The sequence below is a fragment of the Micromonospora profundi genome (genome assembly GCF_011927785.1).
Taxonomy (GTDB): Bacteria; Actinomycetota; Actinomycetes; order Mycobacteriales; family Micromonosporaceae; genus Micromonospora; species Micromonospora profundi.
In genome coordinates this window covers 3,735,047-3,849,076 of record NZ_JAATJK010000001.1, presented here as the reverse complement: position 1 = coordinate 3,849,076, position 114,030 = coordinate 3,735,047, and the positions used below count along the sequence as shown (strand labels likewise).

Below are 114,030 nucleotides of genomic sequence, written 5' to 3'. Positions count from 1 at the left end.
CGTCCATCACCATCAGGACGTACGGCAGCCCCCAGCGGAGGCGTGCGTAGATCCCAGCGGCGGCGGCGGTCGCCGGCGTCGAGTAGATGACAGCCACGTCGGCGGACCGCAGAACCGAGGCGCCGAGGGTCGCGGCGGACGCCGCGTAGCTGGCGTAGTTGGCGACGCGACGCACCGCGGACTGGTCATGACTCGGGTACAGCGGCACGCGTCGCACGGGGACGCCCTGATGGACCTCCCGGGTACGCCGCCAACTGGAGTAGCCGTCGTGGACGTTCCCGGTGGGGTAGTTGGGCACACCGGTCAGCACCTCGACCCGGAGATCCTGCTCACTGAGCGATCTGGCGATCCAGACCGGGGTCGTGGTCGGCTCGGGGGCGAACCACTGGGTGACGAAGGCGACCCGGGGGACACTCTGCCCCGACCTGCCGCCCCCGAAGCGGGGGAGACCCGTGTCCGGGCTCATCCGCGGCCTGCCGGCGACAGGGACCGTAGGGGGTCGAGGTGTTGCTGCACCTCGGGCAGGGTGAGCAGCAGCGCCATGATCTCCGGCACCGACAGCTGTGTGGTGTTGTCCGAGGTGTAGTCGACACGGTGGTCGCTGGTGGTGTCGCCCTCTTCGAAGTAGAGGGAGTAGTTCAGATCGCGGCTGTCGACCGGTACGCGCAGGAACTCACCGAAGTCCTCAGCGCGGGCCAGTTCCTCTTGGCTCGCCAGGGTCTCGGACATCTTCTCGCCGTGTCGCAGCCCCAGTACGTCGAACTTGGCCGGCACCTCGAACAGGTTGCACAGCGCCGTCGCCAGATCGCCGATGGTGCAGCCGTCGGCCTTTCGGATGAACACGTCACCGGGCTGGCCGTGCTGGAAGGCGTGCTCGACGAGGTCCACGGAATCCATCAGGGACATCAGGAACCGCGTCATCGTCGGTTCTGTGACGGTCAGCGGCAGGCTGTTCTTGATCTGGTGGATGAACAGCGGGATGACCGAGCCCCGTGAGCACATGACGTTGCCGTAGCGGACCGAGCAGACCCTGGTGTTGGCCCGGGGGTTGTTGCGGACGTGCGCCTGCGCGACCTTCTCCATCAGCGCCTTGGTCATGCCCATCGCGTTGACCGGGTAGACCGCCTTGTCGGTGCTGAGCATGACCAGGGCATCGACCCCGTTGCGTTCGCAGGCGTCGACCACGTTGGCGCTGCCGAGGACGTTTGTGCGTACCGCCTCCAGCGGGAAGAACTCGCAGGAGGGAACCTGCTTGAGCGCCGCGGCGTGGAAGACGTACTCGACGCCCCGTGTCGCCTTGTTGACGCTGTCGACGTCGCGGACGTCGCCCACGTAGAACCGCACGCGGTCGTCGAGCAGACGGATCCGCATGGCCTCCTGCTTGGCCTCGTCCCGGCTCAGAATGCGCACCTCGGCAGCACCGGCGTCGAGTAGCCGGGAAACCATCGTCTGACCGAACGACCCGGTCCCACCGGTGATCAAAACGCGTCGGTCCATAAGTGAGGACGACACATCTCCTCCTGTCTGATCCGCCGTTCACGGCGAAAGGTAGGGGACGGGATCAGAGAGTGACGATAGCGATCTAAGCGGCACGTCACTGCTGAAACGCCAATAATAGGTTTTTGATTCACGGAACCTGCGAAAAGAAAATTTGGTTCATACCGCGTTACGGTGCGCCTGTCGAGTCGTTGCTCCGCCAGAGAGGGCCCTGCGGCGTCGCCTGTCAACAACGGCGATCGACGACGCGTCGGTCCAGCCGGGATCAACGCCGAAAGGGTTCCGAATGACACGGGTCATGACGGTCGTGGGAACGCGGCCCGAGATCATCAGGTTGTCGCGGGTCATCGAGCGGCTCGACCAGACAGTGGATCACGTGCTCGTGCACACCGGGCAGAACTGGGATCCGGCGTTGTCCGACGTGTTCTTCGACGAGATGAAGGTCCGTCAACCCGACCGTTTCCTTCAGGTCGACACCCATTCGCTGGGCCACGTCCTGGGCGCTGTCCTCGTCGGCACCGAACAGGCGATAACCGAGCTGCGGCCGGACGCCCTGCTGGTGCTGGGCGACACCAACAGCGCCATCGCCGCCCTGATGGCCCGTCGGATGCGGGTGCCGGTCTACCACATGGAGGCGGGCAACCGTTGCTTCGACCTCAACGTGCCCGAGGAGACCAACCGCAAGCTCGTTGACCACGTTGCCGACTTCAACCTCGTCTACTCGGAGCACGCGCGGCGCAATCTGCTCGCCGAGGGCCTGCACCCGCGTCGCATCATGCACACCGGTTCGCCGATGCGCGAGGTGTTGGACCACTACCGGTCCGAGATCGAACTGTCGACGGTGCTGCGGCAGCTCGAGATCGAACCGGGCCAGTACTTCGTGGTGAGCGCCCATCGCGAGGAGAACGTGGACCACCCTGATCGGCTGCGGCGACTGCTGGACTGCCTACGCGCCGTACGGGACCGGTGGGGTCTGCCGCTGCTGGTGTCCACCCACCCCCGGACCCGCAAGCGGCTGGAGGCCCTCGCGATGGACGACGCGGTGCTGGAGGGGATCGCGTTCCACGAGCCGTTCGGCTTCTTCGACTACGTGACATTGCAACGGCACGCCCGCTGTACGTTGTCCGACAGCGGCACCGTGAGCGAGGAAGCGACGATCCTCGGATTCCCTGCGGTGACGCTGCGCGAATCGATCGAGCGCCCGGAGGCCCTGGACGTCGGCGGCATCGTGATGACCGGGCTCGACCCGCAGTCCGTCGTGGAATCGGTAGGCGTCGTGGTCGACCAGACCGCCGCCGGTGGGGTTCCCTGCCCGAGCGACTACCTAGTGGCCGACACGTCGCGGCGGGTCGTCGACTTCATCCTGTCGACGGTGCGCCGGCACCACGACTGGGCGGGCATCCGGCGCTGACTCCGGTCGCCGCTGCCCGGCCGGTGCCCGGCTACCGGGCCGGCACACCCTTTACCGTGGTCGCGCCCGCGACGTCGCGGGTCACGACCGCGCCCGCACCAACTGTCGCGTCCCGGCCCACAGTGCGTCCCTGGAGCACCGCAGCGGTCGTACCGATCATCACGCCGGACTCGATCCGGCAGTAGCCGGACACCGCGGCCAGCGGGTTGACCGAGACGTGGTCGCCCAGCACGCAGTCGTGCCCGACGGTGCAGTTCTGGTTGAGGTGTACGTGCCGGCCGACGATCACGTTCGTCGTCACCCGTGCCCCGCCGAGGGCGATCAGCCCTTCCTCGAAGACACAGTCCGGACCGATCTCGGCAGCGGGGTGCACGAGCGTGGCGGCGGGCAGCCCGTACGGCTGAATCGCGAGATCCGTCTCCCGTCGCCAGCGCGGATCGCCGACACCCAGGGCGACGTGGGTGGTGGGCGACTGCCCGGCCAGCCACCGCGACGGACCGAGGAAGGGTACGTCGAGCCGCTGGACCAGCTTGAGACCTGACTCGGTCGGATAGTCGTCGACGAAGCCGAGGACCCGCCACACCGGGGCGTCCGAGACGTTGGCGTTGATGGCCCGGACGATGCCGAAGATCTCCCGACCCATGCCGCCGGTCCCGACGATCACCACATTGGTCGTCATGTCCGTCCCTCCTCGCCCGCGTCCTCGAACGGCACCGATGCCCGCCGCTTCCTGCGCGACCTGCTCAGCGGGCCAGGGGCACCTGTGCTGAATCGTGGATGATCGGTATCGCCGGCTGAGCGCAGAGCAGGGCGAGCTGTTCGACCACCTTTGCCGGGTCGTCGAAGGGGTCGATGCTCCCTGCCTCCATCGGGTCGAGCGCCGGAACGGCCACGTGCGACACCAGCGGGTGGAACGGCCTGGTGTCGATCTCGCCGGCGCCGAGCAGATCCTCGTGCAGCTTCTCGCCGGGCCGCAGGCCTGTGTAGACGATGGGCACGGAGCTGGAGGCGTGTTCGGCCATCTGCCGTGCCAGGTCGGCGATGCGGACTGGCTCGCCCATGTCCAGCACCAGCGCCTCCCCGTCGCGCCCGATCTCGGCGGCCTGGAGCACCAGGTGGACGGCCTCCTGGATGGTCATGAGATAGCGGGTGACGTCGGGGTGGGTGACGGTCAGGGGTTTGCCGTCCTCGATCTGTCGCTGGAAGGCGGTGACCACCGAGCCGCGACTGCTCAACACGTTGCCGAACCGGACGCTGAGGAAGGTCCCCGGGAACCGGGACGCGGCGTGCGCGGTCAGCCGCTCGGTGATCCGCTTCGAGTAGCCGAGGACGCTGATCGGGTTGGCGGCCTTGTCGGTGGAGATGTTGACGAACTTCGCCACGTCCTGGCAGGCGTCAAGCACCGAGAGCGTGCCCCAGACGTTGGTCTTGACCGCCTCGCCCGGGTACTGCTCCAGCAGAGGCAGGTGCTTGAGCGCCGCGGCGTGGAAGATGATGTCCGGACGGCGTTCCCGGATGATCCGTCGTACCCCCTCGTCGTCGCGCAGATCGGCGAGGATCAGCTCCGGACTGTCGAGCAGCGCCCGCCCGGACAGCGACATCTGCAGGCTGTGCAGCGCGGACTCGTCCCGGTCCAACATCATCAGCTCGCCCGGGTCGGCCTTCATCACCTGCCGGCAGAGTTCGGAGCCGATCGAGCCACCGGCGCCGGTCACGAGGATCCGCCGGCCGGTGAGGCTGCTCTCGCTCATCGGCAGGTCACCGACCACCTGGCGGCGGCCCAGCAGGTCACTGATCTGCACCTCCCGGACGTCGGTGACGGTGATCCGGTGGTCGACAAGCTCCCGCACCGGGGGCAGCACCTTGAACACCGCGCCGGCCTGGAGGGTGGCTTCGCGGATCTGGCGGATCAACGCGGCATCGGCGTTCGCCACCGCGAAGATGACAGTGCCCGCCCCGGTGTGCCGGAGCGCGGCGGCGATGTCGTCTCGGCCGCCGAGCACGCGGACCCCCCGGATACGCAGGTCGCGCTTGTCCGGGTCGTCATCGAGGGCGCCCACCGGCAGGTACCGGCCGCGCGGGTCACTGAGCATGGCCCGCAGCAGACCCTGCCCCGCGTCGCCCATCCCGAACAGCAACACCGGTGTCGACGACCGGACGTCCGGCCGCATCGAGAGATCACGCCGGTGCCGGTACGTGAATCGGGCACCGAGCATGAAGAGCAGGGCGAGCGCGCCGCCGACGAGCGGGGTGCTCGCCGGTACCGGTCGCCCGTCGGACGACAACAGGCCGAGCAGTATGACGGCCGCCGTCAGGATGGTGGTGCTGGCGACACCCTGGACCTCCTGAAGGCTGCCCAGCGGGTGCCGTCCGGAGTAGATCCGGCGTACGGCCGCCACCGCGAGGTGCAGGAACGCCGCGAGGGCGCCGACCCCCGCCGCACGAGCCAGTTGGCTCGTATCGAGTTGGAACTCGAACCGGGACCAGGCGGCCACGATGAAACCGCCGACCCAGCCGGTGGTGTCGGCGGCGAGGAACCCGAGCGCGCGGCGGCGTGCCCTTGCCCGCCGCGCCCGCTGGCTCGCCCGTTCCGTGTGCTCCGTGTCCTGCGGCATGTCCTGGCTCCTGTCCGGTCCAACCACTGCTTCCGCCGCTCGGCAGAAGGAGCTTCTGTGCCCTCTGTCCTTGTTACACATCAACTCGGGTCATCTGTCGGCTTTAGGGGTATTTGAGACAAGGTTCAACCGTCCCTCCGGAAGCCCGCAGGCGTGTCGTGTCGGGCGCGACACCAGGCGCCGGCGAAAAAGAGCTACTTCGTCAGGTACGTCTCAGGCGTGTCGGCTCGGCTGGCTCGACCGGACGGTGCTCCGCTCGCGTCGTGCGGCTGCGATTCGCCTGCCCTCGGACGCGCGACGCTGTCCACGCCGGCGGCGGACGTCTGCGGGCTGCCGGCCGTCCTGAGCCGCTCCCACGCCTCGGGCCGCAGCTGTGGCGCCAGCCCCTGCTCGGCCAGCCAGCCGGGCACCTGCGGCTTGCCGAACAGCAGCATGTCCACGCGCCGCGCGTGCGCGTTGGCCCGCAGGCTCGTCTTCCCGTACGCGTTGATGCCGCTCGTCGCGTACCGCGCCAGCCGCGCGGGGATGTGCCGTGGCTCGCGGCCACCGAGCAGCCGGAGCAGGAGCCCTGTGGTCATCCCGTTGGGAGGTTGCAGCACGATGGGCGGCACCGGTCCGTTCACGAGGCCGAGGTGGACGATCGAGGCGACGACGTCCTCGATGAGGACCTGTGGTGTCGGCGCGTCGCCTGCTCCGGCGACGCAGCTCAACCGCGACTGGGCGAGCCGGACGAGCGCGCGGGTGTTCGGCCGGTCCACGTCGTGGACCCATGTCGACCGGTAGATGACGGTGTCGATGCAGTCCTCGTGGCGCAGCATGCGCTCGCCGATCGCCTTGGAGCGCGAGTACGGGGAGAAGGGCATCGTCCGCGCGGTCTCGTCCAGCGCCAGAGCCCCCTGCGCTGCCGCCGAGCTGACGTGCACCATGCGCGTGGCGCCGACAAGGGCGCTGGCTCGGGCGACAAGGGTGGGCAGGAGGGCGTTGCCCCCGTACAGCTCCGCGCTGTCCGGCGCGGACCCGTTCGGCAACCCGGCCGTGTTGATCACGACCTGTGCGCCGTCGAGCTGTCGGGCGAGGTCGGCGACCGCCTCGTCGTCGCGACCCGAGGGCACCGAATCGACGCGGAGGGCCTGGGCGAGCGGCCACGACAGGCGCGGCGCGGGCACGGTCTGGACCTCGATGCCCCGGCTACGGAGTTCGGTGACTACCGCTCGGCCGACGAAGCCGCTGCTGCCGAGCACCGCGATCCGCTTGACCGGCTGGGGCCCGAGGCCGTCCAGGTCACCGACTCGGGGAGTTGACAGTTCTGGCATGGATCGGCCTTTCGTCTGTTGGGGGCCCTGACCGCTGGGCTGCGAGCCACGCGGGGGCGGCGAGATAGCCGGCGAGGATGGCGACGGCCGTGACATCGAGCGCGGCGCGCAGAAGTGGCCCGCTGAAGGACGCGGCCACCAGGCAGGCGGCGACGGTTGCGCCGATGCCGGCGGTCAGCGCGGTGACCCGTTGATGTGACCACCCGCTGTCGGTCAACCGTTGGTAGGCATGGTTGCGATGGGGGCGGTACCAGGCTTCGCCGTTACGGATGCGGCGCAGCAGCGTCCAGCCGGTGTCGGCGAGGTAGAGGGCGAGCGGCGCCACGGCTGCCTCCGGCGGGATGCCGCGCACGATCGCGTACGCGGCGAGCGCACCGAACGCGCCACCGAGGGCGTACGACCCGACGTCACCGAGGAACACCCGGGCGACCCAGGCGTTCCACGGCAGGAAGGTCAGGGACGCGGCGGCGATCAGACTGCCGCTGGCGGTGAGCAGCGGAAGGTCCCGCAGCACGCCGAGGGCGGCGTACACCAGTCCGGCGAGGATCGCGTGGACGGCCGAGATCCCGTTGATGCCGTCCATGAAGTTGAAGGCGTTCACGTAGGCGGTCAGCCACGCCGCGAGGGCGACGACAAGGGCCACCTGGAGGTACGCCGGGTGGCCGCCTGGCACCAACGCCAGGCTCGTGGCCACGCCAACGAGCAATTGCAGGAGCAGCCGGATAGGGACCGGGACGCCCCGGATGTCCTCCAGGAGGCCGATGGCCGCGAACAGCAGCAGCGGCACGGCGATCGACCGCGCGTGCTCGTTCAGAAGGAGGGCGAGCCCGGCCGCCACGGCGACGCCCACGCCGCCGCCGCGCGGGATCGGGGTGTCGTGCGAGGACCGATCGGACGGTATGTCGAGGACGGAGGCCGCGGTCAGCAGCCGCAGGATCAATGGTTGCAGCAGGGAGCCGACGATGAGTGCGAGCAGGATTCCGCCGGCAAGCGGAACGCTCACCGTGGCCTGGTGGCAGCATGCGGCCGCCGGCGATAGGGGGAAATCCGTATGAGATTCACTAATGGGACCTTCAGGTAGAACTGTTCATGGGGGATAAATCAATCATAGGAGGTCGCTACTAGGGACAAACGACCTTTACCTGTATTCGGTGTGCGACACGCAGCGGAAACTGCCCGCACGGAGATCAGGCCGACCGGGCTTATGACTGCCCGGCTACGAAACGGTCCGGCCCGCGTCGGAAAACCGACACGGGCCGGGGCGCGAAAGTGTTCGCCTGCCGCGCTAGCGAACGCCAGCGGCGGAATCCGGCCCGGCGGAATCCGACCCGTCCGTGCCGTCGCCCAGCCGGCGGGTGAGCAGGGTCCGCAACGGGATCGACTCACCGTCGCGCCCACCTGCCCCGACGACAAGTGGCGCCGGGCTGGGCTGGGGGTCAACGCCGAACAACCACGCCCGCAGACCGCCCGACACGGTCAGCAGGTGGAACCTGCCCGCCACGTCCACCGCCCGCGTTTCGGCCTGGTCGACGTACCAGCCGGTCAGCCCGGTCCGGTAACGCCCGCGCCCGTCGTAGCCTCGGGCGACCAGCCGGGTGGTGGGCAGCCCGCGCCGGGTCGCCTCAGCCACGAACCAGGCCACCAGCTCGGCGGCCTGGGACTGCTCGGCGGCTCGCCGCCGCGCGTCCGCGTCAGCGTGCGCCCGCACGGCCCGCTGCCGCTGCTCCCGCCACTCGCGGTCGTCGCCCTCGCCCACGAGCCGACGGTACGCGACGGACTCAGCCGAGCACTGCCCGCAGGGTGCGCCGCGCGATGTCGGCCATCACCGGGTTGGTGTCGACGTAGTAGGGCAGGGCGTTCACCGCCTGGCCCAGGGCCCAGCCGCGTCCGCGTTCCCACGTCGCGTCGTCCACGCCGAGCGCCCGCTGGTAGGTCTCCCGCGCCCCGGCGTCGAGCAGGTTCCACGCCGGCATCAGGTCGACCGCAGGGTCACCCACGCCGACCGCGCCCAGGTCGATGACCGCGACCAGTCGTCCGTTGCGTACCAGAAGGTTGCCCGGCATCAGGTCGGCGTGGATCCACACGTCGGTGAGATCGTCGCGGGGGGTGTCCCGGCAGCGGGTCCACAGCTCGGTGAGCGCGACGGTGTCGGTGAGCCCGCCGCTGACCGCCAGAGAGGCGCGAACGTCGGCGTCCTGGCTGGACAGCGGCCCACCGCGACCGGTGCCCGACCAGGACCGGCCGCCGGTGTCCATGCCGCGTAGGGCGACCACGACGTCGGCGAGGTCACGCGCGAAGGCGTCGGAGCCGCCGACCTGGTCGGCCGCCGCGGTTTCTCCGGCGATCCAGCGGTACGCCGTCCACGGCCCCGGGTAGCCAGCGCCCGGCGCTCCGAGGCCGAGCGGCTCCGGCACCTCGACCGGCAGGTGCGCGGCGAGCAGCAGCGCGTGTTCCTGCTCCCGCCGCAGCTCGGCGTCCAGCCCGGGGTCGGCGAAGGGCCGCAGCGGAAACCGCAGCACGATCTCCGTGCCGAGCCGGAACAGGGCGTTGACAGTGCCGGTCGAGGCGAGCGGTCGCACCGGCAGCCCTCGCCAGCGCGGAAACTGCTCGGCCACCAGCGCGGCGACCACGTCCGCACCCACGTCCACCTGATCGGCGTGCATCTTCACCGCGAGATCATCACCCGCAGCCCCGCAGCCCCGCAGCCCCGCAGCCCCGCAGCCCCGCGATCCGATTTCACCCGCCGCCGCGAGACGTGGCGGGGTCGCGAATCTTGGACAGTTTCCGTCACGTGCTGACGGAAACTGTCCAAGATCTCGTGCAGCGCGGCGCGACGCGGGCGCGGGCGCGGGCGCGGGGCAGCGTTCGCGGGAACCCTGTGGGAGGCGCGCCAGGCTCGGGTCAGGCCAGGCCGGCCCGGCGTAGGGCCTCGGCCATCGCGTCGTTGGCCGGTGGCGGGCTCTGCCGCTGTTGCCCGCCGCGCCCGCCCTGTCCACCGGACCTGCCCTGTCCGCCAGACCCGCCCTGTCCGCCAGACCCGCCCTGACCACCGGACCCGCCCTGACCACCGGACCTGCCGTGTCCACCGGACCTGCCCTGTCCACCAGACCGCCCCTGGCCGCCAGACCGGCCTTGACCATCGGACCCGCTGCGGCCCCCCGGTCCGCCACGTCCGGTGGGCTCGTCACGGCCACTCTGGCCGTCGCGGCCACTCTGGCCGCCGGGTCCGCGTTGCGCCGGGCCGCCGCGTCCCTCCTGACTGGTCCGGCCGCCGCGGCCGGCGTCGGCGCCCGGCTCGTCCTCCAGGCGCAGGGTCAGCGAGATCCGCTTACGGGGTACGTCCACGTCGAGCACCTTGACCCGGACCACGTCGCCGGACTTCACCACCTCGCGGGGGTCCTTCACGAAGGTGCGGGACATCGCCGACACGTGCACCAGGCCGTCCTGGTGCACGCCGACGTCGACGAACGCGCCGAACGCGGCCACGTTGGTGACCACGCCCTCCAGCACCATGCCTGGCGTCAGGTCGCCGATCTTCTCCACGCCCTCCACGAAGGTGGCCGTGCGGAACTCCGGGCGGGGGTCCCGGCCCGGCTTCTCCAGCTCGGCGAGGATGTCGGTGACGGTGGGCAGGCCGAACCTGTCGTCGACGAAGTCGGTGGCCCGCAGCCCGCGCAGGATGCTGCTCTTACCGATCACCGAGCGCAGATCCTGGCCGGTGCTGGAGAGGATCCGGCGCACCACCGGGTACGCCTCGGGGTGCACGCTTGAGGAGTCCAGCGGGTCGTCGCCGTCGGGGATGCGCAGGAAGCCCGCGCACTGCTCGAACGCCTTCGGCCCGAGCCGGGCCACCTTCTTCAGGTCGGTACGCGACCGGAACGGCCCGTTGGCGTCCCGGTGCAGCACGATGTTCTCGGCCAGCCCGGCCCCGATCCCGGAGACCCGGGTCAGCAGCGGCGCGGACGCGGTGTTGACGTCCACCCCGACCGCGTTGACGCAGTCCTCGACGACCGCGTCCAGCGACCTGGACAGCTTCACCTCGGACAGGTCGTGCTGGTACTGGCCGACGCCGATCGACCGTGGATCGATCTTGACCAGTTCGGCGAGCGGGTCCTGGAGCCGGCGGGCGATGGACACCGCGCCGCGCAGCGACACGTCCATCCCCGGCAGTTCCTGCGAGGCGTACGCGGACGCGGAGTAGACCGACGCGCCGGCCTCGGAGACCATCACCTTCGTCAGGTTGAGCTGCGGATGCCGCTTGATCAGGTCGGCGGCCAGCTTGTCGGTCTCCCGCGAGGCGGTGCCGTTGCCGATCGACACCAGCTCCACCCCGTGCGCCCCGGCCAGCCGGGCGAGCGTCTCGATCGACGCGTCCCACTGCCGGCGCGGCTCGTGCGGATAGATGGTGTCGGTGGCGAGCACCTTGCCGGTGGCGTCCACCACGGCCACCTTGACCCCGGTGCGCAGGCCCGGGTCCAACCCCATCGTGGGTCGGCTGCCGGCCGGCGCGGCCAGCAGCAGGTCGCGCAGGTTCATGGCGAACACCCGCACGGCCTCCTCCTCGGCCGCCTGCCACAGGCGCATCCGCAGGTCCGCGCCGAGGTGGATGAGGATCCGGGTCCGCCAGGCCCAGCGGACCGTGTCGATCAGCCAACGGTCAGCGGGGCGGCCGGCGTCGGACACCCCGAACCGGCCGGCGATGGCCGCCTCGTACCGGCTCGGGCCGGTCGGCACGGCGTCCGCCTCGCCGGCCTCCTCCGGCTCCATGGTCAGGTCGAGCACGCCCTCCTTCTCGCCCCGGAACATGGCCAGGATCCGGTGCGAGGGCAGCTTCGGGTACGGCTCGGCGAAGTCGAAGTAGTCGGCGAACTTAGCGCCGGTGGTCTCCTGGCCGTCGCGTACCCGGGAAACCAGCCGGCCCCGCGACCACATCTGCTCGCGCAGCGTGCCGATCAGGTCGGCGTCCTCGGCGAACGTCTCGATCAGGATCGCCCGCGCGCCCTCCAGCGCGGCGGGGGCGTCCGCGACGCCCTTCTCCGCGTCGACGTACCCGGCGGCGGTGGCCTTCGGGTCCTGGCTGGGGTCGGCGAGCAGCGACTCGGCCAGCGGGGCCAGCCCGGCCTCGCGGGCGATCTGCGCCCGGGTCCGCCGCTTCGGCTTGTACGGCAGGTAGATGTCCTCCAGCCGGGACTTCGAATCCGCCGCCATGATCTGCGCTTCGAGGGCCTCGTCCAGCTTGCCCTGGCCGCGGATCGACTCCAGGACGGCTGCCCGCCGCTCGTCCAGCTCCCGCAGGTAGCGCAGCCGCTCCTCAAGGGTGCGCAGCTGGCTGTCGTCGAGCAGGCCGGTGGCCTCCTTGCGGTAGCGGGCGATGAACGGCACTGTGGCGCCGCCGTCGAGCAGTTCCACGGCCGCCCGCACCTGACGCTCGGCCACGCCGAGCTCGTCGGCGATCCGCTGATGAACAGACTGGGTCACGATCTCGATCCGCCTTCGACTCGATCCGCCTTCAAAGAGCGGGTAACGCCTGCATTCTGCCGGGCGCTCCCGCGCGCTGTCGCCGCACCCGGCCGGGGCGCGGCGGCCCGCTCTGCCGCACCCGCCCGGGCTGATCCGTCGGCGGCCCCGGTCGCGCCTGCGCTAGCGTGGCGATCATGGAATCACCTGCGGGGCCGCGCACCCGGCGGCTCTTCGGCGGCAGCGCCCGCGCTCTCGGGGACCTGACGGCGAACCCGTTCCGCGCCGACCGGGACCGGATCGTCGCCTCGCCCTTCTTCGCCCGCCTCGGCGGAGTCACCCAGGTGATCAGCCCGGTCGGTTCCGGGCTGCTGGTGCACAACCGGCTCACCCACAGTCTGAAGGTCGCCCAGGTGGCCCGCTCGATCGCCGAGCGGCTGATCGCCGACGACAGGTGGCGCGACCTGCTGGACAGGCTCGGCGGCTGCGACCCGGACGTGGTGGAGGCAGCGGCGCTCGCCCACGACCTCGGTCACCCGCCGTTCGGGCACCTGGGGGAGCGGGTGCTCGACCGGCTGGCGCGCCAGCGCCTCGGCCTCGCCGACGGTTTCGAGGGCAACGCCCAGTCGTACCGGATCGTCACCAGCACCGAGATCCGCGGCGCGGCCACCACCGGCCTGGACCTGACGGCCGCGGTCCGCGCGGCCCTGCTGAAGTACCCGTGGACCCGGCTGGACTACCCCGACCCGCACCCCCGCCTGCTGGACCCGCCGCCGCGCGGCGCCACCCCGCCGCCGAACGACCCGGAGAGCGGCTCGTTGAAGTTCGGCGCGTACCGCACCGAGCTGGACGACCTGCGACAGGCCCGGGAACCGTTCGTCGGCCGCATCCCGGACTGGCAGCAGACCGTAGAGGCGTCCGTTATGGACACCGCCGACGACATCGCGTACGCCATCCACGACGTGGAGGACTTCTACCGGGTCGGTGTGCTCCAGCAGGGGTCGGTCTCGGCGGAGCTGATGGCCTGGCAGCGCGAGAGCGGACACCTCCGGGCGATCACCGACGCGGCGCTTGCCAGCGCGTTCCGCCGGCCCGGCGCGGCGATCGAGCGGCTGCGGCGGCAACTGCACCGCAAGGACGCCTGGATCGCCGACGACGACGCGTTCGCCGCCGCCGTCGAGCACGTCCGCGAGGAACTTGTCGACGGGCTGCTGGCGATGCCGTTCGACGGCTCCATCGAGGCGGAGCAGTACGTGTCGCGGTTCTCCGCCCGCTGGTCGACCCGCTTCGTCGAGGCGATCACGATGACCCACCAGCCGTCGATGCGCTCCGGCTACGTGCTGCTCGGCTGTGCGCAGTGGCACGAGGTGCAGGTGCTCAAGTTCGTGCACCACCGGTTCGTGCTGGCCCGTCCGGATCTCGCCCTGCACCAGCGCGGCCAGGCCCGGCTGCTGGGCACCCTCGTCGAGGCGCTGTGGGAGTGGCTGCTCGACCCGGAGGAGGAGTCCCGGCTGCCCCGCCGGCTGCACGACCTCGTTGAGCTGGCAGAGGCGGAGTTGCACCCGCGTACCCCGGATCGGATCGGCCGGGCCCGGGGACGGGCGATCGTGGACTTCGTGGCCCAGCTCACCGACGGTCAGGCGGTGGCCATGCTGGACGCCCTGTCCGGCCGGTCCGGCGCGCTCTGGACCGATGCGTTCGTGCTCTGAGGTGAAAGGAAGGGCCCCTTGTTAATCACCAGGCGTTAACAAGGGGCCCTTCCTTTCACTAGGCGATCGCCTGCCACCATCCGTCCACGGCGGGCGGGTCGGCGACGACCACCCGCTCGCCCGGGCGGGGCACCGCCAGCTGGACGTCGCGTGCCTTCGCCTCCGCCCACAGCCTGTTCACCGGTTCGGACCAGTCGTGCAGGGCCAGGTTGAACGTCGCCCAGTGCACCGGGATGAGCAGCCCGCCCCGGAGATCCTGGTGGGCGTCGACAGCTTCCTCAGGGAACATGTGGATCGTCGGCCACGCCCTGTCGTACGCGCCGATCTGGATCAGTGTCGCGTCGAACGGCCCGTGCTCCGCGCCGATCGCCGCGTACCCGTCGAAGTAGCCGGAGTCACCTGTGTAGAAGACCCTGCGCCGGGAGCCGGCGACCACCCAGGAACTCCACAGCGTGCCGTCGCGGCGCAGGCCCCGTCCGGAGAAGTGCTGCGCGGGGGTGGCGGTGATCTCCAGGCCGGCGACCCGGTGCGACTCGGCCCAGTCCAGCTCGATGATCCGCTCGGCGGGTACGCCCCAGCGGTCCAGGTGCGCGCCCACGCCCAGCGGCACCAGGAACGGCGCGGACTGCCCGGCCGTCAGCGCCTGCACGGTGGCCATGTCCAGGTGGTCGTAGTGGTCGTGGGAGATCAGGATGGCGTCCAGCGGGGGGAGTTCGTCAAGGCGTACCGGGGGTTCGTGCAGCCGCCGTGGACCGACCAGCCCGGACGGCGAGCAGCGGTCGCTCCACATGGGGTCGAGCAGCACCCGCCGGCCCTCGATCTCGATGAGGGCGGTGGCGTGGCCGTACCAGATGATGGCGAGCTCGTCGGTGGCCTGCGGCGCGCTCGGGCGCAGCAGCGGCACGGGCGCGGTTGGCCGCCGCTTCTGCTTGCCGAAGATCAGCTCGCGGAGCAGGTTGCGGCCCGGGTCGGCGACCATCGTTCGGGTGCCGGCCCGGTTGTGGAAGGTGCCGTCGCGGAACTGCGGCGAGCGGGCAGCCCGTTCGGCGCGGGCGCCAGTGAGCCGGCCGCCGAGGGCCGCCGGCACGTCCCGAGCCACCCAGGCCAGGCCTGCCAACGCGGCCAGCCCTGCCGTGCCTCGCAGCAGTCGCCCGAGCGACCGTTCTTCGTCCGTACGATTCGCTGGCGCCATCGCCGTCCCTCCGCCGTGTCCGCACTACACGGTAGTCACCCGGGGCCGATCGCGCCGGGACGGGCCGATCGCCGTGCGACGATCGGCCCGCCGCCAGGTCAGCCGCCGTTGCTGGGCCGGCGAGCGGTCGTCCGGTACGCCGTGCCCGTGCCGCTGAGCCGGTCCACCGCCGCCAGGAAGCGGGGGCCCATGGAAGCGCGGGCCTGCACGGCCGGGTGGGTGGCGCCGAAGTCGTCCGGGTTGGCCTGCCCGTCGGCGAAGAGCGTGTAGGTGAGCACCGCCGCCCCGGACCGGTCGAAGATCACCCCTGCCTCGTGCCGCGCGTCGGCGAACCAGCCCGCCTTCGTGGCGATGCGCGCCCGGTCGTCGGAGGACATCGTGCGCCGGATGCCGTCGGTGAACGCCACAGGCGCGCGCAGCAGCCCGAGCAGGAACGTCGTCGAGGCCGGCGAGAGCAGGCTGCCCCCGACCAGGGCGCGCAGCAGGTCGTGCGTCTCGCGCGGGGTGCTGGTGCCAAGGAAGAAACGGTTCGGGTTGGCGACCGGCTCCACCTGGGTGTTCGGGAAGCCCTTGGCGACAAGGATGGCGTTGAGTTCGGCGGCCGGGCAGACCGACCCGCACAGCCGCACCGCCGTGTCGTCGGAGACGGTGAGCAGATTCGCCAGGACGTGACCGAGGGTCACGCTGCTGGGGTACGCGCCGTCCAGGCTGAAGATGCCGTCACCACCCGGTACGACGATGGCGGCGGTCACCTCGACCCGCTGGTCCAGGGTGAGCAACCCCCGGTCGACCTTGTCCAGCACCGCCGTGGCAACCGCGATCTTGTTGACGCTGTACGCCTCGATCCGCTGGTCGGCCTGAGCCGTCACGGCGACCACAGGCGGGCCGTCCGGGCTGGCCACGCTGACGTACGCCTGCCAGTTTCCGCCGGCCTGCGTGCTGAACTTGGTGTAGCTGGCGGCGACCCGGCGGGCGGCCCGCGCGGGGGTGGTCGGGGCGGTCTCGGCGGCGCTCGCAGGTGTCACCGCGCCGAGTACCGTGCCGGCGGTGGCCACGGTGCCGAGCCCGAGCGCTGTCCTGCGGTTCAGCCGGATAGTCAATCTTCTCTCCCGTCGTGCGGCGCCGGAGTGCTTGCCGGCCCACCACACTATGCGAGTTGATCGATACACGGTGTCCCCGGATTCCCGCTCAGCCGAGCCCTCGGCGTGGCGCGGCACCGACCGTCCAGACCCGCCCGGACACGTGCCGGGCGAGCCGCCGCAGGTCAGGCTGATGGCTCACGGCGCGAGGACGACCTTGATGCAACCGTCCTCCTTCTTCTGGAACATCTCGTACGCCCGCGGTGCGTCGCTCAGCGGCAGACGGTGGGTACGCAGGTCCTCCACGCCCAGGGGATCGTCGTCGCCGGAGAGCAGCGGCAGGATCTCGTCGGTCCACCGGCGTACGTGGCACTGCCCCATCCGCAGCTGGATGCCCCTGTCGAACATCTCCATCAGCGGCATCGGGTCGGCCTCGCCGCCGTAGACGCCGGAGAGGGAGACGGTGCCGCCACGGCGCACCCCCTTGAGCGCGGCGTGCAGGACGGAGAGCCGGTCCACACCGACCCGGTCGGTCATGGTCTGGGCAAGCTTGTCCGGCAGCAGTCCGGCGGCGGTCTGGGCGAGCTTGCCGACCGGTGAGCCGTGCGCCTCCATGCCGACGGCGTCGATGACGGCGTCCGGCCCGCGCCCGTCGACAAGGTCGATGAGCGCGCTGGGCACGTCGGACATCTCGCTGACGTCGAGCACCTCGATGCCGTGCCGGCGGGCCAGGTCCAGCCGCTCCGGCACCAGGTCCAGCCCGATGACCCGGCCGGCGCCGAGGTGACGGCCGATCCGGGCGCAGAACTGGCCGACCGGCCCGAGCCCGAAGACGGCAAGGGTGCCGCCGGGCGGGGTGTCGGCGTACTTCACGGCCTGCCAGGCGGTGGGCAGGATGTCGGAGAGGTAGAGGTAGCGCTCGTCGGCCCCGCTCTGCGGGATCTTGATCGGTCCGAAGTGGGCCTGCGGGACGCGCAGGTACTCGGCCTGGCCGCCGGGCACCGAGCCGTAGAGCGACGTGTACCCGAACAGCGAGGCGCCCTTGCCCTCGCTTGTGACCTGGGTGGTTTCGCACTGGGCGTAGAGCTGACGCTGACACATCCAGCAGCTGCCGCAGGAGATGTTGAACGGGATCACCACGCGGTCGCCGGGCTTGAGCCCTGTCACTCCCGACCCGACCTCCTCGACGATTCCCATCGGCTCGTGGCCGAGGATGTCACCGGGCTTCAGGTACGGCCCCAGCACCTCGTACAGGTGCAGGTCGGAGCCGCAGATCGCCGTCGATGTGATCTTCACGATCGCGTCGGTGGGCTCCTCGATCCGGGGGTCCGGCACCTCTTCGACTCGTACGTCCCGCTTGCCCTGCCAGGTCAACGCCTTCATGTCTGGTTTCCTCCTTCGGTCCCTGCCTTTCTGCTACCCGGGCTCGGACGGTTGAACCGGCCGCACGTCGCCGGGTGGCCGCCGCGGTTCAGAGGGTGGTTTCGCCGTTGAGGCCGAAGTGGTCGTGCCATTTGGTGCTGGGGGCGAATCCGGTGCCGGTGGAGAGGGCGACGTAGATGTCGTTTGTGGTGTTTTTGGTGAAGACGATGAGGTCGTCTTTGCCGTCGCCGTTGGTGTCGGCGAGGTAGGGGAATTCGCCGGGTAGGCAGAAGTAGTCGTGCCATTTCACGGTGGTGCCGGTGAAGCCGGTGCCGGTGGAGGTGGCGGCGTAGACGTCGGCGTCGGTGTTGCAGGTGAAGGTGACGATGTCGTCGCGGCCGTCGCCGTTGATGTCGCCGACGCGGGGTTGTTCGGTGCCGACGGCGAACAGGTCGTGCCATTTTTGTGGTGGTCCGAAGCTGGTGCCGTTGGAGAGGGCGACGATGACGTCGGAGGCGGTGGCGGGGCCTTGGGTGAAGGTGATGATGTCGTCGAGTCCGTCGCCGTTGACGTCGCCGATGGCGGGGAATTCTCCTCCGATGGAGAAGTAGTCGTGCCATTTGACGGCGGTGCCGGTGAAGGTTGTGCCGGTGGAGAGGGCGACGTAGACGTCGGCGGTGGTGTCGTGGGTGAAGGTGATGATGTCGTCTTTGCCGTCGCCGTTGACGTCGCCGATGGCGGGTATTTCGGTGCCGGGGGCGAACCAGTCGTGCCATTTTTGGCTGGGGGCGAAGGTGGTGCCGGTGGAGAGGGCGACGTGGACGTCGGCGAGGGGGCTGTGGGTGAAGACGATGGCGTCGTCGCGGCCGTCGCCGTTGGCGTCGCCGGTCAGCGGTGTTTCGCCGGTGAGGGCGAACCAGTCGTGCCATTTGATGGTGGTGCCGGTGAAGCTGGTGCCGGTGGAGGTGGCGACGTAGGCGTCGGCGAGGGGGCTGTGGGTGAAGGCGATGACGTCGTCGCGGCCGTCGCCGGTGAAGTCGGTGGGTGACCCACCAAAATACCGCGCGGCGGCCGGTGGCGACGTTCCGCAGTTGTCGCTGACCAGGTACTTCTGGTTGTACTGGCCGGGATACGGCGCGAGGGACACCCCGTTGATGACGATCGTCTGGCCGACCCCGTTGTAGAGCTGCTCGTAGTGCACATGCGGCCCGGAGGAGTTGCCGGTACTACCGGTGATGCCGATCTGCTGGCCCTGCTGCACGTAGGCGCCGTCGGGCACCGAGTAGGCGCTGAGGTGGAAGTAGTAGGTGGTCCAGCCGCCACCGTGGTCGATGACGATGTAGTTGCCGGCTCCGCTGGGCTGCGAGTAGCGGCGGGCGACGCCGGCGGCCGATGCCACCTGGGGCGTGCCACCGGTGGTGCCGCCGTCGGCGCGGACGAAGTCCAGCGCCTGCCGTACCTCGGCGCTGTGGTGGTCGTAGGTCCACCGCTGTCCGCAGGGGAACGGCGCCTTGAAGTTCGGTGCGGCGAGCGCGGGAGAGGGCGTGCTCACCACGGCGGTCAGGCTGACCCCGGCCAGGGTGAGCAGTGCGACGAGGACGCGCCGGGCGGCGCTTGTCGGGAGTCTGGACATGGGGCGACTCCTATCGGGGTGGGCGGTCGCAGCGGTGTGCGGCGCGTCGTGGGCCGGTGTCGCCGATGGGCGGGCCTGGCAGTCGCGTCGGAGAGGGGCGTGTCGCGTCCCGAGCGGCGAGACGTGGCGCTGAGGAGAAGTGAAACCGCAGGCTTCGGCGTCTGTCAATACCTGCCGAGGCGGTCCTGTCCGCCGAAGAACTTCTTCAGTCCGGGCTCGGCCAGCCCTGCCGCTGCCGGCTCGTGGTCGCCGGGCGATGAAGATTTCTTGCCCCGGAGGGAAAGCCCCCGCAAGGTATTGACAACCGTGGAAGTCGAGCAGTTAACTCGCCAGCAATCGATTTCCCACCGCTCTCGGTCGCTCGGGAAGGGACACCGATGAGGCTCCGTGTCACCCGCTGGCTGGGCGCCGCCGTCGCCATGCTCACCGCGATCCCGCCGGCGACGGCCTCCGCCGCCACGCTTGCCGTTCCCGCGCCAAGTGTTGTCGACGCCTCCGCGTTCGCCGTCGCCGACGACAAGGGACCGGCCGGATGGGACACCTACCGGCGGCTCGACCGCCTGCCCGAGCTGGCCGCAGGCACCCGTACCCATCAGTTCTCCAGCTTCGGCCGCGACGGCTCCAACGACGACGGCTTCGTCGGCACCTGGTCCTGCCTGCGCCAGAGCGGCGGATGCGTGATCGCCGAGGCGCGCGGACCCGGCGAGGTGCAGTCGATCTGGTTCACCCGCGACGAAGGCGACGTCCGCGCCACCGGCTGGATCCGCATCGAACTCGACGGCGTGGTGGTCGTCCAGGCCGACCTTCAGGCCCTGGTGGACGGGCGACTCGGCAGTCCCTTCGTCGCACCACTTGTCAGCAACGCCGACCAGACCTCCGGCGGCGTCACGATCAAGGTGCCGATGCCGTACCGCAACTCCATGCGGATCACCACCCAGAACAACCCGCTCTTTCACCACGTCACCTACCGCACCTTCGCCGACGCCGAGGGCGTCGCGCGGTTCGACCCAGCGGACCCGGCCACCGATGTGGTCACCCTGCTGCGCGCCGCAGGCACCCGCGACCCGAAGCCCGCGCAGCCCGGCGCCTCCACAAGCCGCGCCACAGTCACCGCGCCGGCACAGGGCCAGGTGTCGTTGGCCGGCCTGACCGGCCCCCGGGCGATCACCGCGCTGCGGCTGCGCGTACCCGATGCGGCAGCCGGCGCACCGACGCTCGCCGGCCTGCGGCTGCGGATGGCGTTCGACGGGCGGACCACCGTGGACAGCCCGGTCGGGGAGTTCTTCGGGGGTGGGCTGGGCGAGCGCACCGTGCGGTCGCTCATGTTCGCCATGGATTCGGCACCCGGCGGCTGGTACAGCGCCTGGTGGCCGATGCCCTTCCGCTCCTCCGCCGCCCTGACGCTCGTCAACACGACAGGCACCACCGTGAGCGGAATCGAGGTGGAGGTGACGTCGGCGCCCGGCACCGAGTGGACGTCTCGGCTCGCCGCCGACGGCAGCGCGGGCTACTTCACCACCCAGTCGCGGCGCGCGGAGACGGTCGGCGGCAACGACTGGATCGTGGCCGACCAGTCCGGCCGGGGCCGGTTCGTGGGTGTCTCGCAGACCATGCGCGGCCACATCATCGGCGGGAACACCCGCAACTACCTCGAAGGCGACGAGCGGGTGTACGTGGACGGCTCGCCGACGCCGCAGATCCACGGCACCGGCACCGAGGACTTCTACGAGTCGGGGTGGTACTTCAACCGAGGCGAGTACAGCGGCGTCTTCACCGGCAACACCGCGCACCTGGTCCGCGGTGGCGGATGCGCCGACGAGTGCGACGCCGCCTACCGGCTGATGATCGGCGACGCGGTGGCGTACGGCACCGCGCTGCGCTTCGGCATCGAGCACGGGCCGGCCAACGACATGCCGGCCGAGTACGCCTCGACCGCGTTCCTCTACACCCAGCGCACCGTGGCCACGCGCCGGACCGACACCGTCGTCACCGGCGACGCCGCCAGCCGCGCCGCCCACGCGTACACCGACTCGTCGGCGACCCAGACCGCGCTCACCGCCAGCTTCGAAGGCGACGACGACAACGTCCCGCAGACCGCCCAGGTCCGCGCCGCGACCGCACCCGTCCGCTTCCGGCTGGCCGTCGACCCGACAAACCAGGGGGTACGGCTGCGCCGCCACAGCGACCAGTCCGGCGGCTACCAGCAGGCGGCCGTGTCGGTGGACGGCGTACCGGCCGGGGTGTGGCTCCAACCCCTGGGCAACGACCGGCAACGCTGGCTGGCCGACGACTTCGTCCTGCCCGCGGCCCTGACGGCGGGCCGGTCGACGGTCACCGTTCAGCTCACCCCGGCCGCAGGCGCGCCGGCGTGGACCGCCGTCCGGTACCAGGCCGACAGCATGGTGCCGCCGTTCGTCGACACCACCGCCCCGGCAACGGTCGCCGGTCTCACCCTGGCCGGCGGACGCGTGCACGCCCTCGGCCTGACCTGGTCGCACTCCGCCGACGACGTAGGGATCGTCTCCTACCGGGTCTACGCGTCCCGGAACCCGGGCGTGACGATCACCGCCGCCAACATGGTCGGCACGACACGTGCCACGGCGTTCCGGCACGGGCCGCTGCCGGCCGGCCAGACCCGCTACTACCGGATCGTGGCGGTCGACGGGTCGGGCAACGTCGCCGCGCCCTCGGCCGAGGTGTCGGCCACCACCCGTGGCCGCAACACCAGCGACGCCAACGGCGACCGCCGCGACGACGCGATCGACTTCACGCGCGGCGCCACGGCCGACGTGTTCACCTCGCTCTCCGACGGCACCCGTTTCGTGCCGGACAGCCGGCCCTGGAACGACTTCTTCGCGGTGGACGCGGAGATCCCTCTCACCGGGGACGTCAACGGCGACGGCCGTGCGGACATCATCACCTTCACCCGGGGCGACAACGCCGACGTCTACGTCGGGCTCTCCACCGGCACCGGATTCGCCGCCGGGGTCAAGTGGCACGACTTCTTCGCTGTCGGCACCGAGTTCCCTGCGGTCGGTGACGTCAACGGCGACGGGCGTACCGACATCATCACCTTCACCCGTGGCGCCGCCGCCGACGTCTACGTGGCGCTGTCCACCGGCTCCGGCTTCGGACCCGGCGTCAAGTGGCACGACCACTTCGCCCTCGGCGACGAGTTCCCGGCGGTCGGCGACGTCGACGGTGACGGTCGCGACGACATCCTGACGTTTACGCGGGGTACGGCGGGCGACGTGTTCGTGTCGCTCTCCGACGGCACCCGCTTCGTGGAGGACGGCTGGAAGTGGCACGACAGCTTCGCCCTCGGCAACGAACTGCCCGCGGTGGGCGACGTCGACGGTGACGGTCGCGACGACATCCTGACGTTCACGCGGGGTACGGCGGGCGACGTGTTCGTGTCGCTCTCCGACGGCACCCGCTTCGTGCAGGACGCCTGGAAGTGGCACGACAGCTTCGCCCTCGGCGACGACCTGCCGGGGGTCGGGGACTTCAACGGCGATGGCCGGGCCGACGTGGTGCGGTTCACCCGCGGGCTCACTGCCGACGTGTACGTCTCGCTCTCCACCGGCGGCGGGCTCGGGGCCGCCAACCGCTGGCACGACCAGTTCGCCCCCGGCGTCGACCTGCCCCGCCCGAGCGTGTCGTGATGCGCGCCCGACGTGTCACCGCAGCGCTCCTGCTCGGAGCTGTCCTGGCAGCCGCCCCGGCTGTGCCGGTCCTGGCTGCCGCCCCGGCGGCATCCGCCCTGACAGCGGCCCCGGCGGCGGCCTCGGCCCTGGCTGACGACCCGTTGCGGTTCGAGGCCGAGTCGCTGGCTGTCGTCAGCGCCACCGCGCCGGTCGGGGCGCAGGCCGACTGTTGCGGGGTGAGCTGGTCCGGCGGGCGGCAGCTGTGGTTCCGGGCTGCCCGCGCCGGGGACTCGGTGACGCTCACCCTGCCGTCGGTGCCCGCCGGGCAGTACGACCTCGGCGCGGTGCTCACCCGGGCCGGCGACTACGGCACGCTGCGTTTCGCCGTCGACGGAGTGGCTGTCGGCCAGCTCTTCGACGGGTACGCCGGCACCGTGCAGCGCACCGGCGCGGTGCCTCTGGGCTCGGCGTCGCTGGCGAGCGGCACGCACCGCCTCACTGTCACTGTCACCGGCCGGTCCGCGCCATCGACAGGTTTCTTCGCGGGGATCGACACTGTGACGCTGCGCCGTGTCGGCTCGCTCGCGGCGGTCACCACGACGCCGTACGAGACTGTTGGCGAGACCCCGACCCGGGGCGCGTCGACACGCGTCTACGACCCGAGCGTGGGCGAGTCGACGACCTGGTACTACAACGACCACACGTTGGTGCGGCACCAGCAGACCGGCGTGTGGCACCTGTTCGGCATCACCCACGCCGAATCCGGAGCGCCCCAGGACGAGAAGGTCTTCGGGCACGCGACGGCGCCGAGCCCGACCGGTCCGTGGACGAAGCGGCCGGTGGCGCTGATCGCCGACCCGGGCGCGGGGGAGCAGTGGATCTGGGCCCCGCACGTCGTGCACCACGACGGCGTCTACTACATGTTCTACGCGGCCGGTAGTCCGGACTACACGCGCTACCGCATGCACCTGGCCACCTCGACCGACCTGTTCACCTGGACCCGCAGCTCGGCCAACCCGCTGTTCACTGACGGGTGGGAGGGCCGCGACCCGATGGTGACAAGGGTCGGTGACCGCTGGGTCATGTACTACACGGCCACGTCGAGCCCGTCCGGCGGCAACCACGTCGTGGCGTACCGGACCAGCACCGACCTGCGGTCCTGGAGCGCCCGCGCGGTCGCCTACACGTCGCCGTACACAGGTCAGGCGGGTGGGCAGACGGAGTCGCCGTTCGTGGTGCGCCGGGGGGACTGGTGGTATCTGTTCGTCTGCTGTGACGGCACGGACTACGGCGCCGCGTACCGGCGGACGGCCGTCTACCGCAGCCGCGACCCGCTGCGGTTCGACGGCGCGGAGAAGGTGGCGGTCCTGGACGCGCACGCCGCCGAGGTCGTGGTGGACGGCTCGACCTGGTATCTCAGCCACGCCGGCTGGGGGCAGGGCGGGCTCTGGCTGGCGCCGCTGACCTGGCCGACTCAGGTGGTGGCGCGCGGGTACACGGTGGCCACCGGGTTCCTCCGCGCCGACGTGCGGACCTGGCCCAACGCCCGGATCGCCGAACTGGCGGTGGACCCGGCCGGAGCGGGCAACTACCGGCCCGCGCTGGACTCGTCGCACCGGGGCACGGGCCCGTACCTCGCTGTGGGTCGGTTCGACGTGACCGACCGGGCCGGCGCACCGGCCCGGGTCGACGTGTCGGCCGACGGCTCCCGGATCAACCTTGTCGGCATTCCGTTCGGCGACGAGCCGGTCACCGCCGACTGGCTGCTCACTGTGGCGCCCCGATGGTCCGGCCCCGGGTTGCAGAGCGACATCACCTGGTCGGTCAACGGGTGGCCGACGGCGGCGGTGTGGGAGGTGGCGTTCAACGTCGACGGCGCGTCCCCGACGGTCGGGGATCCGGCGGTGGAGGCACGACCGACAGGTGACGTCACCGGAATGCCCCGGTGGACGATGTCCACCGGTGCCGGGCTCTCGGTGGTAGCGGTGCACAGGTGGGGGTCGGCCTGGCGCGGCGACAACACGTGGTACGACGCCGGCCACGCGATGGCCGCCTGGCAGCCGTTGTGGCGTGCGGGTGGCCTGTCCTGGGGGCCGGGACAGTATCCGGGGGGCACCTGGCGGCTGGTCGCGAGCGGTGTCCGGCGGGACGTGGCGTTCGCCGACGCCGCGCACGCCGCGATGAACGCGGTCCCGTGACAGCCGTGGACACCGGCGACCCGCCGCGCGCGGAGGCGGACACGAGCGGGCCGGTGGTGGTCGCCATGACCGGCGTGGCGAAGAGGTTCGGCGGTGTGACGGCCCTGGACGGCGTCACCTTCGACGTGCGCGCCGGCGAGGTGCACGCGTTGCTGGGGGAGAACGGCGCGGGCAAGTCCACCTTGATCAACATTCTCTCCGGCGTCATCACCGACTACGACGGTGAGATCGCTGTCGACGGGACGCCGGTACGGTTCGCCGGTCCCGCCGCCGCCCAGGCCGCCGGCATCGCGACCATCCACCAGGAACTCGACCTGGTGCCCGCCCTGTCGGTGGCCGACAACCTGGTGCTCGGACGGGAACCCCGGACGCGGCTGCGCACAGTCGACCGGCGGGCGGCCGTCCGTACCGCGCGGGAGCACCTGGACCGGCTCGGGGCCGACATCGACCCGCGGCGGCCCGTCGGGTCGTTGCGCGTGGGGGAGCAGCAGCTCGTCGAGATCGCCAAGGCGCTCGCGCTGGACGCCCGCGTGCTCGTCATGGACGAGCCGACGGCCGCGCTCGCCGACGGTGAGGTGCGGCGGCTCTTCGCCACCATCGACGGCCTGCGCCGACGGGGAGTCGGCGTCGTCTACATCTCGCACAGGATGGAGGAGATCGAGGTCGTCGCCGACCGTGCGACGGTGCTGCGCAACGGTTCGGTCGCCGGTGTCGTGCCCGCCGGGCGGATGGACCGGCGGCGGATCATCGCGATGATGGTGGGCGAACGGGCCACCTCGCTGTTCGCGCCCGCGCCGAGAGACGCGGACAGCCCGCGCGGGACCGTGCGCGAACCACTGCTCGACGTCACCGACCTGGCCGTGCGGCCCCGGGCGCCCCGGCCCGGCCGCTGCGAGCCGGACGGCATCAGCCTCACCGTACGGGCCGGCGAGATCGTGGGCCTGGCGGGCCTGATGGGAGCCGGCCGCACCGAACTGCTGGAAACCCTCTTCGGTGCCGGTCCGCGTGGCCGGCGCAGCGGCGCGATCCGGTTGAACGGCAGCCGGTACGCGCCGAGGCACCCGCGCGCGGCGCTGCGCGCGGGCGTCGGCTTCGTGCCCGAGGACCGTCGCCGCGCCGCACTCGTCCTCGAACATCCGGTCGGTCGCAGCATCATGCTGACCGCCCTGGCAAACGTGACGACCGCCGGATTCGTCAGCCGCAAACGGGAGCGCTCCGTGGTCCAGCGGACGATCACCGAACTGGCCATCAAGACGTCGTCGGCGGCCGCGCCCGTCGGCGCGCTCTCCGGCGGCAACCAGCAGAAGGTCGTCTTCGCCCGGCAACTGCTCGCCGAGCCCCGGCTGCTGCTGCTGGACGAGCCGACCCGCGGCGTCGACATCGGTGCGAAGGCCGAGATCTACCGACTGCTGCGCCGGCTCGCCGGCGAGGGCATGGGCATCCTGCTCGCCTCGTCGGAGCTGCCCGAACTGCTCGGTGTCTGCGACCGCGTGGTGGTGCTGCGTGGCGGTCGCGTGGTGGCCGACCTCCCCACCGACGGCTGCACCGGCGAGGACATTCTCGCGGCGGCGATGGGCGGCGCGACTGCCGGAAGGGACGAACGATGACCGACGTCCGCGTACCGCCGCCGGAGCCCGCCGTGACCGAGGTGCCGCCCGCCGCCGGCACGGTCGGGTTGCGAGGCACCGCCGCCCGCTGGCTGCGCCGGCCGCGCAGCCGCCGCGAACTCGTCGACCGGCTCTTCGCGGTGCAGAGTCTCTTCGCGTTGCTCGTGGTCTTCGTCGTCGCGATCCTCGCCTCACCGCGACGCGACGGCGAAATCCTCTTCCTCACCGCCGGGAACCTCGGCAATATCGTCCGCGCGGTGTCGGAGATCGGCATCATCGCGATCGGCATGACGTTCGTCATCCTGCTGGGAGGCATCGACCTGTCGGTCGGCGCCATCCTCGGTCTGTCGGCCGTCGGCACCGCCACCCTCCTTGTCGACTCGGGGTTCGGCATCGTGCCGGCGGTGGCCGTGGTGCTCGTGATCGGTGCGCTCTTCGGCGCCGTGCAGGGGTACGCCGTCGCCCGACTCGGCATCCAGTCGTTCATCGTCACCCTCGCCGGCCTCCAGGTCGCGCGGGGCATCGCCCGGATCTGGTCGGGTGGCCTGGGGATCCCGATCGCCTACGGCGACGGAGCACACGAAGCCCCGCCGGCCTTCGAACTGCTCAACGGCTCCCTCAACGGCGTGCTCCCGGTGCCGGCGGTCCTGTTCGTCCTGATCGGGATCGCCGCGATCGTGGTGCTGCGGACGACCGCGTTCGCCCGGCACGTCTACGCGATCGGCGGCAACGAGAAGGCGGCCCGGCTCTCGGGTGTCCCCGTCACGCGGATCAAGGTCGCCGTGTTCGCTGTCGCCGGCCTCCTCGCGGCGGTGGCCGGCGTGATCCACGCGGGACAGCTCAACCAGGGCAGCCCCAACGACGGCGCCGGATACGAGTTGGACGCTATCGCCGCTGTGGTGATCGGCGGGACGAGCCTGGCCGGCGGCTCCGGCTCGATGGGCGGCACCCTCGCCGGCGCGCTGCTGCTCGGCATCCTCAACAACATCCTCGCGCTCAACAACATCGACGCCAACGTCCAACTGCTGATCAAGGGACTGGTGATCGTGCTCGCGGCGGCGCTGCAGAAGCTGCGCCACGGCATCGCCTGACCGAACCCACACCGAGGAGCCACTGCCATGCACAGACGAACCGTGCTCGCGTTGCTGGTCACCGGCGCGCTTCTGACCACCGCGGGATGCACCGTCGAGAAACCCTCTGACGACGCCGGCTCGGCCCGCGCCTGCGGAACCGGCAAGGACTTCCTGATCGGCATGTCGCAGGCCAACAACGCCGAGCCGTACCGGCAGGTGATGAACAACGACGTGCAGACGGCCGCGAAGGCGGTTCCCGGCTTCCGCGTCGTGGTCTCCGACGCCGCGCAGGACAACAGCAAGCAGGTCGCCGACGTGGAGAACTTCCTCACCCAGAGGATCAACCTGCTGATCATCTCGCCAAACGAGGCCAAGCCGCTGACCGCCGTGGTCAAGAAGGCGTACGACCAGGGCATCCCGGTGATCGTGCTGGACCGCAAGGTCGAGGGCGAGGCGTACACCGCCTTCATCGGAGGGGACAACGTCGCCATCGGTAGGGCGGCCGGCGAGTTCTACGCCCAGACGCTGCTCCCCGGCGGCGGCAAGGTGATCGAGATAGCTGGGCTCCCCGGCTCGACGCCGGCGGCAGAGCGCGCGAAGGGGTTCCGTGAGGGCATCGCCGGCAACCCGAAGATCGAGATCGTCGCCTCCCAGCCCGGGGACTGGCTGCGCGAGAAGGGGCAGTCGGTGGCGGACGCCCTGATCAAGGCCCACCCGGACGTGTCGGCCGTCTACGCGCACAACGATCCGATGGCGGAAGGCGCCTACCTCGCCGCCAAGGCGGCCGGGCTCGAACAAAAGATCAAGTTCACAGGCATCGACGCGTTGCCGGTGCCCTCCGGCGGGATCAAGGCCGTCGAACAGGGCCGCCTCGCCGCGACCTTCCAGTACGCCACCGGTGGCCGTGAGGCCGTCGAACTCGCCCGGAAGATCCTTGTCGACTGCGCCACGGACGTCCCGCGCGCCACCACGCTCGACACGACGCGGATCACCAGCGACAACGCCGCCGAGGCGTACGCCAAGCTCGGCGGTCTCTGAGTACGCACCGCCGGCCTGGTCGCTTCGCAGCAACGACTGCCCGACCCGTCAACCGCCCGACAGTCAAGGGAGCCGCCCCGTGACCCGTTACATCCTGCCCGTGCCGGTGCAGCCGCCGGCCGCCCCGCCGCGCACCGTCTACACAGTGGCGAGCGGCGACCTGCGGCTGAGCGCGAACGTCACCTGCTGGCCCACCCAGCGGCAGCTCGAAGAGGACCTCTCCGCCGCCGTCACCGCGCTGGGCTGGCACGTCCGGCGCGGCCACGACGTCGACGCGGTCACCGGCCACGGGTTCATCGCCAGCCAACGCGCAGGAATCGAGGTGTTCCGGACGATCCCGCCCGACGCCCCGCTGATCGTGGTCGAGGCGGTCTGGCAGTACAGCCACCACGTGCTGGCAGGGCTGCGCGCCCACCGGGGGCCGATCCTGCTCGTCGCGAACTGGAGCGGCCAGTATCCCGGTCTGGTGGGACTGCTCAACCTCGCGGGCAGCCTCACCAAGGCGGGCGTGCGGTATTCGACGCTGTGGAGCGAGGACTTCACCGACGAATGGGCGCGCGACGGCTTGAAGAAGTGGCTGGAGACCGGCGAGGTGGTGCACGACGAGAGCCACGTACGCCCGCTGCCGGCGCTGCCGCCGGACGCCGAGGTCGAACTCGGCGTGGCGCTGGCCCGGCAGCTCGTCTCCGAGCGGGCCATCATCGGTGTCTTCGACGAGGGCTGTATGGGCATGTACAACGCCATCATCGACGACGAGCTGCTCAACCCGCTGGGCATCTTCAAGGAACGCCTGTCGCAGAGCGCACTGGTGGCGGAGATGGCGCGGGTACCCGAGCCCGAGGCGCAGGCAGTGCTCGCCTGGCTCGACGCGGCGGGGATGACGTTCCACACCGGCGTCGACGAGGCCACCGAACTGACGCACGCGCAACTGCTCAGCCAGTGCAGGATGTACGTGGCCGCGCTGCGCATAGCCGACGACTTCGGCCTGGACGCGGTGGGAATCCAGTACCAGCAGGGACTCAAGGACACCGTTCCGGCAAGCGACCTGGCCGAGGGACTGCTGAACAACGTGGTGCGCCCTCCGGTGACCAGCCGCGACGGCTCACGGGAGCTGTACCCGGGTGTGCCGCTGCCGCACTTCAACGAGGTCGACGAGGGCGTCGCGGTGGATTCGTTGGTCACCAACCGGATCTGGACCGCGATGGGCTTGGACCCGGCCACCACGCTGCATGACATCCGCTGGGGAGAGCAGTACGACGACAGTTTCGTCTGGGTCTTCGAGATCTCCGGTTCGGTGCCCGCGTCGCACAACGGTGGTTACGACCGGTCCTACAGCATGCGTCAGCCGCCGATGTACTTCCCGCTCGGCGGTGGCACCCTCAGCGGGGTGTCGAAACCGGGTGAGATCGTCTGGTCGAGGGTGTTCGTCATGGACGGCGCGCTGCACGTGGACCTCGGTCGCGGCACGGTTGTCGAGTTGCCCGCGGCCGAGACGCAGCGCCGGCTCGACGCCACGAATCCACAGTGGCCGATCATGCACGCCGTGCTGCACGGCGTCGGCCGCGACCAGTTGATGGCCCGGCACAAGGCCAACCATGTCAACGTCGTCTACGCCCCCGACGCGCTGACCGCCGACCGTGCGCTGCGGGCCAAGGCTGCCTTCTTCGCCGAGCTGGGCGTAGCGGTCCACCTCTGCGGTGACGTGCGGATATGAGCGGCCGGTCTCGTCTTACGGGCCGGTCGTACCGCGGCGCCGAGGGCTGTCGTCGGGGCGGTTCGGCTGCCCGGGGGCCGAACTCTCCCGTACCCGCAGTTCGGTGCGCAGGACGACTGTCGAGGGTGCCTTCGCCGGGTCGGCGATCCGCTCGACGAGCAGCGAGGCAGCCGTACGACCCAGGTCATAGGTGGGTTGGGCGACGGTGCTCAGTGACGGCCGGACCAGGTGCGCCCACGGAATGTCGTCGAACCCGACGATGCCGAACCGGTCCGGTACGTCGATGCCGTTGTCGACAAGACATTCGACAGCGCCCACTGTCATCAGGTTGTTGGCCGCGAACACCGCGTCGGGCGGCTCGCCGGTCTCCAGCAACGAGGCCATCGCCCGGTACCCGCCGTCCTCGCGGAAGTCGGCGTACCGGATCAGGTCCTCGTTCGTCGAACGCCCGCTCGCCTTGAGCGCCTTCTGGTAGCCCCGCAGCCGCTGCATGGCTGTGGAGATCCGGCGCGGGCCGGTGATGCAGGCGATCCGTCGGTAGCCGCTGCCCACCAGGTGGGTCGTCGCCTGCTCGGCGCCGTGGATGTTGTCGACGAGCACTGTGTCCACGTCGACGCCGCGCGGTTGCCGGTCGATGGCCACGACCGGGATACCGGCCTGCACCAGGCGGCTGATCAGGGCCGGCCGCCCGGACGAGGAGATGATCACCCCGGCCATCCGCTCGGCGAGGGCCGCCGCGACGTACCGGGCCTCCTTGTCCGGGTCCTCGTCACCGTTGCACAGCACGACCGAGAATCCGGCCTCCTGTGCGACGTCCTCGACGCCACGCACCATGGAGGTGAAGAACGGGTTTCCGATGTCGGAGATGATGACCGCCCAGAGGCTGGTCCGGCTCCGGCGCAGGCTGCGGGCGACAGCGTTCGGGCGATAGTCGAGATCCTGTGCGGCCTGCCGTACGCGGGCGGCCAGCTCCGGGTCGACGGAGTCGCGTCCGTTGAGCACCCGGGAGACGGTCGCGGGCGACACGCCGGCCCTGCGGGCCACATCGTAGATGGTCGTCATCCCGCCCTCATCGTTGTCGCCCAAGCCCGGACTACCGGTTTGCCATCGGGTCGCCGACCCCGGGTGTGCTCGCACCTCGGGAGATCGCTCGGAATCCTATACAGAGGAAGCAATCGATTTCTGGTCGGGCCCAGGCCGTTCCGGATGCCGAACTCCGGAGGTATTGACATCGATGCCGGTGACTACAACACTCGTCAGCAATCGATTTCCCGCTCTCTCGCGTGCCGGGTGGCCCCGCTTTCGGACGGCCGGACCGGCGCCGGCCGACGCGGCGTCCACGGGGGCGGGCGTCAGCTGGCGAACCACCTTCCGGTCGCACACCTGACGTCCCTGAGGAGCATTGTGAGACGACGTTCGCTGGCGATGCTTGTCGCCCTCCTGACCGCAACGGCAACGGTCGCGGTCGCTGCGCCCGCTGCTGCCGTACCGATCGACACGCTCGCCTGTCCGTCCGTCCCCGCCACCCACGACCCGGCCGTCACCCTCGTCGTCTACCGGGTGGCCCGGTCGTACAACGTGAACGACAAGGTCATGCTCTCGACGTTCGAGGCCGGGTGGGTCGAGTCGCACATGAACAACCTGCCCTGCGGCGACAAGTCCAGCCTGGGTGTCTTCCAGCAGCGCTGGGACTACGGCTGGGGGACGCCGGAGCAGATCATGGACCCGGTCTACGCCACCACGCAGTACGTCACCAGGGCGATCACCTGCGACCGCAACAATCCCGGCTACACCGCCGGCCAGGTCGCCCAGTGCGTACAGCGGTCGGGGTTTCCCGATCGGTACGACCAGGCGGCGGCGACGGCGCGAACGTTGCTCAACCAGGCGGCGCGGACCCACGGCATGACCGGCGGCGCACCGACGGACGTCAACGGCGACGGCCGCGACGACGTCCTCACCTTCACGCAGAACGCCGCCGCCGACGTCTACGTGAGCACCTCAACCGGCACCGGCTTCGCGGGAACGTCGGTGAAGTGGAACGACTTCTTCTCCATCGGTGGGGAGACCGCGTCGACTGGTGATTTCAACGGCGACGGACGGGACGACATCGTCACGTTCGCGCACAGCAACACCGGTGACGTCTACGTGGCCTTGTCGACAGGGTCGGCGTTCACGTCGCCGGGCAGGTGGCACGACTGGTTCGCCCCTGGCGCGGAGATCGCCGCCGTCGGTGACGTCAACGGCGACGGCCGCGACGACATCGTCGCGTTCACGCACAACGCGACGGCTGACGTCTACGTGGCGTTGTCGACCGGGTCGTCGTTCGCCGGCACGGCCGTGAAGTGGCACGACTACTTCTCCATCGCGGGGGAGTTCCCGGCGCTCGGCGACGTCAACGGCGACGGGCGCGACGACATCATCACGTTCACCCAGGGCCCCGCATCGGCCTCCGACGTGATCGTGGCGCTGTCCAACGGCGCCTCGTTCGGGGCGCCGCAGAAGTGGCACGACCTGTTCGCCGTCGGCGCCGAGCTACCCCGCGTCGGGGACATCAACGGCGACGGGCGCGACGACATCGTCACGTTCACCTGCAACGCCGACGCCGACGTGTACGCGGCCGTGTCGACCGGCTCCGGCTTCACCGGCACCACTGTGAAATGGCACGACTTCTTCTGCCTATCCGGCGAGTTCCCGTACCTCGGCGACGCCAATGGCGACGGCAGAGACGACCTCATCGTCTTCACCAAGGGCGCCACCAACGACGTCTACGTCGCCCTGTCGACCGGGACCACGTTCGGTCCCAGCAGCAAATGGCACGACTACTTCGGCCTGAACGGTGAGGTGACCCTGTGATGTCACGACTGGTGGCCCCGGTGGCCGGAACACGACGACGGCGGCGTGGTGGCGTCGCCCTGCTGGCCGCGGCGCTCGTCGGCGTGGTGGCGGTCACGCCGACGCCTGCGACCGCGACTCCGCCGGGCCGTAGCGACCTGGACGCGGCCTTCGTGCGGGCGGCGCAGGAGTACGACGTACCCCGGGACGTCCTGGTCGCTGTCGGCTACGGCGAGTCCCGGCTGGACGGCCACGACGGCAAGCCGAGCCAGGCCAACGGCTACGGGGTGATGCACCTGGTGAGCAACCCCACCCAGCACACCCTGGAACGGGCGGCGACGTTGACCGGTGAGCCGGTCGGCAGGCTGAAGACCGTCACCTCGGCGAACATCCGTGGAGGCGCGGCCGTGCTGCGCGACCTGGCCGAAGCCGAGGGGTTGACCGCAGCCGCCCGGGACCGGGTCACCGCCTGGTATCCGGTGGTGGCGAGGTACGGCGGCGCGGCGGACGACGCGACAGCACGCCTGTACGCGGACGGGATCTACGACCTGGTGCAGCAGGGCATCCCGGGCGCCGTCCCGGTCCGGGCGCACCGGGCGGAGCCGGAGCGGGGCCGTTACGCCACAGTGCTCCCCGCCGGGGCGGCGCCCGGCGCGCTCGCCGCGGCCGTACCGGAGTACGCGCCGGCGCGGTGGATCGCCGCGAACGGCGCCAACTACGGCGTCGGGCGGTCCAGCCGGATCACGACGGTGATCCTTCACGTCACCCAGGGCTCATACGCCGGCACCATCAGCTGGTTCCAGAATCCGTCGTCGGGGGTCAGCGCCCACTACGTGGTGAAGTCCAACAACGGTGAGATCACGCAGATGGTCCGCGAGGGCGACACCGCGTACCACGCCCGGTCCGGCAACGCCTACGGCGTCGGCATCGAGCACGAGGGCTATGTCGCGGACCCGGCGTGGTTCACCGACGCGATGTACCGTGCCTCGGCCGCGCTGACCCGCTATCTGTGCGACAAGTACGGCATTCCGAAGAACCGTACGGGCATCAAGGGGCACAACGAGGTCCCGGGCAACGACCACACCGATCCGGGGCCGAACTGGAACTGGAACTACTACCTCTCGCTCGTGAACCAGGGTGGCGGCGGGTCGGCCGCCCGGTATTTTGGTGGGTCACCCACCGACTTCACCGGCGACGGACGCGACGACGTCATCGCGTTCACCCACAGCCCTCTCGCCGACGCCTACGTCGCCACCTCCACCGGCACCAGCTTCACCGGCACCACCATCAAATGGCACGACTGGTTCGCCCTCACCGGCGAAACACCGCTGACCGGCGACGCCAACGGCGACGGCCGCGACGACGCCATCGTCTTCACCCACGGCCCCCTCGCCGACGTCCACGTCGCCCTCTCCACCGGCACCACCTTCGCCCCCAGCCAAAAATGGCACGACTGGTTCGCCCCCGGCACCGAAATACCCGCCACCGGCGACGTCAACGGCGACGGCAAAGACGACATCATCACCTTCACCCACGACACCACCGCCGACGTCTACGTCGCCCTCTCCACCGGCACAACCTTCACCGGCACCGCCGTCAAATGGCACGACTACTTCTCCATCGAAGGAGAATTCCCCGCCATCGGCGACGTCAACGGCGACGGACTCGACGACATCATCACCTTCACCCAAGGCCCCGCCACCGCCTCCGACGTCATCGTCGCCCTCTCCAACGGCACATCGTTCGGACCACCACAAAAATGGCACGACCTGTTCGCCGTCGGCACCGAACAACCCCGCGTCGGCGACATCAACGGCGACGGCCGCGACGACATCGTCACCTTCACCTGCAACACCGACGCCGACGTCTACGCCGCCACCTCCACCGGCACCGGCTTCACCGGCACCACCGTGAAATGGCACGACTACTTCTGCCTACCCGGCGAATTCCCCTACCTCGCCGACACCAACGGCGACGGCAAAGACGACCTCATCGTCTTCACCAAAAACACCACAAACGACATCTACGTCGCCCTCTCCACCGGCACCGGATTCGCCCCCAGCACCAAATGGCACGACCACTTCGGCCTCAACGGCGAAACCACCCTCTAATCCCGACAGACCGCCAGGAGGATCCATGGATCACCACCCCGTGAGCAGGCGACGACTCCTCACCGGCGCTGCCGGCGTCGCCGCGGCCGGTGCCCTCGCCGGTGCCTTCTCCGCGCCGACCTCGGCAAGCGCCGCAGGCAACGGGTACGGCCTGCGCATCGTCGCGCGGAACGAGAACGGCGGCCGGTTGCAGTACTACCGGTTCGCCACCGACGCCATCGAGTGGGACCCCGCGGTCAACGTGCTGCTGCCGGACGGCTACCACACCAGCGGCAAGCGATACCCGGTGCTCTACCTGCTGCACGGCGGCAACGCCGACTTCCGCACCTTCCACATGCAGGACAACATCATCAACCTCACCGCCGGCCGGGACATCATCGTCGTCATGCCGGACGCCTCCACCGGCTGGTATTCCAACCCGGTCACCAGCAACACCGGACCCCGCAACTGGGAGACGTTCCACATCGCCCAGTTGCTGCCCTGGATCGATGCCAACTTCCGGACCTTCGCCGAGTACAACGGCCGCGCGGTGGCCGGCTTCTCGATGGGCGGCTTCGGCGCTCTCAAGTACGCCGCGAAGTACTACGGCCATTTCTGCTCGGTGAGTTCCCACTCGGGGCCGGCCAGCCTGCGCCGCGACTTCGGTCTCGTCGTGCACTGGGCAAACGCCACATCGGCCGCCCTCGACCTCGGCGGCGGCACCGTCTACGGCGCGCCGCTGTGGGACGAGGCCCGGGTCAGCGCCGACAACCCGGTGCAGCGCATCGAGAGCTACCGCAACAAGCGCATCTTCCTGGCCGCCGGCACCTCACCCGACCCGGTCAACTGGTTCGACACCGTCAACGAGACCCAGGTCCTGGCGGGCCAACGCGAGTTCCGCGGCGCGCTGGCCCAGGCCGGCATCCCGCACGAGTGGCGGGAGGTTCCGGGCGGCCACTACTTCCGTCACGAACTGTTCGTCCAGGATCTCGGCGGCATGCTGGGACGGCTGCGTCGCGCCGGCTGACCCCGTACAGGGCGGTCGCCCGACCCCGTGTAGAGCACAGGCCGCCGTACCCGGAAAGGTACGGCGGCCTGGTCGGCGCGGTGGAGCCTCAGGAGCCGGGTGTGTTGCCGGCGCCCTTGGTGGTGGCAGTGAGGTAGTCGCGGTTGAGCCGGCCGATCGTGTTCAGTGGAATGCCCTTCGGGCAGACCACGGTGCACTCGCCAGCGTTGGTGCAGCCGCCGAAGCCGGCCTCGTCGTGCGCGTCGACCATGCCGATGACCCGGGTGTAGCGCTCCGGCTGGCCCTGCGGCAGCAGTGAGAGCTGGGTGAGCTTGGCGGCAGTGAAGAGCATGCCGGAGCCGTTCGGGCAGGCCGCCACGCAGGCGCCGCAGCCGATGCAGGCGGCCGACTCGAAGGCGGCGTCCGCGTTGGCCTTGGCCACCGGCGTGGAGTGCGCCTCGGGCGCGCTGCCGGTCGGCGCGGTGACGTAGCCACCAGCAGCGATGATCTTGTCGAAGGCGTCCCGGTTGACCACCAGGTCCTTGATGACCGGGAAGGCGCTGGCCCGCCACGGCTCGATGTCGATCGTCTCGCCGTCGGAGAACTGCCGCATGTGCAGCTGACAGGCGGTGGTACCGCGCTGCGGGCCGTGCGCGTCACCGTTGATCATCAGACCGCACATGCCGCAGATGCCCTCGCGACAGTCGTGGTCGAACGCCACCGGGTCCTCGCCGTCGAGGATCAACCGCTCGTTGAGCACGTCGAGCATCTCCAGGAACGACATGTCCGGGGACACGTCGTTGACCGGGTAGGTCACCATCCGACCCTTGTCCTCAGGGCCCTTCTGGCGCCAGATGCGCAGGGTCAGGTTCACTTGTAGCTCCGCTGCGTGGGGTGGACGTATTCGAACTTCAGGTCTTCCTTGTGCAGCACCGACGGCTCGCCGGTGGCGGTGAACTCCCACGCCGCCACGTACGCGAACCGGTCGTCGTCGCGCTGCGCCTCACCGTCGGGCGTCTGGTGCTCGGCCCGGAAGTGGCCGCCGCAGGACTCCTCGCGGTGCAGGGCGTCGATGCACATCAGCTCGGCCAGCTCGAAGAAGTCGGCGACACGGCCGGCCTTCTCCAGCGACTGGTTGAACTCCTCGCCGGTGCCGGACACCTTGACCCGCTGCCAGAACTGCTCGCGCAGGGCGCGGATCTCGTCGATCGCCTTGCGCAGGCCGGCCTCACTGCGCTCCATGCCGCAGTGCTCCCACATGATCTGGCCCAGCTCCCGGTGGAACGAGTCCACCGTCCGGTCGCCGTTGACCCCCAGCAGCCGCTGGATGCGGTCCTCGACGTCGGTGCGCGCCTCCACCGCCGCCGGGTGGCTGGCGTCGACCTTCTCCAGCGGGCCGGAGGCCAGGTAGTTGGCGAGCGTGGTGGGCAGCACGAAGTAGCCGTCGGCGAGGCCCTGCATCAGCGCGGACGCGCCGAGCCGGTTCGCGCCGTGGTCGGAGAAGTTCGCCTCCCCGATCACGAACAGGCCCGGGATGCTCGACTGGAGGTCGTAGTCGACCCACAGGCCACCCATCGTGTAGTGCACGGCGGGGTAGATCCGCATCGGCACCTCGTACGGGTCCTCGCCGGTGATCCGCTCGTACATCTCGAAGAGGTTGCCGTACTTGGCCTCGATGGCCTTGCGGCCCAGGCGGTTGATCGCGTCGGCGAAGTCGAGGTAGACGCCGAGCTTCGTCGGTCCCACGCCCCGACCCTCGTCGCAGACGTTCTTGGCGGCACGGGAGGCGATGTCGCGGGGGACCAGGTTGCCGAAGGAGGGGTAGATCCGCTCCAGGTAGTAGTCCCGCTCGTTCTCGGGGATGTCCTTCGGGCTGCGGTCGTCGCCCTTTGTCTTCGGCACCCAGACCCGGCCGTCGTTGCGCAGCGACTCGCTCATCAGGGTCAGCTTCGACTGGTGGTCGCCGGAGACCGGGATGCAGGTCGGGTGGATCTGCGTGTAGCAGGGGTTGGCGAAGTACGCGCCCTTGCGGTGCGCCCGCCAGGTGGCGGTGACGTTGCAGCCCTTGGCGTTCGTGGAGAGGTAGAAGACGTTGCCGTAACCGCCGGAGGCGAGCACGACGGCGTCGGCCATCTCGGTGGTGATCTCGCCGGTGACCATGTCCCGGACGACGATGCCCCGGGCCTTGCCGTCGATGACGACAAGCTCCAGCATCTCGTGCCGGGCGTTCATCTCCACGTTGCCCAGGCCGATCTGCCGCTCCAGGGCCTGGTACGCGCCGAGCAGCAGCTGCTGACCCGTCTGGCCCCGGGCGTAGAAGGTGCGCTGCACCTGGGCGCCACCGAAGGAGCGGGTGTCCAGCAGGCCGCCGTACTCGCGGGCGAACGGCACGCCCTGGGCGACGCACTGGTCGATGATGTTCACCGACACCTCGGCGAGCCGGTGCACGTTCGACTCCCGGGAGCGGAAGTCGCCGCCCTTGACGGTGTCGTAGAACAGCCGGTGCACCGAGTCGCCGTCGTTGCGGTAGTTCTTCGCGGCGTTGATGCCGCCCTGCGCCGCGATCGAGTGCGCCCGGCGCGGGCTGTCCTGGTAGCAGTAGGACTTGACGTGGTAGCCCTGCTCGGCCAGCGTGGCGGCGGCGGACCCGCCGGCCAGGCCGGTGCCGACCACGATCACCGTCATCTTGCGGCGGTTGGCCGGGTTGACGAGCTTGGCCTCGAAGCGGCGGGTCTCCCAGCGCTTGTCGATCGGGCCGTCGGGAGCCCTGGTGTCGGCGATCGGGTCGCCCTCGGTGAAGAGTTCCATGTCAGGACACCAATCCGGTGAGAACGGCGAACGGGACCACCAGGTATCCGGCGCAGAGCGCCACGGAGAAGACCAGCGCGGCGTTGCGCGCCCGACGCTCACCTCGCGGCGTCTGCTGGCCGAGGCTGCGGAACGCGCTGAAGGCGCCGTGGCGCAGGTGGAAGCCGAGCGTGACGATCGCCAGGGTGTAGAAGAGCGTGACGTACCAGCGCTCCGGCGCGAAGTCGGCGACGACGTTGCCGAACGGCTTGGTGGGGTCGCCGACCGGGTTGAGCGTGCCGGTGGTCAGGTCCAGGATGTGGTAGATCACGAAGAGCAGGATGATCACCCCGCCCCACCGCATCGTGCGGGCCGCGTAGCTGCCCCGGACTTTCTTACGGTGGGCGTAGCGCACCGGGCGGGCGGCGCGGGCACGCAGCGCCAGCACCGTCGCGGCCCAGATGTGGCCGACGGCGGCCACCACCAGCCCGATGCGCATGATCCACAGGAACCACACACCGGGCAGCAGCGGCTTTCCGATGTCGCGCAGCCAGTGCGCGTAGCTGTCGAACGAGGATGCCCCCGCGAAGACCTTCAGGTTCCCGAGCATGTGCGCGATCAGGAACAGCACCAGCACAATGCCCGTCACCGCCATGACGGCCTTGAGACCGACGTTCGTGCGGATGGGCGACCGAGTTTTCGTCATGACCACGTGACCGACGCTAGGAGCACTTCAATCAGTCGTCCAATGCATCAAACTCGCAGTGTTGATAGCCGTAGGCTATGTAGATGCAGCTCCATCAGCTCCGGTACTTCGTCGCGGTGGCCGAAGTACGACATTTCACCCAAGCCGCCGACCTGGTAGGCATCACTCAGCCTTCTCTCAGTAAGCAAATTCACGCTCTGGAAACCGACCTCGGCGCCCCCCTCTTCGAGCGGGTAAGGGGAAACATCACACTGACCGCGGCCGGTGAGGTGCTGCTGCCGTTGGCGACCCGCATCCTCGCCGACGTGGAGACCGCCACCCGCGAGGTGCAGGAGCTGGTCGGGCTCCGGCGGGGCCGCGTGCGGCTGGGCGCCACCCCGAGCCTGGCCACCTCGCTCGCCCCGCCGGTGCTGCGCCGGTTCCGGGACGCCCACCCCACAGTCGACCTGCGCGTCGAGGAGGGCGGCTCCCAGGACCTGGTCCGCGACCTGCTCCGCGGTGACCTCGACCTGGCGCTGATCATCATGCCGGCCCAGGGCGCGGACCCGGGCCTGCGTGTCGACCCGATCCTGCGGGAGAGCCTCGTGGTGGCCTCGGTGCACGAGGTGCCGACCGCTTCGGCGACCGGCGAGCTGCACATCACCGACCTGCGCGACCAGCCGATGGTGATGTTCCGGGAGGGCTACGACCTGCGCGACGCCACCATCCAGGCGTGCCGCGAGGCCGGCTTCGAGCCGACCTTCGCTGTCGACGGCGGCGAGATGGACGCCGTCCTCAGCTTCGTCGAGGCAGGGCTCGGCATCGCGCTGGTGCCGGGCATCGTGCTGGCCCGCCGCCCCGGGGTACGGATCACCCCACTGGCCCCGCCCGGGGTGCGACGGACCATCGCGGTGGCCCGCCGGAAGGACGTGGTGCCCACCCACGCCGGGCGGGAGCTGCGCCGGATCCTGCTCGACTACATCCAGTCCGCTATCGACCGCGACGACCTGCCGCCGGGCGTCGACCCGCGCTGACCCGCGAGGTCAGCGGCCCTCGGCGTCGTCCATGGCCCGGTAGATCCGCTGCTCCGACACCGGGTACGGGGTGCCCAGCGCCTGCGCGAAGACGTTCACCCGCAACTCCTCGATCATCCAGCGGATCTGGCGGACGGCGGCTTCCTGCCGGCGCGCGGGCGGCAGCGCGGCGAGCAGATCGTCGTACTCCTTCTGCACCACAGCGATCCGGTCCTGTTGCTGACGGTCGCGCTGCGGGTTGCCGCCGAGGCGGTCCATCCGGCGCTCGATGGCGGTCAGGTAGCGCAGCAGGTCGGGCAGGCGGGCGTACCCGGTCTCGGTGATGAACCCGGCGTGCACCAGGCCGGCGAGCTGCTTGCGGATGTCCGCCAACGCCGCCACCACGGCGAGGTTGCGGGTGGCGCCGAGCCGCTGCTCGACGGTGTACGCGGCGGCGAGGACCCTGCGCACCCGGTCCATCACCTCGACCACCGTGTCGACCAGGTCCGCCCGGACCTTCTCGCGCAACGCGGCGAAGCCCTCGGCGTCCCACGCCGGCCCACCGGCGTCGCCGATCAGGCGGTCGATGGCCGCGCCCGCCGCGTCCTCGATCAGTTGCTGCACACCGCCGTGCGGGTTGCGGCTCAGCGCGAGCTTCGCCTCGTTGCTCAGCCGACCCTGGAGGAACCGGGCAGGGGAGGGCACCGTGAGCCGCAGCAGCCGTCGGGTGCCCGCCCACTGCGCCGCCTCCGCCTCGGCGGGGGAGTCGAACACCCGCACCCCGACCGTGGCGCCCTCGTCGACGAGCGCCGGATAGGCGGTCACCGCGTAGCCGGCGCGGACCTGCTCGATGGTCCGTGGCAGTGTGCCGATGCTCCACTCGCGCAGCCCGGTACGGGCCACCTCCGGCGCGGCGGCCGCCACCACCTGGCGTACCTCCTGGCGGAGTTGGCGCTGCAGCGCCTGCAGGTCCTTGCCCTCGGCGACGGGCTTCTCGTCGTCGCCGAGCACCCGGAACGTGACCCGCAGGTGGGCGGGCAGCTTGGCCGGCTCCCAGGCGTCCCGGGGCACCGTCACGCCTGTCATCCGGCGCAGCTGGCGGGTGAGCGCGTCAAGCAACGGCTCCTCGCCCGGGGTGATCGCGGCAAGGGCGGCCCGCGCGAAGTCCGGCACCGGCACGAAGTTGCGGCGGATCGGCTTGGGCAGCGCGCGGATCAGCGCGATGACAAGCTCCTCACGCAGCCCCGGCACCTGCCAGTCGAAGCTCTCCGCCGGCACCTGGTTGAGCAGCGGCAGCGGGATGTCCACCGTGACGCCGTCGGTGGGCGTGCCCGGCTCGAACCGGTAGGTGAGCGGCAGGGTCACCCCCTCGGCCTGCCACTCGTCCGGGTAGTCGCCCTCGTCCACCCCCGCCTTGCCGTCGTTGACCAGCAGGTCGCGGGTGAACGTGAGCAGGTCGGGCTGCTCCCGGCGGGTCTTCTTCCACCACGTGTCGAAGTGCCGGCCGGAGACCACGTCGGCCGGGATCCGCTGGTCGTAGAAGCCGAAGATGGTCTCGTCGTCGACGAGGATGTCCCGGCGTCGGGCGCGGCTCTCCAACTCCTCGATCTCGCCGAGCAGACGCTTGTTGTCGGCCCAGAAATGGTGGTGGGTCTGCCAGTCGCCCTCAACGAGAGCGTGCCTGATGAACAGCTCCCGGCTCAGCGCCGGGTCGATCCGCCCGAAGTTGACCTTGCGGGAGGTGACAAGCGGGACGCCGTACAGGGTGACCTTCTCGTAGGCCATCACCGCGGCCTGCTTCTTCTCCCAGTGCGGCTCGCTGTAGCTGCGCTTGACCAGGTGCTGCGCGAGCGGCTCGACCCACTCCGGCTCGACCCGGCCGGCGATCCGACCCCACAGCCGGGACGTCTCCACCAACTCGGCGGCCATCACCCAGCGCGGCGGCTTCTTGAACAGCGCCGAACCGGGAAAGAGCGCGAACTTCGCGCCCCGCGCGCCGAGGTACTCGTGCTTCTGGGCGTCCTTCAGGCCGATGTGCGACAGCAGGCCGGGCAGCAGCGACTGGTGCACCTTCGGGGTGTCGATCTCCTCCGGCAGGTCGGCCGCGTGCCGATTCCGGCCGGCATCCGCCTCGCCCGAGGTGTCCCGCGCCGGCCGTCCGCCGCGCCTCTCGCCCTCGGCCGGGGTACGCAGCACCTGGCGCAGTTGACTGACGATGTCCTGCCACTCGCGTACCCGTAGGTAGTTCAGGTACTCCGCCTTGCACATCCGGCGGAACGCGCTTGAGGACAGCTCCCGCTGCTGCTCGCGAAGGTAGCGCCACAGGTTGAGGTACGCGACGAAGTCCGACTCCTTGTCGGCGAACCGGGCGTGCGCCTGGTCGGCCTGGGCCTGCTTCTCCGCCGGCCGCTCGCGCGGGTCCTGGATGGACAGCGCTGCGGTGATCACCAGCACCTCGGCGGCACAGCCGTTGCGCTCGCCCTCGACCACCATCCGGGCCAGTCGCGGGTCGACAGGCAGCTGCGCCAGCCGCCGGCCCAGCGCGGTGAGCCGCTTCGCGGGGTCAGCCTCGGTCGGGTCCAGAGCGCCCAGCTCGTGCAGCAGGTTGACGCCGTCGGTGATGTTGCGCTTGTCCGGTGGGTCGATGAACGGGAACGCGGCCAGGTCGCCGAGCCCGATCGCGGTCATCTGGAGAATGACCGACGCCAGGTTGGTGCGCAGGATCTCCGGGTCGGTGAACTCCGGTCGCGACAGGAAATCCTGCTCGTCGTAGAGGCGGATGCAGATACCGTCCGACGTACGCCCGCAGCGTCCCTTGCGCTGGTTGGCCGACGCCTGGGAGATCGGCTCGATCGGCAGCCGCTGCACCTTGAGCCGGCTGGAGTAGCGGGAGATCCGCGCGGTGCCCGGGTCCACCACGTACTTGATGCCGGGCACTGTCAGCGAGGTCTCCGCGACGTTCGTGGCGAGCACCACGCGCCGCGAGGTGTGCGCGGCGAAGACGCGGTGCTGCTCGGCGCTGGAGAGCCGCGCGTACAGGGGCAGGATCTCGGTGCCGAGCAGTGTCCGCTTCGTCTGCACCAGCTTGGCCAGGGCGTCGGCGGTGTCCCGGATCTCCCGCTCCCCGCTGAGGAAGACCAGGATGTCGCCGGGCCCCTCGGCGGCCAACTCCTCGACTGCGTCCCCGATCGCCTGGATCTGGTCGCGGACGTTCTCCTCGTCGCTGTCGCCGTCCTCCTCACCCTCGGCCAGCTCGACAAGCGGCCGGTAGCGCACCTCGACCGGATAGGTCCGCCCGGACACCTCCACCACCGGAGCCGGTACGCCGGCGGGCTCGTCGGCGGTGGGCGGCCCGGCGAAGTGCCTGGCGAACCGGTCGGTCTCGATGGTGGCCGAGGTGATGATCACCTTGAGGTCGGGTCGTCGGGGCAGCAGCTCCCGCAGGTACCCGAGGATGAAGTCGATGTTGAGGCTGCGCTCGTGGGCCTCGTCGATGATCAACGTGTCGTACTGGCGCAGCATCCGGTCGGTCTGCAACTCGGCCAGCAGGATGCCGTCGGTCATGAGCTTGACCAGGCTGCGCTCGCTTACCTGGTCGGTGAAACGCACCTTGTAACCGACCACGTCACCCAGCTCGGTGCCCAACTCGTCGGCGATCCGGTCGGCCACCGTCCGGGCCGCCAGCCGCCGGGGCTGGGTGTGCCCGATGAGGCCGTGCACGCCACGCCCCAACTCCAGGCAGATCTTCGGCAGCTGGGTCGTCTTGCCGGAGCCGGTCTCACCGGCCACGATCACCACCTGGTGATCGCGGATCGCGGCGGCGATGTCGTCCTTGCGCTCACTGACCGGCAACCCCGCCGGGTACGTGATCACCGGCACCGCCGCGCGCCGGGCGGCGAGCCGCTGCTCGGCCCTCGCCACCTCGGCGGTGATCTCCGCGAGGGCAGCCTCCCGGCGCTGCGGGTCACGCAGCTTGCGGGCACCGTCCAGGCGCCGCTGGAGCCGGCGCTGGTCGCGGAACATCAGGGGAGTGAGGCGGCGGTGCAGCTCGCGTACCGGATCGGTCGCGGCGGCGGCGGCTTGATTCTGCATGTCGTGCCCAAGAATAGGCAGCGCGGCGGCGCAGCGCCCCCGGGTTACCGGCCCGACGGCCGCCCGGCGGGCCGGGGTCGGGCGGGGCACGCCGCCGTTTAGAGTTGGCGGCCGACGTCGAGCGCTGGGGGCCGGGATGGAGCTGCGGGACACCGACCGTGCGCTGGTGCAGGCCGCCTCGGCGGTCGCCAAGCTGCGTTGCCGCAGCCAGCGCCACACCGTCGCGTCCGCGGCGCGTACCGCCGACGGGCGGGTCTTCACAGGCGTGAACGTCCACCACGAGACCGGCGGGACCTGTGCCGAGCTTGTCGTCATCGGCACTGCCGCGACGCAGGGCGTCACCGAGTTGGAGACGATCGTCACGGTCGCCGACCGGGGCCGCGAGGTCGTCGCGCCGTGCGAGCGGTGCCAGGCCGTCCTGCGCGACCACTTCCCGTCGCTGCGGATGATCGTCGGGCCGGTGGACGCCCTGCGGGTGGCCCCGGTCGCCTGATCCGGCCGGCCCGTCTGAGCGTCGGTGGCGCGCTCAGTCGCCGGATGCCGCCTCCAGCATCGACACGGGCATCGGCACGCTCTCGAACCGTACGTTGCCCTCCGGCACCATCCAGCTCATCACCCGCACGGCCAGCAGGCCGGCCCGTACCGCCGGATCGTTGTGGAACAGCTCGCGGGCCTCGTCCGGGCCGATGGAGAGCACGACGAAGCCCCGCAACCGCTCGTCGTCGCCGGCCAGGAACGGGCCGGCCGCGAGCACGAGGCCCTGCTCCACGAGGCCGGCCTGGTGGGCCAGGTGGGCGTCCCGCAACCGGTCGGCCGCGTCCAGCGGCAGCTCGGGGACCTCCGCCGGCCGGACCAGGAGTACGACCGTGTGCTGGTCGAATCGCATGAGCCCACCCTAGGCGCGCCAGTCCTCCCGCGCGGGCGTCCGCCCTGGTCAGCCCTTTTCGGATCGACAGGTACCAGTTAGGCACCCCTCAGCCGCTCAGCTAAGGTAAGGCGAACCTAAGCGCGAAACGTGCAGGAGAATCGTGACCACCCTCGCCAGCCGGCCGGCCATGGCCCGCAGCCGGTCCGGCACCCGTACCGGCCGTCGGGTGGCAGTCACCGCCGGAGCCGCGCTCGTGCTGCTGCTCGCCGTACTGGCCAGCTTCGCGCTCGGCAGCCGGCAACTCGGCGTCGACCAGGTGTGGCACGCCCTCGTCGCGCCGGACAGCGGCGACGCCACAGTAATCGTCCGCGAGCTGCGGATGCCGCGTACCGCCCTCGGGCTCGCCGTCGGCCTCGCACTCGCCATGGCCGGCGTGCTGTTCCAGGCGCTGACCCGCAACCCCCTCGCCGAGCCGCGCATCCTCGGCATCAGCGCCGGCGCGTCGTTCGGCGTGGTCCTCGCCATCTCCGTCTTCGGAGTCGGAACGCTCGCCGGGTACGTCTGGTTCGGCATCGCCGGGGCGCTCCTCGCCGGCGTGCTGGTCTTCGCCATCGCCGCCCGCGCCCGCGAAGGCGCGAGTCCGGTCACCCTCGCACTCGTCGGCGCAGCGCTCGACGCCAGTCTCGCCTCCGGGGTGTACGCGCTGCTCAGCATCGACGCCCGCACCTTCGAGGAGTACCGGTTCTGGGTGGTCGGCGGACTCGCCGGCCGCGACCTGACCGTCACCGCCCAACTGCTGCCCTTCGTCGTCGTCGGGCTCGTGCTGGCCGCCGTCGTCGCCCGTGGACTGGACGCGCTGGCCCTCGGCGACGACGTGGCCCGTGGCCTAGGCCACCGCATCGGCCTGGTCCGCCTCGGCGGTGGCCTGGCCGCCGTGCTGCTGACCGGGGCGGCGGTGGCGGCGGCCGGACCGATCGCCTTCGTCGGGCTCGCCGTGCCGCACCTGGCACGTGCCCTGGTCGGCGCGGACCACCGCTGGACGCTCGCCGTGTCCGCCCTGCTCGGGCCGGCGCTGCTGCTCAGCGCCGACGTCGTCGGCCGGCTCGTCGCCCCACCCGGCGAGATACCGGCCGGAATCGTCACCGCCCTGATCGGCGCGCCGCTGCTGGCCTTCCTGGTCCGTCGCGCCCGGGTGGTGACCGCGTGACCGCCACCACCCACCGCCCGGCTGACTCTTCCGGTCCGGCTGACTCCTCTGGTCCGGCTGGTGCTCGTGGCACGCTGCTGCCCGGGCGGTCGCTGCTGCGGGTCGGCCCGGTCAGCCTCCAGGTGCGCCGCCGCGCGGTGCTGGTCGCCGTCGTGCTCACCGTCCTGCTCCTGCTGGCGATGCTGCTCAGCCTCTCCCTGGGCACCCCGTACGTCGCCACGGCCGATGTCGTCCGCTCGCTCTCCGGCGCCGGCACCCCGTACGACCTCGTTGTTCTTGATCTTCGGTTGCCCCGGATCCTGCTGGCCGCGGTGGCCGGCGCGGCCTTCGGCGTGGCCGGCACGCTCATCCAGAGCGTGGCCCGCAACCCCCTCGCGAGCCCCGACGTCATCGGCATCACCCAGGGCGCCGGCCTCGCCGCGACCATTGCGCTGACCAGCGGGGCCGCCGCGGTCCTCGTGGCACCCAGCGCGCTTGTCGGTGGCCTGGTGGCGGCAGCACTGCTGTTCGCCCTCGGCGCCCGGCACGGGCTTGCCGCCCAGCGGTTCGTGCTCGCCGGTGTGGCTGTGGCGTTCGCGTTCCGGGCGCTGATCGAGGTGGTCATGCTCACCGCCGACCCGATCGACGGGTTGCGCGCGCAGATCTGGCTGATCGGCACCCTTGCCGGCAAGGGCTGGACCGAGGCCGCCTGGATCGCCGGCACCCTGCTGGTGCTGCTGCCCGTGCTGGCCTGGGCCGGCTGGGCGCTCAACAGCACCGCCCTGGACGACGACACCGCACGAGGCGTCGGGCTGCGGCCGGTGGCCCGCCGGATCGGTCTCGCCAGCACCGGCGTGCTCGTCGCCGCGATGGTCACCGCCCAGGTCGGCGCCGTCGACTTCGTGGCGCTCGTCGCCCCCCAACTGGCCCGCCGGCTGGTACGCGCCGAACGGCCGCCGCTGGTCTGCGCCGCTCTGCTCGGCGCGCTGCTGCTGGTGCTCGCGGACCTCGCCGGCCGGCGGCTGTTCGCGCCCACCCAACTGCCCGCCGGTGTGCTGACCGCCGCGATCGGCGGTCCGTACCTGATCTTCCTACTGCTGCGCGGACGGCGGCGGCCGTCGTGACGTCGCCCAGCCCGCCGCACAGCACCGTGACGTCGCACGGCACCGTGACGCCGCAACAGACCGTGACGCCTCGAAGGAGTGGTGCGATGCTCTCCACCCGCGACCTGGTCGCAGGCTACGACGAGCGGACCGTGCTCGACGGGCTCAACCTGGACCTGCCCACCGACGCCTTCACCGTCATCGTCGGGCCCAACGCGTGCGGCAAGTCCACCCTGCTGCGCACAATGGCCCGGCTGCTCACCCCGCGGCGCGGCGCGGTGCTGCTGGACGGCACGGCGATCCGCGACCTACCGACCCGGGAGGTCGCCCGCCGGCTCGGTGTGCTGCCGCAGAGCCCACTCGTGCCCGAGGGCGTCACGGTTGCCGACCTGGTCGGGCGGGGCCGGCAGCCGTACCAGCGGTGGTGGCGGCAGTGGTCGTCGGAGGACGGCGCGGCGGTCGACGAGGCGATGGCCCTGGCCGACGTGGCGGACCTCGCGGACCGCCCGGTGGACAGCCTCTCCGGCGGCCAGCGGCAGCGGGTCTGGATCGCCATGACACTCGCCCAGGACACCGACGCCCTCCTGCTGGACGAACCCACCACCTTCCTCGACCTGGCACACCAGGTCGAGGTGCTGGACCTGCTGCACCGGCTGCGCGTCGAGCGCGGACGCACAGTGGTCGCCGTGCTGCACGACCTCAACCAGGCCGCCCGCTACGCCGACCACCTGGTCGCGATGCGCGATGGCGCGGTGGTGGCCGTCGGACCGCCCCGGGAGATCCTCACAGCCGACCTGGTCCGTGACGTCTTCGGGCTGGCCTGCGTGGTCGTACCCTGCCCGGTCACCGGCGCGCCCCTGGTGGTGCCCGCACACACCGGCGGCACCGCCCCGGCCGCCGCTCCACCCGCGCGGTCCACTGCCGCTCCGTCCGCCGCGTCGGCCGTTGCTGGCGACCCCGATCTGTCGGATGCGTCCACCACGGACGCCCGACCCGCTGGCGACGCGGTCAAGCCGCTCGCCATCTCGCACCCCTCGAAAGGACTCTGATGCGTCGTCGTCTCGTCGCCGCTCTCGCCGCGGCCGCCGCCCTGAGCGTCGGACTCACCGCCTGCGGTGAGAGCGACCCGGTCGCCAACTCCACCACCGCGGAGACCCGGGAGATCACCCACGCCATGGGCACCACAAAGGTGCCGGCGGACCCCAAGCGCGTCGTGGTGCTCGACACCGACAAGATCGACACGGCGCTGTCGCTGGGCATCACACCGATCGGCGCCGCCACCGCCGGTGAGGCCAAGAGTTGGCCGACCTACTTCGGCGAGGACAAGCTCACCGGCATCAAGGAGGTCGGGGTCCTCACCGAGCCCGACCTGGAGGCGATCAACGCGCTGAAGCCGGACCTCATCCTGGGCAGCAAGTTCCGCCAGGAGAAGTTCTACGACGAGCTGGCCGCCATCGCGCCCACCGTCTTCACCGAGAAGGTGGGCATCACCTGGAAGGAGAACTTCCTCCTCGACGGCAAGACGCTCGGCCGTGAGCAGCAGGCCAAGGACCTCCTCGCCACGTACGAGAAGCGGGCCAAGGACTTCGGTGCGACCCTCGGCGACCCCGCCGCCCGCAAGGTGTCCATCGTGCGGTTCATCCCGGGCAACATCCGGGTGTACGGCCCCGACTCCTTCTCCGGCATCGTCATCGGCGACACCGGCCTCGGCCGCCCCGAGCGGCAGATGCTCGCCAACAAGGAGGACAAGCGCTTCGACCTGGTCAGCCCCGAGCGGATCAACGAGGTCGACGGTGACGTCATCTTCGTGACCGCGTACGGCGAGAAGGCCGCGGCCGAGCAGGCCAAGGTCGGCGGCGGCACTCTGTGGAAGGGCCTCGGCGCCGTCAAGGCCGGCAAGGCGTACCCGGTCTCCGACGAGATCTGGATGACCGGCATCGGCGTCGGCGCCGCCAACAAGATCCTCGACGACCTGGCCAAGTACCTCCCCGCCGCGTAGCCAGCCAACCTGCACCGCACCGCATTCGCACCGCACCGCACCGCACCGCATTCGCGCCGCACCGCACCGCACCGCACCGCGCCCTGCCGGCCCAAGATCCGCGCAACTTCGGGGAAAGTGCTGCCTCACGAGTTGGTGAGACAGCAGGATCCGAGAAGTTGCGCGGATCATGGCGTGTCCAGGGGTCAGCGACGGCGGGTGCGCAGGGCGGCGCGGAGCTCGGTCAGGAAGCCGTCGAAGTCCTCCCGGAGCCGCTTGGCGGTGATGTGCAGAACAAGCCAGTCCTCACCCAGCAGACGGTTGAGGCGGCGCCGATCGCGGTGAAACTGCTCCGGATCGCGGTGCCACAGGCCGTCGTACTCGACGGCGACCTTCAGGTGCGGCCAGGCCAGGTCAAGGCGGGCCACGAACCGGCCGTCGCGCTCGACCACGAACTGGGTGACAGGCGCCGGAAGCCCGGCGAGGACGATCCGTACCCGGAGCCGGGACTCCTGGGCCGACTCCGCGCCGGCATCGGCCAACTCGGCCACTCGCAGCATCCGTTTCCAGCCTCGACTGCCGACTCGCGCCCTGGCGTCCGTACGCAACCGGGGGAGCGCCACCAGGTGTAGGCCGGCGAGGCGATCGACGACGGCGACCGCCTCCTGCGTGGGGAGCCACTGGGCCAGGTCCCAGCAGGTGCGTGTCGGCGTGGTCAGCGGGACGCCGGAACGGACCCCGACATCGCTGGCGCTGATCGCACCGGTGTGTACGGTGAGCCCCGAGACCGGCCCGAACCGCTGCCCAATGGGCACGAGCACGTCGAGAGGTTCATGGTCGGCAATCGACGTCGCACCGTAGAGCGCCGCTGCGCTGCGGCCTGCGATCAGCACGCCCGGTGGCAGCACCCACCGGGCCGCCGCCGCACAACGGATGTGGTGCGTGAGGGTCATCTGTGCGTCCGCGTAGACATCCCGGAACAGGGGACGCCACGCAGCGCTCCGCAACTCCGTGCGGGTCAGCAGACCTTGGGCGACGATCCGGGAGCCGCGAAAGACGCGGCCCTGCAATGCTGCCGGCCGTCGTGGGGGTACAGGCATGTTGACACCTTGACCGGCGGACATGCCCCTGGTCAGTCCCTGTGGATAACCTCCACCGGCAACGGCCAGACCAAGATCCGCGCAACTTCGCCGGACCTGCTGCCTCCCGACGACGGGAGGCAGCAGGATCCCTGAAGTTGCGCGGATCTTGGCGATTGCGGGTCGCGCGGGTCGGTGGTGTCAGGCGGCGGTGGACCAGATTGCGCGGAAGGCGGCTGCTTCGCCGGCCAGCCAGCGTTCGATCTGCTCGGGCTTGGCGTCGGTGGGCATGCGGTGGGCCTGACCCCGCCGGACGTCGACAAGGACGGGCTCGGCGTGCGGGAGAACGGCGTCCATGTGTCGGGCCATCAGGTGCAGGGTCGCGAGCATTGATTCCTCGCTCGGTGGTGCCTCGTCGAAGTGCAGGCGGACCGCTTCGGCGCGACCGTCGTTGTGGCGTACGCCGAAATGGGGATTGATCTTGACGGGGAGGTCACCCAGCATGGCCAGGGCGTCGCGGGTCTGTGCGAGGTCGATGGCGGCCGGGTCGCCGAGCGAGTGCAGCCAGGCGGTGGCACCGGGCACCAGGGCCTGGTAGAGCGGACGCCAGCGTGGCTTGACCACGTCGACCACCCCCGTCAGGTGGGTGCCGCCGGTGTGGAAGGCGATGTCGGCCTTGAGCGCCTTGACGAACTGGCCGTGCGGGTTGAAGCCGGAGCGGCTGGCGCGCTGCTTGCGCAACCCGCCCACGAAGGTGGCCTTGGTGGGGCCGGTGCGGTCGACGTAGCGGGTGAAGCCGAGCAGGGTGGCGTAGGGCGTGAGGGGCGTGGAGGCGGGCGCGGTCACGGGCGTCCTCCCAGGTCAGGAGCCTTGATTAGTACATACATTCTAATCGACGCCACTGACATTGCCCAATGAATCTGACGCTCTGAGTGTCCGGTCCACTTGAAGCTGGCACCGTCCACGGTTGTTGGCACCAGTGGTGGCGCCGTCCGGATTGTGTTGGCACTGGTCTCCGGTCTCCGACATCTGGCGTCTGTCTCGCTGTAGCTGGTGACGGCCAGGGCGGTGTCAAACCTCGAAGGTGGGTGCTCGGTTCACCGAAGTTGGCTTGGAAACTGGTAGCGTGCGCGGCTTCCGAGACCTACGCGTCCGCACCAGTTCACGAGGAGGAGCCGAACGATGACGGATACCGGAACGCGGTTGGAAGGCGGCGGCACTTCTGGGTCACGGAGCAGGCGAGCGGGCGACTGGTTGGCAGACATCCGGATCTCCTACGACACGGTCGCCGACAGTTACTCCGACTACACACGGGTGGCTTTGGCTGGGGAGCCCTATCTGCTCGCGGCGTTGGCGTTGTTCGCCGATCTGGTCCACGCCGCCGGCGGTGGCCCGGTGGCGGACGTGGGCTGCGGACCAGGCCATGTCACTGCCCACCTGCATAAGCTGGGCGTCGATGCCTTCGGCGTCGATTTGTCACCCGCGATGATCGACATCGCTCGGCGGGAGCACCCCGACCTGCGGTTCGAGGTGGGTTCGATGACGGACCTACAACTCGCTGACGCCTCGATCACTGCCCTGCTCGCCTTCTGGTCGTTGATCCACATCCCCGACGACGAGATCCCGGCGGTTCTTAGCCACTTTCGGCGGGTGCTGCGTCCCGATGGACCTCTGTTGCTCGGCTTTCACGTCGGAGATGAGTCACGGCTGAAGACGGAAGGCTACGGCGGTCATCCGATGAAGGTCTACGTGCACCGCCGTCAGCCGGACCGGATGGCGACCTGGCTGCGCGATGCCGGATTCACGGTCAAGGCTCAGATGCTGCTCGGCCTCGACGAGAGCCTTCCAGGAGCGGTCCTCTTTGCACACCGCCGGCAAGAAGGTGCCAACTAAACCTGGACGGAAACGCTTCCGCCGTCCGCGCCTAGTTGGCACCGCAACTGCTCACGCGCGACGATTAGTGCCACCTTCACGTGGACCGGACACTGAGGTTGTCCGTTCACGCACGTCGCGTCCGGGTCCGGGGCCCCCGGGGGAGCCGGGGCGCCCGGACCCGGTCCCGCCACAGGGGGCGGGCCGTCGTGCTGATCAGTGGTCAGCGCTCGGCGCCGACGAACCGCTGACCGCCGCCCCGCGTCTGCACCAGCTCGGGGTACGCCCGGCTCGGATCGGCGTAGGTGTTACCGGCGCGGTCCTTGCCGCGGGCCAGGAAGATCTGGTGCTTGTGGCCCACCCCGTCGTGGTTGAAACGGACGCTCGTGCTGATGTACCGCATGGTGAAACCGCACCGCCGCATCGCGCTGCGGTTCACCTCGCTGCTGTGCACGAGGCCGCCCGAGTGGATGCTGAACTGGTTGGGTTGCAGCTGCACCGGGACCGCCTGGCTGGCGTCGATGCGACTCTGGTCCAACTCCTCGTCGAAGACACTGGTGTCGTCGGTCACCCGCCGGTAGCTGCCCTCACCGCTGACGTGGCTGCCGGGGATGACCTTCATGCACCCGTTCTCCAGTGTGGACGGGTCGATCGCCAGCCAGATCGTCATGGCCTGGCCCGCGGGCTCGATCATCTCCCGCCAGAAGTATCCGTCGGTGTGCCACGGGACGCTCTTGCCGTCGCCCGCAGGCTTGCAGAAGAAGTGCGACGTGAACAAAGCGATGTCCGGCCCGAGCACGCTCTCGACCACGTCGAGTACGTCCGGGTCGAACAGCCACCGGAACAGTTCCGGGTCGGTGAAGTGTGGAACGTCCATGTCCTCGGGCCGGTCGCCCTCGGGCAGCGCCGCGAGCTTGCGCTCGAAGTGGTCCTTCAGCGCGAGAAAGGCGTCCGGCTTGAGAAGTCCGTCGCCGATGACGTATCCGTCGGTGCGGAACGCCGCGACCTGTTCCGGGTCGAGTCCTCGCTTGCTGGTGCTCATCGCGTCACCATCCTCTCTGGCGCCAGCATCGACGCCGTCGTCGTCACCTCCCGGTCGGGGAGGAAGTCGTCCCGCACCCGCTGGTGCGCCCGTACACCGATCTCCTGGCGGTCCACCGCGCCGCTCAGGGTGGTAGTGATGATGCGGCCCAGACCGCGCAGGTCCGCCGGGTCGGTCAGCAGGTAACCGTCGACCCCGTCGGTGATCTGGGCCCGGATGCCGCCGACAGCGCTGCCCACCACCACCCGCGACTTCCACATCGCCTCCGCCACGGTGAGCCCGAACCCCTCGGCGAGGCTCTTCTGCACCACCACGTCGGAGGCCCGCTGGATCGCGTTGACCAGCAGCGCGTTCTCCGTCTGATCCGCCATGGGCAGGCTGACCAGGCTCACCCGCCGGCGCTGCGCCGGTGGCAGCTTCCGCCACCGGTCCAGGCAGTCCGCGTACCAGAAGCCCTGCTCGACGTCGTCGGCGATGGCTTCCGGGTCCGGGCCCACAAGGGCCAGGTGCCCGACCGGTACGTGGTCGGTGACGGCGGTGAGGACACCTGCCATGTCCTTGAGCCGGTCCCACCGTGACACCTGGGTGATCAGCGGTTCGCCGAGCTGGCGACCACCGTCGGAGATCACGGTCGGCGTCGACAGGAGTCGGACGCCCCCCGCAGCCGTCTCCACCGACAGTGGCGATCTCGCCGGCTCGCCGTTCGGGTCCAGACCGCACTGCGCCAGACACGCGCGGACGGCGTCGGCCGGAAGGTCGACGTTCTTGGCGTCGAACGGCGAGATGAACGGTGGCTGGATCCGTACCGGCCGGTGGCGCAGTCGGGCCGGAACGTGGTCGGCCACCGAGAAGATCAACGAGTCGGCGGCGTCCAGCAGTTCGGCGAGGAACTCCCACCCGCGTTCCGAGGCGTCGGTGGGCTCGTCGACACCGACGTGGCAGCGCCAGTGCACCGACGCGACCCGGTCCGCCAGCAACGGGGCCATGCCCGCGGTCTGGTGGTCGTGGAGGATGACCACGTCGCGGCGGTCGACGTGTTCGACGAGGCGGTCGGCGGCCGGGGCGAGGGCGTGCAGGTACGCCTCACGCTCAGCAGGGCCGAGCGGCCCCCCGTCGCCGTCGCTGCCGTAGAGCGCCACGCCGAGCCGCTTGGTGATCCGGAAGAACGCGTCGTCGCCGCTCACCACCGCCCACCGGGACCGGACGCCCAACTCGTCGTAGAGGGGCAGCAGGGTGCGCAGCATCTCGGCCACCCCACCGCCGGTCGGGGTGGAGTTGACGTGCCAGAGGGTGCCGCCCCGCAGCCTGTCCTGGATCTCCGCGGCGGCCTTCCGGAGCCGGTCGGACCGCTGCGGGCCGATGAGCCGTTCGAGAGAGGTGAGCACGGGTCTCGACCGGACCGGGTTGATCGTCAGCATCGGACCATCCCCGTTCTGTTATCCGGCCACCTGGACGCGGTCGGCTGCTTCCTGACCGACACGCTGCTTGAGGAGGCCGACCAGGATGTGGTTGACCGAGAGCATCGCGTCCTCGAAGTGGAAGTTGTTGTCGTTGCTGCCGGTCTGCCCGGGAAACCGGGAGGTGCCCGGCACGACGAGGCACACGTCGGCGAGCGTCCGGCAGCGACCGCCGTCGCCCTTGGTCATCGCGAAGGTGCGCGCCCCGGCCTTCGCCGCGGCCTCCAGCGCGCGTACGACATTTGGGGAGTTACCGCTTCCGCTGTACGCCATCACCAGGTCGCGTTCGGTGGCGAACGGTTCGAGCGACGCGGCGAACATGTTGTCCGGACCGAGGTCGTTGACAAGCCCGCTCAGCTCCGCTGACGAACCGCACAGGTTGACGAAGGTGAGTCGCCGCACCGCCGACGACACCGGGCGGCTCTTGTCCTCGGAGACGAACGGGTGGTGCTTGAAGTCGCAGTAGGCGTGGTCGAGGGTGCCGGCGTTGCCGCCGTTGCCCATCGCGTAGACGGTGCCGCCCTCGTCGTACGTGCGGAACAGCATCTCCGCGGCCGCCGCCACAGCGTCGACCGGGAACTGGTCGATGATGGCCCGCTTCTCCGCCAGGTACAGCCGGATGTCGTCGTCGATGCTCATACCCGCGCTCCCGCGTGCTCGACCTCGATGCGACCGTTGCCACGGTTGGTGTCGTCGGCCCACCTGATGACGTCGTCGAGCTCCGGGGTGGAGACCTCGACGGAGGTGTAGTCCGATTCGGCGATCACCCGGTGCAGGACGTTCGCCGCCGACGACCAGCCGGACCTGCGGGAGTGCACGGCGCGGGGGAGGGCGTCGGTGTCGATGACGGCGTCGGTGTCGTGGGGGGCCGGAGTGCCGTTGAGGACTGTCGCCTGGCCGTCGACGACGTAGTTGGTCTCCACCTTCTGCTGGTGCGACTGCAACGACGACTGGTGGCCGGCCGTCATGTGGATCTGCTTGAGGGCGTACGGGACGCCGTCGAGGTTGTTGGTGTACCAGACCTCGTGCCCCCACGGCTTGTCGACGCGGTAGACGTCCACGTCGCGGCAGCGGGCGGTCTCGGCCGCACCGGAGGGCGCTACGTCCCAGGACTCGTGAACCGGCCCGGTCTGCGATCCGGCTTCCACGACCACTGCCGGCTCGACGCCGACCTGGGCGAAACGGTAGGTCGCGCCCGGCTCGGCGTGCCAGCCCCGCAGGTAGCCGTACTCACGGTGCCCGCTGCCGTCGGCGTGCCGCGACTCGAGGCGGACCCGGCCGCCGATGACGATGAAGCTGCGGTGGTCCCCGGGGTGGTGCCGGTACGGCGAAACGGCCCCGGGCGCGAGTTCGTGCTCGACGAAGAGGTAGGGGGCGTGGTCGAGGTCGTGGGCGAGGTTCTTCGGCTGGTCGGCTCTCGTCATTGCTTGCTGCCTCCGATCTCGGGGGTGTTGGCGCCGGTCACGGCCCGGATCCGGCTGGCCACACCCGGCGCGTCCAGTTCGTAGCGTTCGTAGAGTTCCTCAGGGGATCCGGCCTGCCCGTAGTCGTCGACTCCCCAGGCGTGGAACCTGATGTGCCTGTCGAGACCCAGCACGATGCGGCCGATCTCGTCGATCAGGCCACCACGGATGAAGTGGTCCTCGAAGACCAGGACGTGCCGGTACTGCCGGAGCAGGTCGCCGGTGGCCGGCACGTCCAGGGGCAGGGACGAGGCGTTCACGACTGTGGGTCGCAGCCCGGTCGGGGCGAGCAGTTCGACAGCGTCGAGCACCACGGGCACCATCGCGCCCATGGTCACGACGGCGACCTCGGTGCCGTGGCTGACGACGTCGGGATGCCCGGGACGGAACTGGTAGTCCTGGTCGTGCACCTCGCGCTGCGGTTGCCGGCACAACCGCAGGTAGATGGGACGATCGTGGGTCACGGCGTACGCCAGCATGGCGCGGGTCTCCACCCCGTCGGCGGGCTGGAGCACCTCCACGTTGGGCAGGCTGCGCATCAGGGCCAGGTCGCGCAGGCCCATCTGGGTGGGGCCGTCCTTGCCGATGGCGAGCCCGGCGTGCGTGCCGACGAGCACGACGCCCGCGTTGTTGAGCCCCACCGACTGGAAGATCTCCAGGAACTTGCCGGTCAGGAAGTGGCCGAAGCTGGCGATGAACGGCCGGTACCCCTCCTGCGCCAGCCCGGCAGCGACGCCGATGGCGTTGGCCTCGGCGATGCCGATCTCGAAGAACCGTTCGGGAAAGGTCTGCTTGAACCTGGTCGTCTTGGTCGCCGAGGCGAGGTCGCAGTTGACGACCAGGACGTTCTCGTGGTCGGCGGCGACGTCCACCAGGGCGTCCCCGAACCAGTCGCGTGTCGCCTTCACACGCTCACCTGCCCCAGGTAGCTGATGGCGTCCTCGTACACCTCAGGTGTCAGGGCGCCGCTGTGTGAGCCGTTCAGCAGGATCTGCCCCGGGCCCAGATAGCCCTTACGGGTGTGCGCGATGATCACGGAGGGCTGCATCCAGTTCTCCCGCGCGTTGGCGACGGCGTCCCGGATCGCCAGGTGGGAGTGGCCGTTGACCTCCTGGACGTGCCAGTGGAACGACCGCAGCTTCTCCGGTAGCGGATGCAGAGGCATGATCTCTTCGAGCGTTCCGTCGTTCTGACTGCGGTTGTAGTCGACGATCAGCACCACGTTGGCCAGGCCCCGGGCCCCGGCGTACATGAGGGCCTCCCACATCTGCCCTTCCTGAAGCTCGCCGTCGCCGACGAGGCAGTAGACGAAGGAGTCCGCCCCCCGCAGGCGTCGCGCCTGGGCGCGTCCCAGGGCGACCGACAGCCCCTGGCCGAGAGCCCCGGTGCTCACCGCCACGAGGTCGAGCCGGGTGCGGTCGGGGTGCCCCTGGAGCCGGCTGTCGATCCGGCGCAGGGTGCCGATTTCCGCCGGGTCGAGCTCGCCCGCGACCATCAGGGCGGCGTACCAGGTCGGTGCGGCGTGCCCCTTGGACAGGACGAAGACGTCCTTTCCGGAGGCGTCCATCTGGTCGAACTTGAGCACACTGACCAGGTCGACGCAGGAGAGCGACGAACCGACGTGGCCGGATCCGGCGAGATGGATCATCTTGAGCAGATGTGCGCGCACATCGTTTGACAACTGGGCGATCCGGGAGAGCCGGTACGGCAACTCGAATCCGTCGTCCACCAGATTGGGGTGACGATCCGGTGGTAACGCGTCGAGGTACGTGATGCTTGCGGTCAACGAAATCCCTCCTTTGTGGTGCGCCAGGTCTTCGAGGCTTTCGAGGAATGCATTCCGGGCAGGGTGAAGCCTGCGATTCTGTCACCATTTAGTGGGCAGAATGCGCGCCGGATCAGCCGTGCCAATTGCGCACAGCTCGTCGATAAACAGATCTTCAGTGCGATTGTGGAGGCGGTCCACCTGCCGCCAGAACGCCTACCGCGAGCGCGTCACCGCCCGGTAGCGCTACAGTCCATGGAATCCCCCGGTAATAGATATTGGCGGATCTCTTCCTGTACCTGAGATTTCCACACAGCGCCAGAGGCGTCAAGTCTCCAGCCGTAATGACCATTGATGGAGCAGCTGTTTATTTCCTAAACCGTGATCTGGGTCACATCAATTCAATGCAATTCCCACGACCTATCGAGGGTGTCTTTCGGGCGACACGACTGTGTCATTCAGTCGAAACATGACGTGTTGACTATGGCCGCATTCTTGCAATTGATCACGCCCGTCACGAAGTGGGCAGGACGACCCGAGGGTCAGTCCAGGGCCACCACGGCGTGCGGCTCGTAGCACCGCTCAAGCTGGGCGACCTCGTCCGACGAGAGCACGACATCGAGCGCGCCCAGCGCCTCGTCGAGCTGCCCCACGTTCGTCACGCCGAGGATCGGTGCGCTCACCACGGGCTGACGCAGCAACCACGCGAGCGCCACCTGCGCCCGGGGCGCCCCTCGCCTTTCGGCGACCTCGGCGAGCTGTGCCGCAACCGCCCTGTCCGACTTCTCGGTCCGGGCGTACAGGCTGTGCCCGAAGGCGTCGTCGGCGGTGCGGGGGGTGCTCGCCGTCCAGTCGCGGGCCAGCTTGCCCCGGGCCAGCGGACTCCACGGAAGGGTGCCGATCCCTCGGTCCCGGCAGAGCGGAAGCATCTCCCGCTCCTCCTCGCGGTAGATCAGGTTGTGGTAGTTCTGCATGCTCACGAACCTGGTCCAGCCGTGCCGCTCGGCGACCTGCAACGCCGTGGCGAACTGCCAGGCGTGCATCGAGGAAGCGCCCAGATAGCGGACCTTGCCGGCGCGGACGACGTCGTGCAGGGTCTCCAGCGTCTCCTCGATCGGGGTCTCCGGATCCCAGCGGTGGATCTGATACAGGTCCACATAGTCCGTCCGGAGCCGGCGCAGGCTGTTGTCCAACTCGGCGAGGATCGCCTTGCGGGACAATCCGCGCTGGTTGGGCCCCGGCCCCATCGGGCCGAAGACCTTGGTGGCGATGACGACGTCGTCGCGACGCGCGTACTCGCCAAGGGCGCGGCCGAGGATCTCCTCGCTGGAGCCATCGGAATAGACGTTCGCCGTGTCGAAGAAGGTGATGCCCGCGTCCAGTGCCCGGCGGATCACCTCTCGGCTCTCCTGCTCGGGCAGTGTCCACGAGTCGGCTCCCCGGTGCGGCTCGCCGAAGCTCATCCCGCCCAGGCAGAGCCGGGAGACGGAAAGCCCAGTGGAGCCGAGCCGCGTGTACCGCATCACCGAACCTCCTGTCGCCGTGCCCGTTGACGATTGCGTATCGGCGGCCTGGTCACCGGACCGCCCGGGGCAGCGCGCCCAGCACCAGTGCGGCACCGACCGCCATGATCGCGAAGACCATCCCCATGCCGAACGCGTCGGTCAGCGGCCCCACCACGATCGGCGCCGAGATCGCACCGACGCGGGACAGCGCCGACACCATGGACGCGGTGCGGGCAGGAGCGATGCCGTGCCGCACGCTGAGGTGGTCCGCCGCGCCGAACAGCAGGGGGAAGGCCGGCCCGGCTCCGAATCCGGCCACCGCCACCGCGGCCAGCGCCCACCACGCCGGCGCGCCCGCGAGCGTCGACAGCAGACCGGCGCCGACCGCCGCCATCATCGTGGCGCCGCTGACAGTGGCGACCCTCGCCTGACCGATGCGGGCCACCGCCGCGTCCAGGAGCAGGCGGGAGGCGAGCAGGCCAGCGCCGAAGAGGACCGGCGCCGCCGCCGCCACCTGCGGTGTCGCGTCGAAGCCGCGGCTGAGCAGGAGCCCGGTCCACTCCTGCCCAGGGCTCTCCACGTAACTCGCGGCCACCGCCGCCAGACCCAACACCGGCAGTACGTACCGCAGGCGACCTCTCGACCGTCGCGGCTGCGCCGGTTTGCCGGTCGATGCCGGTGCGGGTGGGCCGCCGGCCACCACGCCTCTGCGGCTGATGGCGATCGCCACCTGGACGACAAGCGCGATCGCGGCGGCGATGCCGACGTGCAGGGCGACCGGCACCCGGAGCCCGGCGGCGATCGTGCCCAGCACACCCGCTCCGGCCAGGGACAGTGACCAGGTGGCGTGCATCCGGCCCATCAGTGTCGTGGCGCGGTGCTGCTGCACCCGGACCGCGAAAGCGTTCATCACCACGTCGTGCGCGCCGTCGAGAACACCCAGCAGGAGCAGGGCCCCGCCGAGCAGGATCAGTTGGGGCGCCCACGCCACACCCACAGCCAGCAGCGCGTAGCCCGCGCCGGCGAGCAGGGTGGCCGATCGTTCACCGACCGCGCGGGCGAGCAGGGGAGCGACAAGCGACCCGAGCAGCCCACCGATCGCCGCCGCGAAGAGCACCACACCGAACTGGGTCTCGCTGGCGGACACCCGGTCGGCGATCTCGGGATAGCGGGTGAGCAGGCTGCCGTAGAGTGCGCCGTTGACCGCGAACGCGGACGCGGGAACGAGCCAGTCGCTGCTCGTGCGGCCGCGCACACCGTCCGCCACATCGACGCCCATGGGGCTAACTTATACGTATCAGAGAGCCGGCACAACGCAGTGGAGTCTCCGAGATGAGCAACGTTCCACCCCCGCGGATGCGAGACGTCGCGAAGGCGGTAGGCGTCAGTCAGGCCACTGTGAGCAATGCGTTCAACAGGCCCGACCAGCTCAGTCGCGAGCTGCGCGACCGGATCCTCGACGCCGCACAGGCCCTCGGCTACCCGGGTCCTGACCCGCTGTCGAACACGTTTCGCAGTGGGCGGACCGGTGCCGTCGGGCTGATCATCCACGAGCCCCTGCAGTACCTCTTCGAGGACCCGGCGGCGCGACTGACCACGGCCGGAGTGGCCCGCATCTGCGGCGAGCACGGCTCCTCGCTGGTGCTGGTTCCCCGCGCCGAGCCGGGCCTTCCGGACATCGTTCCCAATGCTCTGGTGGACGGCTTCGTCGCCTTCTGCGACCCGCTGGAGCCCGAGCGGCGCGAGCTGCTGCGCGCCCGCCGCCTGCCGGTCGTCGGGCTCGACGCCCCGGTGGCGCCGGGGGAGCCGTACGTCGGCATCGACGACCGGGCCGCCGCCCGCTCCGCGGCAGCTCACCTGGTCGACCTGGGCCACCGCCGCGTCGGCGTGATCAGCTTCGCCCTGGCCCGGCGCTCGGAGACGACTCTGGTGCCCGCCGGTCTCGACGCCCCCACCGGGTACGTCGCCAACCGCGCCCGCCTCGACGGCTACCGGGACACCCTCGCGCCCGTACTCGCCGATGGTGGCCGTGTCGTCGTCGTGGCGGCCCGCGGGGTCGAGGAGGCCGACGGTGCCGCCGCGGCAGCACCTCTGCTGGATCTCGCCGAGCCGCCCACGGCGATCCTGGCGATGAGCGACAGGTTGGCGCTCGGCGTCGTCGCCGAGGCGACCCGCCGTGGCATCGGGGTCCCCGATCGGCTCTCCGTCGTCGGGTTCGACGACGTACCGGAAGCGGCGGCCGCCACGCCGGCCCTGACGACAGTGCGGCAGCCGCACGCCCGCAAGGGCGCCGAGGCCGTCCGCATGCTGCTGCGGCCGGCCCTCACCCGTACGACGCTGATCCTGCCCACCGAGGTCGTCGTGCGCGCGTCGACGGCGCCGCCCCGCGGGTGAGGCCGGCCGGCAGTCGGGGAGGCGCGGTGGTCAGGTCGTTCGGGGCAGGTTAGCCAGGGCTGCGGTCAGGCGGTCGATGCCGAACTCGAACGCCTCGTCGAGATCGCCGCCGAGGTTGAAGGCGCCGGCGAGTTCCATGCTGACGAAGCCGTTGGCCCAGGCGGTGAGCATGCGGGCGCCCGCCAGCGCGTGCTCGGGTCCGGCGAGGTCGGCGGCGACGCGGAGCGCTGGTGCGCTGGCCAGGGTCAGGCTTTCGAGGCTGGGGCGGGTCTCGGCGGGGCCGTTGCTGAACATCAGGTGGTAGCCGGCCGGTTGGGCGTGGGCGAACGCGCGGAAAGCGCGGGCCAGTTCGGCGAGGTCCCGGCCCGGGTCGCCGCTGCCGGCGACGGCGCTGAGCCGCTCACCGAAGTCGCGGACGATGGCCTCGGCGACGAGCCGGATCAGGTCGTCGCGGTTGCGGACCCGCTTGTACAGCGAGGGGGCGCGTACGCCGACCCGCTCGGCGACCGCCTGCATGGTCAGGCGTGGGAGCCCTTCGGCCTCCAGGATCTGGCGGGCGGCCGTGACGATGTCGGCGAGGGACGTCCGGTCGGGGGTGGGCATGTGGTGGTCCTTCCAGGTGGGCGACGACCGTCACCCATGATAGCTATGGCGCTTAGGCATGATGGCTATGTATCGTAGCCATCAGAGCGGGACGCCACACCTGGAGGAAGCCATGAAGCTCGGACCACACCTGCACCGCATCGGCAACGACATCGTCGCCGCCTACCTGATCGACACCGAGGAGGGCGTGACAGTCGTGGACGCCGGCCTCGCCGGCCACTGGTCCGACCTCGTCGCGGAGCTGTCCGCCATGGGCCGCTCGCTCGCCGACGTCAAGGGTCTGATCCTCACCCACGGCGACACCGACCACATCGGTTTCGCCGAACGGCTCCGGCGCGACCACGGAGTACCGGTCTACGTGCACGAAGCGGACGCCGCCCGGGCCCGCGGCGAGGTCAAGTCCAAGGCGCCCTTCGGGACGTTCAAGGTCGGGGCGACGGCAGGTTTCATCTGGTACGCGGGCCGCAAGGGCGGGCTGCGCACGACCTACCTCACCGAGGTGATCGCCGTGCAGGACGGTCAGGTGCTCGACCTGCCCGGCGCTCCCCGCATCATCGGCATGCCCGGCCACTCGCCGGGCAGCGTCGCCGTGCACGTGCCGGTCGCCGACGCCGTGTTCGTCGGCGACGCACTCACCACCCGACACGTGCTGACCGGCCAGCCGGGTCCGCAGCCGGCGCCGTTCACCGACGACCCGGCGCGGGCGCTCGCCTCGCTCGCCCGCATCGAGGACCTGCGGGCCACCTGGATCCTCCCCGGCCACGGCACCCCGTGGAACCAGGGCGCCGCCGAGGCCGTACGCCGGATCAAGGCCGCCGCCCAGACCCGGTGACGGTGGACGTCAGAGCTGGCCGACGTCGGTGACCCGGATGACCGCGGCACCGACCTCGTCGGACGCGACCAGGTCGACCTCCGCGCTGATGCCCCAGTCGTGGTCGCCGTCGGGGTCGTCGAAGATCTGCCGGATCTTCCAGCGCTCCCGGCCCTGCTCGATCATCAGCAGCGCCGGCCCCCGGGCGTCCGGACCGATGCCGATCGAGTCGTACGCCTCGAAGTACGGCCCCAGCGCGTCGGCCCACGCGTCGTAGTCCCAGCCGTCGCCGGCGTCCAGTTCGGCGAGCAGGTCCCAGCGGCGCAGCGCGGCCAGCTCGACGCGGCGGAACAGCGCGTTGCGCACCAGCACCCGGAACGCCCGCGCGTTGCGGGTGACCGCCGGTGGCCGGTCGGTGAGGGCGGCGTGCGCCTGGGCCACCTCGGCCACGTCCGACGGGTTGCGCAGCCGTTCCCACTCGTCGATGAGGCTGGAGTCGACCTGGCGCACCAGTTCGCCGAGCCACTCGATGAGGTCGATCAGTTCCTCGGTCTTGGCATCCTCGGGGACGGTCTGGCGCAGCGTCTTGTACGCGTCGGCCAGGTAGCGCAGGACCAGCCCTTCCGAGCGGGTCAGCCCGTAGAACTGGACGTACTCGGTGAAGGTCATTGCCCGCTCGTACATGTCGCGGACGACGGCCTTGGGGGAGAGTTCGTGGTCGGCGACCCAGGGGTGCCCCTGCCGGTACATCTCGTACGCGGCTCCCAGCAGTTCGGCGAGCGGCTTGGGGTAGGTCACCTCGTCGAGCAGTTCGAGGCGGGCCTCGTACTCGATGCCCTCGGCCTTCATGGCGGCCACCGCCTCGCCGCGCGCCTTGAACTGCTGCGCGGAGAGGATCTGCCGGGGGTCGTCGAGGATCGACTCGATGACGCTGAGCACGTCCAGGGCGTACGACGGGGACTCGGCGTCGAGCAACTCGATGGTGGCCAGGGCGAGGGGGGAGAGCGGCTGGTTGAGGGCGAAGTCGAGCTGGAGGTCGACGGTGAGTCGGATCCGCCGGCCCGTCTCGTCCGGCTCGGGCAGCTCCTCGACAACTCCACCGGCGCGCAGGGCCCGGTAGATGGCGATGGCCCGGCGGATGTGCCGGCGCTTGGCGGCGGGCTCCTCGTGGTTGTCGGTGAGCAGGTGCCGCATGGCGGTGAACGCGTCCCCGGGGCGGCCGATGACGTTGAGCAGCATCGAGTGGCTGACCTGGAAGCTGGACGTCAGCGGCTCCGGCTCGGCCTCGACCAGCCTGTCGAAGGTGGGCTGGCCCCAGCCGATCGAGCCCTCCGGCGGCTTCTTGCGGACCACCTTGCGGCGCTTCTTCGGGTCGTCGCCGGCCTTCGCGAGGGCCTTCTCGTTGTCGATGACGTGCTCGGGTGCCTGCACCACGACCCGGCCGATGGTGTCGTAGCCGGCCCGCCCGGCCCGCCCGGCGATCTGGTGGAACTCCCGGTTCTTGAGCAGCCGGGTGCGTACCCCGTCGTACTTGGACAGGCCGGTGAACAGCACCGTGCGGATCGGCACGTTGATGCCGACGCCGAGCGTGTCGGTGCCGCAGATGACCTTGAGTAGGCCGGCCTGGGCGAGGGTCTCCACGAGCCGGCGGTACTTGGGCAGCATGCCGGCGTGGTGCACGCCGATGCCGTGCCGGACCAGCCGGGACAGCGTCTTGCCGAAGCCCGAGGTGAACCGGAAGCCACCGATCGCGCTCGCGATCATGTCCTTCTCGGCGCGGGTGCAGACGTTGACGCTCATCAGCGCCTGCGCGCGCTCCAGCGCGGCGGCCTGGGTGAAGTGCACGACGTACACCGGGGCCTGCTTGGTCTCCAGCAGCTCTTCGAGCGTCTCGTGCAGCGGCGTCATCGCGTACGAGAAGATCAGCGGGACCGGCCGCTCGGCCGAGCGGACGACGGCGGTCGGCCGCCCGGTACGCCGGGTCAGGTCGTCGACGAACCGGGTGGTGTCCCCCAGGGTGGCCGACATCAGGATGAACTGCGCCTGCGGCAGCTCGATGATCGGCACCTGCCACGCCCAGCCCCGGTCGGGCTCGGCGTAGAAGTGGAACTCGTCCATGATCACCTGGCCGACGTCGGCCCGGTCGCCCTCGCGCAGCGCCAGATTGGCAAGGATCTCCGCGGTGCAGCAGATGATCGGGGCGTCGGCGTTGACACTCGCGTCGCCGGTGAGCATGCCGACGTTCTCGGCGCCGAAGACCTCGCACAGCGCGAAGAACTTCTCCGACACCAGGGCCTTGATGGGCGCGGTGTAGAAGGTCGTCCGGCTGTCGGCGAGGGCGGCGAAGTGCGCGGCGACCGCCACCAGGCTCTTACCGGAGCCGGTGGGCGTGTTCATGATCAGGTTGGCGCCGGAGACGATCTCGATGACCGCCTCCTCCTGATGGGGATAGAGGTCGAGGCCGCGATCCTTCGCCCAGCCGGCGAACGCGTCGAAGAGGGTGTCGGGGTCGGCGCTTGTCGGCAGCGCGGCGGTGAGCGTCATATCCCGTCCATGGTGCCTGGATCATGCCCTCCGGCGCCAACCGGCCTTCGTCTCACCGGCGCCGGTAGATCAGGTCGGCGACCGGCCGCCCGGCGGTGATCGCCCGCCGTTCGAACTTCGTCACCGGCCGGTGGGCCGGACGAGGTGCGAAACCGCCGTACGCGTCCACCAGCTCCGGGTCAGCGTCCAGGGTCTCCCGCATCGCCTCGGCGTACTCGGCCCAGTCGGTCGCGCAGTGCAGCGTGCCACCCGGCGCCAGACGGGAGCGCAGCAGTGCCACGTGCGCCGGCTGGATGATCCGCCGCTTGTGGTGGCGGGCCTTGGGCCACGGGTCCGGGAAATAGACGTGCACAGCGGCCAGCGCACCCTCGGGCAGGCCCCTGACCAGGTCCAACGCATCGCCCCGCGCGATTCGCACATTGTCCAGGTCACCGCGCTCCACCAGGTCGAGCAGGTTCGCGATTCCCGGCGTGTGCACCTCGACCGCCAGATAATCTCGACCCGGGTCAGCGGCGGCCATCGCGGCGGTGCTGTCCCCCATGCCCGAGCCGATCTCCAACACCACAGGTGCCCGGCGGCCGAACAGTTGCGCGAGGTCGACGGACGCGTCCGACACGTCCAGGCCGTACCGGGACCAGAGCCGGTCGAGCGCGTCGGTCTGCCGGCCGCTCATCCGGCCACGACGGGGGTGGAAGGTGCGGATGTGGCCCACGGGCGGAACTGCGGCGGGATCATGGTCGGTGGCGGTCACAACCACCCGAGGGTACGCGACGCCGTCGGCGGATCGGATGTGATGTGCGACCGGGAGTGAGAGGATCCATCTGGTACGGCAGGCCGGGCGGTCCGCTGCCCGGCGCGGTCCTAGCGCGTCGAGAGGGGGCATCGTGACAGTGACCCGTGGCGGCGTGATCCTGGCCGTGGTGACAGTGCTCGCCGGCCCCCTGCTGGCCGCCGCCCCCGCGTATGCGGCTCCCGGGCCGGACGCGTCCCAGCCGGCTGGACTGCCGGTGTCCGCGCCCCAGCCGCCGTCTCCGGTCGACGTGTTCGTCGAGGTGACCCCCAGCACTGTGCAGCCCGGCTACCTCGTCGGCATCCGGGCCAGTTGCCGGGACAACTCGGTGGGCGCCACTGTCGTCTCCGACGCCTTCGGTGCGATCGGCGTCCAACCGCAGCGCGGCGTCCTCACCGCCGCACCGATGGTGCGCGAGCGCACCCGCCCCGGCAACTACCGGGTCAAGTTGGAGTGCCGCGACGGCGAGACCGCCTCGACGATGCTCCAGGTGGTCAAGAAGGTGCCGGAACACCCGAGCCGAGGGCCGGCCACCGGCTTCGGCGGCGGCTCCGGCGGCATGACCGGCAAACTGCTGCTGCCCGGCGGTGCGGCGCTCACCATCACCGGACTGATCGTCGCGGTGCTGGCCCTGCGTCGACCGCGTACCGTCCGTGGCGCCGTCCGCCGCTGAGCCCGCCATGGAGATCTTCCACCCCACACCGCCGCCCGCCGGTTCGCGACCGCCCGCCGGCTCACGACCTTCTGCCGGCTCGGGACCGTCTGCCGAGCGGTCGTCCGCCGGTACGCGACCGTCTGCCGGGCGGTCGTCCGCCGAGCGGTCCTCTGCCGGCTCGTCGGCTTCCCCGGGCCGGCCGTCCGTGGCCGCGCGCCCGGCGACGGTCGTCGCGCCCCGGCGCAGCCGTCCGTCCGGGCGCAGCCCCTGGTCGGTGCCCCTGGCCGTGGTGCTGGTGCTGGCCGGCGTGTTCGCGACCGGTGCAGGGTTGGGCCGGTCGGTCGGCCCCCTCGACTGGGCTCCGGCCGGCGGCGACCGCCCGACCCGCAGCGAGACGGTCGGGCTGTCGGCCAGCCGCCCGGTACGCCTCACGGTGCCGGCGATCAAGGTGGCCGCGCCGGTGGCACCCGTCGGGCAGGCACGCGACGGCTCGATCGCCGTACCGCCGTTGGAGCGGCACAACGAGACCGGCTGGTACGACCGCGGCCCGACCCCGGGCGAGCCCGGCCCGGCCGTGATCGTCGGGCACGTGGACACCAAGAGCGGTCCGTCGGTCTTCTACGACCTGGGCAAACTCAAGCCCGGGGATCTGATCGAGGTCGCCCGCGCGGACCGGTCGGTGGTGGTCTTCAAAGTCGACACCGTCGAGCACTTCCCGAAGGACAGGCTGCCCGCCGAACGCATCTACGGGCACGACGGCCCGGCCGGGCTGCGATTGATCACCTGTGGTGGCCAGTTCATCGGGGGCCGGACCGGCTACGCCGACAACGTGATCGCGTTCGCCAGCATGCAGTCGTCCCGCAAGCCCTGACTAGTCCGCGGGCGGGGTTCACGGAAACCGCGGTATCCCATAGCACCGGACACCCCGATCTCCGTGCACCCGCGCCCGGGGTCAGGGCTGGGGGACGTGCAGCGCCACCTCGAACTCCAGGAGGCTCGCGCCACTGGCGACCGGCGGGCGGGGCTTCTCGCCGGGGGTGGTGGCGTGCGCGGCACGGGACGGCCCGGCGGCCCACGCCTGGTACGCCTCTTCGCTCTCCCATTTGGTGTACACGAAATAGCGGGTCTCGCCTGCCACCGGCCGGAGCAGTTCGAAGCCGAGGAAGCCGGGGGAGTTCTCCACGGTGCCTGCGCGGGCGGCGAACCGCTTCTCCAGCTCCTCGCCAGCGCCAGGCGGAACGTCGATTGCGTTGATCTTCACGACTGCCATCTGCCCACCCTAGCCACCAGCAGGGGAGCGGGGCTCAGAACGTCTCGACCGCCGGAACGAGGTCGGCGTCCACGACGATCGGGGCATGGTCGGAGGGGCCCTTGCCCTTGCGGGCCTCCCGGTCGACGTACGCCGAGCGGACCGCGCGGGCGAACGGCGCGGACGCGTACACAAGGTCGATCCGCATGCCCTTGTTCTGGTGGAACATCCCGGCCCGGTAGTCCCAGTAGGTGAACGGGTGTGGCCCCTTCATCGGGGTCGGCACCACGTCGCTGAGCCCCAGGTCACGCAGGGCCGCGAGAGCCGCCCGCTCGGGCGGGGTGACGTGCGTGGAGTGGGTGAAGACCGCCGGGTCCCAGACGTCGGCGTCGGTCGGGGCGACGTTGAAGTCCCCGCAGACGGCGAGCGGGAGGCCGTCGGTCAGCTCCGCGTCCAGCGCGTCGCGCAGCGCCGCGAACCAGGCCAGCTTGTACGCGTAGTGCGGGTCGTCAGGCGTCCGGCCGTTCGGGACGTACACCGACCAGACCCGCACCCCGTCGCAGGTGGCGGAGACGGCCCGGGCCTCCGGTTCGGGGAAGCCCGGCTCGCCCGCGAACCCGACCCGGACGTCGGCCAGGCCGATCCGGGACAGGATCGCCACCCCGTTCCACCGGCCGTTGCTGTGGTTGGCCACGGTGTAGCCCAGGTCGCCGACCTCGGCCACCGGGAAGGCGTCGTCGGGGCACTTGGTCTCCTGCAGGCAGACGACGTCGGGGGCGGTGCCGGCCAGCCACTCCAACAGCCGGGGCAGGCGGGCCTTCACCGAGTTCACGTTCCAGGTCGCCAGACGCATGTCCCCAGCCTGCCCCATGCACCCCCGCGTCGCCGGGTCAGCCGCCCGGGGTGTCGCCGGGGCGTGTCTGCTCGGCCAGGAACCGTTCCAGCTCCGCGCCGAGTTCGTCGGCGGTGGGCAGCGGGCCGGCGTCCGGGGCGAGCAGGTTCTTCTCGCCGCGCCCGCGGGCAAACGCGTCGTACTGCTCCTCAAGGGCCTGGACCAGGGCGGCGGCGTCCTCGGTCTGGGCGACCTGCCTGTCGATCTCCACCCGGACCACCTCCGCGGCGGACCGCAGCCCATCGCCGGGCAGGAGCAGCCCGGTGCTGCGTGAGACCGAGGTGAGCAGCACCTCGGCGGCGGCCGGGTACTCCGTCTGGGCCACGTAGTGCGGCACGTGCGCGGCGAAGCCGAGCGCGTCGCGGCCCTGCTCGCCGAGGCGGAACTCCAGCAGATGACCGACGCTGCCGGGCACCTGGACCCGTTGCAGCCAGGGCTCGTACCCGGCGATCAGCTCCGGTCGGGTGGCGTGCGCGGTCACACCGGTCGGCCGGGTGTGCGGCACCGCCATCGGGATCGAGTTGAGCCCGACGGTGAGCCGTACGTCCAGCCGGGCGGCGAGCCCGGCGACCGCGGCGGTGAACCGTTCCCACTGAAGGTCCGGTTCGGGGCCGGTGAGCAGCAGGAAGGGCGTCTCGTCGTCGTCGTGCAGCAGGTGCAGCTCCAACGCGGGCGCGTCGAAGCTCTCCCAGTGGTCCTCGACGAAGGTCATCACCGGCCGGCGGGAGCGGTAGTCGAAGAGCTGGTCGACATCGAAGGTGGCGATCGGCCTGCTCTCCAGCGAGGTGAGCAGTTGCTCGCGGGCCAGCCGGCTGGCGTTGCCGGCGTCCACGAAGCCGGTGAGGGCCTGGATCAGGACCGGTTGCCCGAGGTCGGGCAGATCGTCGGTGAGCTGGTAGAGCTCATGTGGGTCGAGCACCGGTGCGGACCTCCCTGAAATGTGCCTACGGAATGCCGACGCGACGGACGGCACCCGGTTCGGGCAACGTACCCGCCATCCTTGTGCATTCCTTCGCCGGGCGATCCGTTGCCTGCCGGTGGGCACGATCGGACCAACCATCCCAATACGCCTTTCGGACGATGGATGGTTCGGCTCAAAGGCCGAGTTTGTCGATCATGCGGGTGCGGCTGGCCCGATGTCCGCGCCTGTCACCGCCTGTGCCGGCCTGCGTGCGACACCTGCTTCATCCGGTACGCGAGGTCCGTTCCCCGGGCGCGTCCGGCCGCCCCACTCGTCCACCAGGGCACCCCGAATCTGTGGCGAGGACCACGTGATCACCCTGCGTGATCGGGGAGGTCGTCTGCCTAGCCTCGGCTGATGCGTGACGACGGCACCCTCGACGACCCGAACGCCCCGAGCAGCCCCACTGCCGAAATGGAGGATGGCACCTCAGCCGAACGGACAACCCCCGCGAGTCGGCTCCGCGCGTACGCCCGCGACCTGACCGGCCGTCGCCGGGCACAGGTGGCGCTCGCCACCGGCGTGGTCTGCTGCCTCGGCCTGGCCGCCGTGGCCCAGGTCCGCGACGGGGACGCCGGCGTGGCGACCCGCGACGTGGCCAGCTCGGAGCTGGCGCAGCGCGCCGAGCAGCAGAGCGCCTCCCGTGGTCTCGACCGTTCGGCCGCGCCGACGGCCCCCGCCGCGACCTCCAGCGCGACCCCGTCGCCGTCCGCGACCACCGCCGACCCGGACACCACCGCGCGGGCGCGCAAGGTCGTCACGGCGAAGCCGACCGACCCGGCGCCGGTCGCCGGGCTGGACAAGGAGCAGATGGACAACGCCAAGGTGATCGTGCGGACCGGTCGCGACATGGGCATTCCGCGGCGTGGCCTGGTGATCGCGGTGGCCACCGCTATGCAGGAGAGCAACCTCTACAACGTCGCCAGCGGGGTCCTGCCCGAGTCGCGGAACTACCCGCACCAGGGTGTCGGCTGGGACCACGACTCGGTGGGGCTGTTCCAGCAGCGCTCCAGCAGCGGGTGGGGCCCGGTCGGCCGGTTGATGGACCCCGCGTTCGCCACCCGCCAGTTCCTCGCCGCGTTGCAACAGGTGCCCGGTTGGCAGCAGATGCGGCTCACCGACGCCGCCCAGGCGGTGCAGATCTCCGCCTATCCCGAGCACTACCAGCAGCACGAATGGCGGGCCACCCGGGTCGTCGACGCCATCGTTCCGGCCAGGTAGTAGCCTACCGACCACTGTGGATGGTGGGGTTGAACCTGTCGCGTCCCGGGTACAACCGTTGCGGGCACGGAGTACACATGACCCAGGCACCACCGACAGGAGGACGTCATGTCACTGATGCAGCGGATCAGCACCTTCTTGCGATCACCCAAGGGGCAGCAGCTGGTCGACAGGGGTCGGCGCGAGATGGCCAAGCCCGGCACCCAGCAGAAGCTCAAGGGGTTGGCGGCGCGGCTGTCCAACCGCCGCCGCTGACCGCAGCGGTCGTCCTGCCCGCCGTGACCCCTGGGGAGACCCGGTGACCGACACCCCACCCGTCGGCGGTCAGCCCGCCGTGCCCACCTCTGAGCCGTCCGCCGACACGCCGGAGGCGCCGCCAGCCGCGCCGGAAGGTCCGCCGGCGCGGCTGTGGGACCGGATGCGCGACGATCCGCAGTACGCCCCGGAGCACCTCGCCCTGGAGGCGGTGCGCCGACTCGGGCCGGAGGCCGCGCAGTGGGCCGCCCGGGCCCGTGCCGAGCACCCCGGCGTCTCGGCCGATGCCCTCGCCGACCAGGCTGCCCGCAAGTTCGTCAACCTGGCCCGCCTCTCCGGTGCGGTTTCCGGTGCGGCCGGGCTGCCCGGCGCCGTGCTCGACGTGGGCGTGCTGGCCTGGACCCAGGCGCGGATGGTGCTGCACATCGCCGCCGCGTACGAGGTGGATCCCCTGCACAACGACCGGGCCACCGACCTGCTCGTGCTGCAACGGGTGCACAAGGTCGCCGAGAGCGCCCGGCTGGCGCTCGGGGTGGCCGCAGGCCGGGAGCGCGCCGACGCGCTGTTCGGGCCCGGCGGCCAGCGTCCGCTCGGCCGGGTCATGCTGCAACTCGGCGTCCGGCTGGCGCAGATGGCCGGCGTCCGGGCGGCCAAGCGCATGGTCGCCAAGATCGTGCCGGGTGCGGCGATAGTCCTCGGCACCTGGGCCAACTCGTCCGCCACCAAGGACCTCGCGCAGCGATCCCGCGCGCTCTACGGTCAGCGCGGCGTCGCCGTTCCGGAGCCGCGCCGCCGGTGAGCCGCTGGCTGCTGGCCCGCTCGCCGGTGTGCCGCTGCCGGTGAGCCGCTACCGGGGTGGCTCAGCCGGCCAGGCCGGAGGCCCGCCAGGTCACCTCGGCGAGCCGGCCCTGCCCTGTGGCATTCGGGTGGAACCAGTCCAGCGGGTTGAGCAGGTCCAGGGTGAACCGCACCTTGTGCACCGCGCCGCCGTCGTGCCGGCACCGGGAGCCGTACGCCCGGCAGGCCGCCACCAACTGCGCGTTGTACGCCTCGATCCGCTCCCGTACTGCCGCCCGGCGGGCACGGTCGGCGGGTGCCGTCGACGTGGCGTCGGCCAGCAGGGCCGGGCAGATGCCCCGCCGCCACGCGCGTGTCGCCCGCGGGTCGTCGTGCCCGACCTCCCAGAGCCGGTACAGGTCGGGAATGCTCACCACGAGCACCCGCGCCTTCGGCCGGCCGGTCCGCAGCGCCCGCAGACCCCGATCGACGTCGGCCCGGAACTGCGCAACCGGGGTCATCGCGTCGACCCCGCCCCGGCAGATGTCGTTGGCGCCGATCAGCACCGTGACGTAGTCGACGCGGTCGCGTACCGCCGCTTGGGCTTGGCCTTCGAGGGCGTCGGCGCGGGCACCCGGCCGGGCATGGTTGTACGCCCGCCCGCGGATCTTGGGGTTCTGGTCGAGCAGCCGCCGGTAGTGGCTCTGCACCCGCAGCCCGTCGCCTGTCGACCAGGAGTTGCGCTCGCAGGAGGTGAGCACCAGGCAGGAGGCGAAACCGGCGGTTATCGAGTCGCCGAGTGCGGCGATGCCGCCCGGCCCGCCGGACTGCGGCGCGCTCTTCGTGGGACGGGGTGTCGCCGACGTGCCGCCTTCACAGGCCAGCGCGACGAGAGCCGCGAGGCAGGCCAGGGCGGCGACCCAGCGTCGAGGCATGACAACCCCCGTCTCGCAGCACAGAGCGACAGCGCGGTAACTCTATGCGCAGGGCGTGGTGCGGAGGGAACATGCTGTCGGATATGTGGCGAAGTGGCGGCGGCGAGGCTGCTGGGATGCTATGGCGGCGCCAGCCGGCCAGCGCGGCGTCCGGCGCCCGGTTAACGCTCCGGATCGAGGGTAGATCGTGAGGTATGACGAGATCGCAGCCCCGGCGTGCCCGTGGCACGGTCGGCCATGCTTACAGCGCGTTGAACCTTCGCCTCACCCTGGCCAGCTTCGGGCTGGTGATCATGGTGCTCTTCGCGGTCCTGGCGTTCTGGGCCGGGATCGCCTGGCTCGGCGTCGTCTGCGCGATCTTCGCGGTTGTCGCAGTGGTCGACCTGGTCGTGATCCAGCGCCGTCGCGCCGCCCGCCGCCGCGAGGAGCCGGGCGTACGACACTCGCTGTTCGAGTGACAGGAGGACGACATGCCCCACATCGCCACCACCAACCCCACCACCGGACAGGTGCTCAAGACCTACGAGGCGATGTCCACCGAGCAGATCGACGAGGCCATCGAACGCACCGACCTCGCGTACCAGCAGCTGCGCGGAACCACCGTCGACAAGCGTGCCCGTTGGATGAGGGCGGCCGCCGACCTGCTGGACGCCGAGCGGGACGAGATCGCCCGGATCATGACCACCGAAATGGGCAAGACGTACGTCGCGGCGCAGGCCGAGGTGACCAAGTGCGCCACGGCCGCCCGCTTCTACGCCGACAAGGCGCCCGCGTTCCTCGCCGACGAGCCGGCCGACTCCAGCGCGGTCAAGGCCACCAGGGCGTTCATCCGCTACCAGCCGATCGGCGTGGTACTCGCGGTGATGCCGTGGAACTTCCCGCTCTGGCAGGTGATGCGCTTCGCCGCCCCGGCGCTGATGGCCGGCAACACCGGCCTGCTCAAGCACGCCTCCAACGTGCCGCAGACCGCGCTGCTGCTGGAGGACGTGTTCCGCCGCGCCGGGTTCCCCGAGGGGGCGTTCACCACCCTGCTGGTCGGCTCGGAGGCCGTCGAACGGATCCTCGCCGACCCCCGGGTACGCGCCGCCACCCTCACCGGCAGCGAGGCCGCAGGCCGTTCCATCGCCCAGATCGCCGGCCGGGAGCTGAAGAAGACAGTCCTGGAACTCGGCGGCAGCGACCCGTTCGTGGTGATGCCCTCGGCCGACGTCGACCGGGCGGCCGAGGTCGCCACCACCGCCCGCTGCCAGAACAACGGCCAGTCCTGCATCGCCGCGAAACGCTTCATCGTGCACACCGACGTCTTCGACGCGTTCGCCGAGAAGTTCGCCGCTAACATGGCCGCGCTGCGCGTCGGCGACCCCATGGACCCGGACACCGACGTGGGTCCGCTGGCAAGCGAGCGCGGTCGGGACGAGGTGCACGCCCAGGTACGCGACGCGGCCGACAACGGCGCCACCATCCTCTGCGGCGGGGAGCTGCCGGCGGGCGACGGATGGTTCTACCCACCGACGGTGGTCACCGACCTCACCCCGCAGATGCGCATGTGGTCCGAGGAGGTCTTCGGCCCGGCCGCCGGCCTGTACCGGGTGTCCTCGTACGAGGAGGCCATCGAGGTCGCCAACGGCACCAGCTTCGGGCTCGGCTCGAACGCCTGGACCCGGGACAAGGCCGAGCAGGAACGCTTCGCCACCGACCTGGACGCCGGCAACGTCTTCATCAACGGCATGACCACGTCCTATCCGGAGCTGCCGTTCGGCGGCGTGAAGAACTCCGGCTACGGCCGGGAGCTGTCCGCTCTGGGCATGCGGGAGTTCTGCAACACCAAGACGGTCTGGGTGGGCGAGGGCGCGGCCTCCGCGGGCGCCGGCGCGCACGCCGAGTAGCTCGCCGCCTGCAAGGAAGGGCCCCCTGTTAACGCCACGGCGTTAACAGGGGGCCCTTCCTTGCAGGCATCAGGCGGTGCGAGCCTGGGTAGGAAGAGCCGGCATGACGTCGTTCGCTTTCCACGCCTCGCATGAACAGATCGGTCCGCGCGCCCTGCTGGAGTCGGTGATCCACGCCGAACGGGCCGGCTTCGACGCCGCCATGTGCTCCGACCACTTCGCGCCGTGGAGCGCCCGGCAGGGCGAGTCAGGCTTCGCCTGGTCCTGGCTCGGCGCCGCCCTGCAGGCCACCGGCCTGTCCTTCGGCGTGGTCAACGCGCCCGGCCAGCGCTACCACCCGGCGATCATCGCGCAGGCGATCGGCACCCTGGGCACGATGTACCCGGGCCGGTTCTGGGCAGCGCTGGGCACCGGCGAGGCATGCAACGAACACATCACCGGGGACGGGTGGCCGCGCAAGGACATCCGCACGGCCCGGTTGCGTGAGTGCGTGGACGTGATCCGCGCGCTGCTGGCCGGTGAGGAGGTCAGCCACGACGGCCTGGTCCGGGTGGACCGCGCCCGACTGTGGACCCGCCCCGAGCAGCCGCCCGCTCTCGTCGGTGCGGCAGTCAGCGTCGCCACCGCCCGGTGGTGCGCCGAGTGGGCCGACGGGCTGATCACCGTGAACGCGCCGGTCAAGCACCTGCGCGAGATGATCGACGCGTACCGGGGCGCCGGCGGGCGGGGGCCACTGCACCTCCAGGTGCACGTCTCCTGGGCGCCGGAGCAGGAGCAGGCGGAGGCGATCGCGTACGACCAGTGGCGTAGCAACGTCTTCGCCCCGCCGGTCTGCTGGGACCTGGACTCACCCGAGCACTTCGACGTCGTCTCGGCCGACGTGCCGCTCGAACGGGTCGCCGAGGTGGTGAACATCTCCGCCGATCTGGGCCGGCACGTCGGGTGGCTCGAGGAGTACCTGGAGTTGGGCTTCGACCAGATCGCACTGCACCACGTCGGGCAGGAGCAGCGCGGGTTCATCGACACGTTCGGCGCGGAGGTGCTGCCGAAGCTGCGCACCAACGGCTGATCGGGCTCGACCCAGTGGCCCGTACCCTCTGGGAAGCCTGCCGCCGGTCGCGGCTCGGTGCGGGAAACCCGCTTCAGGCGCGGCGGTTTGACCTCGGAGGCGCTCAGTCGAGCCGGCGGACGAGGACTTGCCCGGGCCACGGGTCGAGTCCCGGTCGGGTGACAGTGAACGAGTCGGTCGCGGTGAAACCGCAGCCCTCGTAGAAGCGGACCAACGCCCGGTCGTCGCCGCCGTAGCAGTCCACCCGCAGCAGCCCCAGCCCACGCGACCGGGCCAGGTCGGCGGCGTGCTCCAGCAGCCGCGCCCCGATCCCCAGGCCGGTGTGCTCCCGGTCGGTGACCAGTAGCCGCACGTAGAGTTCCGGCTCGGTGGCCGGTGGTACGTAGTCGCTTGCGGCGCCGACGACCAGCGCACCGACCGGGCGGTCGCCGAACATCGCCAGGTAGAGGCCGCCACCGGAGGCCCAGTCGTCGGCCTGGGCGATCCGGCGCGGATCGGTCGACGGGCGTGCGGTGCCCCACTGACCGGTGCGGCCACGCGCGACCAGCCAGGCGGTGGCACCGTCGAGCAGCCGCAGCACGGCCCCGGTGTCCTCGGGCCCGCCGGGGCGAATGGCGATGGTCTGTTGACTGGGCATGCCCGCCATGGTGCTACACCAGGGGCGGGTGGCCAATGCCCACCGGGTCAACGCCGGGCTGACCAGGCCCACCACGGCGAAGAGCCCTCCGAGGGCCAGCCAGCCGGCCACACCGCCGTCGAGCACCGCAATCGCTGGCGCACAGCCGCCGTGACATAGCCCTGTTGCGGCGCCCGACCCCGGTCCCGTCTCAGTTCGGGCGCCCACCGAACCGCCACTGATGTACCTCGATTCCGGCGTATCGGTCAGCGGAGAGTACTTCCCGCGCGGCGTCCGCGTCGGGCGCCTCCAGCAGAACTGCCGCCCCGAGCACCAGGGAACCGTCATCGGACAGGAGCGGTCCGCTGGCGATCAGCTCATCGCGGATCGGCGGGTCGGCGGCGTCCGCCGCAGGCTCCAACGTGAACCCGAGGACGAGGAAACGGTGGTAGTCAGGCTGGCCGGCGTTGAAGTCCCACATCCGGCGACCCAGGGAGTTGTGCCACCGCCGCAGCAGCACGTCGCGGTAGGCGCCAGCCTGGTAGCCGGGTTCATCGAACGCGAAGGCGCGGGCAGCGGTGGGATCTGGCAGATCGAGGATGTGCACGCTGCCGGTCAGAGTTCCGTCGCTGGTGAAGGTGGGACCGCGGGCGATCATCGTCGCTGCGAATCGATCCATGTAGGACCAGTGCTGCTCCACCATCCGGCTCCGCAGCGGTGTCGAACCGGGGCGATCGCGGTGGTAGCAGAAGAATTCCATGGGCCGAGCGTCGCCGAGGCCCCTGACGCACGCAAGGAGATTGCTGTGCAGTTCGGGCTTGCCCGCCCAACCCCGGGCCGCCGCACGGGCGGAAGGGGTTGAACCGCTGCGGATCTTGGACAGTTTCCGTTCCATCCGGACGGTAATTGTCCAAGATCTCGCGTTTCAGGCGCGGTGGACTACCTGACTGATCGACGGTCCCGTTGCTGCTGGCGCCGGTAACTGGGTTGGGATCCGACTGACGGGCACCGGCCTGGTGGCGCAGTTCCTACTCATATGGCGGTTCGGCGACGACGGGGGAGTCCGTGGCTGACCGCGCCGAACAGTTGGCCGCTACTCGGGAATGTCGGCTCAGCGCGCTCCGCTGTCGACGAGGCGTTCGGTGGCGAGGCAGGAGACGAGGCAGCGTTCCTTGGCGTCGCCGCTCAACCGGGCGGTCCAGTCGGTGAGGCCGCCATCGCCGACCTCCAGCCCGCCGCCCCGCACTGTGATCCGGATGGCGCAACCGGTGTAGTAGCTCCGGCCGCGTCGCCGCTCCGGCTCGTCCACGAGCGGCACCAAGGGCTGGCCGAGGGCCTGCGCGTCGCCCGCCGACGCGGCGTTTCCGTCCAGTGCCGGTCGGACGGTGTCGGCCAAGCGCTCCCGGATGACCTCGTCGTCGAAGACAGTGATGTGCAGTTGGGGTACGGCCGCTGGTGCCAGGTCGGCGAGGACTGTCCGCCAGTAGGTGAGGTGCCGGATCAGCAGCCGTGCCTGCGTGCTGCCCGAGCCGGCGTCGCGTGCGCTGGAGACCAGGGCGAAGAGCCGGAAGTGCGCCGACGCGCCGCCGCCGAAGTCCTGTGCCCGCAGCACCCGGTGGGCGGCGGCGAGGTGCACCTCGCCGCCCCGGCGGCGACGTAGGGCCGCCTCGATCGCGAGGGCGTTCGTGGGATCGCTCAGGACCTCGCTGGCGCGCATGGTGGTGACGATCCTGTTCTGGCTGACAGGTGCGACCGCCGTGCAGGTGCCCACCGGTACGACCGGCGACAGCTCCACTCCGCAGACGTCGGCCGGTAGCAGTTGCCACATCCGCGCTTCGAGCTGAGCGAGCGCGCGGGGGTCGGCGCGGGCCGGGCGGACGAAGCGGTCCTCGCGCCAGCGGCGGACCACGTCGGCCGGGTGCACGGTGGCCGCGCGGTCGCGGGCCACGCCCAGCAGCAGGGTACGCAGGTCCGCACCGGACAGGCCGGTCAGCGCGGCCCGCGTCCCGGCCGGCACCGCCGCCCACACTCGGCGTTCGGCGTCGGTCAGCTCGTGGCCGTCCATGGCCACCACCATCGGGTACGCCGTCGGCAGAGGTCCACCGGATTTGGTGAATCGCTCACGTCATCGGGGCTCGAAAGCGTCGCAGGAGCCACAGGGGAGCGGCAGTGCCCGAGGCTCGCGGTGCGGGGCTGGTGGCCGCCCGGGGAGCGGCCACCAGCCGTACCGATCAGGTCAGGGTCAGCTCAGTGAGCAGGCCCCGCCGTTGACGGTGACCAGGCCCGGGTTGGGGTTGGCCCCGCCCGATGTGGTCGCGTTGAAGCCGAACGTCACAGTGCCGCCGGGAGCAATCTTGGCGTTGTGCGACTCGTCCTTCGCGGTCACCGTCGCGCCGGCCTGGGTGACCTTTGCCAGCCACGCCTCACGGATACGCTGGTCGCCGGTGAACGCGAACCGCACGCTCCAGCCGTTGACCGCCGTGGTGCCGGTGTTCTTGATGGTCAACTGCGCGGTGAATCCGGTGCCGCCCTGCCAGGTGCCGTAGTTGCTGTAGCTCACCGAGCACGTGGTGGCCGGCACCGCACCGGCGTCGCCCTGGTCGGCAAGGAACGAGGAGATCCACGCCAGCGCCGAGTTCCAGTTGATCGCCACCTCGTTCGTGGAGTACGAGTTGATGTCGTCGACGTAGCAGAACATCGGCTCGCAGCCGGCGAGCAACTTCGCCACGAACGGGTCCTGGAGGGCCGCGTTCGGGCCACCGGCGATGGAGCCGGCGGGCGGTCGGGGCATGCTGGGGTCGAGCTGGTGGCCGAAGATCCGGCTGTGCTGGTTCTGGGCGGCGTGCTCGCCCCAGCCGGTGACGTAGGAGATGTTCAGGGCGTTGCGACCGAAGATGTAGTCCATGGCCTGCACGGCACCGTCGCGGTAGACGGGGTTGCGGGTCAGGTCGAACGCGGTGGCCAGCACCACGGCGTTGTTGATGACGTTGCTGTTGCCGCCCCAGAAGTAGCTGTTGGCGTCACCGGGCATCGGCAGCCCGTACGCCTGCCGGCGCAGCTCGGCGAGGTACGCGTCGGCGGCGGCGGTGACCGAGGCGCGGATCCGGGTCACGTCGGCGGTGGGCAGCCCGTTGGGCACTGTGGCCAGGTCGAGGCGGCCCAGCGCGGCGACGCTCTGCCAGCCGAAGCCACGGCTGTCGAACACGTCCCCGGTGTGGTGCGGCGAGGCGGTCAGGTCGGTCAGGTAGGTCTGCGCCCCGGTGGTGAGGTACAGCTCGGCCGCCGCCCAGTAGAACTCGTCGGTGACGTTGCTGTCGTCGTACGCGCCGCCGCCCGTGCCGTCGGTCGGGCTGGCGTACACCGCAGGGTGTGCCTTGGCGGCGCTGTAGGCCGTCTTCGCGGCAGTGCCGCAGCGGGCCGCGAACGCCGCGTCGTAGGGGGCGTAGAGCCGCGCGCACTGGGCGGCGGTGGCGGCGAGGTTGAGGGTGGCAGCCGTCGACGGCGCGTGCAGCTCGCGCGGCTGCGGGTCGTCCTCCGGGGCGAGCGGCAGGCCCGTCCAGTTCCGGTCGTGGATCTTGTGGTGGACCATTCCGGCGAGCGGCTTTCCGGCGGGGACCTGCATGCGCAGCAGGAACTCCAGCTCCCAGCGGGCCTCGTCGAGGATGTCCGGCACGGCGTTGCCGCGCTCGGGCACCCGCAGCGTGCTGTCTGCCAGCGCGGCGCCGCCGGCCGCGGTGGCCGCCGTCTTGGTCCGCTCGAAGGTGTTCAGCAGCTGGTAGGTGGCGATGCCGCCGTTGACCACGTACTTGCCGTGGTCGCCGGCGTCGTACCAGCCGCCGCGCACGTCCAGCGAGTAGTCGCAGACGCCCGGCTGGCACGGCACGTTGGTGTCGCCCTGGTTGGGGGCCACGTCGAGGTGACCGGCGGGGCGGGCGTACTCGTCGCCGATCAGGTCGCCGTCGATGGCGATGCCGCTGCGCTGGGCGTAGAAGAACTGCAGCGAGTCGGAGCGCAGCTGGTTGTAGAGGGTGCCGGAGATGTCGAACGGGTGGCTGGTCTCACCGTCCACGGTGAGCGTCAGCCCGCTGCCGGGCGTGCGGTAGCTGGAGAAGTCGAGGGTCTGCACGTTCTGCCCGGAGGCTTCGTCGACGCCCCGCGCTGTGGTGGTGCCGCTGGCCAGGACGGCGCCGGCGGCCGAGCGCAGCTGCCACGGCAGCGGCTCGGTGGCCTCCGTGACCACTGTGGCGTTCTTCGGCCCGCCGGGCAGGTAGCCGACCTGGTTGACGCGTACCCGTGGCCCGGTGTCCGGCACGTACGGCTCAGGGGGTTCGCCGCCGCGCAGCGACACGTCGTCGAGGCAGACTGTCTGCGCCGCGGCGCTGCCGCCGACCTGGAAGATCAGCTGGGCACCGGAGTTGTCGTCCGGGACGGTGAAGGTCTGCTCGAACCGCTGGGCGGTGCCGGTGGCGGCGGCGTCCACTGCGGCGTAGGTCGTGTAGGGGGCGCTGCCGAGTTGCAACACCGCCTTGACGGCGGTGCCGGGAGTGGCGGAGATGTCGAAGCCGAGGGTGTATTCGGCGCCGGCGATGAGCGGCACGCCGTCCTGGCCGATGCCGGCGTCCCACGGGTTGGCAAGCCCACCGGGGACGGTGGTGCAGAGCCGGCCGTCGGTCACCGTGAGCGCGTCGGTGCCGTAGGAGAACCAGGGGCTCACACCGGCGCTGAAGTCGCCGTTCTCGATCTGTTCGGGGGCATCCGGGGGTGGGGCGGCGTAGGCCGCGCCGGCACCCGCGCCGGTGAGGGCCAGTGTGGTCGCCGCAGCCAGTAGGAGGCGGCGTCGGTGTGGCGTCACGGGGGAGTCCTTCCGGGACGGGAAGTGAGGCAGGTGGTGGTGGCAAAACCTGGGAGCGCTCCCAGGTATCGGCTCGATGTTTCCAGTGGCGCTACCTCCTGTCAATTGATCCGACTGGATGGGTTGTCGCGTTCGACGAGGGCGGCAGGAGAGGCCGGGCGGGCGCGAAACGACGGCGCGCGAACGTGAGATTCACCGCGCCACGCACCGTCGTCCTGATCTCCTAGAGACAACTGCGCCCTTCGCCTGGCAGGCTGCCACCCATGACCCTGAAGCTGCGTTCCGTGGGAACGAGCGACCGTGGGCTGATCCGCAGCGGAAACCAGGACGCCCTGCACGCCGGCACCTGGCTCGTCGCCGTCGCCGACGGTATGGGCGGAATGGCCGCCGGTGACCTGGCCAGCGCGCTCACCATCGACGCGGTCGCTCCGCTGGACGTGGAGACACCCGAGGACGCCCTGGTGGCCGCGCTCGAAGGCGGCATCGCGCTGGCCACCGCCCGGATCAGTGCGGCTGTCGCCGAGGACCCGGAGCGCCAGGGCATGGGCACCACCCTGACCGCCCTGCTCTTCGCCCGTACCGGCACCTGCCTGGCCCTGGCACACATCGGCGACTCGCGGGCCTACCTGTTCCGCGAGGGTGTGCTCAAACAGGTCACCCGCGACGACACCTTCGTCCAGATGCTTGTCGACCAGGGTGTGATCACCGCCGACCAGGCCAGCAGCCACCCACGCCGGGCGGTCGTCACCCAGGCGTTGCAGGGCGAGGACGTGAACCCGTCGTACGCGACGATGGTGCCCCGCGCCGGCGACCGGTGGCTGCTGTGCAGCGACGGCCTCTCCAACGTCGTCCGCCCGGACACCCTCGCCGAGGTGCTCACCACCTATCCGGACCGGGACGCCTGCGCCGGCAAGCTCATCGACCTGGCGCTGCACGCGGGCGCGCCGGACAACGTCACAGTGGTGGTGGCCGACGTCGTCGAGGAATAGCGGGCCGTCAGCGCCGCCGGGGCGCGGCACGCCGGGTGGGTGTCGCGGTGCCCGGGTCCTCCGGCCACGGGTGGCGCGGATAACGTCCCCGCAACTCCGAGCGGACCTGCGGATAGCCCGTCCGCCAGAACGACGCCAGGTCGGCGGTGACCGCCACCGGCCGGCCCGCCGGGGAGAGCAGGTGCAGCAGCACCGGCACCCGGCCACCGGCGACGCGCGGGGCCACCGGCCAGCCGAACGTCTCCTGGAGTTTCACCGCCAGCACCGGCGCCGCCGGGTCGGCGTAGTCCACCCGGATCCGTGACCCGCTGGGCACCTCGATGCGCTCCGGGGCCAACTCGTCCAGCCGGGCGGCCTGCGCCCAGGGCAGCAGACGGCGCAGCGCCGAGGTCACGTCGACCCGACCCAGGTCGGCGCGTCGCCGGGCGGCGGCGAGTTCCGGGCCGAGCCAGGTCGGCGCGGCGGCGACAAGCGCCTCGTCGCCGACGTCCGGCCACTCGTCGCCGAGGTGGTGCCTGCAGAACGCCATCCGCTCGCGCAGTGCCCGCGCCGCCGGCGTCCAGGGCAGCAGCCCCAACCCCTCCTGGCCCAGACCGGCAAGCAACGCCGCCGCCACGTCCGCCCGGTCCGGGCGGTCCAGCCGACGCGCCACCAGCTCGATCGCGCCCAGCCGGGTCACCTCCCGGGCCACCACGTCCCCGTCGGCCCAGCCGACCTCCCTCCGCGTGGACAGCAGCGGGCCGGCGGCCTCGCGGGCGGTCGCCTCGTCCAGTGGGACGGCCCGGCGGATCCGCGCCGACGGAGCGCCGGGGGAGCGGTCCGCGACGGCCACCGCCAGCCAGTCGGACCCGGTCAACCCCGACCCGACCGCCAGCTCCGCGGCGGTGCCACCCGTCATGAGGTACGCCGACCCGCCCGGCCGCCGCACCCGCGCCAACCGCTCGGGGTACGCGAGACCGACAAGCAGCCCGGCGGCTAGATCGTCGGTGAGCTCTGCCGAGCCGGCCCGCCCCTGCCGAGGGGCGTAGGAGGGCAGCGCGGCGCGCAGCCGGCGTACCTCGGTGCGCCAACGCGCCGTGGCGCCCGCGTCGACCCCGCCGCGCAGCCGTCGCCAGCCGGCCACCAGGTCGTCGCCCGGGCCGGCCGCGCTGTCCTCGGCGAGCACTGCCACCACCTCGGCCGCCCGGTCGGCGCCGACCCGACCGGCGCCGTCGAGCAGCGCGCGGGCCAGCCGTGGGTGCGCGCCGGCAGCGGCGATGGCCCGCCCCCGCGCGGTGATCCGACCGTCCGCGTCGATCGCGCCCAACGTCTGCAGGGTGTCCCGGGCCACCGCCATGGCGGCGGCCGGCGGCGGGTCGGGCAGCGCGAGTCCGACCCCGTCGGGCCGGCCCCAGGCGGCCAGCTCCAGTGCGAACCCGGTCAGGTCGGCGGTGGCGATCTCCGGCTCCGGCCGGGCGGGCAGACGCTCGTGGGTGGCCTCCGACCAGCAGCGGTAGACGTACCCCGGTGCCTCCCGGCCGGCTCGCCCGGCGCGCTGGGTGGCGGCGGCCCGGGAGACCGGCACGGTGACCAGCGCGCCCAGTCCACGGGCCAGGTCGATGCGCGGCACCCGGGACAGTCCCGCGTCCACCACCACCCGCACGCCCGGCACGGTGAGGCTGGTCTCGGCGAGCGCGGTCGCCAGCACCACGCGCCGCCCGCCGTCGGAAGCGCCGCCCCGGGGCCGCAGGGCCGCGTCCTGCTCGGCGGCTCGCTGACGACCGTGCAGCGGCAGCAGCGCGACTGTGCCCCGAAGGTCGGCGAGCCGGCCGGTGACAGCGGCGATCTCACCGGCGCCCGGCAGGAACACCAGGACGTCACCCTCGTGCTCGCGCAGTGCCCGGCGAACGGTGGCCGCCACGTGGTCGAGCAGCGCGCGGTCCACAGGCCCGGCTCCGGGAGGCGCTATCGGCCGGGTCGGCGGCGCCCAGATCCGTCGTACCGGATGCAGCGCCGACTCGGCACGGACCACCGGGGCCGCGCTGGTGCCGCCGAGCAGCGCGGCGAACCGGTCGGTGTCCGGGGTGGCGGACATGGCCAGGAGCCACAGGTCCGGCCGGAGGGCGGCCCGCGCCTCCACAGTGAAGGCCAGCGCGAGGTCGGCGTCGAGCTGTCGCTCGTGGCACTCGTCGAGCAGCACGGCGCCCGTGCCGGGCAACTCCGGATCGTGGTGCAGCCGGCGGACCAGCAGGCCGGTGGTGACCACTTCGATCCGTGTGGCAGGGCCGACCCGGCGCTCACCGCGTACCGCGTAGCCGACGCGCTCACCCACGCGCTCACCGAGCAGCTCGGCCATCCGGCGGGCCGCGGCGCGCGCCGCCACCCGGCGTGGTTGCGCGATGACCACCCGCCCGTCGACCCGGTCGGCCACGGCCAGCGGGGCGAGGGTCGTCTTACCGGTACCCGGCGGGGCCACCAGGACCGCGGCGCCGGCCGCGTCGAGCGCGGCCGTCAGCGCCGGCAGCGCCGGGCGTACCGGCAGGTCCAGGGTTACGTCGGAGAGCACGGCCCAGTCTCGCACCGGCTCCACGGGCTCAGCCGTCGCACCGGCTCCACGGGCTCAGCCGTCGCACCGGCTCGGGAGGGCTCAGCCTCTCTGGTCCTCGCCGAGACTCCGCAGGAAGAGGCGCCAGGTTGTCGGGCCGAAGGCGAGCACCGGTCCGGAGCGGTCCTTGCTGTCCCGGACGGCGACCTGACCGTCGACTGTCGCGACCTCCACGCAGTTTCCGTTGCCACTGCTGCGCGTGCTGGTGCGCCAGTCCGCCCGGGTCAGGTCGAGCGCCGTCATCCGCCGTACCTCTCGTCTGTCGGCGTGCCACAGATGCGGTCACGCAAAGTTACGAGAAGCCTCCTCGAGACGGGTCATCGATGTCCCCGGATCGAGTGCCATCCGGCACAGCTCCTCGTGCAGAAGGCTATACCCGTGCACATGATCGGCATCCTCCAGAGCCAGCCCGACCGTGAGGTTATCCAGGTAAACCACTGAAGCGTCGGCGGCGTCGGCGAAGTTGAGGATCACGTACGGGGTGCTCATCGCCGGGTGCCCGCCGGCCGCGAACGGAAGTACCTGGATTGTCACGTTGGGTAGCTGGGCGATCTGGATCATGTGAGCCAGTTGTTCGGCCATCACCGTCGGGCCGCCGACCGGGCGCAGCAGCACCGCCTCGTTGAGCACCACCGACAGTTCGACGGGCTCGTCGCGGCGCAGCACCCCCTGCCGGTGCAGCCGGGCCGCGACCTTGCGCTCCAGGCCGTCCTCGCCAGCGGTGCGGCGGAAGATGGCCCGGGCGTACGCCTCGGTCTGCAACAGGCCGGGAACCGACTCGGCCTCGTACGTGCGCAGTGCCGCCGCCTCGGCCTCCAGCCCGACGTAGAACTCGAACCACTCCGGCAGCACGTCGCTGTAGTTCTGCCACCAGCCGCGTTGCTGTGCGCCCCGGGCGATCTCGATGAGTGCCTCGGCGTCCGCTCCGGTGACCGCGTAGAGGGCGAGTGCCGCCCGGACGTCGCGGGGCTTGATGCCGATCTGCGCGTTCTCGATCCGCGAGAGGTTGCTCTTGGACATGTCGAGTTGGCGGGCGGCCACATCAAGTGTCATTCCCGCGCGTTCCCGAAGCTGGCGGAGCTCCCGGGCGATGCGTCGACGGCGCACTGTGGGGCTGGCGGCGGGCCGGAGAGGACGGGTGGTGGTCACCCTCCGAGTCTGACACGACAAGATCCGCAGGTCGCGAGTGCACGGAGTGCAACTTTCAAATCTGGGAGTTGCATTGCGGTAGCTGTGGGTGCATCCTTTCCCGGTCGCGAACACTGTGGACGCCGTGCGGGAGGGCCGTTGCTCATCGCTGACGAGTTCTTCCTCATCGCTCACAACGACAGTCGTGGCAAGGCCAAGCTCCATCCGGCGGCGACCGGGCTCGGCCTGGCCGGTGGGCTGCTCGGCGAGCTGATCCTCTATGGACACATCACCGTCTCCGGCGGGCAGGTCGCCGTCCTCGACCGACGTCCACCAGCCGACGCGCTGGCGCACACAGTGCTCGACCAGTTGATCGGCGAGTCCCAGCACCACGCCGTCACCACCTGGCTCAGCTTCCTGGCGCAGAGCGCGACGACCTCGGTGGGCGAGCGGCTGGCCCGGGCGGGTGTGATGCGCCGCCAGGAGAGCCGCCGGTTGCTGCGTACCACTGTCAGCTACCTGCCCGTGGACCTCAACGCCGTGGCGTGGCCGGCCACGCGGCTGCGGGCCCTGCTGGACCGCCCGGAACCGCCGAGCGTGCCGGACGCGCTGCTACTCGGCCTGGTCGTGGCCGCCGGACTGACCCGCGAGGTGCTGTGGAGCGCCGGACCGCGCGCGCACCACCGGTTGAGCGTCCTCATCCCCGCGCTTCCGGCACCTCTGAAGGAACTCGTCGGGCACACCGAAGCGGCCGTCGGCGCCGCCGTGCTGCGCGGCGTTCCGTGACCCCCCGGTAACCCCCAACCCTCTCGACATCCGGAGTAGTCGTATGCCATCGACAGGCGACAGACCCAGCAACGTCTCCGAAGCCCTCGCCCGAGGCCGCCTCGGCATCCCGTCGGTCATCTTCTTCGTGCTCTCCGCCGCCGCGCCGCTGACAGTGGTGGCCGGCGTCGTCACCACCGGGTACGGCGTCATCGGCGTGACCGGCATCCCGCTGGCCTTCCTGCTGATCGCGGCGGTGCTCGCCCTGTTCTCGGTGGGCTACGTGGCGATGTCCCGCCGCGTGGAGAACGCCGGCGCGTTCTACGCCTACATTTCCCGTGGCCTGGGCCGCCCGGCCGGCGTGGGGGCGGCCTGGATGGCACTCGTGGCGTACAACGCGCTCCAGGTCGGGCTCTACGGCACCATCGGCGTCGCCGCCGAGCCGGTCCTCGACCGGATCTTCGGTGGGCACCCGCACTGGTCGATCGTCGCCCTCGTGGCGTGGGCGATTGTCGGCCTGCTCGGCCTGCTCCGGGTGGACATCAACGGCCTGGTGCTGGCGGCGTTGCTTGTCGCCGAGATCGTGATCGTCCTGATCTTCGATCTCGGCCAGCTCGGCAACCCGGCCGGCGGCGAGGTCAACTTCGCCGGGTTCTCGCCGGACAACCTCTTCGTGCCCGGCGTGGGCGCGGTGCTGGTGCTGGCCATCCTCGGATTCGTCGGTTTCGAGTCCGCCGTGGTGTTCAGCGAGGAGAGCAAGGACCCGAAGCGCACGGTGCCGCTGGCGACGTACCTGTCGGTGGCCATCGTCGCCGCCCTGTACGCGCTGTCCTCCTGGTCCATGACCGTCGCGGTCGGGTCGGACCGGATCGTCGCGGAGGCCGGCGAGCAGAGCGTCGGGCTGATCTTCAACCTGGCCGCCGCGCAGCTGGGCGACACCGCTGTCACCATCGGCCAGGTGCTCTTCCTGACCTCGGTGCTGGCCGCGATGATCTCGTTCCACAACACCACGGCCCGGTACACGTTCGCGCTGGGCCGGGAGCGGGTGCTGCCGGCGGTGTTCGGGCGTACCTCACCGCGCAGCGGCGCGCCCCGGGCCGCCTCGCTGGCGCAGAGCGCTCTGGGCCTGCTGGTCATCGTTCTCTACGCCGTCAACGGCTGGGATCCGGTGGTCAAGCTGTTCTTCTGGGTCGGCACCAGCGGTGGCTTCGGCGTGCTTCTGTTGATCGCCACCACCTCGGTGGCCGTGATCGCCTACTTCGCCCGCTACGGCGGTGACGAGACGCTGTGGCGGCGGGCCATCGCTCCCGGCCTGGCCACCCTCGCGCTCGTCGTGATCATCTGGCTGGCCGTGTCGAACTTCGCCAACCTGCTCGGTGTCGCACCGGACTCCAACCTGCGCTGGATGCTGCCGGCCGTCTACCCGGTGGCGGCCGCGCTGGGCATCGGGTGGGCGCTGCTGTTGCGCCGCAACCGTCCGGACACGTACGCCCGGATCGGCCTCGGCGCGGCGAGCGCCGCCGCTGCCGCGCGACAGGCGGAGCAGCGGTCGGCGCCGCTGGGCGCGGAGATCCGATGAGCGCGGCCATCGAGCGGCTCGGGCCGGAGGACACAGCCCTGGTGGCCGGCCGGATCGCCGGGGCGTTCACCGCCCTGGAGGTGACCAGGTGGCTGGTCCCGGACGCGAGCAAGCGGGAGTCCGTGCTGGCCGGGGACTTCGAGATCATGGTCGACCACGCGATGCGGCACGGCCTGGTGTACGGAACCGCCGACCGGTCCGCTGTCGCGGTCTGGTTTCCGTCGGTCGGTGAGCCGGCCCCGCCGCCGCCGGACTACGACGCCCGGCTGGCAGCCGCCTGCGGGGAGTGGACCGACCGTTTCCAACACCTCGACGAGCTGTTCGCGGCGAACCACCCCCATGACGACCACCATCACCTGGCCTTCCTGGCGGTCGAGCCGGACCGGCAGGGGCACGGGTTGGGCACCGCGCTGCTGAAGCACCACCACGCCTGGCTGGACGCCAACGACATGCCGGCCTACCTGGAGGCGAGCGACCCCCGCAGCCGGGACCTGTACGCCCGGAACGGCTACCGGGCGCGCGAGCCGTTCCGGGTGCCGGACGGCACGCCGTTCTGGCCGATGTGGCGGGAGCCGGCAGGGCGCTGACGACACCGGCCGGGCCGCTGCCCTTCGGGGGAGCGACCCGGCCGGTACGCCGATGTCACATGCGTGAGGGCCGGGTCCGTGGACCCGGCCCTCACGCATGAACCGATCAGTACGTGCCGTCGAGCTGGCCGCGCAGCTTGGTCAGCGCCCGGGCCAGCAGCCGGGAGACGTGCATCTGCGAGACGCCGATCTGGTCGGCGATCTGCGACTGGGTCAGGTTGCCGTAGAACCGCAGGGTGAGGATCTTCTGCTCCCGCTCGTCGAGCGTGGCAAGCGCGGGGCCGAGGGCGACGCGCAGCTCGGCCAGCTCGAACTCGCTGTCCTCGCCGCCGAGCATGTCGCCCAGCTCGGTGGCCCGGTCGCCGTCGCCGGTCGGGGTGGACAGGGACACCGCGTTGTACGCGCGGGCACCCTCCAGGCCCTCCAGGACCTCTTCCTCGGTGAGCTTGAGGTGGGCGGCGATGTCGGCAACCGTCGGCGAGCGGCCGAGGGTCTGCAGGAGCGAGCTGTTGGCGTCGGAGATGGCCAGCCGCAGCTCCTGGAGGCGACGCGGCACCCGGATGTCCCAGGTGCGGTCGCGGAAGTGCCGCTTCAGCTCACCGATGATGGTGGGGATCGCGTAGCCGGCGAAGTCGACGCCGCGGGACGGGTCGAACTTGTCGATGGCCTTGATGAGGCCGACGGCGGCGGTCTGCGCCAGGTCGTCGGTCGGCTCGCCCCGCCCGCTGTAGCGGTGGGCGAGGTGGTTGGCCAGTGGCAGCCAGGCCTCGATCGCGCGGTCGCGCAGTGCGGCGCGCGACGGGTGGTTGGCCGGCAGCGCGGCCATGGCGTTGAGCAGATCGGCGGCGCTGTCGGTGAGCGCACGCGGGTCGAGCTTCGTGGTGGTGCTCGTCTGCGCGGCAGCGGTGGTGCTCGGCTGCTCGGTGATCGTTGGCGCGGTCATGGGTGGTCCTCCCTGCACCTCGTCCGCGGATAAAAGACGTGACGCTTTGGTTTAGCTTCGAATGGGCCGTTCGGGACTCACCTTAGCCTGATCGGCTCCCGGAAATCCAGCCGAAAGGCTGATGTACTTAAGGTGTGTTGGACCACAAATCGGGTGCAAGCGGACAAGGGTTTGCACTGCCATGACGTCTCTTACCCCGAAACTCGGAGGATGTGCCGGGGGCTAGCCGTCCCGTTCCTGCCCGCTCGGCCGGTTCGTCGGGCCCGCCGAACGGTCAACATGGAATCCGACATCCGGGCGGGAGTGTCGCCTATCCGTCGTTGTCCCGTCGACGGGACTGGCCGTAGCGTCGGTGTACCTATCCGGTTCGGAGGCACCGTGCTCGATCCAGCCGCTCCCCACCTCGTCGTGAACAGCCGCACGCTCTTCTTCAGCTGGGTGCCGGCGGACCCGGACGCGGTCGCCGCCCTGGTTCCGGCCGGGCTGCGCCCACGCCCCGACCGCCAAGTGTTCCTCAACCAGTACGTCGTCGACGACGAGACGCAGACCTCAGGCTTCGGTGCCTACTCGCTGACGTACCTCGGTGTCTCGCTGATGGACGTCGACGCCCCCGGCGGGCTCAGCCCGGGAGGCTGGTGGACGCACTACGTGGCCTCCAGCCGGGTGGTCCGGGACTACGCCACCGCGCGCGGCGCCCCGACATTCGCCGGCCAGACCCGGATCGAGGCGGACGGCGAGGCACTGTTCTCCGAGACGGAGATCGACGGGACGCCGCTGGTCCGAGCACGTTGCCGGGTGGGGCAGACCGGCCACCTCATCAGCAGTGGACATCACCGCTACTTCACCAACCGTAACGGTCAACTCCTCAGCTCCGTCTACCCGTACGTGGCGGAGCCCGTCGCGCCGTTCGAGATCGAGTCGGTGGAGTTCCTGCCCGGGCACCCCATGTACGCGCTGCGCCCGGCCAACCCGCTGATCATCGGCTTCGGTTACTACTCGCCCCGCTCATCGTTCGCCTACCCCGGCGGGCTCACCGTCTACCCGGGCGGCGGCATGCCCGAGCCGGCGCGGCAGGTTCACCAGGTGCCGGCGAGCCTGGCCCGCAGCGGCCTGCCGTCGGGGTCGTAGACCAGGCGGTACACGGGCAACGCCCAGGCGCGGGTGTACCACGGCAGGCGCTCCGGGCGGTGTGGGCGCAGCCGGCCGGGCGGCCGATCGCCCACCTGGCCGTCGTCGTACCACCGTTGAAGCGCGTCGGCAGCGGCCGTGACGGCCGCGACGGCGGCCGCCGGGTCGAGCAGGTCGGCGTCGTCAGCGCCGTCCGCGTCGCGGTCCAGGTGCTCGCGCCACAGACGCAGCCGCAGGTCCCGGGCGAACACCCGCGCCCCGTCACCTCGGCCCGCCGGGTCGGTGGGCTTCCGTCCGTCGCGCGTGTCGTCGAGCACCGCGCAGGACAGCTCGCTGTCGTGCGTCCAGGACCGCCTGTTGAAGTTGTCGCTGCCGACGCTTGCCCAGACGTCGTCGACCACGCAGACCTTCGCGTGCACGTAGACCGGGCCGCCGTCGTGGTTCTCCACGTCGAACACGTGCACCCGGTCCGGAGCGGCGCGCTCGCACAGCGACAGTGCCTGCTCCCGGCCGACCATGTTCGGTGGCAGCGCCAGGGTGCCGTCCACGTCCGGATGCCGGGGCACCACGGCCACCAGGTGCAACTCGGGGTTGTCCCGCAGTGCCTGTGCGAAGAGGTTCGCCACCTCGGTCGACCAGAGGTACTGATCTTCCAGGTAGATGAGCCGGCGGGCGCGGCGTACCGCCTTGGTGTAGCCCCGGGCCACCGTGCGCTCGCCGTCGGGCGCGAAGGAGTAGCGCGGCCGGACCGCAGGGTAGGTGCGCAGCACCTGGATCTGGTGCGGCCCGCACTCGGGCGGGTCGGGCGGCTGCGCGGGCAGCGGATCCGGGCGCAGGTCCGCGCCGCGCAGCCGGTCCCGCAGGTACGCCATCGGGTTCTCCGAGTCCAGCGGCATCGGGTCGGTCCAGCGCTCCCGGAACAGGGTGTCCAGCGCGCCGACCACCGGGCCGCGCACCGCGAGCTGCACGTCGTGCCAGGGTGGGCGGGGGCCGTAGCGGGGGGACATCAGCACCGGCTGCGGATCGCCGTGGTGCGCCGCGTCGTCTCGGCGGCTGTGGCACAGGTCGATGCCACCGGCGAACGCGATGTCGCGCTCCGGGGCGTCCGGGTGCCGCAGCACCACGAGCTTCTGGTGGTGCGAGCCGCCGCGCCGGACCCGCTGGTCAAGCAGGACCTCGCCGCCGGCCGCGGAGACCGCCTCGCTGAGGGTGCGGTTCTCCGCCTCGCTGTAGGCAAGCACGTCGAGGTGTGAACGCCAGATCAGCCCCTTGACCACCACGCCGCGCTGGGCGGCCTGGGCGAAGAGTTGAGCCACAGTCGGGCCGCCCGGACGCAGCAGCTGGTCCGGGTCGCCCCGCCAGTCGGTGAAGAACAGATGGTCACCGGTGGTCAGGGCCTGCACCTCGTCGACGAGCCTGTCGAAGTACGCGACACCGTGAATCAGCGGCTCAGCGAGGTTTCCCGTGGTCCAGACGGGTAACTCAGAGACCGGGTTGGCACGTTCCTGCGCGGTGAGGAACCAGTCCTGCAACGGCACGGTCCAGCCCTCCCCGAGGTCGACAACGTCCTCACGGTAGGACCCCGGCGGTGCGTACGCACGCCGGGCCGACGGACCGGTCCACCGGACCGCGCCGCTATCCGTTGACGCGACAACCGAGGAGGCCACACCATGCCCCGCGAGACGACGAGCCCCGTGACCGAGCACCGCGAGCCGGCGGTGGAGAGCGAAGGGGGTGCGCTGGTAGCGGTGTTGGTGATGGTGATTCTGGGAGTCGCGGGGATCTTCGCGGTCTCCTGAGGTGGCGCCGGCGCCCGGTATGTCCCGGGGCGCCAGCGCCGAACCCAGGAGCCGACCGGGGTCAGGGCCGTGAGCCCTGGCCGTCGGTGTGCGGCACCCGCTCGCTGGGGACAACGCCGAGCCTGCCGGCCTGGAAGTCCTCGAACGCCTGGATCAGCTCGTCCCGGGTGTTCATGACGAACGGGCCGTACTGTGCCACCGGCTCACGGATCGGCTGCCCGCCCATGATGTAGAGGTCCAGCGCCGGGGTGTTGCTGTCCTGCTCGGCGTTCGCGTCGAAGCGCAGCGCGTCACCCGGCCCGTGCACGGCGAGCTGACCGGTGCGGATCGGCCGGCGGTCGGTGCCGACGGTGCCGCGCCCGCCGAGGACGTACACCAGGGCGTTGAAGTCGGGCTGCCAGGGCAGGTCGACCTGCGCCCCGGGCTGCACCGTGACGTGCGTGATGGTGATCGGCGTGAAGGTGGAGCCCGGACCCTGGTGCCCGGCCACCTCACCGGCGATGACCCGGATCAGCGCGCCGCCGTCCGGCGTGGTGAGCAGCGCCGACTCCCGCCCCCGGATGTCCTGGTAGCGGGGCGGGTTCATCTTGGCCGCCCGAGGCAGGTTGACCCACAGTTGGGTGCCGTGGAACAGCCCACCGCTGAGCACCAGATGCTCCGGCGGTGCCTCAATGTGCAACAGGCCACTACCGGCTGTCATCCACTGGGTGTCGCCGTTGGTGATGGTGCCGCCGCCACCGTGCGAATCGTGGTGATCGAAGACCCCGTCGATGATGTAGGTGACGGTCTCGAAACCGCGGTGTGGGTGCCACGAGGTGCCCCTCGGCTCGCCCGGCGCGTAGTCCACCTCGCCCATCTGGTCGAGGTGGATGAACGGGTCCAGGTCGGTGGTCGACACCCCGGCGAAGGCCCGGCGGACGGGGAAGCCCTCGCCCTCGAAGCCGCTGGGTGCGGTGGTCACCGTACGGACCTTGCGGAAGGCGGTGGTCTCGTCGAGCCGCGGCAGGCGCGGCAGGACGAGGACGTTGTCAACGGTGATCGCGGGCATCGGTGGCTCCTTGACTCGTGGTGTGGGTGGTCGAGGTGGACCGGGCCGCCCGCAGGCGGTGGCCGAGCCGTTCGAAGACCCGGGTGAGGCAGGCGACCTCGGCGTCGTCGAGGTCGTCCATCAGATGGGTACGCACCGACGCCAGATGGTGAGGCGCGGCTTCGGCGAGGGCGAGCAGCCCGGCGGCGGTGAGCACCGCCTCGCTGCCGCGCCGGTCGTCCGGACACGCCTCCTTGCTGACCAGCCCGCGCCGCTGCATGGAGGAGATCTGGTAGGTGAGGCGGCTGGGGGAGAAGACCAGCCGGCTGGCCAGCTCACCCATCCGGAGCCGCTGCCCCGGCGCCTCGGAGAGCAGGACCAGCACGTGGTAGTCGGCGAAGCTGAGGTCGCTGTCGGCCCGCAGATCGTCTTCCAGTTGGGTGACCAGGCGCTGGCTCGCCTCGATGTAGGCACGCCAGGCGGCCGCTCGGGTGCTGTCCAGGCTCTCTGTCACGACGCCCACGATAGCACTAGTTCAAAATTTAACTAGTCTCGTTCGACGTCGCCCACGTCACCTTGATGCCGGTTTGCGGCGGAGGTCGTGCAGCTTTGAAGTAATCCTGCGGAAATGGGGCGGCGGAGCTGAAGCGGGGTGTGCCAGACTCCCGCCTCGTGGAACACGTCGAGCTCACCGTCGCCGACCTGCTGCTGCGCCCCTGGTCGGACGAGGACGCCCCGGCGGTGCGCGACGCCCTGAACGATCCGGCCATCGTCCAGTGGAACCCGCAGGGTGGCGGCCCGATCGACGACGGGGCCGCCCTGCTCTGGGTCAAGCGACGGGCCGACTGGTCGGCCGGCGACCACGCTTCCCTGGCGGTGACCGCCGCGAACGGTGGTGAACTGCTGGGCTCGGTCTCGCTGCACCACATCCGCCACGGCGACGCCTCCATCGGCTACTGGACGGTGCCGGCGGCGCGGGGCCGTGGAGTGGCGGGGCGCGCCGTCGGCCGGCTCACCGAATGGGCGTTCGCCGACCTCCGGCTGCACCGGGTGGAGTTGTGCCACGCGGTAGCCAACAGGGCCTCCTGCCGGGTCGCCGACCGGGCCGGCTACCTCGCCGAGGGAACGCTTCGCGAGTCGTACCGGTACGGCGACGGCCGCCGCCACGACGAGCACCTGCACGCCCGCCTGGCGACCGACCGCTAGGCGGCGACCGGCGTCACTCGGTCACCCTGCGCAGGAACGCCGCGAGGTGTCCGGTGGTGCGTTCGATCTTCTCGTCCAGGGTGATGGTCTCGTCGATGCGCCGACCGGCGTCCTTCTTGCCCCGCAGATACAGCGAACAGCCCAGGTCGGAGCAGATGTACGCGCCCACCGAGTTGCCCTGCCGGCCGCCCGCCCCGGCCTTGCGGGCGGACATCAGCGCGACGCCGTCGCCGGTGTGCGTGGTGAGGCACAGCGAGCACATGCTCCGTCGGGCGCGCCCGGTCTGCTGCGCCGCGACCCGCAGCGCCACACCGACGAGCCCACCGTCGGTCTCGGCCACCAGGTAGGCCCGCTGCGTCGCGGCGGGGTCCCGCCAACCGAGGAAGTCCAGATCGGCCCACGGTCGAAAATCAAGATCATTGGGTACGGCCAGCCGCTTCGCCTCGCCCTGAGTGCAGTTGACGAAGGACGCGCGGATGGCGGGCTCGGAAAGGGCTAACATAGGTTGTAGCCTAGCTCTCCTAGGCAAGCGATTAACAAGGCTAGTTTTGGAGGCTGCCGCGTGGCACGTGCAGGGATGACCGCCGAGCGCCTGACGCTTGCCGCCGCCGACCTGGCCGACGAGGTGGGCATGCCCAACGTCACAGTCGCGGCGCTCGCCCGGCACTTCGGCGTCAAGGACGCGAGCCTCTACTTCCACATCAGGAACGCGCAGGAGCTGCGGGTCAGGGTGGCGCTGCTGGCACTCGCGGAGCTGGCCGACCGGGTCGCCGACGCGCTCGCCGGCCGCGCCGGCAAGGACGCGCTCGTGGCCTTCGCCAACGCGTACCGGGCCTACGCCACACAGCACCCCGGCCGGTACGCCGCCATGCAGATCGACCTCGACCCGGACACCGCCGCCGCGAGCGCCGGTGTCCGGCACGCCGCGATGACCCGGGCGATCCTGCGCGGCTACCAGCTCACCGAGCCGGACCAGACCGACGCCGTACGGATGATGCACAGCACCTTCCACGGGTTCGTGAGCCTGGAGAGGACCGGCGGTTTCCGCCACACTCCCCGCAGCGCGGACGACTCCTGGGCGCGTACCCTCGACGCCCTGCACACCGTCCTGAGCAACTGGCCGGCGCGCTCCGACGCCTCGACGCCCACCGCCTAGGCTCGTGGGGTGCGGGATCTGGAGTTGGCCGACTGGCGCGAGCGCGTGGCCCGGCTGTACCTGTCCGACGTCGACCTCGCCGGCTTCCGCGCCGGCCGCGACGACCTCTTCGCCACCCATCCGCAGAGCCCGATCCCGCAGACCGACCGGCCCGGCTTCACAGGGCTGCGCTACTTCCCGCCCAACCCCGAGGCGGTGGTCGAGGCGCCGCTGCGGCCCGCCACCGGCGAGCTGCGCGTCGACACGGCCGGCCCGGACGGGGTCGTGGCCTACCGGCGGGTCGCGGTGGCCGAGACGCCGTGGGGGCCACTGACCCTGTGGTGGATCGAGGCGTACGGGGGCGGGCTGTTCGTGCCCGTACGCGACGGCACCTGCGGGCAGGACACCTACGGCGGGGGCCGGTACCTCACCGACACGGTGAAGGGCACCTTCGGCCGGGGCGTCGAGCTGCTGCCCGGCGACCGGGTCCGGCTGGACGCCAACTACCTCTACAACCCGAGCTGCGCGTACGACGACAGGTGGGCCTGCCCGCTGGCGCCTCCGGAGAACCGCCTCGACGTGCCGCTGCGCGCCGGCGAACTCGCGTACCACGACTGACCGGCCGCCCCGGCGTGCTGCCGGGACGGCCGGTCGACGGCCAGGTGGATCAGTGCGAGTGCGCCGGCTGGGGCATCTGTAGCCGGGACAGCACCTGCCGGGCCTGGTCGGCGAGCTGCGCGTCGACGATCACCGCGTACTGGCCGGCTCGTAGTGAGCTTGCCGAGGTGAAGTCCCGCTGCCCGCCGGTCATGGCGTGCGCGACAGCGCCGAAGACGGCGCCCCAGATCGCACCGATGACCAGGCCGACAAGGATCACCGCGAGCCAGTTGCCGACGGTGAAGATGCCGAACAGCAGGCCGATGAAGAGCCCGAACCAGGCGCCGGTGCCGGCGCCGAGCAGGGCGGCGCGACCGGTGGTCATCCGGCCGAGCACCGTCTCCACGAGCGTGAGGTTGGTGCCGACGATGGCGCTGTGCTCCACCGGGAAGCGGTTGTCGGCCAGATGGTCGACAACCCGCTGCGCGGCCGGATAGTCCGGATACGAGCCGATCGTCACGGTGGGCGGGCCGCTCTCCGGCCCGTGCCCATCACCGGCCGGTGCGGACAGTCGTCCTCCCGGACCGGCCGGAAGCAGGTTGCCGTTCTGTGCGCCGGGCCGCCATGCGGCGGTCGGCCCCGAAGCTGAGGTCATGAGCATCCTCCCTCGTCAGCGAGCCGAATTCCCGCAAGCGTCGAGCGGTAACGCCATCTGGCAGCGGCGATGCCGGCACGCGGTGGGGCATGCGCCAGACCATCCCGGGTAGGTGGCCGGTGTGGAGCGGACAGATCAGCGACCACGGGCATCCCCGCCGACGGCCGCTGGGCGGCGCTTGTCGACCGCTCGGGCTCGGTGAACTGGTGCCTGGCTCGCCGACGCGCCCCCGAGGCGGGAGAATGCCGGTATGCGGCTGGTGCTCACGGCGGACACCCATCTGCCCAAGCGTGCCCGGGACCTGCCCGCGCAGCTCTGGACCGCCATCGAGGCGGCCGACGTGGTCGTGCACGCGGGCGACTGGGTCGACGAGTCGCTGCTCGACGCGATGACCGCGCGGTCGCGGCGCCTCGTCGGGGTCTACGGCAACAACGACGGCCCGGCGCTGCGCGCCCGACTGCCGGAGGTGGCGCATGTCGACCTCGACGGGCTGCGGGTCGCCGTGGTGCACGAGACCGGCCCCCGGACCGGCCGCGAGCAGCGGTGCGCGGCCCGCTTTCCCGACACCGACCTGCTGGTCTTCGGGCACTCCCACATCCCGTGGGACACGGTGGCCCCCGGCGGGCTGCGTCTGCTCAACCCCGGCTCACCCACCGACCGCCGCGCCCAGCCGCACGCCACGTACCTCACCGCCGAGATCCGTGACGCGCGGCTGACAGCTGTCGAGCTGCACCGGCTGCCCGCCCGCCGCTGAGCCCATCGGCACTACTGGCCGCGACCCGTCTCGGCCTGGAGCTCGTCGATCCGCTTGGAAGCCTCCGCCTTGGTGAGGTCGTCCGGCAGCGCCGCGTCCGCCTCCCGGGCGAGCGTCGCCAGGTACGACTCCTGGGCGGCCGTGGGCGGCTCGTCACCTGTGACCCACTCGTCCGGGTCCTTGATCGCGCCGCGTGGGTCGGCCTGTTCGTTGCTGCGGTCCGTCATCTCATCTCACCCTTTCTTCGAACAGGTGTGCCAGTACCCCGATCGGTCCCGCTTCATGCCGCACCGGACGCCTACGATCGGCCGGTGAGCGTGGACCGGGGTGCGGTGGTGGTCGGTGCAGGCGTCGCGGGGGTGGCCTGCGCGGTGGAGCTGGTCCGGGCCGGCGTGCCGGTGCGGGTCCGCGAGCGGGGGCACGTCTGCGGCGGCCGGATGGCAAGCAAACGCTTCGCGGGGCGACCCGCCGACATCGGCGCCGCGTACTTCACCGTGAGCGACACCGACTTCGCCGCTGTGGTCGACACGTGGCGCGCCGCCGGCCTGGTCCGGGAGTGGACCGACACCTTCCAGTCGTACGACACGAACGGCCGCCACGAGGTTCCCGGCCCGATGCGCTACGCCGCGCCGCGCGGACTGCGGTCGCTCGTCGAACACCTGGCCGCGCCACTGCCGGTGACCGTCGACCGGCTGGTGCTCAGCGTGGGACCCGGGCCGACGGTCGACGGCGAGCGGGTCGGCGCTGTGGCCCTGGCCATGCCCGGCCCGCAGGCCGCCCTGCTGCTCGACCCCGCACTTGCCGACGCCACAAGGGTCGTGCAGGCGCAGACCTGGTCGCCGTCGTTGGCCGCGGTGCTGCGGTTCCGGTCCCGGCACTGGGCCGCCTTCCACGGCGCGTTCGTCAACGACCACCGGGTGCTCAGCCTCGTCTGCGACGACGGCGACCGGCGGGGTGACGACGCGCCAGTGCTTGTCGCGCACACAGTGCCGGAGTTCGCCGCCCGACACCTCGCCCAGCCAACCGCGGCCGGCCCGGCGATCGCACAGGCCGTGCGGGACCTGCTCGGCCTGCACGAGGAGGCCGCCGACGTGCACGTGCACCGCTGGACGTACGCGAAGCCGGCCGGCGACACCACCGGCGGCACCTGCCACCTCGACGCCGACGGCATCGGCCTGGCCGGCGACGCGTTCGGCAAGCCCCGGGTGCAGAGCGCGTGGCGGTCCGGCCGCGACCTCGGTCGCGCCCTGGCGGCCCGGCTCGGCTGACTGCTCGCCCCGGGCTCAGGCGTGGCCCGCGCCGACGGGTCGGGCGTCGCCGCCACGTTCGGACGGATCCGCGGTGCGCTCGCCCTCGCGGTCCAACAACTGCATGACCGGGGTCGCCGCGATCCCGTGCACCACCACGGAGACCAGCACCACCAGCCCGACAGTGGCCCACAGCAGCTCCGCCTGCGGAAAGTCCGCCTGCGTGGTGGCGTACGCGAGGTAGTAGAACGAGCCCACCCCGCGGATGCCGAACAGCGAGATCACCACGTGCTCGGCCGGCCGGCCCGGCGCGCCGCGCAGCGACAACCAGCCGATGACCGGCCGGATCAGGAAGACCAGCAGCAGCCCGACGGTCGCCGCCTGCCAGGTCAGCGGGGCGAGCAAACCAGTCACGATCGCGCCGCCCAGCAGCAGCAACAACACGAGGGTCAGCAACCGCTCGATCTGCTCGGCGAAGTCGTGCAGCACCGCATGGAACTCGTGGGTCCGCTCGGCGGACCGGATCGCCCGAGCGGCCACGAACACCGCCAGGAAGCCGTACCCGCCGGCCACCTCCACGACCCCGTACGCCAGGAACGTGGCGGCCAGCGCCAGGAAGCCCTCGGCGTGCCGGGCCAGCCGCAACTCGCTTGGCGCCCGGAAGAACAGCTTGCCCAGCAGCCAGCCGATGAGCAGCCCGCCGCCCACCCCGACGCCCACCTTCCAGAGCACGTCGACGGCGAACCAGTGGGCCACCCACTCGCGCGGGGCGAGGCTCGTCGAGGCGATGGCGATGGCCGCGTACACGAAAGGGAACGCCAACCCGTCGTTCAGGCCGGCCTCCGAGGTCAACGCGAAACGGACCTCGTCCTCGGAGTCCTCCACATCGGTCGGCTCGCCGACCTGCACGTCGGCGGCGAGCACCGGATCGGTAGGGGCCAGCGCGGCGGCCAGCAGCAACGCCGCAGCAGGCACCAGGCCCGCCCACCACCACCCGAGCAGCGCCACCGCCGCGATGCACAGCGGCATCGCGATGGCCAACAACCGCCAGGTCGACGACCAGCGCGCCCAACTCAACGGACGGTCGATCTTCAGGCCGGCGCCCATCAGGGCGACGATCACCCCGATCTCGGTCAGGTGGGTGGCCAGATCCGGATGGGCAAGCGGGTCCGGCGCCGGGAGGTTGATCGGCAGCAGGAACACCACCATGCCCAGGGCGAGGAACGCTATCGGCATGGACAGGGGGCGGCGCTCCAACAGCCGGGGCAGGACGCCCGCCAGCAGAGTTCCCAGACCCACAAGCGCGAACTCGACGTCGACCGGGTCCACGGCAGCACCACCTTTTCGGCGCACCCGCGTGATGCGGGCAGGTGGCGCAGACCTTGCCCCGAACGATTGACGGCTATGCCTGTGCGATGGCCCGATCCGAAAGAGACCTCACCTCGGCCGGGTCAGCGGAGAGTCGGTCAACTCGGCAAGCAGCGCGGCGGGGTCGTCGTACACGGCCACAGCGCCCGCGCCCGCCAGCTCACCCCGGCTGGTGCCACCGCATGTCAACCCCACGCAGGGGATGTCCAGCTTGCCGGCCGCCGCGACGTCCCAGACCGAGTCGCCGACGAAAACGACCCGCTCGGCGGCCAGCCCGGACTGCTCCAGGGCCGCCACCAGGATGTCCGGTGCCGGTTTGCTCTGCTGCGCGTCCGCCGACGAGGTCACGGTGTCGATCACGTCGTCGGCGTTGAGCGCCCGGCGCAGCGCACCCACCTCGTGCTCCGCCGCCGAGGTCGCGAGCACCACCCGTAGCCCTCGGTCGGCGCAGGCGCGCAGCAGGTCCGCCGCCCGCGGCAGCGGCGTGAGTCGTTCCCAGTACTCGCCGTACAGGGTGTCGTGCGCGTCGCGCAGCTTCGGGTCCTCGTCGCGGTCCCGCTCCGGGCCGAGCAGGTGATCGAGAAGCTTGTCGGCGCCCATACCGATCGCCCGGTGGACGGTCGCCATCGGCACCTGCTGGTCGGCCTGCCGCAGCGCCTCCCACCAGCTCACAGTGTGCAGGTACGTGGTGTCGACAAGGGTGCCGTCGACGTCGAAGAGGACTCCGGTGGGGCGTTCGGTGGCCATGGGGGCGCTCCTACCCGTTCGTGGCCTGCTGAACCGTGCGAAACCGTGCGGTGCGCGGCGTCAGTGCGGCTCGGATCGTCGGTACGGCTCGGGTCGTCGTGCTGGTCATGGCCGTCAATGCTGCTCGGTGGGGGGAACGAGGATCTCGAACCAGACCGTGTTACCGCGTACCGAAGGATCGGTGCCCCACGCGTCGCTGAGCTCCTCGATCAGGCCCAGGCCACGCCCGCGACTGCTCAACGTGTCGGTGCGTGCCCGGGTCACGGTGCCCCGGGTGCCGGAGTCGGCGACCGAGACCAGCAACCGCTCCGGACTGAGATCGATCTCGACGCGGGCGGCGGTGCCCGCGTGCAGCAACGCGTTCGTGGTCAGCTCGCTCGTGCACAGCACCGCCGCGCCGATCACCGACTCGGCGACCTGCCACTCGGTGAGCTGACCTGTCATCCAGTGCCGGACCCGGCTCGGCGCGGTCGGCTCCGCAGGCACCTCCATGGCCGCCGAACGGCTCGGCTTGAGCGCGTGCTCGACCGCCAGCACGGCAACGTCGTCCTCCGTGCCGCCGGGCACCGAGGCTGTGGCCACCGCGCAGAGCGCGCGGGGATCACTGCTGCCGGCCTTGGCCACGGCATCGCCGAGAGCGTCCAGCCCGGCCGTGAGGCTCTGCCGGCGGCGCTCCACCACACCGTCGCTGAACAGCAGCAGCGTGTCGCCGGGCGGAAACGCGACTGTCGTCGTCGCCGGTCGACCGCCCAGCCCCAGCGGGGGACCGGCCGGCACGTCCACGTACTCGGCGTACGACCGTCCGTCCGGGGTGCAGCGGCGGATCAGCGGAGCGGGGTGACCGGCGCTGGCGAGGGTCAACTCCCGCCGCTGCGCGTCGATGACGCCGAACACCACAGTGACGAACAGTTCGTGCGTGCCGGCCTCCGCGCCGAGGCTCGTCACCAGCCGGTCCAGCCCGGCCAGCACCGCGTCCGGAGCCGGGTCGGACAGGGCCAGCGCCCGCAGTGCCGCCCGCACCTGGCCCATCCGTGCCGCGGCCTGGACGTCGTGCCCGGCGACGTCGCCGAGCACCACCCCGAGGTCGCCGGTGGGCAGTAGGAAGGCGTCGTAGAAGTCGCCGCCGGCCGCGTTGCCGTCCACCCCCGGGTCGTAGCGTGCCGCGACCCGCAGCCGGGGCAGATCCGGGAGGTTCTCCGGCAGCATGCTGCGCTGCAGCAGCTGGGCGGTGCCGTGCTGGGTCTCGAACCGGCGTGCCCGCTCGGCCGCCTGGCCGATCAACTCCGCCGAGGCGGCAAGCAGTGCCCGCTCGGCGGCCGACCAGGCGTGCGGCACCTGGTAGCCGACAGTCAACCCGCCCTGGACCACCGAGGTGCCCAGCGGCAGCACGGCCAGCGAGCGTACCTTCTGGTCATGGCGGTCCGCGGCCGTCTCGCGCAGCGGCTGCCCGTCGCCGGTGAACGACGGCTCGCCGGAGCGGACGGCCTGCGCCACCGTGCCGGACCAGTCCGTCGACGCCCGCCGCCACAGCGGTGGCAACCGCTCGTCGACCTCGTCCAGCAGTTCGCCGCGTACCCGGCGGACCATCCGCCAACCACCGCCGCCCTCGTCGACCACGAACGAGACCCGGTCGGCGTCGAACGTGGTGATCGTGTAGCGCAGGGCGACCCGGGCCACGTCGTCGAGGGTGAGGGTGCCGGCGAGCGCCGCCGCTACCTGGCTGAGGCTCTGCAACTGCTCGGCGACGTGGGTGGTCTCGGCGGCGACGGTCAGGACGCCGATGATCCGGCCAGAGCCGTCACGGACGGCCGAGTGGCCCCTTGTGAAAACCATCTGCTCGGCCACGCCGGACTGGCCACGGACCACGAGAGCCGTGGACTCCTTCTCCAGGAACGACACGCCCTGCCGGTAGACGCGCTCGGCCACCTCACCGAACCCGGGAAGCGTCCAGACCTCGGCGTGCACCTCGCCGGCGGGGCGGCCCAGGGCGGAGGGGTGTCGAAGACCCAGCAACTCGGCGTAGCCGTCGTTGTAGAGCAGGACAAGGTCGTCGCCGTACGCCAGCGCCATCGGCATCGGCGAGGCGAGGATCAGCTCGACCACGGCCCGCAGCGCCGGGTCCCAGCTGTCCCGAGGGCCGAGCGCAGTGGCTGCCCAGTCGTGGGCGAGCACGGCAGCGGTCGCGCCGGGCCCGGTGGCGGCGCCCGGGGCCGGGGTTGCTGGCGTGGGGACTCGCCCGACCGTTCCTGGCATGTTCGCAGCCTAGCCGCCCGCCGGAGAGTCGCATCCGATCATGGCCGCGGGTCGCCAGTGGGCCTGCGGCGATGCCTGTTAAGGCAGGTCAGGGCCACTGTTTATCCACTTGTCGGAAAAATGGCAGCGAGTCGCGCGGACTGCCGCACCGGTGGCCGGGTATGCGCCCGGCGCAGTCCATGCGACAGGAGGGACATCATGCTGAAAACCCTCGCGGTTCGGCAGGCCGACATCGGCGATGCGATCGCCGACACCTGGAGATCGGTGCTGCTCTTCATCCCGAAGGCAGTGGCTTTCATCGTCATCCTCGTGGTCGGCTGGCTGATCGCCAGAGCGGTCCTCAAGATCGTGGACACGGTGCTCGAACGATTGCGCTTCGACGAGGCGGTCGAACGGGGAGGCATCAAACGGGCACTGGAGAGAACGAAGTACGACGCCAGCGACATCCTGGCCAGGTTGGCGTACTACGCCGTCCTGCTGTTCACCCTGCAGTTCGCCTTCGGCGTCTGGGGGCCCAACGCGATCAGTGACCTGATCAGTGGCGTCGTGGCCTGGCTGCCACGGGCGTTCGTCGCGATCATCGTCGTGGTGGTGGCGGCTGCGATCGCCAACGCCGTCCGGGATCTGGTCACCGGGGCGCTGGGCGGTCTCTCGTACGGCAAGGTGCTTGCCGACCTGACGGCGATCTTCATCATCGCGCTCGGCGTGATCGCCGCGCTGAACCAGGTGGGTATCGCCACAACAGTCACCACTCCGGTGCTGATCGCGGTGCTCGCCACGGTGGCCGGCATCCTGATCGTCGGTGTCGGTGGCGGTCTGGTGAAGCCCATGCAGAACCGCTGGGACGGCTGGCTGCACCGGGCAGCCGAGGAAGCCCGGGCGGTTCAGGAGAACCGGCGGGCCAACGCGGCCGGGCGCGGCGACATGGAGCGGCAGATGGCCGACCGTGGCGGCGACCGTACGCAGGCAATGCCCCGGGTCGACGAGCAGTCGACGATGTCCGGTGGGCGCGGCACGTACCAGTCAGGTGCGGCCGACGAAACCCAGCAGTACCGCCCGTAGCGGGGCGAACCAGTACGGCTTGGCAGGGAGGGTGTCCGCGTTGTGGCGCGGGCACCCTCTCGCGCGTACGCCCTCAGGCGCCTGGCAGCGAACGGGCCAGTGCGCACACAGCGACCAGCCGGGCGACAGGCCACTCCGGCTCGCTCCAGTCCACCGGGCCGCTCGGCGGCTCCCACCCGTGCTCCACCGCCGCTGCGCGGACCCCTTCGGCGTAGCCGGCGAGCGCCGCCGCGGTCAGCGGCCGGCGGTCCCCGTCGAGGCTGTCCCGGACGGCGGCCGCGTGCTGGTCCACCAGGGCGAGCAGCCCTGGCCGCGCGGCGGCGGCGGCGAGCCCGGCGGTGCCCACGGACACGGTGAGGGCGGCAAGGCTGGACCGCGCCGAGTCGACGGCGGTACGGGAAGCGACCCGGTTGAACGTCACACGCATGGTGACCGAGGCTAACCGATCGGTGAGCGGATCGGCCTCGGCCGCCCGGCGCGTGTGGCTGGTGCCACCGGACGACTCGGGGCTGGCCGCGAGGGTTGATCCGGCACAGACGGGGCAGCAGGAGAGGCACCGGGCACCAGGGCACAGAGCACGGACGCCGAGCACGGCGACACGAGCCACGGCGACACGAGCACGGCGACGCCGAGAACAGGGACACGAGCACGGAGGTACCGATGGCGCGACAGGCGGACGGGCCGGACGAGCAGCACCGGCGGCCCGCGGGGGTGAGTGACGCGACGGTGGCTGCGCTCGGCAAGCTCAGCGAGGCGCTGGAGTGCGTGGAGCGGGCCCGGGGGCACCTGTACTCGCTGCACCAGCTGATCGGGCACGCCGACCTGATGCTCGACGACGCTGTGGAGCAGTTCCGCGCTGCGGGTCACCAGCAGATCGCCGAGCGCATCGACACCGAACTGCTGGGCCGCAACGTGATCGCCGGACGGTGGACGTTCCAGATCGTCGAGGACTTCGACGACGGCTACCACGCGCTGTTCCGGGAGTTGGACCGGCAGGCCCGTGACGAGCTGGTGGGTGGGCGACGTCACCTGTACGAGGCGGAGATGAAGGAGCGCCGCCGTAGCCGGGGCCGGCCGGGGCACGAGGCCCGGCCGGGCGGCGAGGGCTAGTCCCCGGTGGTGGCGCCGGCCGGCCGGCGGCGGGCCGCGTCATCGGCGATGATCACGGTGGCCACCATGAGCGCGACGCAGACACTGAACAGCCACGACTCGTCGGAGACGAGCCAGGCCGACACGGGCGCCTGCAACGCGGCGAGCAGGAAGCCGAGCCAGGCGAAGCGGCGCTGGCGCGGAGAGAGGATTCCGGAGCCTTGATGCATTCCGAAATTCTTACGCGAACCCGCCCGCTTGCCGTCACCCGATCGGCCGATTCTGGATGAGCTGTCCGCTTTCTCGACCGTTCGGACGACAGTTGCCGTCGCGCCCGACGGCCGCCTGCCATCGCCGGTAAACTGCCGCTGCGGCAGGATGGTGCCTCGTGTCTTCCGCGCCCACACCGCCCCGCGCCTCGCTGCTCCTGCTGGCCTATCTCGGGTTCGTCAGCCTCGGCCTGCCCGACGGGCTGCTCGGCGTCGGCTGGCCGTCCATCCGGACGGACTTCGACGTCCCGACCGAAGCCGTCGGGCTGATCCTCACTGCGGGCACCGTCGGCTACCTCACCTCAAGCGTGCTTGCCGGCTTCACGCTGGCCCGGCTCGGCGTGGGCGCGCTGCTGGCCGGCAGCACCCTGCTGGCCAGCCTGGCGCTCACCGGTTACGCGCTGAGCCCCGCCCTGGCCGTGATCGTGGGCTGCGCGCTGCTGCTCGGGCTGGGCTCCGGCGCGATCGACTCCGGTCTCAACGCGTACGCCGCCGGCGCCTTCGGCCCGCGCCACATGAACTGGCTGCACGCCTTCTTCGGCCTGGGCGTGGCGATCGGACCGCTCGTCATGACGGCGGTCCTGAGCGCCGGGTTGAGCTGGCGGTGGGGGTACGGCATCGTGGCGGCCGCCCAACTCGTCCTCGCCACCGCGTTCGCGCTCACAGTGCGGGCCTGGCAGCGCCCCGCCCCGACCCCCACGCCGGGCGACGAGACGTCCGCGCCGGTGGTGCGGGTTCCGGTCCTGGCCACGCTCCGTCTGCCGGCGGTGTGGTCCGGAACTGTCGCCTTCACGCTGTACGTGGCCATCGAGGTGTCCGCCGGGCTGTGGGCGTTCCTGCTGCTGACCGAGGGACGCGGTCTGAGCGCGGCGGTGGCCGGCGGCTGCGTCTCCGCGTACTGGGGAAGCCTGTTCGTCGGCCGGCTGGTGCAGGGCGTGGTGGCCGAGCGGTCGGGGCCTCGGCTGGTCCTGCGGGCCAGCCTGGCCGGCATGGTCGTCGGCGCGGCGCTGATCGCCGTACCCGGGTCGGCCGCGCTCGCCGTCCTCGGTCTGGTCGTTGTCGGCTTCGCCGCAGCGCCGGTGTTTCCGCTGCTCACCCTCACCACGGCCGAACGGGTCGGCGCGGAGCACGCGGACCGGGCCATCGGGCTCCAGATCGGCGCCGCCGGCCTGGGCGCGGCGCTCGTCCCTGCCGGGCTCGGCGTGTTGATCAGCGACACGTCGGTGCAGGCCCTCGGCCCGGCGCTCGTGGTGCTCGCGCTGGCTCTCGTCGTGCTCTACGAGCTGGGAGCCCACGGGCCCCGGGCCGGCGGGAAGCAGACAGCAGCGGGTGCGCCCGCCGGGGACTATCCGACGTCGGGGCCGGTGCGGCCGGTGGTCGACGGGCGGTAGGCGCGGTCCGGGTCGGTCGGCTCCCGGCCGGCGCCCTCGGCCTGGCCACCACGGTCCGCTGCCGCCGGCCCGTGCCCGAAAGCGGCCTCCTCGCCGGCGTCGTTGCCTGTCACGTCGTCGGCCTGCCCGTCGATGGAGGAGCCCGCCACGGCGCGCTCCAGCTCCTCGAGCGAAAGCCGTTCCTCGTTCCGCCACACCCTGTCGTCGGTCATGCCATCAGCCGTACCCGGGCGTGATGATCGCAAACTGGTCGGCCCGGCCGGAGAGACGGCGATGGCCGCCGGGAAACCCGGCGGCCATCGCGCGAATGCGTCTCACCATCACGGCTGCGGTCGGTCCACCGTGCCGCGCCAGGCGCCGGTCTCGTGACCGCGCCGCTCGATGTACGTCTTGAACCGCTCCAGGTCGCCCTTGGCCCGCCGATCGACGATTCCGAGCTTGTCGCCGGCCTGCTCGACGACCCCGTGCGGCTCGAACTCGAGTTGCAGGGTGACCCGCGTCTTGCTCTCGTCGAGCCGGTGGAAGGTCACCACACCGGCCTGCTGCGTGCCCCCTGTGGAACGCCACGCGACGCGCTCGTCGGGGAGCTGTTCGGTGATCTCGGCGTCGAACTCACGCTTGACGCCGGCGATGTCCACCGTCCAGTGGGTCATCGTGTCGGAGACCTGTCGGACCTCCTGCACGCCCTCCATGAAGTGGGGGAACTCCTCGAACTGCGTCCACTGGTCGTACGCGGTGCGGACGGGTACGGAAACCTCAACGTGTTCGGTAACGCCACTCATCAGAAAACCTCCTTCAGTCGCCGGTCGTCGTCAGGATCGGGGGGCGATCCCTCTTACCAGCGGGTTGTCTCGTTGCGGTGGCCGAGCGCGGCCCAGACCTCGGAGACGGTCTGATACTCGGTGCCTTCGGGCAGCCGTTCCAGCGCCGCCACGATGTCGTCAGGCGCCTCGTTCTCGCGGGCGCTGGCGATGAGCACCAGGCGGTCGCCCGGCAGCGCGCTCATCGAGATGAACCGGCCGAGCCGGCTGCGCTGCTCGACGTCCTCGGAACTCATCCCCTGCGGGGTGCCCGTGCGCAGGTCACCGGCCGGGGCCGTGGTGGCCTCCGGCTGGTCCTCGCCGGCCGGCTCCGGCACCCGGGACTCGTCGACCCGAGAACCACCGGTCCCCGGCCCCTGGACGAGGCCGCTGACCTCCTGGCTCATCTGCTCGTCGATCCTCGGTCCGTGCTTGCTGTTGCCACGCTCCATGCCTTTTGGGCTACCCGGGGCCCCGGCGGGTAAACCGGCACCGGGTCACGAACGTCCCCCCGGGGGCCGGCCCTGGCCGGACGTCAGGAGTCGTCGTCGGCCGGCTTGCGTGGCGGCAGCACCGGCTCCTCCGGGTCGGGGTCGCCGGCCTGCAACTGCCGGCCCCGCTGCACCTCGGCGTTGATCTGCACGCCCAGCATCAGGGCCGAGTTGGACAGGTAGAGCCACACCAGGAACGCGATGGCCGCGCCCAGACTGCCGTAGGTCGTGTCGTACGAGCCGAAGTTGGCAACGTAGAGGCCGAAGCCGAAGGAGACCGCCACCCAGGACACCAGGGCCACCGCTCCGCCGGGGGTGAGCCAGCGGAACCGGGGCTGGCGCACGTTGGGGGCGATCCAGAACAGCAGGGACAGCAACGCCATCATGATCATGGCGAGCACGGGCCACTTCGCCACACTCCACACCGTGCGGGCCAGGCCACCCGCATTGACCAGCTCGCCGACCGCGTCGGTCACCGGACCGCTGATGATCAGCCCGAGCGCCACCACCGCGAGCAGCACCAACGTGATCGCGGCCAGCCCGATCTGCAACGGCCGCAGCTTCCACACCGGCCGGCCCTCGGTCACTCCGTAGATCGCGTTCGAGGCGCGGGTGAACGCGCCGATGAAACCCGACGCCGACCAGAGCGCGCCGAGCAGACCGAAGCTCAACAGCGCCTTGGCGTTGCTCTGCTCGACCACCACGGCCCGGATCACCCCGACCACGCCGTCGTCGGCCACCACCGACCCGGCGCCCACCTGCCGGGCCAGGTCCACCACCGTGTCCACCGTCTGTTCGCCGCTGGACACCAGGCCGACAAGGGCCACCACCACGATTGTGGACGGAAAGAGCGCCAACACCCCGTAGTAGGTGAGCGCGGCGGCCCAGTCCGAGCAGTTGTCGGTGACGAAGTTCCGCACGCTGCGGACCAGCACCCCGCGCCAGGTCCGCAAGCTCAGCTGCCGGATCCGCCGAGGCACCCGAGCGCCGAGTGAGCCGCCGAGCGTCGTACCGGGCTCCGTGGTCGTCATGCCCGCTCCCTGTGCCCCGGCCGCCGGATGACCGATCACCCGGTCGGGCCTGGCCGGTACCCGCGTGGCGAAATCCACAAACCCCGCCGTGCCGACGCCGCCCTCGGTTTGCCGCCCCGGGGTAGGGGAACGGTCACAGAGACCCTGTCCAACACGGAGGAGGACGAGATGCCCGGGCGCGAGGACATGCCCAGCACGCTGCGACGCTCCCCGGACAAGGCGCAGCGCACCTGGGAGAAGACGCACGACTCGGCGGTGGAGACCTACGGCGAGGGGGAGCGGTCGCACCGCACCGCGTTCGCCGCTGTCAAGCACCAGTTCGAGAAGGTCGGCGACCACTGGGAGCCAAAGGGCCGCAAGGGCCCGAGCGACAGGCAGGCCGCCGGCGGTGGCCCGGAGCGACGGGCACCCACAGCAGGTGGGGTGGACGCCAACGCCACAAAGGACCACCTGCTGTCGGTGGCCCGCGAGTTGGACGTGGCCGGCCGGTCCAGCATGACGAAGCCGGAACTGGTCAAGGCCATCGAGAAGGCCAACGACCGCGCCACCCGCAAGGCGCGTGGCGGCTAGTTGGCCCGACCGGTACGGGCGGGGGTGCCACCCCTGCCCCCGCCCGTACGCTCACCAGTGGCCGCCGCCCGGCGCCTCGATGTGCACCGCCTTCGTAGCGGTGAACTCGTCGAGCAACTCCGGGCCGTACCCGAAGCCGTGCCCACTGGCCCGGCGTGGGTGCGCCGCACCGCCCGGCGCGCCGCCGAACACCGCGTTGACCTTCACGGTGCCGACCGGCAGCTCCCGCCAGGCGCGCTGGGCATGACTCATCGACCCGGTCAGCACCGTGGCGGCCAGGCCGTACGGTGAGTCCGCCGCACAGCGCAGGGCCTCGTCGAACGAGTCGACGACCACCACCGGCGCGACAGGCCCGAAGGTCTCCTCGCGTACCAGCGGCATGTCGTGGCGGCAGTCCGTGACCACAGTGGCCGGGTAGAACGCGCCCGGCCCGTCCGGCACCTCGCCGCCGACCAGGATCCGCGCGCCGTCGGCAACCGCCGTCGTCACCTGACCGTGCACGTGGTCGCGGTGCCGCCTGTCGACAAGCGGGCCCAGCTCGGTGCCCGGATCCCGGCCCGGCCCGACCCGCAGCGCGTCGGCGTGCCCCACGAGCGCTGCCACGAAATCCTCGGCCACCTGCCGGTGCACGTAGATCCGCTCCACCGCCACGCAGATCTGCCCGGCGTTGGCGAACGCACCGAGCGCGGCCTGACCGGCCGCCCACAGCGGGTCGACGTCCGCGTCGACGATCAACGGGTCACTGCCACCGTTCTCCAGCAGCACCTTCGCGCCGGTGCGGGCCGCGGCGGCGGCGATCGCCCGTCCGGTAGCTGTGGAACCCACGTGCGCCACCACGTCGACGTCCTGGGCGGCAAGCGCCGCGCCGACCTCCGGGCCGCCGGTGAGCAGCGACAGCACACCCGCCGGCAGCGCCTCGTCCAGGGCGCGGGCCAGCAGCCAGCCCGTGGCGGGCGTCCGCTCGCTGGGCTTGTAGAGCACCACGTTGCCGGTGACCAGTGCCGCGCCGAGCAGCCCGCAGGACACCGCCACCGGATCGTTCCACGGGGTGATCGCGGCCACGACACCACGCGGCTGCGGGGTCATGAAGTCCATCGCGTCCACCGCGCCGTGCAGGGTCCGCCCGCCGCGCAGCGGGGCCAGCTCCGCGTACTGTCGGAGGGTGCCGATGCCCGCCTCGACCCCGCCCCGCGCGTCCGCGAGAGGCTTGCCCATCTCGGCGGTCACCGCCGCCGCCAGCTCGTCGATGGCAGCCGCCACCGCGTCCGCCGCCCGATGCAGCGCCGCCGCCCGTTCGGCCGGCGCGGTCGCCGCCCACTCGGCCGCCGCCTCACGCGCCGCCTGCGCCGCCTTGCCCACCTCGTCGGCGGTGGCCACCGGCACCGAGCTGACCGGGGAGCCGTCCGCCGGATCGTGGACGACAAGTTCGCCGCCCGCACCGCCGGTGCCCCACACTCCGCCCACCAACTGCGCAACCGTGTACATGCGGCGCTGCATGCCCCGGCCCGGGGGAGGCAAACGCGTTTCGCCCGGTTGCCCGCCGGGTAGGCGGATCCGATGACCACCACCGGCGCGCAGAGCGCGGACGCCGTCGTCGTCGGGGCCGGCCACAACGGTCTCGTCGCGGCCAACCTGCTCGCCGACGCCGGATGGGACGTGGTGGTGCTGGAGGCCACAGCGGTGCCCGGCGGCGCGGTCCAGTCCGCCGAGGTGACAGCGCCGGGCTACCTCAGCGACCTCTACAGCTCGTTCTACCCCCTCGGGTACGCGTCACCAGTGCTGCACGAGCTCGGCCTGGACCAGTACGGGCTGCGCTGGCGTCACGCCCCCGACGTGCTGGCGCACCTGCTCCCCGACGGCCGGGCCGCGGTGGTCAACAGGGATCCGGACGTCACTGCCGCGTCGCTGGAGCAGTTCGCCCCCGGCGACGGCAAGCGCTGGCTCGACGCGTACGGCGA

General features: G+C 71.1%; 104 protein-coding genes (2 of these 104 only partly in view). 44 read left to right on the top strand and 60 right to left on the bottom strand.

Annotation, left to right across the window (positions count from 1 at the left end; translation table 11 throughout):
• Together F4558_RS16845 and F4558_RS16840 are read right to left on the bottom strand one after the other, a co-directional pair.
• On the bottom strand, positions 1-466 hold the 5' portion of the coding sequence (locus F4558_RS16845; protein ID WP_167945081.1) for a glycosyltransferase family 4 protein. The gene continues 854 nt to the left of window position 1, outside the view; only the first 466 of its 1,320 coding nucleotides appear in the window; its start codon is at positions 464-466; its stop codon lies beyond the left edge, outside the window.
• Complete coding sequence (locus F4558_RS16840) at positions 463-1,497, bottom strand: polysaccharide biosynthesis protein (RefSeq protein WP_167945079.1); 1,035 nt, start codon at positions 1,495-1,497, stop codon at positions 463-465. Before F4558_RS16840 ends, F4558_RS16845 begins: the two co-directional genes overlap by 4 nt.
• A gap of 298 nt (positions 1,498-1,795) precedes the next feature.
• On the opposite strand from F4558_RS16840, the gene wecB reads away from it, so the two are divergent.
• Positions 1,796-2,908 carry a non-hydrolyzing UDP-N-acetylglucosamine 2-epimerase gene (gene wecB, locus F4558_RS16835; protein WP_245241337.1) on the top strand — a complete coding sequence of 371 codons (1,113 nt, stop codon included), beginning with the start codon at positions 1,796-1,798 and terminating at the stop codon, positions 2,906-2,908.
• A 31-nt stretch (positions 2,909-2,939) separates the two neighbouring features.
• Here the strand turns inward: wecB and F4558_RS16830 are convergent, their stop codons facing one another.
• From F4558_RS16830 to F4558_RS16800, 7 genes are all read right to left on the bottom strand, one after another.
• The gene (locus F4558_RS16830; RefSeq protein WP_167945077.1) at positions 2,940-3,587 is read right to left on the bottom strand and encodes a NeuD/PglB/VioB family sugar acetyltransferase; all 648 of its coding nucleotides are present in this window, start codon (positions 3,585-3,587) and stop codon (positions 2,940-2,942) included.
• A 64-nt stretch (positions 3,588-3,651) separates the two neighbouring features.
• Positions 3,652-5,523: a polysaccharide biosynthesis protein gene (locus F4558_RS16825; RefSeq protein ID WP_167945076.1), complete on the bottom strand. Its 1,872-nt coding sequence runs from the start codon at positions 5,521-5,523 to the stop codon at positions 3,652-3,654.
• A 194-nt stretch (positions 5,524-5,717) separates the two neighbouring features.
• Positions 5,718-6,836 carry an NAD-dependent epimerase/dehydratase family protein gene (locus F4558_RS16820; RefSeq protein WP_167945075.1) on the bottom strand — a complete coding sequence of 373 codons (1,119 nt, stop codon included), beginning with the start codon at positions 6,834-6,836 and terminating at the stop codon, positions 5,718-5,720.
• Positions 6,805-7,839, bottom strand: coding sequence for an MraY family glycosyltransferase (locus tag F4558_RS16815; protein ID WP_167945074.1), 1,035 nt, complete (start codon positions 7,837-7,839; stop codon positions 6,805-6,807). Before F4558_RS16815 ends, F4558_RS16820 begins: the two co-directional genes overlap by 32 nt.
• Positions 7,840-8,121: 282 nt before the next feature.
• Positions 8,122-8,592 carry a hypothetical protein gene (locus F4558_RS16810; protein WP_167945073.1) on the bottom strand — a complete coding sequence of 157 codons (471 nt, stop codon included), beginning with the start codon at positions 8,590-8,592 and terminating at the stop codon, positions 8,122-8,124.
• Between the two features lie 22 nt (positions 8,593-8,614).
• Positions 8,615-9,499 carry an aminoglycoside phosphotransferase family protein gene (locus tag F4558_RS16805; protein ID WP_167947531.1) on the bottom strand — a complete coding sequence of 295 codons (885 nt, stop codon included), beginning with the start codon at positions 9,497-9,499 and terminating at the stop codon, positions 8,615-8,617.
• A 238-nt stretch (positions 9,500-9,737) separates the two neighbouring features.
• Entirely contained in the window at positions 9,738-12,314 is a 2,577-nt protein-coding gene (locus tag F4558_RS16800; RefSeq protein ID WP_167945072.1) for a Tex family protein, read from the bottom strand.
• Positions 12,315-12,490: 176 nt separating this feature from the next.
• Between F4558_RS16800 and F4558_RS16795 the strand changes: the two genes are divergently transcribed.
• Positions 12,491-14,002, top strand: coding sequence for a deoxyguanosinetriphosphate triphosphohydrolase family protein (locus F4558_RS16795; RefSeq protein WP_167945071.1), 1,512 nt, complete (start codon positions 12,491-12,493; stop codon positions 14,000-14,002).
• A 58-nt stretch (positions 14,003-14,060) separates the two neighbouring features.
• Here F4558_RS16795 and F4558_RS16790 read toward each other — a convergent pair whose 3' ends face one another.
• The 4 genes from F4558_RS16790 to F4558_RS32205 form a co-directional block, all read right to left on the bottom strand.
• Positions 14,061-15,194 (bottom strand): MBL fold metallo-hydrolase, encoded by a 1,134-nt coding sequence (locus F4558_RS16790; protein WP_053652683.1) that lies wholly within the window; start codon positions 15,192-15,194, stop codon positions 14,061-14,063.
• A 98-nt stretch (positions 15,195-15,292) separates the two neighbouring features.
• A complete protein-coding gene (locus F4558_RS16785) occupies positions 15,293-16,294 on the bottom strand; it encodes a serine hydrolase (RefSeq protein ID WP_167945070.1) in 1,002 nt (333 codons plus the stop codon).
• Positions 16,295-16,471: 177 nt separating this feature from the next.
• Positions 16,472-17,656: a zinc-dependent alcohol dehydrogenase gene (locus F4558_RS16780; protein WP_053652682.1), complete on the bottom strand. Its 1,185-nt coding sequence runs from the start codon at positions 17,654-17,656 to the stop codon at positions 16,472-16,474.
• An 88-nt stretch (positions 17,657-17,744) separates the two neighbouring features.
• Complete coding sequence (locus F4558_RS32205) at positions 17,745-19,268, bottom strand: FG-GAP-like repeat-containing protein (RefSeq protein ID WP_312877348.1); 1,524 nt, start codon at positions 19,266-19,268, stop codon at positions 17,745-17,747.
• A gap of 377 nt (positions 19,269-19,645) precedes the next feature.
• Here F4558_RS32205 and F4558_RS16765 point away from each other — a divergent pair, with 377 nt between their 5' ends.
• The 6 genes from F4558_RS16765 (at position 19,646) to F4558_RS16740 (ending at position 30,545) form a co-directional block, all read left to right on the top strand.
• The gene (locus F4558_RS16765) at positions 19,646-22,933 is read left to right on the top strand and encodes a DUF2961 domain-containing protein (RefSeq protein ID WP_167945069.1); all 3,288 of its coding nucleotides are present in this window, start codon (positions 19,646-19,648) and stop codon (positions 22,931-22,933) included.
• Entirely contained in the window at positions 22,933-25,113 is a 2,181-nt protein-coding gene (locus F4558_RS16760) for a family 43 glycosylhydrolase (protein ID WP_167945068.1), read from the top strand. The genes F4558_RS16765 and F4558_RS16760 overlap by 1 nt, the downstream gene beginning before the upstream one ends.
• Entirely contained in the window at positions 25,110-26,720 is a 1,611-nt protein-coding gene (locus tag F4558_RS16755) for a sugar ABC transporter ATP-binding protein (protein ID WP_231640158.1), read from the top strand. The genes F4558_RS16760 and F4558_RS16755 overlap by 4 nt, the downstream gene beginning before the upstream one ends.
• Entirely contained in the window at positions 26,717-27,811 is a 1,095-nt protein-coding gene (locus tag F4558_RS16750; RefSeq protein ID WP_197281620.1) for an ABC transporter permease, read from the top strand. Before F4558_RS16755 ends, F4558_RS16750 begins: the two co-directional genes overlap by 4 nt.
• Before the next feature lie 27 nt (positions 27,812-27,838).
• Positions 27,839-28,831, top strand: coding sequence for a substrate-binding domain-containing protein (locus F4558_RS16745; protein ID WP_053658716.1), 993 nt, complete (start codon positions 27,839-27,841; stop codon positions 28,829-28,831).
• A 79-nt stretch (positions 28,832-28,910) separates the two neighbouring features.
• Entirely contained in the window at positions 28,911-30,545 is a 1,635-nt protein-coding gene (locus F4558_RS16740) for a fucose isomerase (RefSeq protein WP_053658714.1), read from the top strand.
• A gap of 15 nt (positions 30,546-30,560) precedes the next feature.
• On the opposite strand, the gene F4558_RS16735 is transcribed toward F4558_RS16740, so the two are convergent.
• Complete coding sequence (locus F4558_RS16735) at positions 30,561-31,607, bottom strand: LacI family DNA-binding transcriptional regulator (RefSeq protein WP_053658712.1); 1,047 nt, start codon at positions 31,605-31,607, stop codon at positions 30,561-30,563.
• Positions 31,608-31,949: 342 nt separating this feature from the next.
• On the opposite strand from F4558_RS16735, the gene F4558_RS16730 reads away from it, so the two are divergent.
• From F4558_RS16730 to F4558_RS16720, 3 genes are read left to right on the top strand one after another with little or no spacing between them, the layout of a single operon-like run.
• Positions 31,950-33,398 carry an FG-GAP repeat domain-containing protein gene (locus tag F4558_RS16730; protein ID WP_167945067.1) on the top strand — a complete coding sequence of 483 codons (1,449 nt, stop codon included), beginning with the start codon at positions 31,950-31,952 and terminating at the stop codon, positions 33,396-33,398.
• On the top strand, positions 33,398-35,488 hold the full coding sequence (locus tag F4558_RS16725; protein WP_209273318.1) for an N-acetylmuramoyl-L-alanine amidase: 2,091 nt from the start codon (positions 33,398-33,400) through the stop codon (positions 35,486-35,488). The genes F4558_RS16730 and F4558_RS16725 overlap by 1 nt, the downstream gene beginning before the upstream one ends.
• 25 nt (positions 35,489-35,513) lie before the next feature.
• Positions 35,514-36,494 carry an alpha/beta hydrolase gene (locus tag F4558_RS16720; RefSeq protein WP_053653379.1) on the top strand — a complete coding sequence of 327 codons (981 nt, stop codon included), beginning with the start codon at positions 35,514-35,516 and terminating at the stop codon, positions 36,492-36,494.
• 88 nt (positions 36,495-36,582) lie between these two features.
• Here the strand turns inward: F4558_RS16720 and F4558_RS16715 are convergent, their stop codons facing one another.
• From F4558_RS16715 to F4558_RS16705, 3 genes are read right to left on the bottom strand one after another with little or no spacing between them, the layout of a single operon-like run.
• The gene (locus F4558_RS16715) at positions 36,583-37,347 is read right to left on the bottom strand and encodes a succinate dehydrogenase/fumarate reductase iron-sulfur subunit (RefSeq protein ID WP_053653380.1); all 765 of its coding nucleotides are present in this window, start codon (positions 37,345-37,347) and stop codon (positions 36,583-36,585) included.
• Positions 37,344-39,281, bottom strand: coding sequence for a fumarate reductase/succinate dehydrogenase flavoprotein subunit (locus F4558_RS16710; protein WP_053653381.1), 1,938 nt, complete (start codon positions 39,279-39,281; stop codon positions 37,344-37,346). The genes F4558_RS16715 and F4558_RS16710 overlap by 4 nt, the downstream gene beginning before the upstream one ends.
• A gap of 1 nt (position 39,282) precedes the next feature.
• The gene (locus tag F4558_RS16705; protein WP_082377338.1) at positions 39,283-39,966 is read right to left on the bottom strand and encodes a succinate dehydrogenase cytochrome b subunit; all 684 of its coding nucleotides are present in this window, start codon (positions 39,964-39,966) and stop codon (positions 39,283-39,285) included.
• Between the two features lie 83 nt (positions 39,967-40,049).
• On the opposite strand from F4558_RS16705, the gene F4558_RS16700 reads away from it, so the two are divergent.
• Entirely contained in the window at positions 40,050-40,979 is a 930-nt protein-coding gene (locus F4558_RS16700) for a LysR family transcriptional regulator (protein WP_053653382.1), read from the top strand.
• Positions 40,980-40,988: 9 nt separating this feature from the next.
• Here F4558_RS16700 and hrpA read toward each other — a convergent pair whose 3' ends face one another.
• Positions 40,989-45,050, bottom strand: coding sequence for an ATP-dependent RNA helicase HrpA (gene hrpA, locus F4558_RS16695; protein WP_167945066.1), 4,062 nt, complete (start codon positions 45,048-45,050; stop codon positions 40,989-40,991).
• A 136-nt stretch (positions 45,051-45,186) separates the two neighbouring features.
• On the opposite strand from hrpA, the gene F4558_RS16690 reads away from it, so the two are divergent.
• A complete protein-coding gene (locus F4558_RS16690) occupies positions 45,187-45,543 on the top strand; it encodes a cytidine/deoxycytidylate deaminase family protein (RefSeq protein WP_167945065.1) in 357 nt (118 codons plus the stop codon).
• Positions 45,544-45,576: 33 nt separating this feature from the next.
• Here F4558_RS16690 and F4558_RS16685 read toward each other — a convergent pair whose 3' ends face one another.
• Positions 45,577-45,936, bottom strand: a complete 360-nt coding sequence (locus F4558_RS16685; protein ID WP_167945064.1) for a YciI family protein — start codon at positions 45,934-45,936, stop codon at positions 45,577-45,579.
• Between the two features lie 142 nt (positions 45,937-46,078).
• Between F4558_RS16685 and F4558_RS16680 the strand changes: the two genes are divergently transcribed.
• From F4558_RS16680 to F4558_RS16665, 4 genes are all read left to right on the top strand, one after another.
• Positions 46,079-47,125: a FecCD family ABC transporter permease gene (locus F4558_RS16680; protein WP_167945062.1), complete on the top strand. Its 1,047-nt coding sequence runs from the start codon at positions 46,079-46,081 to the stop codon at positions 47,123-47,125.
• Positions 47,122-48,228, top strand: coding sequence for a FecCD family ABC transporter permease (locus tag F4558_RS16675; RefSeq protein ID WP_312877347.1), 1,107 nt, complete (start codon positions 47,122-47,124; stop codon positions 48,226-48,228). Before F4558_RS16680 ends, F4558_RS16675 begins: the two co-directional genes overlap by 4 nt.
• Before the next feature lie 86 nt (positions 48,229-48,314).
• A complete protein-coding gene (locus F4558_RS16670; RefSeq protein WP_167945060.1) occupies positions 48,315-49,256 on the top strand; it encodes an ABC transporter ATP-binding protein in 942 nt (313 codons plus the stop codon).
• Complete coding sequence (locus F4558_RS16665; protein WP_053653388.1) at positions 49,256-50,206, top strand: ABC transporter substrate-binding protein; 951 nt, start codon at positions 49,256-49,258, stop codon at positions 50,204-50,206. Before F4558_RS16670 ends, F4558_RS16665 begins: the two co-directional genes overlap by 1 nt.
• A 185-nt stretch (positions 50,207-50,391) precedes the next feature.
• Here the strand turns inward: F4558_RS16665 and F4558_RS16660 are convergent, their stop codons facing one another.
• Positions 50,392-51,285, bottom strand: coding sequence for a hypothetical protein (locus F4558_RS16660; protein WP_167945059.1), 894 nt, complete (start codon positions 51,283-51,285; stop codon positions 50,392-50,394).
• Positions 51,286-51,465: 180 nt separating this feature from the next.
• The gene (locus F4558_RS16655) at positions 51,466-52,110 is read right to left on the bottom strand and encodes a hypothetical protein (RefSeq protein WP_167945058.1); all 645 of its coding nucleotides are present in this window, start codon (positions 52,108-52,110) and stop codon (positions 51,466-51,468) included.
• 336 nt (positions 52,111-52,446) lie between these two features.
• Between F4558_RS16655 and F4558_RS16650 the strand changes: the two genes are divergently transcribed.
• The gene (locus F4558_RS16650; protein ID WP_209273317.1) at positions 52,447-53,157 is read left to right on the top strand and encodes a class I SAM-dependent methyltransferase; all 711 of its coding nucleotides are present in this window, start codon (positions 52,447-52,449) and stop codon (positions 53,155-53,157) included.
• Between the two features lie 202 nt (positions 53,158-53,359).
• Here the strand turns inward: F4558_RS16650 and F4558_RS16645 are convergent, their stop codons facing one another.
• From F4558_RS16645 to F4558_RS16610, 8 genes are all read right to left on the bottom strand, one after another.
• Positions 53,360-54,178, bottom strand: a complete 819-nt coding sequence (locus F4558_RS16645) for a phytanoyl-CoA dioxygenase family protein (RefSeq protein WP_167945057.1) — start codon at positions 54,176-54,178, stop codon at positions 53,360-53,362.
• Entirely contained in the window at positions 54,175-55,596 is a 1,422-nt protein-coding gene (locus F4558_RS16640; protein ID WP_167945055.1) for a glycosyltransferase, read from the bottom strand. Before F4558_RS16640 ends, F4558_RS16645 begins: the two co-directional genes overlap by 4 nt.
• 18 nt (positions 55,597-55,614) lie before the next feature.
• Positions 55,615-56,274, bottom strand: a complete 660-nt coding sequence (locus F4558_RS16635; protein WP_167945053.1) for a phosphoheptose isomerase family protein — start codon at positions 56,272-56,274, stop codon at positions 55,615-55,617.
• On the bottom strand, positions 56,271-57,059 hold the full coding sequence (locus tag F4558_RS16630; RefSeq protein ID WP_167945051.1) for a cupin domain-containing protein: 789 nt from the start codon (positions 57,057-57,059) through the stop codon (positions 56,271-56,273). Before F4558_RS16630 ends, F4558_RS16635 begins: the two co-directional genes overlap by 4 nt.
• Positions 57,056-58,006 (bottom strand): transketolase family protein, encoded by a 951-nt coding sequence (locus F4558_RS32200; RefSeq protein WP_053653396.1) that lies wholly within the window; start codon positions 58,004-58,006, stop codon positions 57,056-57,058. Before F4558_RS32200 ends, F4558_RS16630 begins: the two co-directional genes overlap by 4 nt.
• A complete protein-coding gene (locus F4558_RS16620; RefSeq protein ID WP_167945049.1) occupies positions 58,003-58,884 on the bottom strand; it encodes a transketolase in 882 nt (293 codons plus the stop codon). The genes F4558_RS32200 and F4558_RS16620 overlap by 4 nt, the downstream gene beginning before the upstream one ends.
• A gap of 521 nt (positions 58,885-59,405) precedes the next feature.
• Entirely contained in the window at positions 59,406-60,386 is a 981-nt protein-coding gene (locus tag F4558_RS16615; protein ID WP_167945047.1) for an aldo/keto reductase, read from the bottom strand.
• Positions 60,387-60,438: 52 nt separating this feature from the next.
• Positions 60,439-61,647, bottom strand: coding sequence for an MFS transporter (locus F4558_RS16610; protein WP_167945045.1), 1,209 nt, complete (start codon positions 61,645-61,647; stop codon positions 60,439-60,441).
• A gap of 77 nt (positions 61,648-61,724) precedes the next feature.
• On the opposite strand from F4558_RS16610, the gene F4558_RS16605 reads away from it, so the two are divergent.
• Positions 61,725-62,762 carry a LacI family DNA-binding transcriptional regulator gene (locus F4558_RS16605; protein WP_053653400.1) on the top strand — a complete coding sequence of 346 codons (1,038 nt, stop codon included), beginning with the start codon at positions 61,725-61,727 and terminating at the stop codon, positions 62,760-62,762.
• A 30-nt stretch (positions 62,763-62,792) separates the two neighbouring features.
• Here F4558_RS16605 and F4558_RS16600 read toward each other — a convergent pair whose 3' ends face one another.
• A complete protein-coding gene (locus F4558_RS16600; RefSeq protein ID WP_053653401.1) occupies positions 62,793-63,365 on the bottom strand; it encodes a TetR/AcrR family transcriptional regulator in 573 nt (190 codons plus the stop codon).
• Between the two features lie 112 nt (positions 63,366-63,477).
• Between F4558_RS16600 and F4558_RS16595 the strand changes: the two genes are divergently transcribed.
• Positions 63,478-64,197, top strand: a complete 720-nt coding sequence (locus F4558_RS16595) for an MBL fold metallo-hydrolase (protein WP_167945043.1) — start codon at positions 63,478-63,480, stop codon at positions 64,195-64,197.
• Between the two features lie 9 nt (positions 64,198-64,206).
• Here the strand turns inward: F4558_RS16595 and F4558_RS16590 are convergent, their stop codons facing one another.
• A complete protein-coding gene (locus tag F4558_RS16590) occupies positions 64,207-66,720 on the bottom strand; it encodes a DEAD/DEAH box helicase (protein WP_167945041.1) in 2,514 nt (837 codons plus the stop codon).
• A 52-nt stretch (positions 66,721-66,772) separates the two neighbouring features.
• Entirely contained in the window at positions 66,773-67,471 is a 699-nt protein-coding gene (trmB, locus tag F4558_RS16585) for a tRNA (guanosine(46)-N7)-methyltransferase TrmB (RefSeq protein ID WP_053653404.1), read from the bottom strand.
• A 130-nt stretch (positions 67,472-67,601) separates the two neighbouring features.
• On the opposite strand from trmB, the gene F4558_RS16580 reads away from it, so the two are divergent.
• Positions 67,602-68,183 carry a hypothetical protein gene (locus F4558_RS16580; RefSeq protein ID WP_053653405.1) on the top strand — a complete coding sequence of 194 codons (582 nt, stop codon included), beginning with the start codon at positions 67,602-67,604 and terminating at the stop codon, positions 68,181-68,183.
• Positions 68,184-68,370: 187 nt separating this feature from the next.
• Positions 68,371-69,036, top strand: a complete 666-nt coding sequence (locus F4558_RS16575; protein ID WP_053653406.1) for a class F sortase — start codon at positions 68,371-68,373, stop codon at positions 69,034-69,036.
• 81 nt (positions 69,037-69,117) lie between these two features.
• Here the strand turns inward: F4558_RS16575 and F4558_RS16570 are convergent, their stop codons facing one another.
• Genes F4558_RS16570 through F4558_RS16560 form a run of 3 tightly spaced genes read right to left on the bottom strand, consistent with a single transcriptional unit; the run spans position 69,118 to position 71,225 of the window.
• Positions 69,118-69,435: an antibiotic biosynthesis monooxygenase family protein gene (locus F4558_RS16570; protein WP_053653407.1), complete on the bottom strand. Its 318-nt coding sequence runs from the start codon at positions 69,433-69,435 to the stop codon at positions 69,118-69,120.
• Between the two features lie 34 nt (positions 69,436-69,469).
• Entirely contained in the window at positions 69,470-70,267 is a 798-nt protein-coding gene (locus F4558_RS16565) for an exodeoxyribonuclease III (RefSeq protein ID WP_053653408.1), read from the bottom strand.
• A gap of 37 nt (positions 70,268-70,304) precedes the next feature.
• Positions 70,305-71,225: a proteasome assembly chaperone family protein gene (locus F4558_RS16560; protein WP_053653409.1), complete on the bottom strand. Its 921-nt coding sequence runs from the start codon at positions 71,223-71,225 to the stop codon at positions 70,305-70,307.
• A 399-nt stretch (positions 71,226-71,624) separates the two neighbouring features.
• Here F4558_RS16560 and F4558_RS16555 point away from each other — a divergent pair, with 399 nt between their 5' ends.
• From F4558_RS16555 to F4558_RS16545, 3 genes are all read left to right on the top strand, one after another.
• Positions 71,625-72,488: a peptidase M23 gene (locus F4558_RS16555; protein WP_082377334.1), complete on the top strand. Its 864-nt coding sequence runs from the start codon at positions 71,625-71,627 to the stop codon at positions 72,486-72,488.
• Positions 72,489-72,596: 108 nt separating this feature from the next.
• Positions 72,597-72,743: a hypothetical protein gene (locus F4558_RS16550; RefSeq protein WP_167945039.1), complete on the top strand. Its 147-nt coding sequence runs from the start codon at positions 72,597-72,599 to the stop codon at positions 72,741-72,743.
• Between the two features lie 43 nt (positions 72,744-72,786).
• A complete protein-coding gene (locus F4558_RS16545; protein WP_053653410.1) occupies positions 72,787-73,542 on the top strand; it encodes an EcsC family protein in 756 nt (251 codons plus the stop codon).
• A 61-nt stretch (positions 73,543-73,603) separates the two neighbouring features.
• Here F4558_RS16545 and F4558_RS16540 read toward each other — a convergent pair whose 3' ends face one another.
• Positions 73,604-74,455 carry a GDSL-type esterase/lipase family protein gene (locus F4558_RS16540; RefSeq protein WP_053653411.1) on the bottom strand — a complete coding sequence of 284 codons (852 nt, stop codon included), beginning with the start codon at positions 74,453-74,455 and terminating at the stop codon, positions 73,604-73,606.
• Between the two features lie 194 nt (positions 74,456-74,649).
• Between F4558_RS16540 and F4558_RS16535 the strand changes: the two genes are divergently transcribed.
• From F4558_RS16535 to F4558_RS16525, 3 genes are all read left to right on the top strand, one after another.
• Positions 74,650-74,913, top strand: a complete 264-nt coding sequence (locus F4558_RS16535; protein WP_053653412.1) for a DUF6343 family protein — start codon at positions 74,650-74,652, stop codon at positions 74,911-74,913.
• A 12-nt stretch (positions 74,914-74,925) separates the two neighbouring features.
• Positions 74,926-76,341, top strand: a complete 1,416-nt coding sequence (locus tag F4558_RS16530; RefSeq protein WP_167945037.1) for an NADP-dependent succinic semialdehyde dehydrogenase — start codon at positions 74,926-74,928, stop codon at positions 76,339-76,341.
• 103 nt (positions 76,342-76,444) lie between these two features.
• Positions 76,445-77,410, top strand: a complete 966-nt coding sequence (locus F4558_RS16525; protein ID WP_167945035.1) for a TIGR03885 family FMN-dependent LLM class oxidoreductase — start codon at positions 76,445-76,447, stop codon at positions 77,408-77,410.
• Positions 77,411-77,513: 103 nt separating this feature from the next.
• On the opposite strand, the gene F4558_RS16520 is transcribed toward F4558_RS16525, so the two are convergent.
• The 4 genes from F4558_RS16520 to F4558_RS16500 all read right to left on the bottom strand — a co-directional run bounded on the left by F4558_RS16520 (position 77,514) and on the right by F4558_RS16500 (position 82,878).
• Positions 77,514-78,173 carry a GNAT family N-acetyltransferase gene (locus F4558_RS16520; RefSeq protein WP_231639971.1) on the bottom strand — a complete coding sequence of 220 codons (660 nt, stop codon included), beginning with the start codon at positions 78,171-78,173 and terminating at the stop codon, positions 77,514-77,516.
• 64 nt (positions 78,174-78,237) lie between these two features.
• Entirely contained in the window at positions 78,238-78,786 is a 549-nt protein-coding gene (locus tag F4558_RS16510; protein WP_053653415.1) for a YciI family protein, read from the bottom strand.
• 351 nt (positions 78,787-79,137) lie between these two features.
• Positions 79,138-80,091 carry a hypothetical protein gene (locus tag F4558_RS16505; protein WP_167945033.1) on the bottom strand — a complete coding sequence of 318 codons (954 nt, stop codon included), beginning with the start codon at positions 80,089-80,091 and terminating at the stop codon, positions 79,138-79,140.
• A 177-nt stretch (positions 80,092-80,268) separates the two neighbouring features.
• Positions 80,269-82,878: a glycoside hydrolase family 9 protein gene (locus F4558_RS16500; RefSeq protein ID WP_167945031.1), complete on the bottom strand. Its 2,610-nt coding sequence runs from the start codon at positions 82,876-82,878 to the stop codon at positions 80,269-80,271.
• A gap of 263 nt (positions 82,879-83,141) precedes the next feature.
• Here F4558_RS16500 and F4558_RS16495 point away from each other — a divergent pair, with 263 nt between their 5' ends.
• Positions 83,142-83,867 (top strand): PP2C family protein-serine/threonine phosphatase, encoded by a 726-nt coding sequence (locus F4558_RS16495; RefSeq protein WP_053653417.1) that lies wholly within the window; start codon positions 83,142-83,144, stop codon positions 83,865-83,867.
• A gap of 7 nt (positions 83,868-83,874) precedes the next feature.
• Here F4558_RS16495 and hrpB read toward each other — a convergent pair whose 3' ends face one another.
• From hrpB to F4558_RS16480, 3 genes are all read right to left on the bottom strand, one after another.
• A complete protein-coding gene (gene hrpB, locus F4558_RS16490) occupies positions 83,875-86,412 on the bottom strand; it encodes an ATP-dependent helicase HrpB (protein ID WP_167947523.1) in 2,538 nt (845 codons plus the stop codon).
• A gap of 81 nt (positions 86,413-86,493) precedes the next feature.
• A complete protein-coding gene (locus F4558_RS16485; RefSeq protein WP_053653418.1) occupies positions 86,494-86,694 on the bottom strand; it encodes a DUF397 domain-containing protein in 201 nt (66 codons plus the stop codon).
• 39 nt (positions 86,695-86,733) lie between these two features.
• The gene (locus F4558_RS16480; RefSeq protein ID WP_312877439.1) at positions 86,734-87,558 is read right to left on the bottom strand and encodes a helix-turn-helix domain-containing protein; all 825 of its coding nucleotides are present in this window, start codon (positions 87,556-87,558) and stop codon (positions 86,734-86,736) included.
• Positions 87,559-87,738: 180 nt separating this feature from the next.
• Here F4558_RS16480 and F4558_RS16475 point away from each other — a divergent pair, with 180 nt between their 5' ends.
• The 3 genes from F4558_RS16475 to F4558_RS16465 are packed head-to-tail and all read left to right on the top strand — an operon-like array spanning position 87,739 to position 90,510.
• Positions 87,739-88,365: a GOLPH3/VPS74 family protein gene (locus F4558_RS16475; RefSeq protein WP_053653420.1), complete on the top strand. Its 627-nt coding sequence runs from the start codon at positions 87,739-87,741 to the stop codon at positions 88,363-88,365.
• Between the two features lie 43 nt (positions 88,366-88,408).
• Positions 88,409-89,923: an APC family permease gene (locus F4558_RS16470; RefSeq protein ID WP_053653421.1), complete on the top strand. Its 1,515-nt coding sequence runs from the start codon at positions 88,409-88,411 to the stop codon at positions 89,921-89,923.
• The gene (locus F4558_RS16465) at positions 89,920-90,510 is read left to right on the top strand and encodes a GNAT family N-acetyltransferase (RefSeq protein ID WP_053653422.1); all 591 of its coding nucleotides are present in this window, start codon (positions 89,920-89,922) and stop codon (positions 90,508-90,510) included. The genes F4558_RS16470 and F4558_RS16465 overlap by 4 nt, the downstream gene beginning before the upstream one ends.
• Positions 90,511-90,616: 106 nt before the next feature.
• Here F4558_RS16465 and F4558_RS16460 read toward each other — a convergent pair whose 3' ends face one another.
• Positions 90,617-91,453: a SigB/SigF/SigG family RNA polymerase sigma factor gene (locus F4558_RS16460; protein WP_053653423.1), complete on the bottom strand. Its 837-nt coding sequence runs from the start codon at positions 91,451-91,453 to the stop codon at positions 90,617-90,619.
• Positions 91,454-91,831: 378 nt separating this feature from the next.
• On the opposite strand from F4558_RS16460, the gene F4558_RS16455 reads away from it, so the two are divergent.
• Positions 91,832-92,581: a hypothetical protein gene (locus tag F4558_RS16455; RefSeq protein WP_053653424.1), complete on the top strand. Its 750-nt coding sequence runs from the start codon at positions 91,832-91,834 to the stop codon at positions 92,579-92,581.
• On the opposite strand, the gene F4558_RS16450 is transcribed toward F4558_RS16455, so the two are convergent.
• Positions 92,530-94,119, bottom strand: coding sequence for a phospholipase D family protein (locus F4558_RS16450; protein ID WP_167945027.1), 1,590 nt, complete (start codon positions 94,117-94,119; stop codon positions 92,530-92,532). The two genes, F4558_RS16455 and F4558_RS16450, sit on opposite strands and share 52 nt — an antisense overlap.
• Positions 94,120-94,251: 132 nt before the next feature.
• On the opposite strand from F4558_RS16450, the gene F4558_RS31965 reads away from it, so the two are divergent.
• Complete coding sequence (locus F4558_RS31965) at positions 94,252-94,380, top strand: hypothetical protein (protein WP_255353023.1); 129 nt, start codon at positions 94,252-94,254, stop codon at positions 94,378-94,380.
• Between the two features lie 61 nt (positions 94,381-94,441).
• Here the strand turns inward: F4558_RS31965 and F4558_RS16445 are convergent, their stop codons facing one another.
• The gene (locus F4558_RS16445; RefSeq protein WP_167945025.1) at positions 94,442-95,428 is read right to left on the bottom strand and encodes a pirin family protein; all 987 of its coding nucleotides are present in this window, start codon (positions 95,426-95,428) and stop codon (positions 94,442-94,444) included.
• Positions 95,409-95,921 carry a MarR family winged helix-turn-helix transcriptional regulator gene (locus F4558_RS16440; protein WP_167945023.1) on the bottom strand — a complete coding sequence of 171 codons (513 nt, stop codon included), beginning with the start codon at positions 95,919-95,921 and terminating at the stop codon, positions 95,409-95,411. The genes F4558_RS16445 and F4558_RS16440 overlap by 20 nt, the downstream gene beginning before the upstream one ends.
• 158 nt (positions 95,922-96,079) lie before the next feature.
• Here F4558_RS16440 and F4558_RS16435 point away from each other — a divergent pair, with 158 nt between their 5' ends.
• Entirely contained in the window at positions 96,080-96,613 is a 534-nt protein-coding gene (locus F4558_RS16435; protein WP_167945021.1) for a GNAT family N-acetyltransferase, read from the top strand.
• Positions 96,614-96,626: 13 nt separating this feature from the next.
• Here F4558_RS16435 and F4558_RS16430 read toward each other — a convergent pair whose 3' ends face one another.
• Positions 96,627-97,115 carry an FBP domain-containing protein gene (locus F4558_RS16430; RefSeq protein ID WP_167945019.1) on the bottom strand — a complete coding sequence of 163 codons (489 nt, stop codon included), beginning with the start codon at positions 97,113-97,115 and terminating at the stop codon, positions 96,627-96,629.
• Positions 97,116-97,190: 75 nt separating this feature from the next.
• Here F4558_RS16430 and F4558_RS16425 point away from each other — a divergent pair, with 75 nt between their 5' ends.
• Positions 97,191-97,769 carry a TetR/AcrR family transcriptional regulator gene (locus F4558_RS16425; protein ID WP_209273315.1) on the top strand — a complete coding sequence of 193 codons (579 nt, stop codon included), beginning with the start codon at positions 97,191-97,193 and terminating at the stop codon, positions 97,767-97,769.
• Between the two features lie 9 nt (positions 97,770-97,778).
• Positions 97,779-98,366, top strand: coding sequence for a DUF1684 domain-containing protein (locus F4558_RS16420; protein ID WP_053653429.1), 588 nt, complete (start codon positions 97,779-97,781; stop codon positions 98,364-98,366).
• Positions 98,367-98,415: 49 nt separating this feature from the next.
• On the opposite strand, the gene F4558_RS16415 is transcribed toward F4558_RS16420, so the two are convergent.
• The gene (locus F4558_RS16415; protein ID WP_167945017.1) at positions 98,416-99,000 is read right to left on the bottom strand and encodes a general stress protein; all 585 of its coding nucleotides are present in this window, start codon (positions 98,998-99,000) and stop codon (positions 98,416-98,418) included.
• A gap of 250 nt (positions 99,001-99,250) precedes the next feature.
• Here F4558_RS16415 and F4558_RS16410 point away from each other — a divergent pair, with 250 nt between their 5' ends.
• The gene (locus F4558_RS16410; RefSeq protein ID WP_167945015.1) at positions 99,251-99,754 is read left to right on the top strand and encodes a metallophosphoesterase family protein; all 504 of its coding nucleotides are present in this window, start codon (positions 99,251-99,253) and stop codon (positions 99,752-99,754) included.
• A gap of 11 nt (positions 99,755-99,765) precedes the next feature.
• Here the strand turns inward: F4558_RS16410 and F4558_RS16405 are convergent, their stop codons facing one another.
• Positions 99,766-99,981, bottom strand: a complete 216-nt coding sequence (locus tag F4558_RS16405; RefSeq protein WP_053653431.1) for a DUF3072 domain-containing protein — start codon at positions 99,979-99,981, stop codon at positions 99,766-99,768.
• Positions 99,982-100,065: 84 nt separating this feature from the next.
• Here F4558_RS16405 and F4558_RS16400 point away from each other — a divergent pair, with 84 nt between their 5' ends.
• Positions 100,066-101,022, top strand: a complete 957-nt coding sequence (locus F4558_RS16400) for an NAD(P)/FAD-dependent oxidoreductase (RefSeq protein WP_167945013.1) — start codon at positions 100,066-100,068, stop codon at positions 101,020-101,022.
• A 15-nt stretch (positions 101,023-101,037) separates the two neighbouring features.
• Here F4558_RS16400 and F4558_RS16395 read toward each other — a convergent pair whose 3' ends face one another.
• The 3 genes from F4558_RS16395 to F4558_RS16385 form a co-directional block, all read right to left on the bottom strand.
• A complete protein-coding gene (locus F4558_RS16395) occupies positions 101,038-102,330 on the bottom strand; it encodes a cation:proton antiporter (RefSeq protein WP_167945011.1) in 1,293 nt (430 codons plus the stop codon).
• Positions 102,331-102,438: 108 nt separating this feature from the next.
• On the bottom strand, positions 102,439-103,116 hold the full coding sequence (locus tag F4558_RS16390; RefSeq protein WP_167945009.1) for an HAD family hydrolase: 678 nt from the start codon (positions 103,114-103,116) through the stop codon (positions 102,439-102,441).
• 114 nt (positions 103,117-103,230) lie between these two features.
• Positions 103,231-105,369, bottom strand: a complete 2,139-nt coding sequence (locus F4558_RS16385; protein ID WP_167945007.1) for an ATP-binding SpoIIE family protein phosphatase — start codon at positions 105,367-105,369, stop codon at positions 103,231-103,233.
• 198 nt (positions 105,370-105,567) lie between these two features.
• Here F4558_RS16385 and F4558_RS16380 point away from each other — a divergent pair, with 198 nt between their 5' ends.
• Positions 105,568-106,431 carry a mechanosensitive ion channel family protein gene (locus F4558_RS16380; RefSeq protein ID WP_053653435.1) on the top strand — a complete coding sequence of 288 codons (864 nt, stop codon included), beginning with the start codon at positions 105,568-105,570 and terminating at the stop codon, positions 106,429-106,431.
• A gap of 73 nt (positions 106,432-106,504) precedes the next feature.
• Here F4558_RS16380 and F4558_RS16375 read toward each other — a convergent pair whose 3' ends face one another.
• Positions 106,505-106,858, bottom strand: coding sequence for a DUF6401 family natural product biosynthesis protein (locus tag F4558_RS16375; RefSeq protein ID WP_053653436.1), 354 nt, complete (start codon positions 106,856-106,858; stop codon positions 106,505-106,507).
• A 233-nt stretch (positions 106,859-107,091) separates the two neighbouring features.
• Here F4558_RS16375 and F4558_RS16370 point away from each other — a divergent pair, with 233 nt between their 5' ends.
• Complete coding sequence (locus F4558_RS16370) at positions 107,092-107,541, top strand: hypothetical protein (RefSeq protein ID WP_167945005.1); 450 nt, start codon at positions 107,092-107,094, stop codon at positions 107,539-107,541.
• Here the strand turns inward: F4558_RS16370 and F4558_RS16365 are convergent.
• On the bottom strand, positions 107,538-107,750 hold the full coding sequence (locus tag F4558_RS16365; protein WP_167945003.1) for a hypothetical protein: 213 nt from the start codon (positions 107,748-107,750) through the stop codon (positions 107,538-107,540). The genes F4558_RS16370 and F4558_RS16365 overlap by 4 nt on opposite strands.
• 158 nt (positions 107,751-107,908) lie before the next feature.
• Between F4558_RS16365 and F4558_RS16360 the strand changes: the two genes are divergently transcribed.
• Positions 107,909-109,180, top strand: coding sequence for an MFS transporter (locus tag F4558_RS16360; RefSeq protein ID WP_167945001.1), 1,272 nt, complete (start codon positions 107,909-107,911; stop codon positions 109,178-109,180).
• Here F4558_RS16360 and F4558_RS16355 read toward each other — a convergent pair.
• The 4 genes from F4558_RS16355 to F4558_RS16340 all read right to left on the bottom strand — a co-directional run bounded on the left by F4558_RS16355 (position 109,135) and on the right by F4558_RS16340 (position 111,502).
• Positions 109,135-109,392 (bottom strand): hypothetical protein, encoded by a 258-nt coding sequence (locus F4558_RS16355; RefSeq protein ID WP_053653440.1) that lies wholly within the window; start codon positions 109,390-109,392, stop codon positions 109,135-109,137. The two genes, F4558_RS16360 and F4558_RS16355, sit on opposite strands and share 46 nt — an antisense overlap.
• A gap of 108 nt (positions 109,393-109,500) precedes the next feature.
• Entirely contained in the window at positions 109,501-109,962 is a 462-nt protein-coding gene (locus F4558_RS16350; protein ID WP_053653441.1) for an SRPBCC family protein, read from the bottom strand.
• A gap of 53 nt (positions 109,963-110,015) precedes the next feature.
• Complete coding sequence (locus tag F4558_RS16345; RefSeq protein WP_053653442.1) at positions 110,016-110,432, bottom strand: DUF2795 domain-containing protein; 417 nt, start codon at positions 110,430-110,432, stop codon at positions 110,016-110,018.
• Between the two features lie 83 nt (positions 110,433-110,515).
• Positions 110,516-111,502, bottom strand: coding sequence for a YihY/virulence factor BrkB family protein (locus tag F4558_RS16340; protein ID WP_167944999.1), 987 nt, complete (start codon positions 111,500-111,502; stop codon positions 110,516-110,518).
• 168 nt (positions 111,503-111,670) lie between these two features.
• Between F4558_RS16340 and F4558_RS16335 the strand changes: the two genes are divergently transcribed.
• Complete coding sequence (locus F4558_RS16335; protein WP_053653486.1) at positions 111,671-112,072, top strand: ChaB family protein; 402 nt, start codon at positions 111,671-111,673, stop codon at positions 112,070-112,072.
• Between the two features lie 51 nt (positions 112,073-112,123).
• On the opposite strand, the gene F4558_RS16330 is transcribed toward F4558_RS16335, so the two are convergent.
• A complete protein-coding gene (locus F4558_RS16330) occupies positions 112,124-113,557 on the bottom strand; it encodes an aldehyde dehydrogenase family protein (RefSeq protein ID WP_053653487.1) in 1,434 nt (477 codons plus the stop codon).
• Positions 113,558-113,629: 72 nt separating this feature from the next.
• On the opposite strand from F4558_RS16330, the gene F4558_RS16325 reads away from it, so the two are divergent.
• Positions 113,630-114,030: the 5' portion of a phytoene desaturase family protein gene (locus F4558_RS16325; protein ID WP_053653444.1), read on the top strand. Its footprint extends 1,207 nt past the window's final position; 401 of the gene's 1,608 nt are visible here — the first part of the coding sequence; the start codon lies at positions 113,630-113,632; its stop codon lies beyond the right edge, outside the window.

Coding starts and splice junctions, on each gene's coding strand:
- F4558_RS16790 (WP_053652683.1), bottom strand. CDS start 15,194: ATGGCGCCAGCGAATCGTACGGACGAAGAACGGTCGCTCGGGCGACTG.
- F4558_RS16725 (WP_209273318.1), top strand. CDS start 33,398: ATGTCACGACTGGTGGCCCCGGTGGCCGGAACACGACGACGGCGGCGT.
- F4558_RS16340 (WP_167944999.1), bottom strand. CDS start 111,502: ATGACGACCACGGAGCCCGGTACGACGCTCGGCGGCTCACTCGGCGCT.
- F4558_RS16505 (WP_167945033.1), bottom strand. CDS start 80,091: ATGGACGGCCACGAGCTGACCGACGCCGAACGCCGAGTGTGGGCGGCG.
- F4558_RS16705 (WP_082377338.1), bottom strand. CDS start 39,966: ATGACGAAAACTCGGTCGCCCATCCGCACGAACGTCGGTCTCAAGGCC.
- F4558_RS16465 (WP_053653422.1), top strand. CDS start 89,920: ATGAGCGCGGCCATCGAGCGGCTCGGGCCGGAGGACACAGCCCTGGTG.
- F4558_RS16370 (WP_167945005.1), top strand. CDS start 107,092: ATGGCGCGACAGGCGGACGGGCCGGACGAGCAGCACCGGCGGCCCGCG.
- F4558_RS16355 (WP_053653440.1), bottom strand. CDS start 109,392: ATGACCGACGACAGGGTGTGGCGGAACGAGGAACGGCTTTCGCTCGAG.
- F4558_RS16750 (WP_197281620.1), top strand. CDS start 26,717: ATGACCGACGTCCGCGTACCGCCGCCGGAGCCCGCCGTGACCGAGGTG.
- F4558_RS16765 (WP_167945069.1), top strand. CDS start 19,646: ATGAGGCTCCGTGTCACCCGCTGGCTGGGCGCCGCCGTCGCCATGCTC.
- F4558_RS16630 (WP_167945051.1), bottom strand. CDS start 57,059: ATGACGAGAGCCGACCAGCCGAAGAACCTCGCCCACGACCTCGACCAC.
- F4558_RS16720 (WP_053653379.1), top strand. CDS start 35,514: ATGGATCACCACCCCGTGAGCAGGCGACGACTCCTCACCGGCGCTGCC.
- F4558_RS16735 (WP_053658712.1), bottom strand. CDS start 31,607: ATGACGACCATCTACGATGTGGCCCGCAGGGCCGGCGTGTCGCCCGCG.
- F4558_RS16510 (WP_053653415.1), bottom strand. CDS start 78,786: ATGGAATTCTTCTGCTACCACCGCGATCGCCCCGGTTCGACACCGCTG.
- F4558_RS16375 (WP_053653436.1), bottom strand. CDS start 106,858: ATGCGTGTGACGTTCAACCGGGTCGCTTCCCGTACCGCCGTCGACTCG.
- F4558_RS16635 (WP_167945053.1), bottom strand. CDS start 56,274: ATGAGCATCGACGACGACATCCGGCTGTACCTGGCGGAGAAGCGGGCC.
- F4558_RS16685 (WP_167945064.1), bottom strand. CDS start 45,936: ATGCGATTCGACCAGCACACGGTCGTACTCCTGGTCCGGCCGGCGGAG.
- F4558_RS16535 (WP_053653412.1), top strand. CDS start 74,650: ATGACGAGATCGCAGCCCCGGCGTGCCCGTGGCACGGTCGGCCATGCT.
- F4558_RS16690 (WP_167945065.1), top strand. CDS start 45,187: ATGGAGCTGCGGGACACCGACCGTGCGCTGGTGCAGGCCGCCTCGGCG.
- F4558_RS16390 (WP_167945009.1), bottom strand. CDS start 103,116: ATGGCCACCGAACGCCCCACCGGAGTCCTCTTCGACGTCGACGGCACC.
- F4558_RS16830 (WP_167945077.1), bottom strand. CDS start 3,587: ATGACGACCAATGTGGTGATCGTCGGGACCGGCGGCATGGGTCGGGAG.
- F4558_RS16460 (WP_053653423.1), bottom strand. CDS start 91,453: ATGACCGCGCCAACGATCACCGAGCAGCCGAGCACCACCGCTGCCGCG.
- F4558_RS16570 (WP_053653407.1), bottom strand. CDS start 69,435: ATGGCAGTCGTGAAGATCAACGCAATCGACGTTCCGCCTGGCGCTGGC.
- hrpA (WP_167945066.1), bottom strand. CDS start 45,050: ATGCAGAATCAAGCCGCCGCCGCCGCGACCGATCCGGTACGCGAGCTG.
- F4558_RS32205 (WP_312877348.1), bottom strand. CDS start 19,268: ATGTCCAGACTCCCGACAAGCGCCGCCCGGCGCGTCCTCGTCGCACTG.
- F4558_RS16425 (WP_209273315.1), top strand. CDS start 97,191: ATGACCGCCGAGCGCCTGACGCTTGCCGCCGCCGACCTGGCCGACGAG.
- F4558_RS16795 (WP_167945071.1), top strand. CDS start 12,491: ATGGAATCACCTGCGGGGCCGCGCACCCGGCGGCTCTTCGGCGGCAGC.
- F4558_RS16335 (WP_053653486.1), top strand. CDS start 111,671: ATGCCCGGGCGCGAGGACATGCCCAGCACGCTGCGACGCTCCCCGGAC.
- F4558_RS16540 (WP_053653411.1), bottom strand. CDS start 74,455: ATGCCTCGACGCTGGGTCGCCGCCCTGGCCTGCCTCGCGGCTCTCGTC.
- F4558_RS16350 (WP_053653441.1), bottom strand. CDS start 109,962: ATGAGTGGCGTTACCGAACACGTTGAGGTTTCCGTACCCGTCCGCACC.
- F4558_RS16605 (WP_053653400.1), top strand. CDS start 61,725: ATGCGAGACGTCGCGAAGGCGGTAGGCGTCAGTCAGGCCACTGTGAGC.
- F4558_RS16610 (WP_167945045.1), bottom strand. CDS start 61,647: ATGGGCGTCGATGTGGCGGACGGTGTGCGCGGCCGCACGAGCAGCGAC.
- F4558_RS16470 (WP_053653421.1), top strand. CDS start 88,409: ATGCCATCGACAGGCGACAGACCCAGCAACGTCTCCGAAGCCCTCGCC.
- F4558_RS16700 (WP_053653382.1), top strand. CDS start 40,050: ATGCAGCTCCATCAGCTCCGGTACTTCGTCGCGGTGGCCGAAGTACGA.
- F4558_RS16380 (WP_053653435.1), top strand. CDS start 105,568: ATGCTGAAAACCCTCGCGGTTCGGCAGGCCGACATCGGCGATGCGATC.
- F4558_RS16600 (WP_053653401.1), bottom strand. CDS start 63,365: ATGCCCACCCCCGACCGGACGTCCCTCGCCGACATCGTCACGGCCGCC.
- F4558_RS16345 (WP_053653442.1), bottom strand. CDS start 110,432: ATGGAGCGTGGCAACAGCAAGCACGGACCGAGGATCGACGAGCAGATG.
- F4558_RS16670 (WP_167945060.1), top strand. CDS start 48,315: ATGCTCTCCACCCGCGACCTGGTCGCAGGCTACGACGAGCGGACCGTG.
- F4558_RS16745 (WP_053658716.1), top strand. CDS start 27,839: ATGCACAGACGAACCGTGCTCGCGTTGCTGGTCACCGGCGCGCTTCTG.
- F4558_RS16650 (WP_209273317.1), top strand. CDS start 52,447: ATGACGGATACCGGAACGCGGTTGGAAGGCGGCGGCACTTCTGGGTCA.
- F4558_RS16825 (WP_167945076.1), bottom strand. CDS start 5,523: ATGCCGCAGGACACGGAGCACACGGAACGGGCGAGCCAGCGGGCGCGG.
- F4558_RS16415 (WP_167945017.1), bottom strand. CDS start 99,000: ATGACCTCAGCTTCGGGGCCGACCGCCGCATGGCGGCCCGGCGCACAG.
- F4558_RS16525 (WP_167945035.1), top strand. CDS start 76,445: ATGACGTCGTTCGCTTTCCACGCCTCGCATGAACAGATCGGTCCGCGC.
- F4558_RS16780 (WP_053652682.1), bottom strand. CDS start 17,656: ATGAAGGCGTTGACCTGGCAGGGCAAGCGGGACGTACGAGTCGAAGAG.
- wecB (WP_245241337.1), top strand. CDS start 1,796: ATGACGGTCGTGGGAACGCGGCCCGAGATCATCAGGTTGTCGCGGGTC.
- F4558_RS16660 (WP_167945059.1), bottom strand. CDS start 51,285: ATGCCTGTACCCCCACGACGGCCGGCAGCATTGCAGGGCCGCGTCTTT.
- F4558_RS16595 (WP_167945043.1), top strand. CDS start 63,478: ATGAAGCTCGGACCACACCTGCACCGCATCGGCAACGACATCGTCGCC.
- F4558_RS16555 (WP_082377334.1), top strand. CDS start 71,625: ATGCGTGACGACGGCACCCTCGACGACCCGAACGCCCCGAGCAGCCCC.
- F4558_RS16445 (WP_167945025.1), bottom strand. CDS start 95,428: ATGCCCGCGATCACCGTTGACAACGTCCTCGTCCTGCCGCGCCTGCCG.
- F4558_RS31965 (WP_255353023.1), top strand. CDS start 94,252: ATGCCCCGCGAGACGACGAGCCCCGTGACCGAGCACCGCGAGCCGGCG.
- F4558_RS16710 (WP_053653381.1), bottom strand. CDS start 39,281: ATGGAACTCTTCACCGAGGGCGACCCGATCGCCGACACCAGGGCTCCC.
- F4558_RS16645 (WP_167945057.1), bottom strand. CDS start 54,178: ATGAGCACCAGCAAGCGAGGACTCGACCCGGAACAGGTCGCGGCGTTC.
- F4558_RS16365 (WP_167945003.1), bottom strand. CDS start 107,750: ATGCATCAAGGCTCCGGAATCCTCTCTCCGCGCCAGCGCCGCTTCGCC.
- F4558_RS16565 (WP_053653408.1), bottom strand. CDS start 70,267: ATGCGTCTGGCGACCTGGAACGTGAACTCGGTGAAGGCCCGCCTGCCC.
- F4558_RS16485 (WP_053653418.1), bottom strand. CDS start 86,694: ATGACGGCGCTCGACCTGACCCGGGCGGACTGGCGCACCAGCACGCGC.
- F4558_RS16530 (WP_167945037.1), top strand. CDS start 74,926: ATGCCCCACATCGCCACCACCAACCCCACCACCGGACAGGTGCTCAAG.
- F4558_RS16805 (WP_167947531.1), bottom strand. CDS start 9,499: ATGCACGCCGATCAGGTGGACGTGGGTGCGGACGTGGTCGCCGCGCTG.
- F4558_RS16840 (WP_167945079.1), bottom strand. CDS start 1,497: ATGGACCGACGCGTTTTGATCACCGGTGGGACCGGGTCGTTCGGTCAG.
- F4558_RS16385 (WP_167945007.1), bottom strand. CDS start 105,369: ATGCCAGGAACGGTCGGGCGAGTCCCCACGCCAGCAACCCCGGCCCCG.
- F4558_RS16410 (WP_167945015.1), top strand. CDS start 99,251: ATGCGGCTGGTGCTCACGGCGGACACCCATCTGCCCAAGCGTGCCCGG.
- F4558_RS16495 (WP_053653417.1), top strand. CDS start 83,142: ATGACCCTGAAGCTGCGTTCCGTGGGAACGAGCGACCGTGGGCTGATC.
- F4558_RS16760 (WP_167945068.1), top strand. CDS start 22,933: ATGCGCGCCCGACGTGTCACCGCAGCGCTCCTGCTCGGAGCTGTCCTG.
- F4558_RS16550 (WP_167945039.1), top strand. CDS start 72,597: ATGTCACTGATGCAGCGGATCAGCACCTTCTTGCGATCACCCAAGGGG.
- F4558_RS16405 (WP_053653431.1), bottom strand. CDS start 99,981: ATGACGGACCGCAGCAACGAACAGGCCGACCCACGCGGCGCGATCAAG.
- F4558_RS16330 (WP_053653487.1), bottom strand. CDS start 113,557: ATGTACACGGTTGCGCAGTTGGTGGGCGGAGTGTGGGGCACCGGCGGT.
- F4558_RS16820 (WP_167945075.1), bottom strand. CDS start 6,836: ATGCCAGAACTGTCAACTCCCCGAGTCGGTGACCTGGACGGCCTCGGG.
- F4558_RS16430 (WP_167945019.1), bottom strand. CDS start 97,115: ATGTTAGCCCTTTCCGAGCCCGCCATCCGCGCGTCCTTCGTCAACTGC.
- F4558_RS16640 (WP_167945055.1), bottom strand. CDS start 55,596: ATGCTGACGATCAACCCGGTCCGGTCGAGACCCGTGCTCACCTCTCTC.
- F4558_RS16590 (WP_167945041.1), bottom strand. CDS start 66,720: ATGACGCTCACCGCCGCGCTGCCGACAAGCGCCGACCCCGACACCCTC.
- F4558_RS16665 (WP_053653388.1), top strand. CDS start 49,256: ATGCGTCGTCGTCTCGTCGCCGCTCTCGCCGCGGCCGCCGCCCTGAGC.
- F4558_RS16615 (WP_167945047.1), bottom strand. CDS start 60,386: ATGCGGTACACGCGGCTCGGCTCCACTGGGCTTTCCGTCTCCCGGCTC.